The organism is Mesorhizobium sp. AR07, from assembly GCF_024746815.1.
Taxonomy (GTDB): domain Bacteria; phylum Pseudomonadota; class Alphaproteobacteria; order Rhizobiales; family Rhizobiaceae; genus Mesorhizobium.
The window spans coordinates 2,213,067-2,325,181 of the sequence record NZ_CP080525.1; the positions used below are offsets into that span (position 1 = coordinate 2,213,067).

At 61.0% G+C, this 112,115-nt stretch carries 108 protein-coding genes and 7 pseudogenes (2 of these 115 cut by a window edge); 43 read left to right on the forward strand and 72 right to left on the reverse strand.

The window, feature by feature from the left end; translation table 11 throughout:
• From doeA to ehuR, 9 genes and pseudogenes are all read right to left on the reverse strand, one after another.
• Positions 1–214: the 5' end (the start) of an ectoine hydrolase DoeA gene (gene doeA / locus BPNPMPFG_RS11225; protein ID WP_258595404.1), read on the reverse strand. It extends 965 nt beyond the left edge of the window; only the first 214 of its 1,179 coding nucleotides appear in the window; it begins with the start codon at positions 212–214; its stop codon lies off the left edge, out of view.
• Between the two features lie 38 nt (positions 215–252).
• A complete protein-coding gene (locus BPNPMPFG_RS11230) occupies positions 253–1,245 on the reverse strand; it encodes a cyclodeaminase (RefSeq protein ID WP_258595406.1) in 993 nt (330 codons plus the stop codon).
• Positions 1,242–2,228: a hydroxyectoine utilization dehydratase EutB gene (eutB, locus tag BPNPMPFG_RS11235; protein ID WP_258595407.1), complete on the reverse strand. Its 987-nt coding sequence runs from the start codon at positions 2,226–2,228 to the stop codon at positions 1,242–1,244. The genes BPNPMPFG_RS11230 and eutB overlap by 4 nt, the downstream gene beginning before the upstream one ends.
• 5 nt (positions 2,229–2,233) lie before the next feature.
• Positions 2,234–3,013, reverse strand: coding sequence for an ectoine utilization protein EutA (gene eutA, locus BPNPMPFG_RS11240; RefSeq protein WP_258595408.1), 780 nt, complete (start codon positions 3,011–3,013; stop codon positions 2,234–2,236).
• 3 nt (positions 3,014–3,016) lie between these two features.
• The gene (ehuD, locus tag BPNPMPFG_RS11245) at positions 3,017–3,676 is read right to left on the reverse strand and encodes an ectoine/hydroxyectoine ABC transporter permease subunit EhuD (protein WP_258595409.1); all 660 of its coding nucleotides are present in this window, start codon (positions 3,674–3,676) and stop codon (positions 3,017–3,019) included.
• Between the two features lie 16 nt (positions 3,677–3,692).
• A pseudogene (ehuC, locus tag BPNPMPFG_RS11250) lies at positions 3,693–4,353 on the reverse strand (ectoine/hydroxyectoine ABC transporter permease subunit EhuC).
• Between the two features lie 169 nt (positions 4,354–4,522).
• Positions 4,523–5,374 (reverse strand): ectoine/hydroxyectoine ABC transporter substrate-binding protein EhuB, encoded by an 852-nt coding sequence (gene ehuB / locus BPNPMPFG_RS11255; protein WP_258595411.1) that lies wholly within the window; start codon positions 5,372–5,374, stop codon positions 4,523–4,525.
• Between the two features lie 64 nt (positions 5,375–5,438).
• On the reverse strand, positions 5,439–6,230 hold the full coding sequence (gene ehuA, locus BPNPMPFG_RS11260) for an ectoine/hydroxyectoine ABC transporter ATP-binding protein EhuA (RefSeq protein ID WP_319945984.1): 792 nt from the start codon (positions 6,228–6,230) through the stop codon (positions 5,439–5,441).
• A gap of 125 nt (positions 6,231–6,355) precedes the next feature.
• Positions 6,356–7,741 (reverse strand): MocR-like ectoine utilization transcription factor EhuR, encoded by a 1,386-nt coding sequence (gene ehuR / locus BPNPMPFG_RS11265; protein WP_258595412.1) that lies wholly within the window; start codon positions 7,739–7,741, stop codon positions 6,356–6,358.
• An 83-nt stretch (positions 7,742–7,824) separates the two neighbouring features.
• Here ehuR and BPNPMPFG_RS11270 point away from each other — a divergent pair, with 83 nt between their 5' ends.
• The 4 genes and pseudogenes from BPNPMPFG_RS11270 to BPNPMPFG_RS11285 all read left to right on the forward strand — a co-directional run.
• Positions 7,825–8,316, forward strand: a complete 492-nt coding sequence (locus tag BPNPMPFG_RS11270; protein ID WP_258595413.1) for an Lrp/AsnC family transcriptional regulator — start codon at positions 7,825–7,827, stop codon at positions 8,314–8,316.
• 128 nt (positions 8,317–8,444) lie between these two features.
• Complete coding sequence (locus BPNPMPFG_RS11275; protein WP_258595414.1) at positions 8,445–9,938, forward strand: NAD-dependent succinate-semialdehyde dehydrogenase; 1,494 nt, start codon at positions 8,445–8,447, stop codon at positions 9,936–9,938.
• Positions 9,939–9,969: 31 nt separating this feature from the next.
• The gene (locus tag BPNPMPFG_RS11280) at positions 9,970–11,349 is read left to right on the forward strand and encodes an aspartate aminotransferase family protein (RefSeq protein WP_258595415.1); all 1,380 of its coding nucleotides are present in this window, start codon (positions 9,970–9,972) and stop codon (positions 11,347–11,349) included.
• Positions 11,350–11,358: 9 nt separating this feature from the next.
• Positions 11,359–11,864, forward strand: a pseudogene (locus BPNPMPFG_RS11285) (alcohol dehydrogenase catalytic domain-containing protein); the annotation flags it as partial.
• 314 nt (positions 11,865–12,178) lie between these two features.
• Here BPNPMPFG_RS11285 and BPNPMPFG_RS11290 read toward each other — a convergent pair.
• Positions 12,179–12,610, reverse strand: a complete 432-nt coding sequence (locus BPNPMPFG_RS11290) for a hypothetical protein (protein WP_258596720.1) — start codon at positions 12,608–12,610, stop codon at positions 12,179–12,181.
• A gap of 199 nt (positions 12,611–12,809) precedes the next feature.
• Between BPNPMPFG_RS11290 and BPNPMPFG_RS11295 the strand changes: the two genes are divergently transcribed.
• On the forward strand, positions 12,810–13,061 hold the full coding sequence (locus BPNPMPFG_RS11295; RefSeq protein ID WP_258595416.1) for a hypothetical protein: 252 nt from the start codon (positions 12,810–12,812) through the stop codon (positions 13,059–13,061).
• A 215-nt stretch (positions 13,062–13,276) separates the two neighbouring features.
• Here the strand turns inward: BPNPMPFG_RS11295 and BPNPMPFG_RS11300 are convergent, their stop codons facing one another.
• The 4 genes from BPNPMPFG_RS11300 to BPNPMPFG_RS11315 form a co-directional block, all read right to left on the reverse strand.
• Positions 13,277–13,549, reverse strand: coding sequence for a hypothetical protein (locus tag BPNPMPFG_RS11300; protein ID WP_258595417.1), 273 nt, complete (start codon positions 13,547–13,549; stop codon positions 13,277–13,279).
• 77 nt (positions 13,550–13,626) lie between these two features.
• Entirely contained in the window at positions 13,627–14,184 is a 558-nt protein-coding gene (locus tag BPNPMPFG_RS11305) for a dihydrofolate reductase family protein (RefSeq protein ID WP_258595418.1), read from the reverse strand.
• Positions 14,185–14,202: 18 nt separating this feature from the next.
• On the reverse strand, positions 14,203–14,691 hold the full coding sequence (locus BPNPMPFG_RS11310; RefSeq protein WP_258595419.1) for an SRPBCC domain-containing protein: 489 nt from the start codon (positions 14,689–14,691) through the stop codon (positions 14,203–14,205).
• 18 nt (positions 14,692–14,709) lie between these two features.
• Positions 14,710–15,054 carry an ArsR/SmtB family transcription factor gene (locus BPNPMPFG_RS11315; RefSeq protein ID WP_258595420.1) on the reverse strand — a complete coding sequence of 115 codons (345 nt, stop codon included), beginning with the start codon at positions 15,052–15,054 and terminating at the stop codon, positions 14,710–14,712.
• A 658-nt stretch (positions 15,055–15,712) separates the two neighbouring features.
• Between BPNPMPFG_RS11315 and BPNPMPFG_RS11320 the strand changes: the two are divergent.
• A pseudogene (locus tag BPNPMPFG_RS11320) lies at positions 15,713–16,392 on the forward strand (alkaline phosphatase family protein).
• A 318-nt stretch (positions 16,393–16,710) separates the two neighbouring features.
• Here the strand turns inward: BPNPMPFG_RS11320 and BPNPMPFG_RS11325 are convergent.
• The 5 genes from BPNPMPFG_RS11325 to BPNPMPFG_RS11345 all read right to left on the reverse strand — a co-directional run bounded on the left by BPNPMPFG_RS11325 (position 16,711) and on the right by BPNPMPFG_RS11345 (position 23,686).
• Complete coding sequence (locus BPNPMPFG_RS11325; protein WP_258595422.1) at positions 16,711–17,388, reverse strand: hypothetical protein; 678 nt, start codon at positions 17,386–17,388, stop codon at positions 16,711–16,713.
• Between the two features lie 278 nt (positions 17,389–17,666).
• Positions 17,667–19,400, reverse strand: a complete 1,734-nt coding sequence (locus BPNPMPFG_RS11330; protein WP_258595423.1) for a tetratricopeptide repeat protein — start codon at positions 19,398–19,400, stop codon at positions 17,667–17,669.
• Positions 19,401–19,447: 47 nt separating this feature from the next.
• Complete coding sequence (locus BPNPMPFG_RS11335) at positions 19,448–20,680, reverse strand: HlyD family type I secretion periplasmic adaptor subunit (RefSeq protein WP_258595424.1); 1,233 nt, start codon at positions 20,678–20,680, stop codon at positions 19,448–19,450.
• A 280-nt stretch (positions 20,681–20,960) separates the two neighbouring features.
• Positions 20,961–23,267 (reverse strand): peptidase domain-containing ABC transporter, encoded by a 2,307-nt coding sequence (locus BPNPMPFG_RS11340; RefSeq protein ID WP_258595425.1) that lies wholly within the window; start codon positions 23,265–23,267, stop codon positions 20,961–20,963.
• 227 nt (positions 23,268–23,494) lie between these two features.
• Entirely contained in the window at positions 23,495–23,686 is a 192-nt protein-coding gene (locus BPNPMPFG_RS11345) for a hypothetical protein (RefSeq protein ID WP_258597103.1), read from the reverse strand.
• Between the two features lie 332 nt (positions 23,687–24,018).
• Here BPNPMPFG_RS11345 and BPNPMPFG_RS42850 point away from each other — a divergent pair, with 332 nt between their 5' ends.
• From BPNPMPFG_RS42850 to BPNPMPFG_RS11375, 3 genes are read left to right on the forward strand one after another with little or no spacing between them, the layout of a single operon-like run.
• Entirely contained in the window at positions 24,019–25,569 is a 1,551-nt protein-coding gene (locus BPNPMPFG_RS42850) for a hypothetical protein (protein ID WP_263013311.1), read from the forward strand.
• Positions 25,570–25,602: 33 nt separating this feature from the next.
• Positions 25,603–28,548, forward strand: a complete 2,946-nt coding sequence (locus tag BPNPMPFG_RS42855) for a hypothetical protein (RefSeq protein ID WP_263013312.1) — start codon at positions 25,603–25,605, stop codon at positions 28,546–28,548.
• Positions 28,549–28,572: 24 nt separating this feature from the next.
• Positions 28,573–29,193: a hypothetical protein gene (locus tag BPNPMPFG_RS11375; RefSeq protein ID WP_258595426.1), complete on the forward strand. Its 621-nt coding sequence runs from the start codon at positions 28,573–28,575 to the stop codon at positions 29,191–29,193.
• 376 nt (positions 29,194–29,569) lie between these two features.
• Here BPNPMPFG_RS11375 and BPNPMPFG_RS11380 read toward each other — a convergent pair.
• The 3 genes and pseudogenes from BPNPMPFG_RS11380 to BPNPMPFG_RS11390 form a co-directional block, all read right to left on the reverse strand.
• Positions 29,570–30,016: pseudogene (locus tag BPNPMPFG_RS11380) on the reverse strand (DUF4347 domain-containing protein); the annotation flags it as partial.
• Positions 30,017–30,111: 95 nt separating this feature from the next.
• Positions 30,112–30,915, reverse strand: coding sequence for a DUF4347 domain-containing protein (locus BPNPMPFG_RS11385; protein WP_258595427.1), 804 nt, complete (start codon positions 30,913–30,915; stop codon positions 30,112–30,114).
• A 351-nt stretch (positions 30,916–31,266) separates the two neighbouring features.
• Complete coding sequence (locus BPNPMPFG_RS11390) at positions 31,267–31,395, reverse strand: hypothetical protein (RefSeq protein ID WP_258595428.1); 129 nt, start codon at positions 31,393–31,395, stop codon at positions 31,267–31,269.
• Between the two features lie 24 nt (positions 31,396–31,419).
• Here BPNPMPFG_RS11390 and BPNPMPFG_RS11395 point away from each other — a divergent pair, with 24 nt between their 5' ends.
• The 9 genes from BPNPMPFG_RS11395 to BPNPMPFG_RS11435 all read left to right on the forward strand — a co-directional run bounded on the left by BPNPMPFG_RS11395 (position 31,420) and on the right by BPNPMPFG_RS11435 (position 40,097).
• Positions 31,420–31,542, forward strand: coding sequence for a hypothetical protein (locus BPNPMPFG_RS11395; protein ID WP_258595429.1), 123 nt, complete (start codon positions 31,420–31,422; stop codon positions 31,540–31,542).
• Between the two features lie 54 nt (positions 31,543–31,596).
• On the forward strand, positions 31,597–31,851 hold the full coding sequence (locus tag BPNPMPFG_RS11400; protein WP_258595430.1) for a glycosyltransferase family protein: 255 nt from the start codon (positions 31,597–31,599) through the stop codon (positions 31,849–31,851).
• Positions 31,848–34,307 carry a glycosyltransferase family 2 protein gene (locus BPNPMPFG_RS11405; protein ID WP_258595431.1) on the forward strand — a complete coding sequence of 820 codons (2,460 nt, stop codon included), beginning with the start codon at positions 31,848–31,850 and terminating at the stop codon, positions 34,305–34,307. Before BPNPMPFG_RS11400 ends, BPNPMPFG_RS11405 begins: the two co-directional genes overlap by 4 nt.
• 638 nt (positions 34,308–34,945) lie before the next feature.
• Positions 34,946–36,382, forward strand: coding sequence for a glycosyltransferase family protein (locus BPNPMPFG_RS11410; protein ID WP_258595432.1), 1,437 nt, complete (start codon positions 34,946–34,948; stop codon positions 36,380–36,382).
• A gap of 6 nt (positions 36,383–36,388) precedes the next feature.
• Positions 36,389–37,027 (forward strand): class I SAM-dependent methyltransferase, encoded by a 639-nt coding sequence (locus BPNPMPFG_RS11415; RefSeq protein WP_258595433.1) that lies wholly within the window; start codon positions 36,389–36,391, stop codon positions 37,025–37,027.
• 313 nt (positions 37,028–37,340) lie between these two features.
• Entirely contained in the window at positions 37,341–38,420 is a 1,080-nt protein-coding gene (locus tag BPNPMPFG_RS11420; RefSeq protein ID WP_258590135.1) for an IS630 family transposase, read from the forward strand.
• 140 nt (positions 38,421–38,560) lie between these two features.
• Complete coding sequence (locus tag BPNPMPFG_RS11425; protein ID WP_258595434.1) at positions 38,561–38,995, forward strand: hypothetical protein; 435 nt, start codon at positions 38,561–38,563, stop codon at positions 38,993–38,995.
• Positions 38,996–39,144: 149 nt separating this feature from the next.
• Positions 39,145–39,591, forward strand: coding sequence for an IS630 transposase-related protein (locus BPNPMPFG_RS11430; protein WP_258595435.1), 447 nt, complete (start codon positions 39,145–39,147; stop codon positions 39,589–39,591).
• Positions 39,522–40,097 (forward strand): IS630 family transposase, encoded by a 576-nt coding sequence (locus tag BPNPMPFG_RS11435; protein WP_258592110.1) that lies wholly within the window; start codon positions 39,522–39,524, stop codon positions 40,095–40,097. The genes BPNPMPFG_RS11430 and BPNPMPFG_RS11435 overlap by 70 nt, the downstream gene beginning before the upstream one ends.
• Positions 40,098–40,249: 152 nt before the next feature.
• Here the strand turns inward: BPNPMPFG_RS11435 and BPNPMPFG_RS11440 are convergent, their stop codons facing one another.
• The gene (locus tag BPNPMPFG_RS11440; RefSeq protein ID WP_258595436.1) at positions 40,250–41,038 is read right to left on the reverse strand and encodes a TylF/MycF family methyltransferase; all 789 of its coding nucleotides are present in this window, start codon (positions 41,036–41,038) and stop codon (positions 40,250–40,252) included.
• Between the two features lie 340 nt (positions 41,039–41,378).
• Here BPNPMPFG_RS11440 and BPNPMPFG_RS11445 point away from each other — a divergent pair, with 340 nt between their 5' ends.
• Together BPNPMPFG_RS11445 and BPNPMPFG_RS11450 are read left to right on the forward strand one after the other, a co-directional pair.
• Positions 41,379–42,182, forward strand: a complete 804-nt coding sequence (locus tag BPNPMPFG_RS11445; protein ID WP_258595437.1) for a hypothetical protein — start codon at positions 41,379–41,381, stop codon at positions 42,180–42,182.
• Positions 42,183–42,283: 101 nt separating this feature from the next.
• Positions 42,284–42,373, forward strand: a pseudogene (locus BPNPMPFG_RS11450) (transposase); the annotation flags it as partial.
• Here BPNPMPFG_RS11450 and BPNPMPFG_RS43615 read toward each other — a convergent pair.
• Both BPNPMPFG_RS43615 and BPNPMPFG_RS11460 read right to left on the reverse strand, forming a co-directional pair.
• Positions 42,365–42,490, reverse strand: a pseudogene (locus BPNPMPFG_RS43615) (leucine zipper domain-containing protein); the annotation flags it as partial. The pseudogenes BPNPMPFG_RS11450 and BPNPMPFG_RS43615 sit on opposite strands and share 9 nt — an antisense overlap.
• Before the next feature lie 84 nt (positions 42,491–42,574).
• Complete coding sequence (locus tag BPNPMPFG_RS11460; protein WP_258595438.1) at positions 42,575–43,099, reverse strand: hypothetical protein; 525 nt, start codon at positions 43,097–43,099, stop codon at positions 42,575–42,577.
• Between the two features lie 124 nt (positions 43,100–43,223).
• Between BPNPMPFG_RS11460 and BPNPMPFG_RS11465 the strand changes: the two genes are divergently transcribed.
• Positions 43,224–43,415, forward strand: a complete 192-nt coding sequence (locus BPNPMPFG_RS11465; RefSeq protein WP_319945985.1) for a helix-turn-helix domain-containing protein — start codon at positions 43,224–43,226, stop codon at positions 43,413–43,415.
• Positions 43,416–43,830: 415 nt separating this feature from the next.
• On the opposite strand, the gene BPNPMPFG_RS11470 is transcribed toward BPNPMPFG_RS11465, so the two are convergent.
• The 3 genes from BPNPMPFG_RS11470 to BPNPMPFG_RS11480 all read right to left on the reverse strand — a co-directional run bounded on the left by BPNPMPFG_RS11470 (position 43,831) and on the right by BPNPMPFG_RS11480 (position 46,462).
• Positions 43,831–44,061: a hypothetical protein gene (locus tag BPNPMPFG_RS11470; RefSeq protein WP_413776844.1), complete on the reverse strand. Its 231-nt coding sequence runs from the start codon at positions 44,059–44,061 to the stop codon at positions 43,831–43,833.
• 573 nt (positions 44,062–44,634) lie between these two features.
• On the reverse strand, positions 44,635–46,071 hold the full coding sequence (gene cls, locus BPNPMPFG_RS11475) for a cardiolipin synthase (protein WP_258595439.1): 1,437 nt from the start codon (positions 46,069–46,071) through the stop codon (positions 44,635–44,637).
• Positions 46,072–46,210: 139 nt separating this feature from the next.
• Entirely contained in the window at positions 46,211–46,462 is a 252-nt protein-coding gene (locus tag BPNPMPFG_RS11480; protein ID WP_258595440.1) for a hypothetical protein, read from the reverse strand.
• A gap of 218 nt (positions 46,463–46,680) precedes the next feature.
• Between BPNPMPFG_RS11480 and BPNPMPFG_RS11485 the strand changes: the two genes are divergently transcribed.
• The 4 genes from BPNPMPFG_RS11485 to BPNPMPFG_RS11500 all read left to right on the forward strand — a co-directional run bounded on the left by BPNPMPFG_RS11485 (position 46,681) and on the right by BPNPMPFG_RS11500 (position 51,903).
• Positions 46,681–46,941, forward strand: coding sequence for a hypothetical protein (locus BPNPMPFG_RS11485; RefSeq protein WP_258595441.1), 261 nt, complete (start codon positions 46,681–46,683; stop codon positions 46,939–46,941).
• Between the two features lie 205 nt (positions 46,942–47,146).
• Positions 47,147–49,792, forward strand: a complete 2,646-nt coding sequence (mprF, locus tag BPNPMPFG_RS11490; protein ID WP_258595442.1) for a bifunctional lysylphosphatidylglycerol flippase/synthetase MprF — start codon at positions 47,147–47,149, stop codon at positions 49,790–49,792.
• Positions 49,793–49,809: 17 nt separating this feature from the next.
• Positions 49,810–51,177, forward strand: coding sequence for a virulence factor family protein (locus BPNPMPFG_RS11495; protein WP_258595444.1), 1,368 nt, complete (start codon positions 49,810–49,812; stop codon positions 51,175–51,177).
• Positions 51,178–51,732: 555 nt separating this feature from the next.
• Positions 51,733–51,903, forward strand: coding sequence for a hypothetical protein (locus tag BPNPMPFG_RS11500; RefSeq protein WP_258597105.1), 171 nt, complete (start codon positions 51,733–51,735; stop codon positions 51,901–51,903).
• Positions 51,904–52,351: 448 nt separating this feature from the next.
• Here BPNPMPFG_RS11500 and BPNPMPFG_RS11505 read toward each other — a convergent pair whose 3' ends face one another.
• From BPNPMPFG_RS11505 to BPNPMPFG_RS11515, 3 genes are all read right to left on the reverse strand, one after another.
• The gene (locus BPNPMPFG_RS11505; protein ID WP_258595446.1) at positions 52,352–55,459 is read right to left on the reverse strand and encodes an efflux RND transporter permease subunit; all 3,108 of its coding nucleotides are present in this window, start codon (positions 55,457–55,459) and stop codon (positions 52,352–52,354) included.
• A 1-nt stretch (position 55,460) separates the two neighbouring features.
• Positions 55,461–56,687: an efflux RND transporter periplasmic adaptor subunit gene (locus tag BPNPMPFG_RS11510; protein ID WP_258595448.1), complete on the reverse strand. Its 1,227-nt coding sequence runs from the start codon at positions 56,685–56,687 to the stop codon at positions 55,461–55,463.
• A 240-nt stretch (positions 56,688–56,927) separates the two neighbouring features.
• Positions 56,928–57,608, reverse strand: a complete 681-nt coding sequence (locus BPNPMPFG_RS11515) for a response regulator transcription factor (RefSeq protein WP_258595450.1) — start codon at positions 57,606–57,608, stop codon at positions 56,928–56,930.
• Between the two features lie 375 nt (positions 57,609–57,983).
• Here BPNPMPFG_RS11515 and BPNPMPFG_RS11520 point away from each other — a divergent pair, with 375 nt between their 5' ends.
• Together BPNPMPFG_RS11520 and BPNPMPFG_RS11525 are read left to right on the forward strand one after the other, a co-directional pair.
• Positions 57,984–58,667, forward strand: coding sequence for a response regulator transcription factor (locus BPNPMPFG_RS11520; RefSeq protein ID WP_258589733.1), 684 nt, complete (start codon positions 57,984–57,986; stop codon positions 58,665–58,667).
• Positions 58,654–60,036 (forward strand): sensor histidine kinase, encoded by a 1,383-nt coding sequence (locus tag BPNPMPFG_RS11525; protein ID WP_258595452.1) that lies wholly within the window; start codon positions 58,654–58,656, stop codon positions 60,034–60,036. Before BPNPMPFG_RS11520 ends, BPNPMPFG_RS11525 begins: the two co-directional genes overlap by 14 nt.
• A gap of 179 nt (positions 60,037–60,215) precedes the next feature.
• On the opposite strand, the gene BPNPMPFG_RS11530 is transcribed toward BPNPMPFG_RS11525, so the two are convergent.
• From BPNPMPFG_RS11530 to BPNPMPFG_RS11540, 3 genes are all read right to left on the reverse strand, one after another.
• Entirely contained in the window at positions 60,216–61,490 is a 1,275-nt protein-coding gene (locus BPNPMPFG_RS11530; RefSeq protein WP_258595454.1) for an MFS transporter, read from the reverse strand.
• Positions 61,491–61,828: 338 nt separating this feature from the next.
• Positions 61,829–62,614: a phosphonate metabolism transcriptional regulator PhnF gene (gene phnF / locus BPNPMPFG_RS11535; protein WP_258595456.1), complete on the reverse strand. Its 786-nt coding sequence runs from the start codon at positions 62,612–62,614 to the stop codon at positions 61,829–61,831.
• Entirely contained in the window at positions 62,611–63,783 is a 1,173-nt protein-coding gene (locus tag BPNPMPFG_RS11540) for an alpha-D-ribose 1-methylphosphonate 5-triphosphate diphosphatase (protein WP_258595458.1), read from the reverse strand. The genes phnF and BPNPMPFG_RS11540 overlap by 4 nt, the downstream gene beginning before the upstream one ends.
• 162 nt (positions 63,784–63,945) lie before the next feature.
• Here BPNPMPFG_RS11540 and BPNPMPFG_RS11545 point away from each other — a divergent pair, with 162 nt between their 5' ends.
• The 4 genes from BPNPMPFG_RS11545 (at position 63,946) to BPNPMPFG_RS11560 (ending at position 67,313) form a co-directional block, all read left to right on the forward strand.
• Entirely contained in the window at positions 63,946–64,185 is a 240-nt protein-coding gene (locus tag BPNPMPFG_RS11545; protein ID WP_258595460.1) for a hypothetical protein, read from the forward strand.
• Positions 64,186–64,226: 41 nt separating this feature from the next.
• A complete protein-coding gene (locus tag BPNPMPFG_RS11550) occupies positions 64,227–65,186 on the forward strand; it encodes an ABC transporter substrate-binding protein (RefSeq protein ID WP_258595461.1) in 960 nt (319 codons plus the stop codon).
• A 148-nt stretch (positions 65,187–65,334) separates the two neighbouring features.
• Positions 65,335–67,029, forward strand: coding sequence for an ABC transporter permease (locus BPNPMPFG_RS11555; RefSeq protein WP_258595462.1), 1,695 nt, complete (start codon positions 65,335–65,337; stop codon positions 67,027–67,029).
• A complete protein-coding gene (locus BPNPMPFG_RS11560) occupies positions 67,026–67,313 on the forward strand; it encodes an ATP-binding cassette domain-containing protein (protein ID WP_258595463.1) in 288 nt (95 codons plus the stop codon). The genes BPNPMPFG_RS11555 and BPNPMPFG_RS11560 overlap by 4 nt, the downstream gene beginning before the upstream one ends.
• A 4-nt stretch (positions 67,314–67,317) precedes the next feature.
• On the opposite strand, the gene BPNPMPFG_RS11565 is transcribed toward BPNPMPFG_RS11560, so the two are convergent.
• The 15 genes from BPNPMPFG_RS11565 to BPNPMPFG_RS11635 form a co-directional block, all read right to left on the reverse strand.
• On the reverse strand, positions 67,318–68,517 hold the full coding sequence (locus BPNPMPFG_RS11565) for a mandelate racemase/muconate lactonizing enzyme family protein (RefSeq protein WP_258595464.1): 1,200 nt from the start codon (positions 68,515–68,517) through the stop codon (positions 67,318–67,320).
• Positions 68,517–68,837 carry an NAD(P)-dependent oxidoreductase gene (locus BPNPMPFG_RS11570; protein WP_258595465.1) on the reverse strand — a complete coding sequence of 107 codons (321 nt, stop codon included), beginning with the start codon at positions 68,835–68,837 and terminating at the stop codon, positions 68,517–68,519. Before BPNPMPFG_RS11570 ends, BPNPMPFG_RS11565 begins: the two co-directional genes overlap by 1 nt.
• A complete protein-coding gene (locus BPNPMPFG_RS11575; RefSeq protein WP_258595466.1) occupies positions 68,740–69,426 on the reverse strand; it encodes an NAD(P)-dependent oxidoreductase in 687 nt (228 codons plus the stop codon). Before BPNPMPFG_RS11575 ends, BPNPMPFG_RS11570 begins: the two co-directional genes overlap by 98 nt.
• On the reverse strand, positions 69,426–70,928 hold the full coding sequence (locus tag BPNPMPFG_RS11580; RefSeq protein ID WP_258595467.1) for an aldehyde dehydrogenase: 1,503 nt from the start codon (positions 70,926–70,928) through the stop codon (positions 69,426–69,428). Before BPNPMPFG_RS11580 ends, BPNPMPFG_RS11575 begins: the two co-directional genes overlap by 1 nt.
• A gap of 30 nt (positions 70,929–70,958) precedes the next feature.
• Positions 70,959–71,702, reverse strand: coding sequence for an ABC transporter permease (locus tag BPNPMPFG_RS11585; protein ID WP_258595469.1), 744 nt, complete (start codon positions 71,700–71,702; stop codon positions 70,959–70,961).
• Positions 71,703–71,751: 49 nt separating this feature from the next.
• Complete coding sequence (locus BPNPMPFG_RS11590; protein WP_258595472.1) at positions 71,752–72,519, reverse strand: ABC transporter ATP-binding protein; 768 nt, start codon at positions 72,517–72,519, stop codon at positions 71,752–71,754.
• A gap of 67 nt (positions 72,520–72,586) precedes the next feature.
• Complete coding sequence (locus BPNPMPFG_RS11595) at positions 72,587–73,585, reverse strand: ABC transporter substrate-binding protein (RefSeq protein WP_258595475.1); 999 nt, start codon at positions 73,583–73,585, stop codon at positions 72,587–72,589.
• Positions 73,586–73,635: 50 nt separating this feature from the next.
• Entirely contained in the window at positions 73,636–74,598 is a 963-nt protein-coding gene (locus tag BPNPMPFG_RS11600; RefSeq protein WP_258595476.1) for a dihydrodipicolinate synthase family protein, read from the reverse strand.
• 126 nt (positions 74,599–74,724) lie between these two features.
• Positions 74,725–75,828 (reverse strand): ABC transporter ATP-binding protein, encoded by a 1,104-nt coding sequence (locus BPNPMPFG_RS11605; RefSeq protein WP_258595477.1) that lies wholly within the window; start codon positions 75,826–75,828, stop codon positions 74,725–74,727.
• A complete protein-coding gene (locus BPNPMPFG_RS11610; protein WP_258595478.1) occupies positions 75,815–76,966 on the reverse strand; it encodes an exo-alpha-sialidase in 1,152 nt (383 codons plus the stop codon). The genes BPNPMPFG_RS11605 and BPNPMPFG_RS11610 overlap by 14 nt, the downstream gene beginning before the upstream one ends.
• Positions 76,967–77,006: 40 nt before the next feature.
• On the reverse strand, positions 77,007–78,215 hold the full coding sequence (locus BPNPMPFG_RS11615) for a sialidase family protein (protein ID WP_258595479.1): 1,209 nt from the start codon (positions 78,213–78,215) through the stop codon (positions 77,007–77,009).
• A gap of 38 nt (positions 78,216–78,253) precedes the next feature.
• Positions 78,254–79,723, reverse strand: a complete 1,470-nt coding sequence (locus BPNPMPFG_RS11620; RefSeq protein ID WP_258595480.1) for an aldehyde dehydrogenase family protein — start codon at positions 79,721–79,723, stop codon at positions 78,254–78,256.
• Positions 79,720–80,586: a carbohydrate ABC transporter permease gene (locus BPNPMPFG_RS11625; RefSeq protein ID WP_258595482.1), complete on the reverse strand. Its 867-nt coding sequence runs from the start codon at positions 80,584–80,586 to the stop codon at positions 79,720–79,722. Before BPNPMPFG_RS11625 ends, BPNPMPFG_RS11620 begins: the two co-directional genes overlap by 4 nt.
• Entirely contained in the window at positions 80,586–81,506 is a 921-nt protein-coding gene (locus BPNPMPFG_RS11630; RefSeq protein WP_258595484.1) for a carbohydrate ABC transporter permease, read from the reverse strand. The genes BPNPMPFG_RS11625 and BPNPMPFG_RS11630 overlap by 1 nt, the downstream gene beginning before the upstream one ends.
• Before the next feature lie 104 nt (positions 81,507–81,610).
• The gene (locus tag BPNPMPFG_RS11635) at positions 81,611–82,951 is read right to left on the reverse strand and encodes an extracellular solute-binding protein (protein WP_258595485.1); all 1,341 of its coding nucleotides are present in this window, start codon (positions 82,949–82,951) and stop codon (positions 81,611–81,613) included.
• A 297-nt stretch (positions 82,952–83,248) separates the two neighbouring features.
• Here BPNPMPFG_RS11635 and BPNPMPFG_RS11640 point away from each other — a divergent pair, with 297 nt between their 5' ends.
• Positions 83,249–84,223, forward strand: coding sequence for a GlxA family transcriptional regulator (locus BPNPMPFG_RS11640; protein ID WP_258595486.1), 975 nt, complete (start codon positions 83,249–83,251; stop codon positions 84,221–84,223).
• Positions 84,224–84,241: 18 nt separating this feature from the next.
• Here BPNPMPFG_RS11640 and BPNPMPFG_RS11645 read toward each other — a convergent pair whose 3' ends face one another.
• The 5 genes from BPNPMPFG_RS11645 to BPNPMPFG_RS11665 form a co-directional block, all read right to left on the reverse strand.
• On the reverse strand, positions 84,242–85,165 hold the full coding sequence (locus tag BPNPMPFG_RS11645; RefSeq protein ID WP_258595487.1) for an SDR family NAD(P)-dependent oxidoreductase: 924 nt from the start codon (positions 85,163–85,165) through the stop codon (positions 84,242–84,244).
• 597 nt (positions 85,166–85,762) lie between these two features.
• On the reverse strand, positions 85,763–86,038 hold the full coding sequence (locus BPNPMPFG_RS11650) for a hypothetical protein (RefSeq protein ID WP_258595488.1): 276 nt from the start codon (positions 86,036–86,038) through the stop codon (positions 85,763–85,765).
• Between the two features lie 398 nt (positions 86,039–86,436).
• Positions 86,437–86,850: a curlin gene (locus BPNPMPFG_RS11655; protein WP_258595489.1), complete on the reverse strand. Its 414-nt coding sequence runs from the start codon at positions 86,848–86,850 to the stop codon at positions 86,437–86,439.
• A gap of 169 nt (positions 86,851–87,019) precedes the next feature.
• The gene (gene csgH, locus BPNPMPFG_RS11660; protein WP_258595490.1) at positions 87,020–87,421 is read right to left on the reverse strand and encodes a curli-like amyloid fiber formation chaperone CsgH; all 402 of its coding nucleotides are present in this window, start codon (positions 87,419–87,421) and stop codon (positions 87,020–87,022) included.
• Between the two features lie 67 nt (positions 87,422–87,488).
• Complete coding sequence (locus BPNPMPFG_RS11665; protein ID WP_258591889.1) at positions 87,489–87,926, reverse strand: curlin; 438 nt, start codon at positions 87,924–87,926, stop codon at positions 87,489–87,491.
• Positions 87,927–88,193: 267 nt separating this feature from the next.
• Between BPNPMPFG_RS11665 and BPNPMPFG_RS11670 the strand changes: the two genes are divergently transcribed.
• The 3 genes from BPNPMPFG_RS11670 to BPNPMPFG_RS11680 all read left to right on the forward strand — a co-directional run bounded on the left by BPNPMPFG_RS11670 (position 88,194) and on the right by BPNPMPFG_RS11680 (position 90,464).
• On the forward strand, positions 88,194–89,108 hold the full coding sequence (locus tag BPNPMPFG_RS11670) for a diacylglycerol/lipid kinase family protein (protein WP_258595491.1): 915 nt from the start codon (positions 88,194–88,196) through the stop codon (positions 89,106–89,108).
• 285 nt (positions 89,109–89,393) lie between these two features.
• A complete protein-coding gene (locus tag BPNPMPFG_RS11675; RefSeq protein ID WP_258595493.1) occupies positions 89,394–89,723 on the forward strand; it encodes a DUF982 domain-containing protein in 330 nt (109 codons plus the stop codon).
• Positions 89,724–90,023: 300 nt separating this feature from the next.
• On the forward strand, positions 90,024–90,464 hold the full coding sequence (locus BPNPMPFG_RS11680) for a DUF6894 family protein (protein WP_258595494.1): 441 nt from the start codon (positions 90,024–90,026) through the stop codon (positions 90,462–90,464).
• A gap of 11 nt (positions 90,465–90,475) precedes the next feature.
• Here BPNPMPFG_RS11680 and BPNPMPFG_RS11685 read toward each other — a convergent pair whose 3' ends face one another.
• Entirely contained in the window at positions 90,476–90,715 is a 240-nt protein-coding gene (locus BPNPMPFG_RS11685; protein ID WP_258595495.1) for a hypothetical protein, read from the reverse strand.
• Between the two features lie 247 nt (positions 90,716–90,962).
• The gene (locus BPNPMPFG_RS11690; protein WP_258595496.1) at positions 90,963–91,295 is read right to left on the reverse strand and encodes a DUF1236 domain-containing protein; all 333 of its coding nucleotides are present in this window, start codon (positions 91,293–91,295) and stop codon (positions 90,963–90,965) included.
• Positions 91,296–91,797: 502 nt separating this feature from the next.
• Here BPNPMPFG_RS11690 and BPNPMPFG_RS11695 point away from each other — a divergent pair.
• Positions 91,798–92,753: pseudogene (locus BPNPMPFG_RS11695) on the forward strand (IS481 family transposase).
• A 102-nt stretch (positions 92,754–92,855) separates the two neighbouring features.
• Here the strand turns inward: BPNPMPFG_RS11695 and BPNPMPFG_RS11700 are convergent.
• A complete protein-coding gene (locus BPNPMPFG_RS11700) occupies positions 92,856–93,164 on the reverse strand; it encodes a GlsB/YeaQ/YmgE family stress response membrane protein (protein WP_258595497.1) in 309 nt (102 codons plus the stop codon).
• Between the two features lie 368 nt (positions 93,165–93,532).
• Here BPNPMPFG_RS11700 and BPNPMPFG_RS11705 point away from each other — a divergent pair, with 368 nt between their 5' ends.
• The 4 genes from BPNPMPFG_RS11705 (at position 93,533) to BPNPMPFG_RS11720 (ending at position 95,762) form a co-directional block, all read left to right on the forward strand.
• Positions 93,533–93,919, forward strand: a complete 387-nt coding sequence (locus BPNPMPFG_RS11705; protein ID WP_258595498.1) for a DoxX family protein — start codon at positions 93,533–93,535, stop codon at positions 93,917–93,919.
• Positions 93,920–94,439: 520 nt separating this feature from the next.
• Positions 94,440–94,664: a hypothetical protein gene (locus BPNPMPFG_RS11710; protein ID WP_258595499.1), complete on the forward strand. Its 225-nt coding sequence runs from the start codon at positions 94,440–94,442 to the stop codon at positions 94,662–94,664.
• Between the two features lie 7 nt (positions 94,665–94,671).
• Entirely contained in the window at positions 94,672–95,205 is a 534-nt protein-coding gene (locus BPNPMPFG_RS11715; protein WP_258595500.1) for an ABC transporter family protein, read from the forward strand.
• Positions 95,206–95,384: 179 nt separating this feature from the next.
• A complete protein-coding gene (locus BPNPMPFG_RS11720; protein ID WP_258595501.1) occupies positions 95,385–95,762 on the forward strand; it encodes a COG4315 family predicted lipoprotein in 378 nt (125 codons plus the stop codon).
• A gap of 1,232 nt (positions 95,763–96,994) precedes the next feature.
• On the opposite strand, the gene BPNPMPFG_RS11725 is transcribed toward BPNPMPFG_RS11720, so the two are convergent.
• Entirely contained in the window at positions 96,995–97,201 is a 207-nt protein-coding gene (locus tag BPNPMPFG_RS11725; RefSeq protein WP_258595502.1) for a hypothetical protein, read from the reverse strand.
• A 232-nt stretch (positions 97,202–97,433) separates the two neighbouring features.
• Positions 97,434–97,727 (reverse strand): hypothetical protein, encoded by a 294-nt coding sequence (locus tag BPNPMPFG_RS11730; RefSeq protein WP_258595504.1) that lies wholly within the window; start codon positions 97,725–97,727, stop codon positions 97,434–97,436.
• A gap of 645 nt (positions 97,728–98,372) precedes the next feature.
• On the opposite strand from BPNPMPFG_RS11730, the gene BPNPMPFG_RS11735 reads away from it, so the two are divergent.
• Entirely contained in the window at positions 98,373–98,603 is a 231-nt protein-coding gene (locus BPNPMPFG_RS11735; RefSeq protein ID WP_258595506.1) for a hypothetical protein, read from the forward strand.
• A gap of 119 nt (positions 98,604–98,722) precedes the next feature.
• Here the strand turns inward: BPNPMPFG_RS11735 and BPNPMPFG_RS11740 are convergent, their stop codons facing one another.
• The 6 genes from BPNPMPFG_RS11740 to BPNPMPFG_RS11765 form a co-directional block, all read right to left on the reverse strand.
• Positions 98,723–99,184: a sensor histidine kinase gene (locus BPNPMPFG_RS11740; protein WP_258595507.1), complete on the reverse strand. Its 462-nt coding sequence runs from the start codon at positions 99,182–99,184 to the stop codon at positions 98,723–98,725.
• On the reverse strand, positions 99,181–100,122 hold the full coding sequence (locus tag BPNPMPFG_RS11745; RefSeq protein ID WP_258595509.1) for a PAS domain-containing protein: 942 nt from the start codon (positions 100,120–100,122) through the stop codon (positions 99,181–99,183). The genes BPNPMPFG_RS11740 and BPNPMPFG_RS11745 overlap by 4 nt, the downstream gene beginning before the upstream one ends.
• Before the next feature lie 195 nt (positions 100,123–100,317).
• Complete coding sequence (locus BPNPMPFG_RS11750; RefSeq protein WP_258595510.1) at positions 100,318–101,490, reverse strand: NAD(P)/FAD-dependent oxidoreductase; 1,173 nt, start codon at positions 101,488–101,490, stop codon at positions 100,318–100,320.
• Positions 101,469–102,212 (reverse strand): class I SAM-dependent methyltransferase, encoded by a 744-nt coding sequence (locus BPNPMPFG_RS11755; protein ID WP_258595512.1) that lies wholly within the window; start codon positions 102,210–102,212, stop codon positions 101,469–101,471. The genes BPNPMPFG_RS11750 and BPNPMPFG_RS11755 overlap by 22 nt, the downstream gene beginning before the upstream one ends.
• A gap of 1 nt (position 102,213) precedes the next feature.
• A complete protein-coding gene (locus BPNPMPFG_RS11760) occupies positions 102,214–103,461 on the reverse strand; it encodes a type III polyketide synthase (RefSeq protein WP_319945986.1) in 1,248 nt (415 codons plus the stop codon).
• 489 nt (positions 103,462–103,950) lie between these two features.
• Positions 103,951–105,159 carry an alpha/beta hydrolase family protein gene (locus tag BPNPMPFG_RS11765; RefSeq protein WP_258595513.1) on the reverse strand — a complete coding sequence of 403 codons (1,209 nt, stop codon included), beginning with the start codon at positions 105,157–105,159 and terminating at the stop codon, positions 103,951–103,953.
• 169 nt (positions 105,160–105,328) lie between these two features.
• On the opposite strand from BPNPMPFG_RS11765, the gene BPNPMPFG_RS11770 reads away from it, so the two are divergent.
• Positions 105,329–105,592 carry a hypothetical protein gene (locus tag BPNPMPFG_RS11770; protein ID WP_258595514.1) on the forward strand — a complete coding sequence of 88 codons (264 nt, stop codon included), beginning with the start codon at positions 105,329–105,331 and terminating at the stop codon, positions 105,590–105,592.
• A 21-nt stretch (positions 105,593–105,613) separates the two neighbouring features.
• On the opposite strand, the gene BPNPMPFG_RS11775 is transcribed toward BPNPMPFG_RS11770, so the two are convergent.
• The 5 genes from BPNPMPFG_RS11775 to BPNPMPFG_RS11795 all read right to left on the reverse strand — a co-directional run bounded on the left by BPNPMPFG_RS11775 (position 105,614) and on the right by BPNPMPFG_RS11795 (position 108,223).
• Positions 105,614–105,859 (reverse strand): DUF982 domain-containing protein, encoded by a 246-nt coding sequence (locus tag BPNPMPFG_RS11775; protein WP_258595515.1) that lies wholly within the window; start codon positions 105,857–105,859, stop codon positions 105,614–105,616.
• 29 nt (positions 105,860–105,888) lie between these two features.
• Complete coding sequence (locus tag BPNPMPFG_RS11780) at positions 105,889–106,086, reverse strand: hypothetical protein (protein WP_258595516.1); 198 nt, start codon at positions 106,084–106,086, stop codon at positions 105,889–105,891.
• A 220-nt stretch (positions 106,087–106,306) separates the two neighbouring features.
• Positions 106,307–106,528: a hypothetical protein gene (locus tag BPNPMPFG_RS11785; RefSeq protein ID WP_258595519.1), complete on the reverse strand. Its 222-nt coding sequence runs from the start codon at positions 106,526–106,528 to the stop codon at positions 106,307–106,309.
• 205 nt (positions 106,529–106,733) lie between these two features.
• Positions 106,734–107,342 (reverse strand): flavodoxin family protein, encoded by a 609-nt coding sequence (locus tag BPNPMPFG_RS11790; protein WP_258595520.1) that lies wholly within the window; start codon positions 107,340–107,342, stop codon positions 106,734–106,736.
• Positions 107,339–108,223 carry a sigma-70 family RNA polymerase sigma factor gene (locus BPNPMPFG_RS11795; RefSeq protein WP_258595521.1) on the reverse strand — a complete coding sequence of 295 codons (885 nt, stop codon included), beginning with the start codon at positions 108,221–108,223 and terminating at the stop codon, positions 107,339–107,341. The genes BPNPMPFG_RS11790 and BPNPMPFG_RS11795 overlap by 4 nt, the downstream gene beginning before the upstream one ends.
• 507 nt (positions 108,224–108,730) lie before the next feature.
• On the opposite strand from BPNPMPFG_RS11795, the gene BPNPMPFG_RS11800 reads away from it, so the two are divergent.
• A complete protein-coding gene (locus BPNPMPFG_RS11800; protein WP_258595522.1) occupies positions 108,731–108,928 on the forward strand; it encodes a hypothetical protein in 198 nt (65 codons plus the stop codon).
• Between the two features lie 502 nt (positions 108,929–109,430).
• Here the strand turns inward: BPNPMPFG_RS11800 and BPNPMPFG_RS11805 are convergent.
• Both BPNPMPFG_RS11805 and BPNPMPFG_RS11810 read right to left on the reverse strand, forming a co-directional pair.
• On the reverse strand, positions 109,431–111,038 hold the full coding sequence (locus tag BPNPMPFG_RS11805; protein ID WP_258595523.1) for a choline dehydrogenase: 1,608 nt from the start codon (positions 111,036–111,038) through the stop codon (positions 109,431–109,433).
• Positions 111,039–111,222: 184 nt separating this feature from the next.
• Positions 111,223–112,115, reverse strand: the 3' portion of a protein-coding gene (locus BPNPMPFG_RS11810) for an APC family permease (protein ID WP_258595524.1). It continues 577 nt past the right edge of the window; 893 of the gene's 1,470 nt are visible here — the last part of the coding sequence; the start codon falls outside the window, past its right edge — the gene reads right to left on this strand; the stop codon is at positions 111,223–111,225.

Sequence of the window (112,115 nt, forward strand, 5' to 3'; positions counted from 1 at the left end):
CCTGGCCACGCCCGTACCAGGCCGGCTCGCCCGATGGCGGCACGATGACGGCCTGGTGCACGTAGAACGACCAGCCATCATAGCCGGTCAGCCAAGCCATATTGGACGGGTCGCTGACGATCAATAGATCGACGCCTTTCAGCTCCATGGCTTTCCGGGTTTTGGCGAGGCGATCCGCATATTCGCCGCGCGAGAATCTCAGGTTTGGCTGCATTGTTCTTGGTCCTCGTTTGTTGGGCCTTGCGGCCAGCATCAGCTTTCGAAAATGGTTCCAGCATGGGCCGCCCGCGCCTGGTCGCGGGCGAGCGTGGCAATCGCCGTGTCCTGCACGCCCGTGCCGGTGAGATCCGCGATGGTGATATCGCTGGCCGAACGCCGGCCGTGTCGTTCGCCGGCGATGATCTGGCCGAGTTCGGTCACCTCGGCATCTGCGGCCATCACGCCCGACGAAATGGCATGGTGCAGTTCGCCAAGACGCCGCGTCTGGCGAGCGCTGTCGGCGACGTAGAGATCGGCCATGCGCAGGATCGCCGGCGCGATCTCGTTCTTGTGCTCGGCGTCCGAGCCCATCGCGGTGATGTGCTGGCCGGCGGAAACGAACCCTGCCTTGATCAGCGGCTCGGTCGACGGCGTGGTGGTGACGATGATGTCGGCACCGGCAACCGCCTTTGCCGCGTCGGGCTCGGCGCGCACGACGATGCCGAGCTTTTCGCGCAAGGCAGCTGCGGTTGCCTCTGCCTTCGCCGCATCGCGTGCCCAGATGCGCGCTTCGGCGACAGGCCGCACCAGCATGAGTGCTTCGAGCTGCAGCCCGGACTGCACGCCGGCACCGAAGATCGCCGCAACGAACGAATCTGGCCGCGACAGATGTTTGGCTGCGACCGCGCCGGCGGCAGCCGTGCGGACATCAGTCAGGTAGCCATTGTCGAGTAGCAACGCTTCGATCAGACCCGTCTTCGACGACAGCAGCACCATCATGCCATTGACGCTGGGCAGGCCGAGCGTCGGATTGTCGAAGAAGCCAGGACTGATCTTGATGGCGAAGCCATCGATGCCAGGCACATAGGCGGTCTTCACATCGACCTCGCCGCGATGCTCCGGGATATCGAGGCGCAGGATCGGCGGCATCGCCACCGGCAAAGTGGCGAGCGCGCGGAAGGCATTCTCGACGCAAGCGACGGCATCAAGGTCCAGCGTTATGATCTTGCGCAGTTCGGCTTCGGTGAGGATCGTCATCTGGCTCATGCGGCGCGCTCCGCGATTGCTTCGCCGTAGACGATTGTGCGATGCAGGCCCATATCGATATTGCGGCCGGAGAGAAGAACCACCACCGGGCCGTTCGCCTTGACCTTGCCGGCGAGTAGTGCCGCGACGCCGACCGCGCCGGCGCCCTCGACGATCTCGCGTTCCCGCGCATAGGCGTGACGAATGCCGGCGGCGATCTCGTCTTCGCCGAGCAGGGTGATATCGTCCAGCAGGTCGCGGCACATGGCGAAGGTCAGCCTGTTGTCGAGCCCGATGCCACCACCGAGTGAATCCGCCAGCGTCGGCAATTCTTCCACCAGCACCGGCCGACCGGCATCGAGGCTCGCCTTCATCGCCGCACCGCGCGCCATCGAGACGCCGATGATTTTTGTCGTGGGGCTGACGCCCTTGACGGCTGCGGCGATGCCCGCGGCCAGCCCGCCACCGGACAGCTGCACCAGGACGAGAGCAGCATCCGGGACCTGCTCGATCATCTCCAGTCCAAGCGTGCCTTGCCCGGCGATGATGGCCGGATGGTCGAAGGGCGGCAGCATGACCAGCCCCTCTTGCGCAACCAGTCGCTCGACCTCCTGCTGCGCATCATCCTGGCTATTGCCGACGATGCGGATTTCGGCACCAAGGCGGCGGATTTCGTCGAGCTTGTTTTCCGGTACCAGCCGCGACATGCAGATCACTGCGCGCATGCCCTGAAGCTTCACCGCATGGGCGAGCGCCCGACCATGATTGCCGGTCGAGGCTGCAACCACACCGCGCGCCCTCTCGTCGGTAGTCAGCGAAGCGACGGCATTCGAAGCGCCGCGCAATTTGAAGCTGCCAGTGATCTGGCGATGTTCCAGCTTGAGGTGAACCGGGACGCCCAGTTGCTCTGACAGACTTGGGGATAGCACGGTCGGCGTGCGCTCGACCTTGCCGGCAATATGCTCACGCGCGGCGCGAATGTGCTCAAGCGTAACTTTCGTCATGATCATCAGTCGCGCGGCAGCGGCAGCGTCATCAGACGGCCGAATTCGGGATGGGCTGTCTCATCGCCGCAAAGGCGTAGGCAGTTCCAGGCGGTCGCCTGGTTGCTGGTCACTACGGGACGGCCGATCGCCTCTTCCATTCCGGTGACCGCGAGCGCACCGCGCAGCGCCGTGCAGGACACGAACAGCGCGTCGGCGCTCGCATGTGTCGCCTCACGAGCCAGATCGACAAGGGCCGCCGGTGAGATGCGCGCCATCTCGCGGTCGTCCTCGAAGCCGAGACAGGTGAAGCTGGCGATGTCGAAGCCGCGTGCCGCGAAATAGTCAGCCATCGGCCTAGAGGTTTCGACCGTGTAGGGGGTGAGAATGCTGATCCGCCTGGCGCCTAGCGCGCGCAGGCCGCGCACACCTGCCATCGGCGGCGTGACCACGGGTACGCCGGGCTTGGCCGCCTGGATCGCCACCTCGATTTCGTCATCGCCGATCACCACCGACGCCGAGGTGCAGGAATAGCAGATGGCGTCGAGCGGCTCGTCGGGCAGGATGAGTGCCGCGCCCGCCGTCAGCGCCGGCTGCATCTTGCGCAGATTCTCCGGCGTCGTCGGGTTGGCATAGGGAATGCGCGCGACATAGACGCCGATCCGCTCGCTCGCCACCATGCGGCGAAAGTCCGGTTCGGTCGTATGGTCGGTGGCAAGGATGATCAGGCCGACACGCCGCTCCAGCGGGCGGGCATCCAGTGCTGGCCGTCTCGGATAGACCTTGATCTCGGGAAAGGGTTTCATCGGCTACCTCTCGATCTTGCCGTAGCGGCGTTCCAGCCAGCGCAGCAGCACGACCGAACAAAGACTGATGACGAGGAAGAAAGCGCCGACCAGCGTGATCGGCTCGATGTAACGATAGTAGGTGTTGGCGACGCTCTTCGCCTGGTTCATCAGCTCCAGCACGGTGATCGCTGACAGCAGCGGCGTTTCCTTGAACATGGCGATGAAATAATTGGCCAACGCCGGGATCATCGGCGGAATGGCCTGTGGAATGATGATGTGCGTCCAGGTCTGCCTGGCACTGAGATTGCACGCCTTGGCGGCCTCCCATTGTCCGCGCGGCACATTGTCGATGCCGGCGCGATAAACTTCCGCAGTGTAGGTGCCGTAATGCAGCCCAAGCCCGATGACGCCGGCGACCAGCGGCGGCAGCAGGATGCCGATGTCGGGCAGCACGTAGAAGATGAAATAAAGCTGCACCAGCAGTGGCGTGCCGCGGATGAACTCGGCGACGAAGCCGACCGTGCGCGACAAGGCCCTGTTTGGCGAACGGCGCGCCAATGCGATGCCCAGCCCCACGATCGCCGCCAGCACCGAGCCGAGCAGCGTCGCCAGGATGGTGATCTTCACCCCTTGGATCAGCGTCGGCATGATCTGCCAGACGAAATTCCAGTCCCAGTCCATCAGCAGGCCCCGGCCATCAGACGCGCACTCCGTCGAGGCCGCGCGCCATGCGGCGTTCCAGCGAGCGCACGCCCCCACGAGATGAGCAGCGCCAGGATGAAATAGATGATCAGGATGGTGGTGAACGGCACCATGGTGTTGCCGGTCTGGGCGCGCACCACCTGCGCCTGGAATGTCAGGTCGGCGAGCGAGATCAGCGAGACGACGGCGGTGGCCTTGAGCAGCTCAATGGCGTTGTTCCCGAAAGTCGGCAGCATCACCAGAAACGCCTGTGGCAGGATGACGTGGCGCATGCCTTGCCAGCGGCCGAGATTGAGCGCGATACAGGCCTCGTGCTGCTCGCGGCCGATCGATTGTACGGCGCCGCGCACCACTTCGGCGGCATAGGCGCCGACATTCAAACCCAGCGCTAGCACGCCGGCCTGCAGCGGGGTCAGTTCGAGGCCGATCAATGGCAATACGAAATAGGCAAAGAACAGCTGCACGAAGATCGAGGTGCCGCGGAAGAATTCGATATAGATGGTGGCGAGTGCGCGCAACACGAAGAAGCGTGACAGCCGTCCCATGCCGGCGAGAAAGGCCATGATCAGGGCAAGCACCGACCCCATCAGCGTCAGCTCGATGGTGACAAGCGCTCCCTGTACTATCAGGCCGAAATAGCCGGACCACTGGGTCATGAAATTCGAGGTTCCAACGTTTGGTTTTGGCCTCCTTTTCCCCGGTCACGGGGAGAAGATGCCGGCAGGCAGATGAGGGGCGGCGCGAACTTACGAAAGTATGCGCCGCCCCTCATCCGCCACTTCGTGACACCTTCTCCCCGTGAACGGGGAGAAGGGAAAAGGCGAGCTACTTCGCCGAGCAGAGCTTTTCGCGCGTTGTCGACATCGCTGCCGCCGCCGAGAAGCCGTAGGGCTCGATGATCTTGGCGAACTCGCCCGACTTCTTCATCTTGGCCAGTTCGACGTCATAAGCGTCGCGCAGTGCCTCATCGCCCTTCTTGAAGGCGGCGCCGTCGCAATAGACCGGCGCACCCTGCACCGGCGCGATGACTTCGAGGTTCGGGTCGGCAGCCTTCTTCATCAGATCGTTGATCGACAGAACGGGCAGCGAATAGGCATCGATGCGGCCGTCCTGCAGCATCTTCACGCCACTCTGTCCATCCGGCACGACAATGACGCGCTCACGCGGCACGCCTGCGTTGAGCGCCAGTTTCTCCTCGGTCCCACCGCCGGGCGCACCAATTGTGGCGGTCGTGTCCTTGGCGACATCCTCATAGCTCTTGAAGCCCTTGGGATTGCCCTTCTTCACCAGCATCGCCTCAGCGTCGCACAGCACCGGTTCCGAATAGGCGACCGCAGCGCAGCGCTCCGGCTTCATGAACAGGCCGGCGGTGACGACGTCGAAGCGGCCCGCCTGCAGTCCGGGGATCATGGCGCCATATTCGGAAATCGAGGCGACGATGTCGGCGACACCGAGGCGCTTGAAGATCTCGCGCGCCACATCGGGTGCGGCACCCGAAACCTTGCCGTCGGCGGCGACCGCCGTGTAAGGCGGCTCGTTGGCGATGGCGACGCGGGCGAAACCCTGCGCCTTTAGCTGTTCCAGCTTTTTGTCGGCAGCCGAACCCACGCTTGAGGCGGCGAGCACCGCCGTCAATGCAAGGCCGGCGACGCCGGCCAGAATGCCAAGTTTCTTCATTGTTCCCAACTCCTTGTTTCTCTTCTTGGTTTGCTTTGGGCGGTTCGCGCGCCCCGCATGGCGGTCAGACGCGATGTCCGGCCGCGATGATCTTCTTCAGGAAGCCTTGCGTGCGCTCCTGCCTGGGATTGCGGAAAATCTCGTCGGGCTTGCCTTCCTCAACGATCTTGCCACGATCGAAGAACAGCACCCGGTCGGCGAAGTCATGGGCAAAACCCATCTCGTGGGTCACCAGCAGCATGGTCATATCGGTCTCGGCGCAGAGCCGCCACAACACGTTGAGCACCTCCTCGACCAGTTCAGGGTCGAGCGCCGATGTCACCTCGTCGAACAGCATGATCTTCGGCTGTAGGGCGAGCGCCCTGGCGATCGCCACACGCTGCTTCTGGCCGCCGGACAGCTGCGCCGGCATCGCCTTGGCCTTGTCGGCCATGCCGACCATGTCGAGCAGTTCCATCGCCCGCTTTTCGGCTGTGGCGCGCGGCGTGCCCTTGGTCAGCATCGGCGCCAGCGTGACGTTGTCGATCACGCACTTGTGCGGAAACAGGTTGAACAGCTGGAAGACCATGCCGATCTTCTGGCGCATTCGGGCGAGATGCCGCTCATCCGCCGGTATAAGCTGCCCGTTGCGCTCCATGTGGTAGAGTTGCTCGCCATCGACCTGGATGTGGCCGGCATCGATGCGCTCAAGCGTCATCAGGATGCGCAGGATCGTCGTCTTGCCCGAGCCGGACGGACCGATCAGCGCCAGCTTCTCGCGCGGCATGACCTGCATCGACAGGCCATCCAGCACCTTGAAGCTGCCGAAGCTCTTCGAGATGCCGTCGATCTTGATGATGGGCGCGGATGCGGACAAATGAATTTCCCCGTGCTGGAGAAGCCAGTGCCCTTAACGATGCGGAACGCGCCAAATCATGTCAATTGGGAAAATAATATCATGACAATTATTCTGATTGCGCACATTTTCGAAGCACTGTCGGCCTAAATTGCCAGCAGCAGATGCTCCGGATCGCCAAGCAGCAACTTGGTGACAACGCCGAGGCCGGCACGCAGTTCCCCCTCGGTGGTCGACCCCAGTGAGATGCGCACCGCCGGATGCCATGGCGCGTCCGAGATGCGGAAGGAGGTTCCCGGCGCGATCGCCACGCCCTGTAGCCGGGCCTGGGCGACAAAGCTCTCCTCGGCGCGGTCGGCGGGCAGTTGCAACCAGATATGCAGCCCGTCGCGTCGCGCGCGGTAGTCGACCCCTGCCAGAACCTCGGCTGCGATGTCCTGGCGCCGCCGCAATGCGGTGCGCTGCCAGCGGACAAGCTCCATCGCCGTGCCGTCGGTAACCCATTTGGTGGCGATCTCCGCCACCAGCGGCGTCGCCATCCAGTTGGAAACCAGATGCCGGTTGGCGACGGCGGCGACATAGCGATCCGGGGCGGCGAGATAGCCGATGCGCAGGCCGGGCACGGTGATCTTGGTAAATGACGTGACGTAGAGCGTGCGCTCCGGCGCGTAGGCGGCGACCGGCGGCGGCCGGTCCTCAACCAGGGGGCCGAGCACATCATTCTCGATGATGGCGATATCGTGCTTGCGCGCGACCGCGGCGATCTGCTCGCGCCGTGCCGCATCCATCAGCGTCGCCGTCGGGTTGATCACCGAGGGCTGTACGAACACCGCGCGAATGTCCGAGAGACGGCAGGCCTCGTCCAGCGCCTCGGGGATCAGACCATTGTCGTCGATCGGCAGGCCTTCGAGGTTGAAGCCGAGATAGCGCGCCAGGGGCACCAGTGTGTGGTGGCCGATCGCCTCGGTGGCGACGGTAGAGCCCGGCGGCGCCACGCTCATCAGTGCCACGGTCATGCCGGCGGTGGCGCCATTGGTCAGGCTGATGTTTTGCGCGGTGGTTTCGAGCCCGCACAGCTTCAGCCACTCCACTGCCACGGCGCGGTGGCGTGGAAATACCATGTTGGGGCGGAACGAAAGTGCTGAACTCGACGGCAGGTTTTCGGCCAGCCACCCCAGCGCCTGCTTCAGTCGCTCCAGATGCATCGGTTCGCAGACCGGTTTCAGGATCGAGAGGTCGATGACCTCGCCGAGGCGCTCCGGCAGATATGGCGGCTCCGGTTCACGGCGCTGCGTCTGGACGAAGCTGCCGCGACCGATCTCGCCCGAAATCAGGCCGCGGCGGATCAGCTCCTCATAGGCGCGGCTGACCGTCTGCACCGAAAGCCTGAGATCGTCGGCCAGCCGGCGATGGGTCGGCAGCCGCGCGCCATTGGCCAGGCGTCCGTCATGGATGGCGCGCGCGAACTGGTCGGCCAGCGACTGATAGGCCGGCCGCCGGATGAGCGCGGGATCGGGTTGCCACAATGTCATGACTTATTAGAGATCGAAATCAGTGCAATTGACAATCGAAATAATGCGCCGTCATGGTGACGTGGACGAAAAAGTGGACGCTGATGACCGCTGCGAAACTCGACCCGATCGACCTGAAAATCCTCGATGCCATCCAGCGCGACGGACGCATCACCAAGCTGGCGCTGGCCGAACAGGTCGGGCTGTCGCCGACACCGTGCTGGATGCGGCTGCGCAAGCTGGAGAAGGCCGGCATCGTTTCGGGCTATCACGCCCGGATCGCCATGCGCGTCGTGGCACCGGTCGCCACCGTGCTGATGGAGGTGACGCTTGCCAACCACCGCCAGGCCGATTTCGACCGCTTCGAACGCGTTATCCGCGACATCCCCGAGATTGTCGCCTGCTGGTCGGTGGGCGGCGGCGTCGACTATGTGCTGAAGGTGATGGCGCGCGACATCGATGCCTATCAGCGGCTGGTCGACGGCTTGCTCGACCGCGAAATCGGCATCGACCGCTACTTCACCTACATCGTCATCAAAACCGTGAAGGACGAGGTCGCGCTGCCCATAGCCGACCTGTTGCCGGCATCGCCGTAGCCGGAGAGATCGTCTGCCCGACCGATGCAATAGAGAGACTTTCTCTATCAGCGCGCGTCCAAACAGCCTCTCTGTCTGCGTGCGATGGATAGTCTTCCCGCATCAGTCCACACCGGGAGGCTTCGACCATGTCCGCGCATTTCGCCCGCTCGCATCGCCACGAAGTGCTCGACCGCCTCGCCGACCGCAGGCTGCTGCGCGAACTCGCCTACGTCGATGGTCACTGGACGGCGAGCGAGGCAGCGGAAAGCTTCGAGGTCACCGATCCGGCCACCGGCACCACTGTCACCTTTGTCGCCGCGCTCGATGCGCGGCAAACGACAAAGGCAATCAATGCCGCCGCCCGCGCCTTTCCGGCCTGGCGGTCGCTCCTGCCGCAGGAGCGGGCAAGATTCCTCCGAAAATGGTTCGAGCTGATCATCGCCGCGAAAGACGACCTCGCTTTGCTGATGACGCTGGAACAAGGCAAGCCGCTGCAGGAGTCGCTCGGCGAGATCGACTACGCCGCCTCGTTCGTTGAGTGGTATGCGGAGGAAGCCAAGCGTCTGAACGCCGAGAGCGTCACCAGCCATCTGCCGAACGCGGAAATGATGGTGCGGCGTGAGCCGCTCGGCGTGGTCGGCGTCGTCACGCCGTGGAATTTCCCGTCGGCGATGCTGACCCGCAAGGCGGCGGCAGCACTTGCCGCCGGTTGCACCGTCGTCGCGCATCCCTCCTCGGAAACGCCGCTGTCGGCGCTGGCGCTGGCTGAACTTGGCGAACGCGCCGGCCTGCCCGCAGGCGTCTTCAACATCGTCACCGGCAAGGCCGCGACGATCGTAGGCCGGATGTGCGAAGACGCACGCGTCCGCGCCATGAGCTTCACCGGCTCGACCGAGATCGGCCGGCTGATCGCCGCCCAGAGTGCGCCGACGATGAAGCGGCTGGTGATGGAGCTTGGCGGCCACGCACCGTTGATCGTCTTTGCCGATGCCGATCTGGACAAGGCGGTGGGCATTGCCATCGATGCCAAATTCGCCACGTCAGGCCAGGACTGCCTCGCCGCCAACCGCATCTATGTCCAGCGCCCGATCTACGATCGCTTCTGCGCGGCTTTCGCCAGGCGCATCGAGGCGCTGCGAACCGGCAATGGCCTTGCCGATGAAACCGACATCGGGCCGCTGATGCATGAGCGCGCCGTCAGCAAGGTCGAGGAACAGGTCGCAGACGCCATCGCTCATGGCGCGCACTGCCTCACCGGCGGCAAGCGGCATGAGGCCGGGCCACTGTTCTACCAGCCAACGCTGCTGGCCGATGTCACTGACGAGGCGCTGATCATGCGCGAGGAGACCTTTGGTCCGGTCGCCGCCGTGACGCCGTTCGACAGCGAGGACGAGGTGATCGCCCGCGCCAACGCCACCGAATACGGGCTCGTCGCCTATGTCGTGACCGAGAACGGCGCCCGCCAGCAGCGCATGGGCCGCGCGCTCGACTACGGCATGGTTGCCATCAACCGTGTCAAGATAACCGGCGCGCCGATCCCCTTTGGGGGCATCAAGCAATCCGGTATCGGCCGCGAGGGGGCGCGCCACGGGCTCGAAGCCTTTACTGACCTCAAGTACCTCTGCCTGGATGTGGCCTAGACCCACCCGGATCTTTCAAGGAGTCAAAAGAATGCTCGACCAGTCCAACGAACTCGCTGCTTGGGATCGCGACCACTTCTTCCATCCCTCGACGCATATGGGCACGCACGCGCGGGGTGAATCGCCGACGCGCATCATGGCCGGCGGGGAAGGCGTCACCGTCTGGGACAACAATGGGCGTAAGAGCATCGATGCCTTTGCCGGCCTCTATTGCGTCAACGTCGGTTATGGCCGCCAGAAGATCGCCGATGCCATCGCCGCCCAGGCGAAGAATCTCGCCTACTACCACGCCTATGTCGGCCACGGCACCGAGGCCTCGATCACGCTGGCCAAGATGATCATCGACCGCGCGCCGCAAGGCATGTCGAGGGTCTATTTCGGCCTTTCGGGGTCCGACGCCAACGAGACCAACATCAAGCTGATCTGGTACTACAACAATGTGCTGGGACGGCCGGAGAAAAAGAAGATCATCTCGCGCTGGCGCGGCTATCATGGCTCGGGCGTGATGACGGGATCACTGACCGGGCTCGACCTGTTCCACAACGCCTTCGACCTGCCCCGCGCGCCGATCCTGCACACCGAGGCGCCCTATTACTTCCGCCGCGCCGACCGCTCGATGAGCGAGGAACAGTTTTCGCAACATTGCGCCGACAAGCTCGAGGAGATGATCCTGGCCGAAGGTCCCGAAACAGTTGCCGCCTTCATCGGAGAGCCGATTCTCGGCACCGGCGGGATCGTGCCGCCGCCGGCCGGCTACTGGGAGAAGATGCAAGGCGTGCTGAAGAAGTATGACGTGCTGCTGGTCGCCGACGAGGTGGTGACGGGCTTTGGCCGGCTGGGCACCATGTTCGGCTCCGACCACTACGGCATCAAGCCCGACCTGATCACCATCGCCAAGGGTCTGACCTCGGCCTATGCGCCACTGTCGGGCGTCATCGTTGCCGACAAGATGTGGCAGGTGCTGGTTGAGGGTTCCGACAAACTCGGCTCGCTCGGTCACGGCTGGACCTATTCGGCGCATCCGATCTGCGTTGCCGCGGGCGTCGCCAATCTCGAACTGATCGACGAGATGGACCTGGTGACGAACGCCCGCGAGACCGGCGCCTATTTCCGCGCGGAACTCACCAAGGCCGTCGGCGGTCACAGGAATGTCGGCGACGTGCGCGGCGACGGCATGCTGGCGGCGGTGGAGTTCGTCGCCGACAGGGACGACAGGGTGTTCTTCGACGCCTCGCAAAAGATCGGGCCGCAGGTGGCGACGGCACTTGCCGCAAGCGGCGTCATCGGCCGCGCCATGCCGCAGGGCGACATCCTCGGCTTCGCACCGCCGCTGTGCCTGACCCGCGAGGAAGCCGACATCGTCGTGTCGAAGACCGCGGATGCGGTGAAGAGCGTGTTCGCCAATCTCTGAAATCGACCCATGAATGCCATGACCAGAACCCTCCCGCCACCATGGCCGCCGTGCTGCTCACCGGGCACGGCGGACCGGAAAAGCTTGTCTACCGCACGATGTGAAGGTGCCGGCGCCAGCTGCCGGTGAAGTGCTGATCAAGGTCTCCGCTTGCGGCATGAACAACACCGATGTCTGGGTGCGCCAGGGCGCCTATGGCACCGAGGAGGATGCTGCCGCTGTATCGACCTGGCGGGCGCCAGGGCAACACGCTGAGCTTCCCGCGCATCCAGGGCACCGATACGGTCGGTATCATTGCTGCTGTCGGCGAAGGCGTCTCGCCCGATCGTATCGGCGAACGGGTGATGGTCGATTTCTCCATTTACAATCGCGACGACGATTCACTGGCCGACATCGACTATATGGGCCATGGCCGCGATGGTGGTAACGCCGAGTACCAGACCGTGCCGGCGCAGAATGCGCATGTCGTCGACACGACCTTGAGCGACGTCGAACTCGCCACCTTCTGCTGTGCCTAACCCATCCCGACATTCCAGATAGTCGCATCGGCAACGATCGATCGGGAACAGGCTGCAACGGAGCTCAAAAAGTCATGACGGCCAAGAAGCCAAGGACCTTATGCAAAAGCGTGGCAAGGACAGCCCCAAGGTCGAGAAGGAAGCCAGGAACGTCAAGGCGGAAGGATAGGACGCGCGGCATTGAAGGGCTCGCGAACTTAATGGCCGCGGGCGCAAGGGGATGCATCGACTATGTCACTCTCCAACCGGGGTCAGGTGGGATCGTATCGCGGTCACAGACACGTGACGATCCTCACCTCAAGCCAGCCAACTCAGTACATGATCCGTTGCTTCAACCATGCAAAGAATCCATTCCCGCCAATCGTTGCGCGGACCCGAGCGGCAGCCCAGCCTGCTTTCATGGTAGCGCCGGCATGGCAATCGCAGACGATGTTGTGCAGTTGCCAGTCGCTTAGCTCGAAGAAACGCTTTGCCTCACCATAGGTGTCATTCTTAAGGCCCGAGGCGCGCAGCACCGGGTCTTCGAAGGCAACTGCGATTGGTGATCCTTCGCCACGCACCGTGGCACGTTCGTCCAGGTGCAAATATTCGGTGCCTGTAAACGCGCCAAGGCGTCGCTCGGGCTGTTGTTCGAGAAGTTCAGCCCAACGCTCGATACGCTGGTTCCGTGTCATTGCCGCATATGCAGCCGAAGATTCAATCTTGGCGACCGCATGCAGTTGATCGAGTGTCTGATGTTTCATGGTCGGCTCCTGTCGAAATGGTGAAGCGCCCACCCCTTCAAGGGAATTATCGCGCGGTGATGCTTCGACAAGAGCGGAACCTGCAGGAAGAAATTTATCTTCGACACCGCCAATCGGGCCGGTCGGGACTAACGTCCAGTCGGCATTCATGGAGCGAGGCCAGTGGCACAGGCCAGTGATCCAGGATTAGGTTGTATCCATGCTCGTCCAGCGGCTGCAGCTACTTCCTGATAATATTCCCATCACGCAGGTCGAATGCATCGTCGGCGCGGGCCTGGCGGTAGAAATCATCCTGCAGTTCGCTCCATTCGCCGAGAAATGCACCACAACCCTGCATGGGCTGCGCCTACATCGGCGGAGGGAACTGCAAGGTTGGCATGGTTTTGGCTTACGCGAGCCGCCGTCCCGTGCGCTTGCGCAATGGGCGACCCGTCTACAGGGCGGACAGTAGCCTTCGCGGTATGCTGGAAGCTTGCGAGCGCTAGGCGGTTCGAGGCGCGCACTTCATGCGCCAAGGCGGGAATTATCGGCTTGAGTAAACCTCGAGGAACTGGCTGGCGAAACTCGCGCTTTGGCCGATCACTTTTGCATCGCGGCTGCGAACGTCTCTGTCGTCCGCGCAAAGCCCTCCAGATTGTATGGCAGCCAGGCTTTCGTTACCCCACTTTACAGAGCCGCACGATAGTTGGCGTAGGACTTGCCGTCGTTGATCTCGCCATCGTCGTTGACGGCGTAGTCTTCGCCGTCTTGCCGCGTTACCGCTTCCGGCTGCTCATCTTCGGCACGGACGAAGCTACGTTCGATGCGGGGCCGTTCCGTGTCGCTCTCAATTCCACTGACCTCTCTCGACGACAAAACCATCGTTGTGGGAAAAGCGTGTACACAAACAATGGGTCGGATCATCGCGCGCGGGCACGCGCGATGATCCGCTGCGCCCATCTCAGCTGCCTTTTTCGACCGATCGTTGGGACCAAAGGATCGACGCGGGCAATTTGGATCAGGGGCAGTATGAGGTTTCAGGCGGTCTCGTAGCAGAGATACACGTTCCCATTTTCGAAGCCGCGCACCAAAGTGCGCTTAAGTGTCGGCGTACCGCTGACGCCTTCAAACAACGTACGACCACTGCCGAGCATGACTGGCACGACGACGATCTTGTAGTCGTCGATCAGTTTGGCTTCCGTGAGCTGAGAGACGATGGTGCCACTTCCGATAATGACAAGATCATCCCCAGGCTTATTCTTGAGTTGCCGCACCTGCCCGACTAGGTCGTCCTTTATAAGGCGAGTGTTATTCCAGGTTGCTTCGTCGAGCGTACGTGAGAATACAATTTTTGAGAGATTGTTCATCCGCTCCGCAACGGCCGCGTTGTTCTGCGCTGCTAGAGGGGTTGGCCAGTATTGAATCATCAGATCATAGGTGACCCTACCGAAGATCATCGTGCCTCCACCCTGCGCATTGCTGCGGGTGAATTCCAGCCATTCCGGGTCAGCTTTGTGAGCCCAACTCATGTCACCTTGCCCGTCGGTGAAATACCCCTCCAGCGAAACATTGTTGAAGACGCTTAGTTTACGCATTGCACAGTTTCTCCTTGTTCATAGATGCTTGAGAAAGTTCGAAAGCCACTGGACGAGGCGCTCAGTGCTGGCCGCGATCGGCTTTATGAAGCCCATGCCGACCGCCACGTCGCGCGCAGCGATCGATTTGAAGCGAGTGATCATTTCCCATCGTGTCTGAGCGCCTAAATCTCTAAGTGTAACGGTTGTCACAGAGACCGGCGGCCCGCCCTGATGCACGCCGTGATCAGCATGCTGCCACACAAGCCGATGGGGCTCGTCGACCTCGACAAATACGAAGTTCATTTCGAGCTCTTTGCCGTCGGGAAAGCGCATTACGTGGTGCCAGAGCCCTGAAGGTCTTACGTCCATCTCACAGACGGGATTGGTGTAGCCGGGGCCGCCCCACCACTTGGCGACGTGCTCGGCCTCCGTCATCATCTTCCAGACGAGCGGCCGTGGAGCGTCGAAGGTGCGGCGCATTACGATCACCGCATCGCCAACGGGAATGTCCGTTACAATATTCATGTGCATCCCCTTGAAGGCTCAAACTTGGCCACCACGATCCTGTTGCTGAATGGCTTTCAAGTAGTCGGCGAGGCTGTCTAGGTTGCGGTCCCAGAAGCGCCGATAGTCGTCTAGCCACTCGCTCACCGCTTGCAGGGGCGCGCCTTCAAGATGACAAGGGCGCCACTGCGCTTGGCGCCCACGAGAGACAAGACCAGCAGCCTCCAATACCTTTAGGTGCTTCGAGACTGCCGCGAGGCTCATTTCATAGGGCTCGGCCAATTCCGTCACCGTTGCATCTCCCGTCGCCAAACGGGCCAGGAGGCCACGACGAGTCGGATCCGCCAAGGCGAAAAGAGTGGCGCTTAGGGCGTCGGCTGGCATCTGTATTCAACCAATTAGTTGATAACTGATTGGTTGAATACGGAGTTTTGTTCGACCTGTCAACTACCGGCATTGGTCGCCCAGATGCTCGACTCAGTCGACAATGCCATCGGCATGGCCGTTCTGCGCCCTGTCGATCGACAGATGCTTGGTTCGTGCACCGATGGTCCTGGTCACTGTCGGCGCACCAGCCCTCCGGTGAGCCAACTGGTACTCGGGTCTGCAGCCTTATCACATGTAGGGCGACGCCTGCGGACCATCAGCAATTCCTAATGTACAGGCAATCGGAATCCCAAAGCCGTGACTGGCTTGTCCAACAAGGTTTTTGTTCTATTTTTGTTCATCGATCTAAACGCTCCCCTTCGTGTCGCTATCCTAGTCCAGCGCGTACGGCACCGGCAAATAGGCCGTTAACCGTGCTCATCAGAAGCGCGTAGTCGGCTTGGTCGGGATCGGCGGATACACTTATGCTGCACATATGGTTTTAGTGGGAGGTTTGGTAATGGTGACTTGGCTTGGCACACTGTTGGTGTCCTCGGCACTTCGACGGCTGTCTGTCGTGGTTTTCCTGGCAATCATCATTGCGGTGAGCGAAGCATCCATAGCTGCTGCCTTGTCGAGGACGCCCCCGAAATACGACCACGTCGTTGTTGTCATCATGGAGAACCACTCGTTTGCTCAGATTTCTCATGCGGGGGCAGCCGCCTATTTGACAGAGCTATCAAAGGGTGGCGCCGTGTTCGACCAGTCGTATGCGGTCGCTCATCCCAGTCAGCCTAATTACTTCGCGCTCTTCAGCGGCTCGACGCAAAACATCCATGATGATGGCGAATACGTCATCATGGCACCGAACTTGGCCAGTCGCCTTCGTGCCCACGGCAAAACCTTTGCGGGATATGTCGAGGCCGGATCGCCGCGAAAGCACAATCCTTGGGAGTCCTTTTCAGACGCGAGGGAATTTGAGAAGCCATTGACTGACTTCCCCTCGACTACGCACAGCTACCGGCCGTTAGTTTCGTAGTCCCCAATCTCATAGACGACATGCATGACGGCACGATACAGCAGGGTGATACTTGGCTGAAAACTCACCTCGGTGGCTATGCCAAGTGGTCAAAGAAAAACAACAGCCTTTTGGTAGTGACATTCGACGAGGACGATTCTCATACCAACAATCGCATATTTACTGCATTTTATGGCTCTGGAATCGAGCCCGGACACTATTCCGAGCAAATCGACCACTATGGGGTCTTACGGACTATTGAATACATAGAGACAATATCTCCTCTGGGCGTCAGCGCCTTGAGGGGAGTGATCGGTAGCGGTTGGAGCCGACGTTAAGGACCTGGCAGAGGCGTTAACCTGTCTGCAGCGACCAACCGGCCGGCGTTGGCTACTTCTGATATTCGGTGATGGCGGCAGCGCATTGTTCTCGGGTGGAAGAAGGCGCAGGGCTGCACGACATGTCCCCCTGCGGCCCAGCGATCACCAGGTACCAGATTAACGCTGCGGTCCTATCGGATCGTGGACCAGGCCCACAGCTGGGCCTTACGGACTGTTCCAAGAGCCCCGCTTGACTCCCGGTCGGCGAGGCTTTGCGCTTTGGGCAAGCCAGCAGGGCGACCCGGGCGCTTGATGGTCGGATTAGCGGAAACGCGCCTATTTCCGCTTTGTCTTCGGCCCCGTCGCCTTCTTCGCGGCGGGCTTGGCCTTCGACGACGGACCGCCCTTCGGCTGATGCGAATGGGTCATGACCGTCTTGAGTTGGCCCTTGATCTTGGCGTGCAATTTGGCCTTGTCGACGCCCGCGGGGTAAATGCCCTTCTCGATACTGGTGGCCATCCGCTCCAGCAGGTCGGTATCGTGTTCGTCGCGGTAGGGTTTTAGGTCGAGGTCTGCCGGCACTTTGGTCAGCCGTTCATCGTCCATCGTCTTCACGTACTTCTGCATGAAGCGGTCATAATCACGCCAGGAGATGCCGGCCGCCCGCACCGCGGCTTCTTCCGCCCGAGTGGCGATTTGGTGGGCGTGCAGATAGTGCAGGTCCAATTGGTCGATCAACGTCTTCTCGACCTCCTCGTGCAACAACAGGAAACGGTCGGTGTTGATCGTGCGGCCCTTGTATTCCCATTCGCTGGGCATATGCCGGTCGATATAGATCGTCTTCCCATCTTTCGAATAGCCGGCGAGATAGGGGATGTCGTGCTTGCGGTCGAGGGTCTTGACCTTGCGCGCCACGGCATCGAGCGCCCGATCCATCATCAGGCTCGACACGTACCAGTTGGGCAAGCGTAGCTTCTTGTGCGGTGCGGTCGGATGGCAATAATCGAACGCCATGGATGTTCCCCTGCGAAGCGGTTGAATGATATTGCACGTCACTCCATGTCGGGCAATTCGCCGTCGGTAAACAGCACTGACATTGTGGAAGGACGCTGCAGGAAGGTGGCGGGCTTTTTGCGGCTGACATGGAACGTCCATTTGGGATCGAGATTGATGACGCTGGCGGGCGCCGTACTTCAGCCTCGAGGACAAGAAGCGAATGGTCGAAGAAGCCTGGCGCGACGGTGCATCGGTCTCGGGCTTGGCAACGAAGTATGGCATGGCACACGGCTGCTTTAACCCGAGACGAGCTCGGCAAGCTCGTCGGCCGCTTCCTGGATAGCGTGCGCGGCCGCTCGCTCGAGCCAAAGCCGACCGGCCACCGGGTTGTGCTCGCCGGCGAGCCCTTTAAAGAGATATCGGCTGAGCATGAGTTGGGCCTGGCCATGCCCACGCTCGGCAGCGGCTGCGAACCATTTCTGAGCCGCCGTCTGGTCGACCGGCAGGCCCTGACCGGTGCTGTACAGCGCGCCAAGGGCAAACATCGCCCCAGCGTGACCGCCGTCGGCGGCCCGCTCGAACAGCTGCACCGCGGCTGCTGGCAAGCGCGGGCCCCCGCGCCCGTTGAGCAGCATCTCGGCAAGCGCCACCTTGGCGTCTAGCACGCCGGCCTCGGCCGCTCGGGCAAACCAGACGCGGGCCTCTTTCGGTTCGGCCGCCACGCCGCGCCCATCCTGGAGGATGCGGGCGTACATATATTGCGCCTCGGCGACGCCGTCGGCCGCGCGCCGCAGCCATTGTGCCGCTCGACCTTCGTCCTGGCGCACGCCGACCCCCTTGGTGAAGCAGAGCCCCAGATTGAACGCGGCGATCAGGTCGCCCGACGACGCAGCTGCCTCGAACCATTCGGCAACGCTTGCGGTATCGTCCGGCTCGCCAGCTCCTCGGAGAACGAGATTGGCGAGGTCGACTTGGGCCTCCTGATTGCCGCCGTTTGCGGCAACGCGCAGCCAGCGCGCGCCCTCCTTATCATCCTTCGCAACGCCGTTTCCCGTCAGGTAGAGCGAGGCTATGGCACGAGCGGCGGCCTGGTGACCCGAATCGGCCGCCCGCCGATACCAGGTGGCGGCCTCTGCAAAATCCGGCGGCCGGCTCTTCACGTGACGATCGCCGAGGAGATACGCCGCCTCGATGTTACCCCCCAGCGCGGCACGCCGCATCCAGGCCTCCCCGGCCGTGGGATCCTGGTCGACGAGGCTGCCGTCGATCAGCGCCAACCCCAACCGGAACTGGGCCGAGGGAAGGCCTTTTTCCGCAGCTGCCTGGTATAGTCGCGCGGCGGCTGCATGGTCGCCTGTGACGCCAAGCCCATGCTCGGTGAGGACGGCGAGAAGGTAGATTGCGGTCGGCAAGCCAGCATCGGCCGCGCGCCGTACCTCGTCAGCGATCCTTGCCCGTTCCGCCAGCCCACCCCGCCGTGCCAGCGAAAGCGCAAAACCGAGACATCCTTCGGCGCAGCCGGCCGCCGCCGACCGCTCGTACCAGCCATGCGCCGCATCCGCGTCGCGCATCGGTTCGGGACCGCTGGTAAAGATGTAACCGAGGATTGCCTGACCGGTCGCGGAGCCTGCCTCGGCCGCTTTGGCGGCAAAGCCGAGTGCTGCCACGAAGTCTGGCTCACCAGGGGAGTCTTGTTCGAACAAGCGTTCCGATTCGGAGCCCTTGCCATCAGCTTCCGCTGTCGCCAATCCGGTCACGTAAAGTGCTGCGAGGAGCGCCCGCGCATCGGCGCTCTCGTGGTTGGCCGCCCGCCGCAGCCAGCGCGTCCCTTCGGTGCGGCTCGGCGGCACGCCCGAGCCTTCGAGATAGCAACGCGCGACCCGATACTCGGCCTCGGCGATCCCCGCGCGCGCGGCGATCGCCATGAGCGGAAAGGCTTCCGCGGATCTGCCGCTGTCAGACAACTGAATCGCCCGGCGCAATGCTGCCGCCGGGTTGGCGAAACCAGTCAGCCGATCCAGAATTGTCATCGATACGAGCCCTTGATTCCTCCGTCTGTCGCTTATTGCGCCGGAACCTACGGCTCCCGCATCGCTTCCTGGCCAATCGGGAGCATCGCGCCCAGAATGTATTTGAGCACCGTGCGCCGGCCGACCTTGACGTCCGCAGTCACCGGCATGCCAGGGCTGACGGTGAAGCCGGCGGGTACTCCGTGCAGCGCGACCTGGTCTATGGAAATGCGCGTCCGATAGAACGGCCCGGCGTCCGAAGGCAACATGGCCAGGGAGTTGTTCGGGTCGCGCGCTTGCTCCTGCGCTGAGAAGGAATCCGGACTGAGGGTCCGCACCGTACCGTGGGCGAGGCCGTACTGCGAATACGGGAAGGTGTCGAACTTGATGACCACGGGATCACCGACGTGAACGAAGCCGCTGCTGCGGCCGACGATGTTTGTCTCGATCTCGAGCGGCGCGTCGGCCGGCACCAGCGTGATCAACCGTTCGCCCGACTGCAGGACCGAGCCTACCGAGACCTTCGCCACCGACTGGACGATGGCGTCCGCTTCGCTCTTCAACTCGACCAACTGCTTGCGCAGCTTTGCCTTGTTGAGAAGTTCGCGGGCATCGGAGATCCGCGAGTTGGCCTCCGACAAGCTCTGTGAGACTTCCGCGCGCCAATTCTGGATATAGCCATCGCGTTCGGCGGCCACCGCCGCCTGCTGGCGCTTGGCGGCTTCCGATGTTTGCTCCGCATTGCCGAGCGATCGGGACATTTCCGCCGAGTTGTCCTCGGCGAGAAGGGTATTGAGGCGGCTCCCCACCTCTCTTGCTTCCAGCTGCTTGCGCATCTGCTCTATGGAGGCCGCGACGGCAAGCCGCTGGCGGTAGCCGTCGGCGTCGGATTGTGAGCGCAAGATCACGGAACTGAGTTCGTCACGCTGCCGGTCAAAACTCTCGAGCTTGGCGTCGTAGACCGCCTTGCGCCGATCGAAGATCGACGCCTGCAGGGTCCAACTCGGGTCGAGACCGTCGTAGTTGAAGGTCTTGCCATCGGCTTCTGCCTTCAACCGCGCCACTTCGGCTTCAAGCGTCGCGACCTGCGCCGCGAGTGCTGCGAGGTCGGCCGAGGCGAAGGTCGCATCAAGGCGGGCAAGCAATTGACCGGCTCGTACGCGCTGTCCTTCCCGCACCTCGATGGAACGGACGATCGCTGTCTCCAGCGGCTGTACAATTATGGTGGGCGACTGCGAGACCACCAGCCCTCTCGTCGTGACAACCTGATCGACCGGTATCAGTCCTGCCAGGGTGATCAAGGCGATGACCAAACTCGAAATGACCCAGACGATACCGCGCGCCGCGCGCGGAATGGGCGCATTGGCGACCGCCGTCGACGGCCACTGGAACTCGAGAATCGCCGGTGTCGTCGGATCGCTCGTTTTCGTCCGACGCCAGCGGGCGGGGCGAATGGTGAGGGAGGTGCTACTCATGGCTTACCGACCCGAAGTACAGGTGGCCTTTGTTGACTCGGACCATTCAATCCCATCCATTCCACCCTCAGCATGCGCCGATACGCTTTTCGGCCGCACGACATCGTCAAATCAACCGCGGCGGAACGGCTACCGGGCGGCCGTGATGGCCATCGAGGTGTCGGTTCTGCTGCGACCACAACTGGCGATAGAGCGCACATCGTTCGAGCAGGATCGCGTGCGGTGCGACGTCGAGGACCTTGCCCTGCTCCATGACCAGGATCTGGTCGCACTCGGTCAGCGAGGACAACCGATGCGAAACGATGATCATCGTGCGCCCGCGGGCGATGCGCATGAGGTTGGCGCTGACAACCGCCTCGCTCTCTGGGTCGAGTGCGCTGGTCGCTTCGTCGAGGATGAGGATCGTCGGATCGTGGATGAGGGCGCGCGCGATCGCCAGCCGTTGCTTTTGACCGCCCGACAAGTTGGGCGAACCTTCCTCGATGTAGGTGTCATAGCCATTCGGCATTCGCTCGATAAATTCTTCGGCGCCGGCCAGATGCGCGGCACGCATGGCGTCGGAAAGCGTCAGGCCTGCGCGCCCGGCGATGATGTTGTCGCGGATCGACCCGCGGAACAGGAAATTGTCCTGCAGCACCACGCCGAGCCCCTGGCGAAGGTGGCGAAGGTTGATTTCCTTGAGGTCGACGCCGTCCAGTTTGAGGAAGCCGCTGTAATCGCGATTGATCCCCTGCAGGAGACGCGCGATCGTCGATTTTCCCGAGCCGCTGCGCCCGACAATGCCGAACATGGTGCCTGCCGGAATGTTGAAGCTGACCCGGTCGAGCGCGGGCGTCTTGGTGCCGATATAGCTAAAGGTCAAATCGCTGAACGTGACCTCGCCGACGAGCCTTGGACTCAAGCCGAGGGAATTCGAACTGCTCTCCAGCGGCCGGTTAAGGACCGACGCCGCCTCGCCGATCGCCGCGCCGACTTCCTCGTAATCTTCGATCAGCCGCGCCAGCCCGACCAGCGGTTGCGCGACGCGCTGGGAGATCATCATGAAGGCGAACAGGCCGCCGACCATGTAACCAGAAGTATCGTTCATCGCGAGATAGGCGCCGATCAGCATTGTGCCGAGCACCATCACCCGTTCGACCGGCGTAACCAGGGTCTGCGGCCAACTGGCGAACTGCCCGAACGCGAGACGCGCCCTTCCCGCTTCCGCCACTTGCTCGTCCCAAAGCGCCTTGCGTTGCGGCTCGAGACCTAGCGCCTTTACCGTCTTGATGCCGACGACTGTTTCGCTGAGCGCCGCCGACTTCGACGTCTCGGCGTTGATCACCCGCTGGTACCTCCGGCGCAGCGGCCTGAGGAAGGCGAGGATGATCAGCACGATTACGCCCGCGCATGCAAGCACGATCCAGGCGAGCTTGGCGTTGATGTAGAACATCACCGGTACCAGCACGCAGAGCGTGATCAGATCGAGGAATGTACTGAGGAGTTTGCCGGTCAGGAATTCGCGGATGCGATAGACCTGGGCGAGATGGTACATTGTCTCGCCGGCCGGATGACGCTCGAAATAATCGAGCGGTAGGCGCAGGAGCCGGCTGAAAACGTGCAGTTGCAGCTTTGTGTCCAGACGAGCTCCAACCACGTTGATGATCAGTCGCCGCGCGTGTCCGAGCAGCGTCTCGTAGGCGAAGACCACGGCGATTATGGCCGACAAGAGCAACAGCGTCGAGACGCTGTTGAACTGCAGCACCTTGTTGACCACCGTCATGACGATGAGCGGCGGCAGGATGGTAAGGACGCTGAGCGTGAACGAGGCAATGGCGACGTCGCGCAGGGGCCGGCTTTCGTGCCGCACCAGTTCGACGAGCCAGCGAAGGGTGAAAGGCGCATCCGCCGCAACATAGGATCGCGCCTGTCGCAGCAGCACCGCCTCGCCCGTCCACACCTGCGACAGCCGCAGCTCGTCGATCGCGGTGGCTTGGCCGTCATCAGGCGCGTCCGCGCTTTTGAGGAAGACGACGTTGCGCTCGGCACTCGCCCCGGTGAGGATACCTGCTCCGCCATCGCTGAACAGCAGAACGACTGGTCCGGTATCCTGGAAGCGCAAGAGGTGGGACCAGCGAATGCGGACGGCGCGAGACCACATACCGCCGTTCTGCGCCCACTCGGACAGGTCACTGGCGGTTGGAATCGAGCTTGCGCTCGCTGCCCTGAATTCGTTCGGGTCGAGTTCGACCCCGTGATAGCGGGCGACCCGCAGCATGGCCTTGAGACGCGGCCCGACCTGGTCAAACTCGGCGGGACCACCGGGAATCCGCCCCATTTCGCTATTTTCGCCGACCTTGCCGGTCGCGTCGGCTTCGATGCCGGCGCGGATCGGCACCGGCTGGATTTCGGCATTCAGAGGGATGTTCACCATGGACTTCCCTTCCGATACGCAGGCGTCAGGTCAACAATGCCCCGGGCGGACCGTCGCCGCCGGGATTTCCGGCGGCGCTGAATATATCCCGAGCTGGTCGGCCGCACGAGCCCCTTGCCCATTTGGCGATGGCGAACGCGCAGGCCTTGCTTGCCCGCAAAGCCCGCGCGCCCGTTTCTCAGCCTTGGACCGGTTTCCATCATGGTCTGTCCGGTCACCATTCCTGCTCACTCATGCGGCTTCAGAATATCCTTCAGAGCCTTGTTCACTGTGTCGTCGCTGTTGGCGTAGCCGGCGCCATGCTTGGTGTGGTCCGAGGTCAGGTCGGTGCTCGCACCCAACGGCTTGTTCTGGTTCTGACCTCCCCTGATCGTGTTGAGAACATTCAGGAGGTCGGTCGACACCGTGCTGGCCGCCATGCCGATGAGCTGGCGGACCGACCCATGGCTGACGCCACCACCGTCTGTCGACCCGGATTGCAGGAACTGCGTCGTGTCCTTGAGCCCGAGCGAGCTAGAGGTGACGTTGGCCTTGTGACCGTTACCCGGTGTGCCATCGGCGTCGGTGCCATCATTGCCGCGTCCTTTCCCCGGATTGCTGCTGTCGTTGTGATCAGGATCATTGCCGTTGCCGTTGTTGCCATGGTGATGGTGATGGTCATGATCACCGGTCTCACCGCCTGGGCCGGTCGCGCCGGTCGACCCTGTCGGACCAGGCGCACCTGTCGAGCCTGTCGCTCCAGTATGACCCGTTGCACCAGTCGAGCCGGTCGCTCCAGTCGAGCCAGTCGAGCCAGTCGAGCCGGTTGCACCTGTCGCACCGGTCGAGCCTGTCGCACCTGTCGAACCAGTCGAGCCAGTCGAGCCAGTCGAGCCAGTCGCACCGGTCGAGCCAGTCGAGCCAGTCGAGCCAGTCGAGCCGGTTGCGCCCGTCGAGCCAGTCGCACCGGTCGAGCCCGTCGCTCCAGTATGACCTGTTGCACCCGTCGAGCCGGTTGCACCAGTCGAGCCGGTCGCACCGGTCGAGCCCGTCGCTCCAGTATGACCTGTTGCACCCGTCGAGCCGGTCGCACCGGTCGAGCCGGTCGAACCCGTCGCTCCGGTTGCGCCCGTCGAGCCAGTCGCACCGGTCGAGCCCGTCGCTCCAGTATGACCTGTTGCACCGGTCGAGCCGGTCGAGCCAGTCGCACCCGTGGTGCCAGTTGCACCGGTCGAGCCCGTCGCTCCAGTATGACCTGTTGCACCCGTCGAGCCGGTCGCACCGGTCGAGCCAGTTGCACCAGTCGAGCCTGTCGCACCAGTCGAGCCCGTCGCTCCGGTATGACCTGTCGCACCGGTCGAGCCGGTTGCACCTGTCGAGCCCGTCGCTCCGGTATGACCTGTTGCACCCGTCGAGCCGGTCGCACCGGTCGAGCCCGTCGCTCCGGTATGACCTGTTGCACCCGTCGAGCCGGTCGCACCAGTCGAACCGGTTGCACCAGTCGAGCCTGTCGCTCCCGTGGAGCCGGTCGAGCCGGTCGAGCCGGTTGCGCCCGTCGAGCCAGTCGCACCGGTCGAGCCCGTCGCTCCAGTATGACCCGTTGCACCAGTCGAGCCGGTTGAACCAGTCGAGCCTGTCGCTCCAGTATGACCCGTTGCACCAGTCGAGCCGGTTGAACCAGTCGAGCCTGTCGCACCGGTCGAACCAGTTGCTCCGGTCGAGCCAGTTGCACCGGTCGAGCCGGTCGAGCCAGTCGCACCCGTGGTGCCAGTTGCACCGGTCGAGCCCGTCGCTCCAGTATGACCTGTTGCACCCGTCGAGCCGGTCGCTCCGGTCGAGCCCGTTGCACCGGTCGAGCCTGTCGCTCCGGTCGAACCAGTCGAGCCAGTCGAGCCGGTTGCGCCCGTCGATCCCGTCGCTCCGGTCGAGCCGGTCGCACCGGTCGAGCCAGTTGCACCAGTCGAGCCTGTCGCTCCGGTCGAGCCCGTCGCTCCGGTATGACCTGTTGCACCCGTCGAGCCGGTCGCACCGGTCGAGCCAGTTGCACCAGTCGAGCCGGTCGAACCAGTCGAGCCGGTCGAGCCGGTCGAACCAGTCGAGCCGGTCGAGCCGGTATGACCTGTTGCACCCGTCGAGCCGGTTGCACCCGTCGAGCCAGTCGCACCGGTCGCACCCGTGGTGCCAGTTGCACCGGTCGAGCCAGTCGCTCCCGTCGAGCCGGTCGAGCCGGTCGAGCCGGTTGCACCGGTCGAGCCAGTCGAGCCGGTTGCACCGGTCGAGCCCGTCGCTCCGGTATGACCTGTTGCACCCGTCGAGCCGGTAGCACCGGTCGAGCCAGTCGCACCAGTCGAGCCCGTTGCACCTGTCGAGCCAGTCGAGCCTGTCGCACCGGTCGAACCAGTTGCTCCGGTTGCTCCGGTTGCTCCGGTCGAGCCAGTCGAGCCGGTCGAGCCGGTCGAGCCTGTCGCACCGGTCGAGCCCGTCGCTCCGGTATGACCTGTTGCACCCGTCGAGCCGGTCGCACCGGTCGAGCCAGTCGCACCAGTCGCACCAGTCGCACCGGTCGAGCCCGTTGCACCTGTCGAGCCAGTCGAGCCGGTCGAGCCTGTCGCACCCGTCGAGCCGGTTGCACCGGTCGAGCCAGTCGCACCAGTCGAGCCGGTCGAGCCTGTCGCACCGGTCGAACCGGTTGCTCCGGTCGAGCCGGTTGCACCGGTCGAGCCCGTCGCTCCGGTATGACCTGTTGCACCCGTCGAGCCGGTCGCACCGGTCGAGCCAGTCGCACCAGTCGCACCAGTCGAGCCCGTTGCACCTGTCGAGCCAGTCGAGCCGGTCGAGCCTGTCGCACCCGTCGAGCCAGTCGAGCCGGTCGAGCCTGTCGCACCGGTCGAACCGGTTGCTCCGGTCGAGCCAGTTGCACCGGTCGAGCCGGTTGCACCGGTCGAGCCCGTCGCTCCGGTATGACCTGTTGCACCCGTCGAGCCGGTCGCACCGGTCGAGCCAGTCGCACCAGTCGAGCCCGTTGCACCTGTCGAGCCAGTCGAGCCGGTCGAGCCTGTCGCACCGGTCGAACCGGTTGCTCCGGTCGAGCCAGTTGCACCGGTCGAGCCAGTCGCACCAGTCGCACCAGTCGAGCCCGTTGCACCGGTCGAGCCAGTCGAGCCGGTCGAGCCTGTCGCACCGGTCGCACCAGTCGCACCAGTCGAGCCCGTTGCACCTGTCGAGCCTGTCGAGCCAGTCGAGCCTGTCGCACCGGTCGAGCCAGTCGAGCCCGTTGCACCTGTCGAGCCTGTCGAGCCAGTCGAGCCGGTCGCACCGGTCGCACCGGTCGAGCCAGTTGCACCGGTCGAGCCGGTTGCACCGGTCGAGCCCGTCGCTCCGGTATGACCTGTTGCACCCGTCGAGCCGGTCGCACCGGTCGAGCCCGTTGCACCTGTCGAGCCAGTCGAGCCGGTCGAGCCTGTCGCACCGGTCGAACCGGTTGCTCCGGTCGAGCCAGTTGCACCGGTCGAGCCGGTTGTACCGGTCGAGCCCGTCGCTCCAGTCGCACCAGTCGAGCCCGCTGCACCTGTCGAGCCAGTCGAGCCGGTCGCACCGGTTGCACCGGTCGAGCCAGTTGCACCGGTCGAGCCGGTTGCACCGGTCGAGCCCGTCGCTCCGGTATGACCTGTTGCACCCGTCGAGCCGATCGCACCGGTCGAGCCAGTCGCACCAGTCGAGCCCGTTGCACCTGTCGAGCCAGTCGAGCCAGTCGCACCGGTCGAACCAGTTGCTCCGGTCGAGCCTGTCGCACCGGTCGAGCCTGTCGAACCAGTCGCTCCGGTCGAGCCAGTCGCTCCGGTCGAGCCAGTCGAGCCGGTTGCACCAGTCGAACCTGTCGAGCCAGTTGCACCGGTCGAACCCGTCGCTCCGGTCGAGCCTGTCGCACCGGTCGAACCAGTCGCTCCGGTCGAGCCGGTCGAGCCGGTCGCACCGGTCGCACCGGTTGCTCCGGTCGAGCCCGTCGCTCCGGTATGACCTGTTGCACCCGTCGAGCCGGTCGCACCGGTCGAGCCAGTCGCACCAGTCGAGCCCGTTGCACCTGTCGAGCCAGTCGAGCCAGTCGCACCGGTCGAACCAGTTGCTCCGGTCGAGCCTGTCGCACCGGTCGAACCGGTCGAACCTGTCGAGCCAGTCGCTCCGGTATCACCCGTGGCGCCAGTCGAGCCGGTTGCTCCGGTCGAGCCTGTCGAACCAGTCGCTCCGGTCGAGCCAGTCGCTCCGGTCGAGCCAGTCGAGCCGGTTGCACCAGTCGAACCTGTCGAGCCAGTTGCACCGGTCGAACCCGTCGCTCCGGTCGAGCCTGTCGCACCGGTCGAACCAGTCGCTCCGGTCGAGCCGGTTGCACCGGTCGAACCTGTCGAACCAGTCGCTCCGGTATCACCCGTGGCGCCAGTCGAGCCGGTTGCTCCGGTCGAGCCAGTCGAGCCGGTCGAGCCGGTTGCACCAGTCGAACCGGTCGAACCAGTTGCTCCGGTCGAGCCTGTCGCACCAGTCGAGCCGGTTGCACCAGTCGAACCTGTCGAGCCAGTCGCTCCGGTATCACCCGTGGCGCCAGTCGAGCCGGTTGCTCCGGTCGAGCCAGTCGAGCCTGTCGAGCCTGTCGATCCTGTTGCACCGGTCGAACCGGTCGAACCAGTCGCTCCGGTATCACCCGTGGCGCCAGTCGAGCCGGTCGCACCAGTCGAGCCGGTTGCACCAGTCGAACCTGTCGAGCCTGTCGATCCTGTTGCACCGGTCGAACCGGTCGAACCGGTCGAGCCAGTCGCTCCGGTATCACCCGTGGCGCCAGTCGAGCCGGTCGCACCAGTCGAGCCGGTTGCACCAGTCGAACCTGTCGAGCCAGTTGCACCAGTCGAACCTGTCGAGCCAGTCGCTCCGGTATCACCCGTGGCGCCAGTCGAGCCGGTCGAACCAGTCGAGCCGGTTGCACCAGTCGAACCTGTCGAGCCAGTCGCTCCGGTATCGCCCGTGGCGCCAGTCGAGCCGGTTGCTCCGGTCGAACCTGTCGAACCTGTCGAACCTGTCGCTCCGGTATCACCCGTGGCGCCAGTCGAGCCAGTCGAGCCGGTCGCACCAGTCGAACCAGTCGAACCAGTCGAACCAGTCGAGCCAGTCGCTCCGGTATCACCCGTGGCGCCAGTCGAGCCGGTTGCTCCGGTCGAGCCAGTCGAGCCGGTTGCACCAGTCGAACCTGTTGAGCCAGTCGCTCCGGTATCACCCGTGGCGCCAGTCGAGCCGGTCGAGCCGGTCGAGCCGGTAGCACCAGTCGAACCTGTCGAGCCGGTTGCACCGGTCGAGCCAGTCGAGCCAGTCGAGCCGGTTGCACCGGTCGAGCCAGTTGCACCGGTCGAGCCGGTTGCACCGGTCGAGCCCGTCGCTCCGGTATGACCTGTTGCACCCGTCGAGCCGGTCGCACCGGTCGAGCCAGTTGCACCAGTCGAGCCCGTTGCACCTGTCGAGCCTGTCGAGCCGGTCGCACCCGTCGAGCCGGTCGAGCCCGTCGCTCCGGTCGAGCCAGTTGCACCTGTCGAGCCGGTCGAGCCGGTCGAACCAGTCGAGCCGGTCGCGCCCGTGGCTCCAGTTGAACCTGTCGCGCCGGTTGTTCCCGTGGCGCCAGTCGCACCTGTGGCTCCGGTCGAGCCAGTCGCGCCGGTTGTTCCCGTGGCGCCGGTCGATCCAGTCGCACCGGTCGAACCAGTCGCACCCGTTGAACCTGTGGTGCCGGTCGCTCCCGTCGCGCCGGTCGAGCCGGTGTGGCCGGTGGCTCCTGTTGGACCAGTCGCGCCGGTTGCACCTGTGGCTCCGGTCAAGCCCGTGGCTCCGGTCGAACCAGTTGCGCCGGTCGAGCCCGTGGCACCAGTGGCGCCGGTCGCACCAGTGTTGCTGGCTGAAGAAACTCCGGTGAGAGTAAAGACACCGTCGGAATTACTGGCTGGGCCAGGAGTAACAGTGTTGTTACTTAGATTAAACGTACCAGCCGCAATAACAGACCAACTGCTATTAGGGTCTGTGTCATTTTGAACAAGAGCTGTTATAGTATAAGTTCCGCTTGCCGGAACATTAACAATCATAGCGACAGATGCGAATTGAGCAGCTGCCTTTGATGGCAGCGTAAAACTATCGACAATGACGTTAGACGAATTCGTGATATAATACTGCACTGCCTTCTGGCTGATGGAGCCAGCAGTATCGAGTGATCCAGTAAGGGTCACTTCAAGACTCAGCACACCTGCGTAACTTGCCGCCCCCGCGTCGGTCAGCGGCGGCGCAACCCGCGCCTTAGGTGATATCGCCAAGTCCCACCGCCCGCCCAGCGCTTCGGCGCCCACCAGCACTACGGCAGCCGATACATCGGCGCCGGTCGCTTCGGAGAGAGCCTCTACAAACGCTTCCCCCGCCGCGCCGCAGCCGGTCTCGCAACTCCAGAGCCGCAGGTCGCCTTGCTCGGCCAAGGCCCTGCCGATGGCGGCCAGGTTCTCAGCGTCGCGCGCCAGAGTCTCGGTCGACCACTCGCCTGAGCCAAAGCTGACCCGCCCCGGGGCGCCGTGCGCCAGGACGTGCACCGCGTCAAGTTCCTTGCACCCTTCGAGAGCCTCCGCCATCTGCCGCGCCGCGGGCCGGCGTTTGTCGAGGACGACGGCTCGTACTTCGGGCCGCACGTTTCTCAGAGCGGTTTCGAGATCAGGGATAGAAGGGTCTACAAAGAGGATTTCCGAGGCACGGGCCATCTCAGGCTCCTGTTTGACTTCGAATTCAACTCAAGGCGTAGCGGCACGCAGGCCTGGCCGGCGTGGCCACGGGAGAAGGCATGGAGGTTGGGCGGTCATCTTCCGGATGGCCCAACGGCGCCGCTCGGACGATCAGCAACGGGTTTGCCCACACTGAGGAAACTGGAGGCCTGAAAATTCCCGCCGTCGTCAAACGTACCGATCGCAAGAGTGGCGACGGTACCTGGAACCCTGACGGTGAAAGCGACGGATTGGCTGTGCTTGGCAGCGTTGGGAAGAACGATCTGGCCTACGATCGCGCTTTTGGCGGTATCCAAAATAAAGTAATTTACGTTCCCGGTCGTATTGCCGATCGGCAAAATGCCCGTGACGGTGACTTCAATGGCCGCTAGCACTGCTGCGTAGCTCATCATACCCTCCTTTGTCAGCGGCGGCAGCGCCGCGGCGTGTCCTGTTCGCACCCTTAGTTTCCAGTCGCCGCCGAGCGTCCGCGACCCAATGAGGCCAGTCGCAGCCGCAACCGACGCTCGAGTTGCGCGCGACAGCCCATCCGCGAAGCATGGCCCCGCGGCGCCGACGCCCACGTCACAACTCCACAGCCGCAGGTCGCCAGTAGGACCGAGCGCCTGGCCGATAACGGCGAGGTCGGCCGCATCGTCCTGCAGCGTCTCGGTCGCCCACTCTCCGGCCGCGAAGCTCACCCTCCCGGGTGCGCCGTGCGCGATGACGTGCACCGCGTCGAGGCCGCCGCGATCTTCGAGCGCAACCGCCATCTGCCGTGCCGGCGGCGCCCTCCGGTCGAGAACGATCGCCTCGACCTCCGGCCTCAGGTTTCGCAGGATCGTGTCGAGATCGGATACCGCGGAATCGACGAAAAGGAGTTCGGAGGCGCGGGCCACGGTGAGATCCTGTCGGTTCCGATTGGGTTCAAACTGAAAGCACCCGCCGGCAACGCTTGGCGTGGCTGGGTCGAGCGGGCGGGCAGACTCCGCACGGCTAACGGCGCCGTGGGATCGAACAGCGCCGCATTCGTTTTCGTGGAGATCATCATCGAAACAGGGAACCCGCAGTGGCTTGTCGGATGTGGCGGCCAAGGACGGATGCCGACCGATCCGCGTGTCCGAGCGATCGGTAACGGCGTCGTGGCGATCCTTCCCAGTACTTGGCTGCAAATTGATCTTGCGCCTATCGAACCCGAGGGCTGCATCACAGCTCCGCCGGTCGGCAGGCGATAACATCCGTCCCACTACTCAATCCCTCCCCGGGTCACGCCGATGGCTCGGCGCCAGCTCGTCAGGAAACTCCGGAAAGAGAAATCCGTCGTCATTCAAACGAATGACGTGCAGCAACGCGGCATCCGCGAAAATCGAGGTCGTCATCGCTAGGCTGCTGGCTTGCCGAGGATGGCTGCGAGCCTGACCGCGTTACGCGCCAGCACGCCGGATTCCTCGCCAAGGCGGCGGCGTGACGATTGCTACGGCGACCTGCTCAATCTTGACGGCAGCCCGCAAATGGCGGTGAAGTAAGGTAAGGGAGGCGGCACTTAGCCGACAGTCACATTGAGAGCCGACAATCCGCAGATGACAAACGGCAAGCGCCTCTGCCTCAACATGATCGTGAAGAACGAGATGGCAAACCTGCAGCGCGGTCTCGGCGCGGTCGTCGACCATATCGACTGCTGGGTCATAGGCTATACCGGCTCGACCGATGGTATCCCGGATTTCATCAAATCGTTCTTCGCCGCCCGCAACCTGCCGGGCGAGTTGCATGAGTTCCCCTTCCACAATTTCGAGCAGGCGCGTAGCAAACACCGCTCCGCTGAGGCATTAGCATGAGCACCATCGGCCTATGCATGATCGTCAAGAACGAGGCGAAGGTCATCCTGCTATGCCTCGCCAGCGTGCTTCCCCTTGTCGATTATGTGCTCATCGTCGACACAGGTTCCGAGGACGGCACGCAAGAACTCATCCGTGGCTTCCTCGCCGCTCACAATGTCCAGGGCGCTGTCATTGACGAGCCGTGGCGGGACTTCGCATACAACCGTACCTTCGCCCTTGACCGGTTGCGAGAGGTCGAGACTGTCGACTATGCGATGATCATCGACGCGGACGATGTCCTGATCCGGGACCCCACCTTCGATCCAGTCGCATTCAAGTCGCAGATGGAACACGATTTATACGACGTTGAAGTGTCTCATGGCGGCATTTCGTTTTATCGCCCTCAGATCTGTCGGAACCGACTGACCTTCTCCTTCAAGGGCGTACTGCATGAGTATCTCGAGGCCCCTCCCGGCCCTATCACACGCCAGACTGCCAGGGGTTTCAGTGTAGCAACGGGACATGGAGGAGCGCGCAGTCAAAATCCACGAAAGTACCAGGACGACGCGGCCGTTCTTGAAAATGCACTTGCCACGGAGACCGACCCCTTCCTTGTTTCGCGATACACTTTCTATTTGGCGCAGAGCCACAGGGATTCCGATGAACGGGAAAAATCACTAGCGAACTATCTGAAGCGCGCCGATCTGGGTTTTTGGGACGAGGAGGTCTATGTCAGCCTGCTCGAGGCGGGCAACCTCATGGCAGCGCTGGGACGGCCATTCGACGAGGTCATTGCCGCCTTTGAGCGTGCGGCGCAGATCGTTCCCGCCCGCGCGGAGGCTCTTCACGCCGCGAGCCTCTATTGCCGCAACAAGGGCCGGAATGCGGAAGGAACCGAATTTGCGCGTCGAGGACTCGACCTTGCCCAACCCGCCGGACTTTTCATACAGCCCTGGGTCTACGATTACGGACTGCTCGACGAGTTTGCTGTCAATGCCTACTGGACAGGCGCTTACCGGGAATCGCTCGACGCCTGTCTGAAATTGCTCGCGACCGAAAAATTGCCGGCGGAAATGGCGAAGCGTGTGGTGGCCAACGCGCGTTTCGCAACCGACAAGCTTCCGGTTCATGAGCCGCCGAAACTCGGGGCGTTCGGGACCGAGAGCTTGATCGATCAGCACAAGCTTGTCCGGCAGCGTTCGTTCCGGTCGCGCATGAAGGGCACGCCACGCATCCTTGTCGCAATCCTGGCGAAGCAGAAGGAGCCGGCTCTGCCGCTTTACCTCGAGTGCATCGAGGCGCTCGACTACCCGAAAGCGTCGATCGTCCTGTACATCAGGACAAACAACAACACCGACAGGACCGAGCACATATTGCGCGAATGGGTGGATCGTGTGGGCCACCTCTATGCGGCGGTTGAATTCGATGCCTCCGACGTGGTCGATAGAGTCGAGCAGTTTGGCGAACACGAATGGAACGAGACACGCTTCAGGGTGCTTGGCCGAATCCGCAACATAAGTTTGCGGAAAACTCTTGAGCACGGCTGCGATTTCTATTTCGTTGTCGACGTCGACAATTTCGTGCGGCCGGCCACGCTGCGAGAGCTTGTTGCGCTCGACTTGCCAATCGTCGCACCCCTGCTTCGCTCTATCTCGCCCGGCCAATACTATTCGAACTACCACGCTGAGGTCGATGCGAACGGCTACTATATGCAGTGCGATCAATATGGATGGGTGCTCAACCGCCACGTGCGCGGCATTATCGAGATGCCGCTCGTGCACTGCACCTATCTAGTCCGCGCCGACGTGCTGACCGAACTGACATACGAGGACGGCACATCGCGGTACGAGTACGTCATCTTTGCCGACAGCGCCAGGAAGGCCGGCGTCGTCCAGTATATGGATAACCGACAAGTCTATGGCTACATCACCTTCGGCGATGGCCAATACCATGTGAGTGACGGGATCGAGCGCGCTCGATCCCTGTTGCACGGTGCGGGCGACACCCCCGCATTCACTGGCGCCACGTCCTCTGTCTCCGGGCCGGCGCCAGTTCGACCTGTCGAGCCGACGGGTTCGCCGAAAATTCACCTGATAAACCTCGACCGCAGCGTCGAGCGCTGGGCCAAATATCGAGATAGGAACCCCCATCTGGCGAACAATACAATTCGTGTATCGGCCGTCGACGGAGCGTCCATCGATAGGTCGGCCTTACAAGCCTTGGTAGACGATGGAGTGATTGCCGATGATTGCGGGTATCTTCCGGGCGCCTTGGGATGTGCTCTATCCCACATCAATTTGTGGAAATTAGCGGTAGCCGAGAATCGACCAGTTACGATTTTCGAAGACGACGTTTATTCATCATTTAATTTTGTCGACGAGTCGAGAAGTATTCTATCCAAGGCCCCACAGGACTGGGATATAGTAAAATGGGGATTTAATTTTGATCCCTTGTTTTTGTGGGTTGAACCTTGATTTTTCCAAAGCCAAGATGGAGTTCTACGATCGGCGGCACAAACAAATTCCGGCTCAATTTCAATCTGAAAGCTATCCAAGATCTCTTTTCCGGCTGAATCATTCCTTTGGCTCGATGGCCTATTCGGTAACTCCAACGGGCGCTCAAGTACTTCTTGATAAATGTCTGCCGCTACGAAAAAGGCTTATTCCGATTCCTGGCACTGGAGTAATCCTAGACGATATAGGCATCGACTGCGCAATGTCCGCCGCGTATGACTCGATGAAGGCTTTCGTTTGTATGCCGCCGCTCGTCATCCATGATGACGAGCGGGCGTCAGATCGGACAGACGCAGATCAACGAGGGCCGAGCTAGTTTGTCATTGGAAGCACAACAGACCGCCATTAGCTCGACGCGCATGCGCGAGGGAAGATGAAGATACTGACAAAGCCCGCCTACGGGGCGTTGGGGTCTCGATGCTGTCGCACGCCAATGTCGACGCGACGAGTAATATTCGATCAGGTGCTAAGGTCGGCGAAAGCCAGAACCTTCGCTGGCAAGCATCGGTGGAGCCGGCGCAACAGGGGTCTACCCGCCTGGAGCGTCGCGGGCTGCAGAAATTGTAGCAGGTAAGATACTAAGCCCTCGGGAGAACGGCGTGAATATCGCAGGTCACATCACACTTCTCGTTCACCCAGGGATGGTGAAGGTGCTCGCAAGCTTGATTCAAATGCTCGCCGATGGGCTGCGTGAGATTTCCATCGAAACTGATATCGTCCATGAGTTGCCGCAGGGGTTCAACGGGCAGGCAATCGTACTAGGTGCAAACCTGTATGGAGAGGTTGGCTTGGCCCATTTGCCAGCTAATTCTGTCATATTTAACGTTGAAAATCATACGTCTGACTGGATGTCGAGCGAATACACTAATACACTTCGTCGATTTTCTGTTTGGGATTTTAACGAGTCCAATTCACTATTTCTATCTGAGAGAATATCTCGACCAGTACACTACTTTAAGATGTTCTATGTGGGCGGACTTTTAAGAATACTTGATACAAACGACGATATAGATGTCCTATTCTACGGTTCTTTTAATGACAGACGATCTAAAATACTTGATGAAATGCGCGCGCGAGGGCTGCGCGTTGAAGCCGTGTATAACGTATTCGGCGACCAGCTTGACCGGCTTATCGCGCGGTCGAAAGTGGTACTCAATTTGCACTTCTATGATAGCGGGCAGCTTGAAATCATTCGCGTTTTCGATCTGTTGGCGAACAAGCGCGCTGTAGTAAGCGAAGTAAACTCGGGTGAACTGGTGGATGCCGATTTGGCCAGCGCCTTTGTTGCAGCCACTTACGAGAACCTTGTCGATGTGACCGAGGCGCTAGTTAACGACCCAGATCGACGTCATAAAGTAGCAGCAGCAGGGTTCGAGGCATTTAGTCAACGCCGCGCCAAAGAAATACTTCCTGAAGCACTAGCCTGGAGTGATTTGCCGCGCCTTCCGGGCGATATGGTAATCGGCAGTGGCAAGATGTACGATCCACACTTGCTCAATATCGACATTAGCAGCCAATGGAATCCTGATATTGTCGCCGATATATCAGATCCGGAGCTATTGACCCGAGAATTTATATCAAGGCGCTTTGGTGCTGTTCGCCTCCGACCGGAGCTGGTTGTGAGTATAACTGCTCAAAACGTACTTGAGAAAATTCAAAACCTAGTTGTCGCTATGAAAAATTGCTTGGAACTATTAACATATGGCGGCGAGCTTAAGGTATACGTCCCTTACGATCTATCGTACGGTGCTTGGCAAGATCCCACCAATGTGCACGCCTTTAATGAGCGGAGTTGGTACTACTATTGCGAATGGCACTGGTATCTCGGCTGGACCGAAGCTAGATTCGATTTGATTGAGCAGACCTTTCACTATAGTTCCTTGGGGCGCGAGCTGGCAGCACGAGGCGTTTCACATGACGAGATTTTGCGTAGCCCGCGGGCGGTAGACGAGATACATGTGGTGCTGCGCAAGCGGCAACTAACTGGGGCAGAGCGTGCCCATGGGCGCCAAATGTGGGGCGACATCCGCGCGTGAAATTCGATGCAAGCTGTCGATGAGGTGCATTCGATGACGCAAAGCACGCCCGATGATTCCCGCGAAGCCTTCGCGCGTATTTACCAAAGCAACGAGTGGGGCTCCGCGGAATCGCGCTCCGGACTCGGTTCAGCGTACGCGACGACACATCGCGTGCGAACCGTATTGCCGATGCTTTTGCGCGCACTGGATGTGAAGTCCATGCTCGATGCGCCCTGCGGCGACTTCAACTGGATGCGCTTCGTCGACTTGGGCAAAACGCACTACATCGGTTGCGATATCGTTCCGGAAGTCATCGAAACGAATCGCATGCGATACGCGGATCGCGAATTCCACGTGCTTGATCTGGCTGCCGAACCGCTGCCGAATGTCGACCTCGTTTTTTCACGCGACTGTCTGCAGCATCTGACCGAGCCCGATATCTGGCGCGCGCTGCGCAACTTCAAGAAATGCGGCGCACGCTGGCTGTTCACCTCAAGCCATTCGACCTCGGCACAGGACATTGCGCCGGAACCGGGCGGATTCGGATTTCTCAACTTACAGCAACCGCCATTCTCGTTGCCGCTGCCACTCCTGGTCATGCCGGAGGAACACTACGCATCGAAGGCGATGTGTCTGTGGGACATGACGCAAATCGGTGCATGAGAAACCCAGTGCCACTACCGATTCAAATGCTCGTCGCCGCTGCGAAGCCAACATACCAACTTACACACTGCCTTAAGCGTTGTTCGACGGTTGTGGGGTTGCGGTACGCCCTGCGATGGGCGCCAAGAAGTAATTGTTGCCCAACGGAAAAGTTTGTTGGACAAAATAAAATAATGAAGCGCGTCACCCTAGGAGAAAGTTCCCGATGACGCTCCGGTCACACAGGCGACAGTTTGGCATACTAGTGGTTTCCGCCTGACATAAGAGTCCGGATCGGGATTCCCTTTTGGCTGAGCGCGTGCGAGTCTGCGGTATGCGCACAGGAATATCTCTCACCGTCTCGCCTTCTGACCATCGGCGTTTGGTTGCCCTGGTCAAAGATCGTAACAGCCCGCAGAAGCATGTGTGGCGCGCCGAGATCGTGCTGTTGAGCGCCACCGGCGCCGGCACGATCGAAATCATGGGGCGGACCGGCAAATCCAAGACCTGCGTGTGGCGCTGGCAGGAGCGCTTCGCCACGGAAGGCTTCGAGGGGCTGCTGCGCGACAAGACGCGTCCCTCGCGCATTGCGCCGCTCGGGCCTGAGATCGCTGAGCGCGTCGTGGCGCTGGCGCTCGACGACCCGCCAGGGGAAACGACGCACTGGACCGCCGACATGATGGCCAGGGCCGCCGGCATCAGCGCCAGCGCGGTGCGCCGCATCTGGAAGGCGCACGGGCTGCAGCCAAACCGCTGGCGGCAGTTCAAGCTCTCCAACGATCCGAAATTCATCGACAAGTTGCGCGACGTCGTCGGCCTCTATGTCGATCCGCCGGCCCACGCCATCGTGCTGTCGGTCGACGAGAAGAGCCAGATCCAGGCACTGGACCGCACCCAGCCCGGCCTGCCCATGAAGAAGGGAAGGCTCGGCACCATGACGCACGATTATAAGCGGCACGGCACCACCACGCTGTTTGCCGCTCTCAACGTGCTCGACGGCGCCGTCATCGGCCGCAACATGCAGCGTCACCGCCACCAGGAGTTCATCCGCTTCCTCAACGCCATCGACACCGAGGCGCCGGCCGGCAAGGCGGTCCATGTCATCCTCGACAACTACGCCGCTCACAAGCACCCCAAGGTGCGTGCCTGGCTCGACCGCCATCAGCGCTTCACCTTCCACTTCACGCCGACCTCATGCTCGTGGCTCAATGCCGTCGAGGGCTTCTTCGCCAAACTCTCCACGCGTCGTCTCAAGCGAGGCGTCTTCCACTCCGTCGTCGACCTCCAGGCGGCAATCAACCGCTTCGTGGCAGAGCACAACCAGCAACCCAAACCCTTCACTTGGACCGCCGATCCCGACAAAATCATTGCTGCCGTCAAACGTGGGCACCAAGTGTTAGATTCCATCCACTAGCTGCCGTCTCATTGGCTACCAGCTTGGCACCAGGTCGCTCGCGGAAAGGCTACGCGGCTATGTCTCCCCCACCTTCCTCGACCGGCCCTCAGCCAACCCTCCTCACCGCCCCCATCGAGCTTGCCGGCGACTGCGGCCACATGCTGGAGGGTGCTGCCGTTCAGGTCGTCAAGCGGATGTGGCATGCATGTCTTGACGGCGTCCGTCTCGTCTCCGACCGCCAGCCGACGCAGCTGCGTGTCGACGAGCACACTTCCGGCACGCCGGCCATCTGGTTGCATCCGGACGGCAGCAGCATGGCCTGGATCATCGTGGATATCGGTGAGCGTGACTGGTCGAAGCTCGCCTACCAGTTCGGCCATGAGTGCGGCCATGTGTTTGCCAACAGCTGGCAGCCGGATGCCAAGCCGGCGCCGCCCTGCCAGTGGCTCGAGGAAGCGATGGTTGAAGCATTCTCGCTGCGTGGCAGGCAGATAACAGATTGGACGCAATCCCGAGATTCGAAAAGGAGCCAAAAGCCCGCAATCCAAAGGGTCGTTAAACAAGTCCTTGGGCGACAGGTCGCCTTGCACTGAAGCAGACGGGCGTTCAGACGGATGGCAACGGTTTGAACGCGCTATTGACGCAGCAGTGCGGAGCGGCCCTAAAGCGTGTCGCGATTTAAGGGATTCAGGATTCCCATAGATTTGAGTTCGTGATTCATTGCGGCTGAAAGGAGACCGCGATGGGCAAGCCGCTACCGCTTGAGTTGCGTCGGCGTGTTGTTGCGTATGTCGATGAGGGACATGGTCACCGCGAGGCTGCGCGCCATTTCCGCGTTTCGCCTCGCTTTGTGAACAATCTGATCAACCTGCGGCGGCAGACCGGTTCGCTTGAAGCGCGTCGGCAGGGCCATGTGGGCGGCGGCAAGCTTGAGCCGCATGCCGAGTTTGTCCGCTCGCGGTTGGCCGAGACCGGCGAACTGACGCTAGATGAGCTTTGCGTCGAGCTGGAGGTGCGCGGGGTGAGCGTGCACCGCTCCAATGTCGGTCGCCTGCTCAATCGCCTTGGGCTCAGTCATAAAAAAAAACTCTACTGGCCAGCGAGCAGCAGCGGGCCGACGTGCGCCAGGCGCGTGAACTGTGGATCGGGCGGCGAAAGCGCTTCTTCAACAAGGCTTTGGCGCGGCTGATCTTCATCGATGAGACGTCGACCAATACCAAACTGACCAAACGCACCGGCTGGGCGCCGAAGGGCGAGCGCTTCAGGACGCATGCGCCATTCGGCAAATGGCAGACGCAGACCTTCATCGCCGGGCTGCGATGTCACGGTCTTGTCGCGCCGTGGATCGTCAACGCGCCGATGAATGCCGCCATCTTCGAACGCTACGTCGAAACGCAGCTCGCTCCCGAACTGTCGCCCGGCGATGTCGTCATTCTCGATAATGTCGGCTTCCACAAGAACGAGCGCGCTGCCCAACTGGTTCGCCAAAGGGGCGCATGGCTCCTGTTCCTGCCGCCATACTCACCCGATCTCAATCCGATCGAGATGGCCTACTCAAAACTCAAGGCGCGGCTGCGAAAGAAGGCGGCCAGAACTTTCGATGCCCTCTGCGACGCTCTCGGCGATATCTGCCACCTGTTCGAGCCAGCCGAATGCAGAAACTTCTTCAAGGCTGCCGGATATGAGGCCAATTAATCGCGACACGCTTTAGACATAAGGAAGCGACGGTAAAGCCGTCACTAAATCAAAGCAGTGATCCTTGCGCTTTCGGCTCTTGCTCGCGGGAAGCTGAACTCCGCGCCGGTATTGGTAAGAGTATTGCCTGTTTCGTCCGATGAAGAACTTTGTCAATCGTGATTTGCAGCCTCGGAAACCCTCCACCACACCGCACAGCCATCGATTGGAATTAATGGCGATGTAATACCCTCTCTAGTCCGGAATTCATTTACAGCTTGAGCGCATGGGGCGAGAAAGTAGTCGTCAACGACTACGAATCCACCATACGATAGCTTGTGATAAAGCGCGTCAAGAGCTTGAATTGTTGATTCATACATGTCTCCGTCGAGTCTGAGAATCGCTAATTTTTGTATCGGAGCACTAGGGAGTGTGTCCTTGAACCAGCCTTCAAGGAAGACGACTTGCTCGTCAAGCAAATCATATCTGCGGAAGTTTTCTTCTACGTCCTTCCGGGAGATCGCCAGTTGCGTATGCGTGTGGTGGGTGTCCCCAGCGTCCGCCGCATAGATTTCCGGGCTTGGGGGAGGAAGGCCAGCGAAACTGTCAGCGACGAAGACCCGACGTTGAGTATCGGCGTACGAGGCGAGAATACCTCTCATAAAAATACATGCCCCGCCGCGCCAAACTCCGGTCTCGATGAAGTCGCCGGGAACATCATTTAAGATCACAGTTTCGCATAAATGCCGCAGATTGCGCATTCTCGCTGAGCCAATCATGGTTTGCGCCAGTCCCGGCCAATCCCGCCCAAGAGCACGCTTGTTCGGGTCGTATTTCCCACCCGTCCACGGATCAATGGGCGCATCGCCATATAAGGTTCCGGTCAGCGATGCTTCCAGAACATTAAGGTATCTATTCCGCATTTTCATTGCGGCGGTCAAGAAGTCATGACTGTCATCCAACGTTCGTCTCCTTCTGAGAGCTTGACACGAACCGACGCTTTCCGCGTTGGGATTTTGGATGATGCGAGTGCGGCTCGTTGAACGGCTACGCTGTCACCGTAGCAGACAACTTTCGCCATACGTTTGCGAAAAGATAGCCTCGCCCGCTCCTGATGCCATATCCGCTTCCCGAGTCTTCGCCATTGGTGGATTATCATGGTAGTTAGATTCGGGCGGTCGGACATCAGGAATCGAAGTGCGACGACGAGATTTCGTTACACTCTTGGGGCGCGCAGCGGCCGGAAGCTTGATTCCTACCGCGTTGACGTGTCGGGACGCCCTCGCGGAGAGATATGCAGCCATGGCGCCACCGACCGCTCTGCCTCCGTCCCTCCTCACCGCGCCCATCGAGCTTGCCGGCGACTGGGGCCGCATGCTTGAGGGTGCGGCCGATCAGGTCGTCGAGCGCATGCGGCATTCATGCCTTGATGGCGTCCGCCTGCTCTCCGACCGCCAGCCGACGCGGCTGCGTGTCGACGAGCACACTTCCGGCACGCCGGCCGTCTGGCTGCATCCGGACGGCAGCAGCATGGCCTGGATCATCGTGGATATCGGTGAGCGTGACTGGTCGAAGCTCGCCTACCAGTTCGGCCACGAACTCGGCCATGTGTTTGCCAACAGCTGGCAGCCGGACGCCAAGCCGGCGCCGCCCTGCCAGTGGCTCGAGGAAGCGATGGTTGAAGCATTCTCGCTGCGTGGACTGGGGCGCCTGGCGAAGGACTGGAAGGAGAACCCGCCATTCGCCGGCGACAATGCTTTCGGTGATGCCATTGCCAAGTATCGCGAGAATATCATCCGAGCCTATACCGCGCTCGCTGAGAAGCAGGGGCTCACCCGCGACGCCGCTGCGTGGTTCGCCGACCACCGCGACGAGATCGAAATGCCCGCCCTCAATCCATTCGCCCAGGCGATGTCCGTGACCATCCTCGCCGAATACGACCAGGCTCCAGACTGCGTCGAGGCGCTGGGCGCACTCAACCGTTGGCCCGGCCGCACCGGTATCCCGGTCGGCGAGTATTTCCTGCAATGGGAAGCGAGCTGTGCCGAACTGCGCGCCTCCTCGCGACTGCCGGTCCGCCTCCGCGAACTGTTACGTATCGCGTAACCAGCTGAATTAAAGAGGTGAGATTGAAGAGGTCAGGATGGCCTGCTGCCGGTTCCATGGATACCGAGTTAAGGTGTTGAAGATGGAAACGGAGTTTTCCCATGGAGAGAAGAAAGTTCAGCCGCGAGTTCAAGCTTGAGGCTGTGAGGCTGGTGAAGGAACGAGGTGTTGTGGTCGCGCAGGCGGCTCGTCCGCGCACAAACGCCTGCGGCTTCGGCAACGGCCTCCGGCGTTTGCCCGCTCTCGACCTGCCTCACAATTCGCGCTCGACCGTGCCACGTCAGACGGGCATTCTTATGGACGTTCATCCGATCCTCCGAGAATCACTGAAGCTTCGACAACCTCAGTCTTCTCGGCCCGGATCGGATGGACAACCTATTGAAAGCTCACAGCTAGGCACGGGTAGCGACCAGATTACGACTGCCATCATCCGGCGCTGTCTGCTCCAAGAAAGGCGACGCTCTCATCAATCGGTACCTTTCGAGTGACGACAAAGTCGATCTCGATACGGTCAAGCCAAATTCGGGTTCAGATTGAAGTCCCTCGAAATCTCGGGAAACGAACGGTGCCTTGGGCTCGGACCAAGCCGTTGATGGGATGATGAAGATCTCAGGGTCGGGCCGCCCCTCTTGGAGGACAACCAAAGCCAGGAAGCGATTGGGTCCAATGGCAAAGTGCTTCTTGCGCATGAACAGATAGCTCGGTTTCGAAAGCCGGATGGTTTTGACCTGCACTTCTGCAAATTGGACCGGATCGCTTTCGATCCGCACTAAGAGATCAATCGCACGATCATCGACTGCAGGCAGGTAAACATCGAGGCCCCTCTGTGTCAGAGCCATCGTTGTTAGCTGCTCGCCCCAACGCCCTACTCTTAGCTTGTCCAGTCCAGACCAAGATCCACCATCGAATCCAGCCATAGTCGCGATCTCCAAACAGTCGTGCAAACAGGCTTGCGCGATGTCATGAAACCTAACTCCGATAGCTTAAATCATGGTGTCATAGAACGTGGTTTCTTGAACGATCCGCTGGCCTTCTCCAGCCATGGACGTTCGCCAACTCGTCGCTTGGAATCTTCGCCGGCTGCGCGTGGCAAACAACATCTCGCAGGACGAACTGGCGTTGCGAGCAGAGGTTGAGCGTGCCTATGTCGGACACCTAGAACGCGCTACGAAGAACCCAACAATCGAGACCCTCGAGCGCCTTGCAAGCGCCCTAAAAGGCTCCTATCGCTGAATTGTTTGTCGATCCGCCGGAGGGCCAGAAAAAACCGGAACCTCTGCACGCCGGCCGACGGAAGGCTGAGCGATAGCGACGAGGGCCAAGGAGTTGTCGCCTCGCTATTGTTGATTGCGTCGTGATCGGAGCAGTCTCGGGACGCGGGTGCTCCTTCGAGGCGTGGACTGAATGTCAAGAACCCGCATTCATCCCGATGATCGGAAGCCGATCGGTGGAAAGGTCATGACCCCGAGGGAGCGCTAATCCCTTTATTTACCGAAAAGATTGGCATTACGATGCCGAGTACCGCGACGGCTACCAAAAGGGGTGCATAGTAGGGTGGCTAGTCCCGGCTAACGCGCACGAGCGGACGTTCGTTGCGCAGTTCGAGCCTCGAAGAAGGCCCATGGCCTGGACTTCCGAAACGCTCAAGTCATGAAGCATTCGAGGGCGCGGCGACTACCCCGGCAAGATATTCCTTCGCAGTAGCTCGTAAGCGATCGGCGTGGTCATAGATTTCGTCGAGCGAGTCGATCTTGACCTTCTCTTCCTTCTCACCATCGAAAAGCCCGAGATATTTCACGGACCTATTGAACCATAGCCGAGCCAAAGGCTTACGGTTGTTGTTGTCAACCAGGATCCCGGCGATGCCATTGCCGGGCATCGCGAGAATATCATCCGAGGCTATGCGGCGCTCGCTGAGAGCCAGGGGCTCACCCGCGACGCCGCGGCGTTGACGCGACGCCTGATTACACGGAGCGCTTCGGATATCGAAACTGCGGTGGTTTTCGCATGGTCATCAAGATACCCGCCGACTTCGATCACGGCATCTGCATCAATGTCGAATGGCAAATCTCGCATGGCACTCGCCCCTTGGCGCCCGAGCCTTGCTACCCGAAGTTATCGCGCCGAAACCACCGAGACCATACAATTGCCCGCCGGACACAACATCATCAAGAAGCATGAAGCCCGCGCCTCTGGCGGAGAGCGCGCGGCCGATCAGCATTTGATTGCATGACGCAAAAAGAGCCCGCCGGCTTCGGAGGCCGGCGGAACAACAGCTATTTGGGTCCAAGAGGGTCAGATGCCGTGTGGGGCTTTCATTGACCCAGCGCATCGGCCGAATAGATGCCTTACGTGTTATTCTGCTGAACGCGCCGCCGGCTTCGTCGCGGACATCATGCCTCTAGCCACCACATTCTGAACAACGTCAATGTTTCATTGCCTATACCAAAACCTAGAAGATCGGTCCGACGATTGTGAGCAAATTGTCGAACGCAGCGCGCGCTTTCGATCGCGATTGGACTTCCTCGAGTGAAACGAGGGTTGAGCTTACAATATAGCTTTCTTGTCTTTCGCGAACCGCACGCGAAACGTCGTCTGAATAGAGAAGAATGTTATTCTCGAAATTCAGGTAAAGGCTCCTAAAGTCCATATTGGCAGAGCCGACAAGGGTAACGCTTCTGTCCACCACCAACGTCTTCGCGTGGAGAAGCCCCCCATGATACTCGCGTAGGGTGACGTGCGCAGCGAGCAGTTCAGCATAGTGCGCCCTGCTGATCGCGGCGACAACAGCAGAGTCGTTTCGTGCGGGCAGGATGAGCGTTATCTCCACCCCGCGCCGGGCACAGGACAGTATGGCAGCGAGTAGCGGCAGATCGGGAGCGAAATAAGGGGTGGAGATAACGGCTTCCCGCTCTGCGCTGTTAAGGAGCGCCACGAAGGCATCCGACATCGAGCCCTTCGGCGACATGGGACCAGTGCCAAAGGCGATTGCCGGAAAACCGTCAGATTCGACCGGGGGAAGTGGTGCATCCAATATGGGTGAGAGATCCTCGCCATATTCAATTGTCCAATCGCTTGCGAAGAGAAACTGGTTCTGACGGGCGACCGGGCCTTCGAATCGAAGCATGATGTCGACCCAAGGCGCAAACTTCGGCTCGATGCGAAATTGCGGGTCTGCACAATTCTGGCTTCCGCAATATGTGATCTGATTGTCTACGACGACGATCTTGCGGTGGTTGCGCAGGTCGGGCCGACTTATCGATTGCAGTGACACCCCTACCGGCGGCTTGAGCGAAACACACAACTTCACTCCGACCGCTTCCATCGCCGCCCAGTATTCGGAACGAATTAGATCAAGCGAGCCGACAGCATCTACGACAACACGACAGACCACGCCCCGTGACGCTGCACGTTTCAACGCTTCAACGATTTTCAAGCCGTTATTGTCGGTAAGCCAGATGTAGAAGGAGATATGAATCGTTTCCTGAGCCTTGTCGAAGTCGGATACCATCGCATCGATGGCGCCGTTCGAATCCGCGGTGAGAGTCGCGTGATTGCCAGCCACGACAGGACATCCGCTAATGTGCTCACAGGTCGCAAAAGCAGATCGAAATCGATCAGCCACGGTCGCAGAAGCGGAATTTGCTGCGATCGCGTGGGTCCACTCGTGTTTCTTGAACGTTCCTTCTGCCTGTCGTCGAAATCGTCTTGCGATCCATGGCTCCCCGAAAAATAAATACAACAGAATCCCGAATACTGGCAGGAATACAATTACAATAATCCAGGCTAGGCGGGCGTTTGAATTTATATAATTGTTGAGAAGCATTCCGACAATTGCCGAGAACTGAATAAAAATTAGTATAGATAGCCATATCGAATTGTATAACATGATATTTATCCCTTCTTTCCAAGGTGCCCCTCGATTGCGTCCGAAGGCGCCCGCTACATCGCGAAGGCTTTCCAGCGGACGGGGCCGGCGCGGCGACGGGTCATTCTCGTGGCGACGCTGCGGGAGGTCGAGGCCCCGCTCACCGACGCGGCGATCGGCAATCGAAGCCTCGTCGCGTGAAGAATCGCGCGCCTTTCGTGTTGACCAGCTGGGTTCGATAGCCGTCGAACTTGACTTCATGAATCCAGCCACCGCCCGCCGGCGGCTTGTCCGCTAAGGTCGGCATCATTATGGGAATGAACGGCAACCGCCCGTCCTCCGGCATTTTACGCATACTTCGCTCCCGCGCCACGCCAAGCGATTCATGTTCTGCTTCTTTGCCTGCCGCCATGCTGAATGCTCTCTATCCCGAAAGAATTGGATGGCCCGAGGGACGTACCAGAATTGTTGATTTCATTGCCTTTTTCGCGGGCCGGACTTAAGCCGCCTGACAATACGTCGATAACTTTTCGCTCAATGCGCAAAAGGCACCTTACAAATTTGTATCCCAGCGGCAATGCGTGGGAAATTTCGATAGCTCATTGATTTGACAGGAATGGAGTCTTCTCAATGCACAGGCTTGCTGAATCTTTGCGAACCGTGTTTGCGCTCGTTCTAGGCGTGGCCTTGGCAGTTGTTGCCATGCCGACACTTGTTGCCTTGTCTTTTTCAGCGCTCATATTGTTTCTGGCAGTGAAGAGAATTGGCCGGTACCGCTACCACGGCGATATCCTGTCTCAGCCAACTCGAAAAGGCGCTGCTGGTCAGTCGCAGCGTATTCCTCCAATCATCGAGACGACCTACAGCGTTGTTTATCCGTCCCAAAACTGAAGGCTCTCAGATAGCTGCCGTCGACATTTGAACGGCAGGGACACTCGAAGCGGGAAGAACCTGAGGCCGGAAAAGCAGCAGGCACTCATCGTCAACCGGCTCCCGGGGGCGAGCGCAAGGAGCGGTGGTCGCTTTCCGGTGTGGCTAGCCTGCAATCCATTTCGACCTGATGGCGAAGGAAACAAGACCAAGGACTTTTGTGCATATGATACCGAAGCCTGCGTTCCCCCATCCGACCGACTTTTATCCCGAAGTGGATCCGCTGGCTGCGCGCGACGCGGACTTGCAGCAACTTAGCTGGTGGGCGCGCTATCAGCATTTTGCCCTGCCCGTCGCGGGCATGGTGATCGCGGCCATCACCGTGGTCGTGCTGCAGCGATTCTTGAGCGACCTTTCGCTCGACCATGTGTTGGAGTCGGCGAGAAACATCCCCGGCAAGCACCTTATGATCGCACTTGCGCTGACGGCCGTGAGTTTTGCGGCCGTTGCCTTCTACGATGTCGTGGCCGTTGAGACGATCGCGCCTGGCCGCATCCCCAAACTTTTGTCGGCGTCCGTCGGTGCCGCCGGTTACGCCATCTCCAATGCGCTCGGCTTTTCGCTGCTGACCGGCGGAATGCTGCGCTATCGCATTTATGCCGGCGAAGGCATTGCCTTGTCCGATATCGGCCGGATCATCGGCACGTCATGGCTGGCGATCTGGTTTGCTTTTACGGTGCTGATCGCCTTGGGTCTGGTGCTCGATCCTGCCCCCACGCCGTTTGTCGACCAGCTCGATCCTCGCATGGACCTGGCGCTCGGCATCGCGCTGATCCTTTCGATCATTTTCCTGGTCGGGTGGCTGTCGCACGGCGAACGCACGCTCACGCTCGGCAAACTCTCGATCAGGCTGCCCAATTCACGAGGCGCGCTGACGCAGATCGTGGCCGGACTTGTCGACGTCTGCGCCGCAGCGGGTACACTCTACGTGCTGATGCCCGAGACCGTAACCACCAGCCCGGCGGTCTTCACACTGGTCTTTGTCGTGGCCACCATCATCGGCATCGCCAGCCACGCGCCCGGAGGACTTGGCGCCTTCGAGGCTTCGATGATCGCCGGCCTGGGGCTCGGCACCAACCCGGATGCCATAGCCGCGCTGCTCGCCTTCCGCGTCATCTATACGCTTTTGCCGTTCCTGGTCGCGATCGTGAGCGTCCTGGCATTCGAAGCCTATGCCAAGCATGCACATGTCTCGCAGCGCATGCGGTCCGCGGGACGCATCCTCGAGCCATTGATCCCGCCGCTGGCTGCCGGCACGACCTTCCTGGGCGGCATTATGCTGTTGCTCTCGGGCTCGGTTCCGGGAGCAACGGAGCGCCTCGACCTTTTGTCCGACCTGCTGCCACTTCCGTTCATAGAAGTCTCGCATCTCGCCGCGAGCTTCGTCGGCGTCGCCATGCTGATCCTTGCACGGGGTCTCGCACGCCGGCTTCAGCAAGCCTGGGCGGCCTCGCTCATCCTCTTCATCCTGGGCGCTGTCTTCTCGATCGGCAAGGGCCTCGACTGGGAGGATGCAATTGTCCTCGTGGGGCTGTCGGCGATCCTGATCGCTTTCCGCACGTCCTTCTACCGCCGCCCCATCGAGGGCGTCGGGCCTCTGTCATGGGGCTGGCTGGCCAGCGTGATCAGCATCGTCGCGATATCGATCTGGCTAGGCTTCTTCAGCTATCGCGACATCGACTATTCCAACCAATTATTCTGGCAGTTCGCCGTCGACGGTGACGCGCCACGTTTCCTGCGCGCCAGCATCGTGATCCTCATCGCGACGGCGGCGGCGGCACTTCACACGGCCATCAATCGAAAGGCCATCTACCGCAAGCAACGCGTGGAAATCCCTCTAGCCGTCAGCGCCATCGTTGCCTCTTCCAACGTAACCCATGCTGCGCTGGCAATGCTCGGCGACAAGCAATTCCTGATGTCGCCGGACGGTCGCGGCTTCATCATGTATGCGCGCTCGGGCGGCAGCCTTATCGCGCTCGGCGGCCCGATCGGACCGGAAGAGGGTGACACCGAGCTCTCCTGGGCCTTTCACGATCTTGCCGACCGCTCCGCGGTCCGCACAGCCTTCTATGGCGTGCAACCGCAGCAGCTGCCCATGTATCTGGATATGGGCCTGGTCGCTCTGAAGCTCGGCGAGGTTGCACGCGTCGACCTGGCGGCGTTCAATCTCGACGGCCCACGCCGCCAGCCGCTCCGCTATGCCGATCGCCGCGCCGAAAAGGACGGCCTGGTCTTCGAGGTCGTCAAGGCCAACGACGTTGCGCCGCTGCTTGGCGAATTGCGACTGGTGTCGGACGCCTGGCTTGATATGAAAGCCGGCAGCGAGAAAGGTTTTTCGCTAGGCTATTTCGACAATGAATATCTGAGCAAATTCGACATTGCTGTCATCCGCCAGCATGGCCGCATCATCGCCTTTGCCAATCTGTGGGGGAGCGCCGACAAGAGTGAACTGACCGTCGACCTGATGCGCCATGCGCCCGACGCGCCCAAGATCGTCATGGACGCGCTGTTGACCAGGCTGCTGCTCCACGGCAAGGCGCAGGGCTACTGCTGGTTCAATCTTGGCGCGGCCCCCCTGTCCGGCCTGTCCGCCAGCCGGCTCGCCTCGCGTTGGAACCGGTTCGGATCGTTCCTCTACAGGCGTGGCCAGAATCTTTATCGCTTCGACGGGCTGAAGGCATTCAAGGACAAGTTCGATCCGGTCTGGACCCCGCATTATTTCATCTGCCCGCCCGGGCTCGACACCATACGTTCCCTTTTCGATGTCACGGCCCTGATCAGCGGTGGTCGGCTGGAACTCATCCGCAAATGACGAAGAACTTTGCGCAAATGACGAAGAATTCCACGAAACTGGCCGTGGCAGTTCTGGCCTTGGCCGTTGGATTCGGCCTTGTGCTTCATTTCAACCGGGCGCGGGCCTACGAAAACATGCCGCTCCCCATCCGCGTATCCGCCGAGCGGCTGGTCGACATCCCGGTCATGATGCCGCAGCAGGATCCGACGGGATTGGCCATCCTGTTCTCGCAAAAAGGCGGTATCGGCCAACGCGACCGCGATCTGGCGAATGCGCTGGTCGACAAGGGTCTGATCGTGCTGCCGGTCGATCTCGAAAAATATCGCCAAAAGCTCAATCTGGCCGATGGCGAATGCATGTATCTCGGCTCCGATCTGGAGAGCCTGTCCAAAGAGGCCATTCGCGCCATCGGCGGCGGCAGCTACTTTCATCCGGTGGTTGCTGGCATCGGCGAAGGAGGGACACTCGCCTACGCAGCGGTGGCGGATGCACCTGCAGCAACCCTTGCCGGCGCGGTCGCGCTCGATCCGGCCAGGGCCTTGGTCACGCCGCTGCCGACATGCCCGGGCGCAGCGACGGCACCAGACCCGTCCGGCGGCTTCACCTATGCGCTTGACGCGGAATTGCCGTCGCCGGCGACACTGGTCTCGGCCGCCCCGCTTTTGGGAATTTCCAATCAGCCGTCCGACAACGTGATGAGGGCAAAAGCAGTCGTAGCCGACAGTACATCAGGCCGCTTCGACGCGACGGTTGACGCCGTGCTGGCTATTGCCGCCAGGGACGCATCGTCAAATGATCTGCCAACCGTCGATATTCCCGCCAGCTCCAAGCCATACGCGCTTGCGCTGTTCTTTTCAGGCGATGGCGGCTGGCGGGACCTCGACAAGTCGGTCGGCGACGAAATGGGCAAGCACGGTGTTCATGTCGTCGGCGTCGATTCGCTGCGCTACTTCTGGTCAAAACGCACGCCCCGGGAAATCGCCGACGACACGGTATCGATCATCGATCACGCGGACCCGACGGGCAAATTGCCTGTCGCGGTCTACGGTTATTCGTTCGGTGCAGACACTTTTCCGTTTGCCTGGGCTCTGCTGCCGGACCGGATCAAGGACCGCATCCGGTTCGTCGGACTGCTTGCCACCCAGCATACGATCACATTCCAGGTGACCGTCGGTACATGGCTCGGAGTCGAAGGCGACCATTCCGTGGCGCCGACGATTGCCACAATTCCACGCGACCGCGTGCTGTGTGTCTATGGCGAGGACGAAGAGGACACGGCTTGCACCGACCCCCTGCTCGCAGGGATCGACACGCTCAAGACCAAGGGCGGACATCATTTCGACGGGGACTACCCCGCGCTGGCAAAAATTCTTCTCGCCAGGATGAGAACGCGAATGTCGTGAGCATCGGATGCCAAGAGCCTATTCAAACGATCTTCGTGAACAAGCTGCGGCGTCGATTGCCGCTGGCCGAGAAGCACCGTCCGGCATTCTTGCCGCAGCCGGGGTGCTCGCCGGTCGCGCGGCGGGCTCGGGCTTTCCCGACAGGCGGATCGGCTCGTCGCTCATCCGCACACTTCCACAACATCCGTGATGGTCCATTCTGTTGGCACCCAAGCGACAGGTTCGGACTTGATGTCATCGAATGCCGGTGCGCTCGATGTGTAGATGCCAAGGTTAGGTTTTCGACCAGGTCGATGGTTCAAGGCCGAGGTCTGGATGAAGCGCATCCACCGCTACGATGTCAACATTGTGTCGCGATCATCAAGTCCCGAACCTGCATTACGATTGCGCGCGCGGGCTTGTCTCGCAAGCGGACAAGATGGCATTGGCGGCCCGATGTTATGAGATGCTCGCGCGTCGGCGCCATCGCTTTGGTCTGTGGCCAGTGCGCAAGGACATTCAACCATCCGAATGCCACCCCCTTGGCCCAGGAGAGCCGGCCTGGACCACAATGGCGTGGCCGGAGAAAATCATCGAATTGACCACATCGCCCTCGTTATCTTCAACGCAGGCGCCTATTCGTTTTCTGACGATCTCGGAGGATTCCGGATTACCTCAGCATCGGGAGCCGGCAAGCTGGCCGACCCCTTCGTGGTCACTGAGGAACTGGAGTCGGCAGACCGGTAACCCGACCATCCGCCATCCGGCCGATTCACCGCCGATATCGAAATGATTGCAGCGAGGTAGGCCGTGCCGCCGCATTCAAATTGTCACTCGCGTATCGCAAGACCACGCAGTCCTCGGAAGCCCACCATAATTCAATGAATTCAACAGGATCCACGGAGGTTCGCCAGTCTCGACTTGGCTAACCAAGTTAAATTATACTGCTAAGCAGTTGATAAGTAACGATAATTGTGGGCCATGAGGGGCATCGTCTATTAAACAAAAACAATCAGTTAGTGGGTGGTTCGCCCGGCCATATACTTCGTATGTTCTCGTATTCGGAGGCGAACCGGGTGAGCTTCGATTGAGCAAGTGAAACCGAACAATGCCGAGTATCGCTCGCGTGTCCTCGCCGCCTGATTCCGCCAATTAATCCACTAGAGTGCAGCATGCAGCCACATCGCGCGCAGCATCATTCGAGGGCAATTTGGATTGGAGCTGCCGTCCCGACCGCGGGCTTTCTTCGCCGGCCGACGAACCGGTCGAAGGTCAGGTAGATGACCGGCGTCGTGAACAGGGTCAGGATCTGCGAGATCACCAGCCCGCCGACAATCGCTATTCCCAGCGGCACGCGAAGTTCGGCGCCGGGGCCATGGCCAAGCGCCAGCGGCAAGGCGCCAAGCAGCGCTGCAAGCGTCGTCATCATGATCGGCCGGAAACGCATCAGGCATGCCTGCCGGATCGACTCAGTCGGGCTGAGCCCCTGTTCGCGCTCCGCCTCCAGCGCGAAGTCGATCATCATGATCGCGTTCTTCTTGACGATGCCGATCAACAGGATGATGCCGATCATGCCCATGATCGAGAGATCCTGTCCGAACAGCATCAACGCCAGCAACGCGCCAAGACCGGCGGATGGAAGCGTCGAGATGATCGTCAGCGGATGGATCGCGCTTTCATAGAGCACGCCTAGCACGATATACACCGCGATCACCGCCGCCAGGATCAAATAGGGCTGGCTTGCCAGCGAATCCTGGAAAGCCTGAGCCGTGCCCTGGAAGGTGCCGGTGATTGTGGCAGGCATGCCCGCTTTCAATTCGGCACCATGGATCGCCGTCACAGCATCACTGAGCGACACGCCGGGCGCCAGGTTGAACGACAGCGTGATGGCGGGTAGCGAGCCCTGATGGTTGATCGTCACCGGCAGCACGCCATTCTGCACGCTCCCTAGCATGCTCAAGGGAATGAGCTTCTGCGTCGTCGTCGAGAGCACATAGAGGTGCTTCAGCGCATCCGTATTCAGCTGAAAGCGCGGATCGAGCTCCTGCACCACATGATACTGGCTGACCTGCGTGAACAGCGTCGCCACCTGACGCTGCCCGAACGCGTCATAGAGAATGTCGTCGATCGCCTGCACGGAGACGCCGAGGCGCGCCGCGGTCGGCCGATCTATGTTCAAGGTCGCGCTGGTGGCGCCTTTCTGCTTGTCGGACGTCACGTCCATAATGCCGGGCAGAGCGGCCATGGCCTTCTGCATGGTGGTTGCCCATTTGTCGAGCTCGGTCGTATCGCCGCTCTGCAGCGTGTACTGGTACTGCGACGCCGACGAACGGCCACCGACCTGGATGTCCTGGCGGATCTGCATGCCCACCGTCAGCCCCTCGATGTTCGAGGTGGATTTCTTGATCCTCGCCATGACCTGTGCCGCGTTCGCTTTGCGGACCGCGAATGGCTTCAGCTCGATCTGCAACTGCCCAATGCTCGACGAGGGACTGGGATTGATCCAATACGAGGTGCTCGCGACGTCCGGATCCTTCTGGATGATGCCGCCCAGTTGCTGCATCTTCACTGACATCGCGTCGAAGGAGATATCGGTCGCGGCCTGTGCCTGTCCCTGGATAAATCCGGTGTCCTGCTGCGGCAGGAAGCCCTTCGGCGTAATCGTGTAGAGCCAAAGCGTCGCGGCCAGGACCACGACCGTGACGAGGAGCGTCGGTATCCGGTGCCGGATTACGATGTCGAGGCAGCGACCGTAGCCGCTCGTGACAGCATTGAAGCCCCGTTCGGACCACTGATAGAGCCGGCCACGCGGCTTGTCGTGATCGTGCTTGATCAGCCACGCGCACAGCATCGGCGTAACCGTGAGCGACGTCACTCCGGACATTAGGATCGCGATGCTAACTGTCACCGCGAATTCGCGGAACAGGCGGCCGACGACGCCGCCCATGAGCAGGATGGGGATGAAGACGGCGATCAGCGAGATCGTCATAGAGATGATCGTGAACGTCACTTCACGCGACCCGTCGATAGCGGCCTGGATCTTCGACTTTCCCATTTCGAGGTGGCGCATGACGTTTTCGATGACAACGATCGCGTCGTCCACGACGAAGCCGACCGCGATGACGAGGCCCATCAGCGACAGATTGTCGAGGCTATAGCCAAGCAGATACATCACACTGAAAGTGCCGAGCAGAGACAGCGGAATGGTGATGCTCGGGATGATCGTCGCCCAGAAATTGCGCAGGAACACGAAGATCACACCGACCACCAGAGCGATGGTGATCAGCATCGTATATTGGACGTCGTCCACCGAGGCTTGGATGGTCTGTGTGCGATCGCCAACCACGTCGAGTTTGACCGCGGCCGGAAGCCCCGCGGACAGCGCCGGCAACCGATCCTTGATCGCCTGAATCGTACTTAAGACGTTGAACCCCGCCTGCTTGTGAATGTCGATCATCACGGCGCGCGTACCCTTCAGCCAAGCCGCTTGATGGGTGTCCTCGGGTGCGGTGATTACTGTGCCGAGGTCGCTCAACAGGATCGGCGCACCGTTGCGGTAGGCGACGACCATGCCGCGATAAGCCGGCGCGTCGATGAGCTGATCGGTGGCGTCGAGCACGATGGTGCGGCTGGCGTCACTGAGCGACCCCTTCGGCGCGTTGACCGTCTGCTGGCCGATGACGGTGCGCACATCCTCCAGCGTCAGACCGCGCGCGGCAACCTTGTCGGGATCGAGACGGATGCGGACGGAAGGGCGTTGCGGCCCGTGGAAATCCACAAGGCCAACGCCGGACATCTGCGACACCTGCTGTGCGATGACATCCTCGGCATAGTGATCGATCTCGGTCATCGAGACGAGGTCCGAGCTCAGCGAGAGCGTCAGCAGCGTCGCTTCGGCAGGGTTGCTTTTGTGGAACGTCGGTGGACTGGGGAGGTTCTTCGGCAGTGCTCCCGCGGCGGCCGAGATCGCCGCCTGCACATCCTGCGAAGCGGCATTGATATCGCGCGAAAGATCGAACTGCATGGTGATCGACGTGCGTCCCGAAGAGCTGCTCGATGTCATTTGGGTGACGCCGGATACGTTCGTGGACAGTGAATTCTCAAGCGGCGTCGCGACGGCGGATGCCATCGTTTCAGCGCTGGCGCCCGGAAGGTTGGCCGATATCTGGATTGTCGGGAAATCGACCTGCGGGAGCGGCGCGACTGGCAGTTTGAAATATGCCACCGTGCCCAGCATGATCAGGCCGGCTGCGAGCAGACACGTACCGACCCGCCGACGGATGAAGAGTTCCGAGATACCCATTTTACTGCGCCTCCGACACGACGTTCTGCTGTGCGCCGCCGATTTGCGTCACCTGCATGCTCGTGCCATCAGCCAGGCGTGACTGCCCAGACACCACGATGTTGTCGCCCTCGGCGACACCCGATCGCAGCGCCGTCACATCGCCGACCGTCTGCCCGACCGTCACCTGGGCGACCTTCACCGTGTTGTTCGGCGTGACGACGAAGATATACGGCCCTTTCTGGCCACTCTGAACGGCGATCGACGGCACCACCAGCGCGTTCCGATCAATTCGCTCCGTGACCTGCGCCGTGACCAGTTCGCCCGGCCACAGCGTCTGGTCCTGATTGTCGAACTCTGCTTTCAGCTTGACCATGCCGGTCGTGGTATCGACCTGACTGTCGATGACTGTCAGATTCCCGTCGGCCAGATGCTTTGAGCGATCTCGGGTATCGATGGCCACCGGCAGCGGCGCGCTGTGTTGCCCGCTCAGAAGATCCGGCAGATCGTCCTGGGGCAGCGAGAACTGCACGGAGATCGGCCGGATCTGTGTGATGGTCACGATGCCGGTGGCATCATTGGCATGGACCAGCGCGCCTTCGTTGACCTGTTTCAGGCCGGCGCGCCCGGAGATCGGCGCGGCGATCGTCGCATAGCTGAGATTGAGCTTGGCGGTATCGACCGCGGCCTGGTCGCCATCGACCGTCGCCTGCATGACCGCTACCTGTGCGCGGGCCGTATCGGCGGCCTGCGTTGTCCCCGCGCCGGACTGGGTCAACTTCGTCGCCCGCCCCTCGTCGGCGCGCGCATTGGCGAGTTGCGCGACATCCTTCTGCAATGTTGCCTGCGCCTGCGCGAGCTGCGCGGCATAGGCGCGCGGATCAAGCTGGGCAAGGACATCGCCCGCCTTCACCTCCTGTCCTTCGCTGAAGAAGATGCGCTGTATCTGGCCGTCGACCCTGGCCTTGACGTCGACCTGGTTCAGCGGAAGCACGGTGCCGAGCCCCGTCCGCGCGATCGGCAGGTCGCGCACCGAGGCAAAGGCCGCAGTGACCGGAATCGGCGCTGCGGCGATCTTGGCAAGTGGCGCGGTGTCGCCCTGACGGAGCGTCAGGGCTCCCGCGCCTGCCGCCACCACAAGGATCGCGCCGAGCGCCAGCCACCGTACCGTACTGGGAGAGGGCGTCTGACTGCCTGTCGTCTGGTCGCCATCTGTCTGGGTGTCTTGGTTTTCAGGGTCGTCGCGCACAGGGGTCTCCATGGGTTCGACTGCCGTTGCGGCGGAAGAGACGGCTGGCATTTCTCTGTTTCGACGCCGTGCCCACATCGAAAATGCGGCACCCTTCGAACTGGAGAGGATTTTCGGGCCGGCGTCCCGCTTCTCGACAGGCAGCGCAATGCAAATGCTGCATTGCACAATCACCATGGGGTCGCGTTCATGTCGGGCCATTCGCCCGAACATGAAATATCGTTCAGGTAGGAAAATGCACTAGGACCGCTGCGGACCGAGGACATAGCCCGAGCCCGGCACCGTATGGATCAGCGGGGCGGCGAACCCCTCATCCACCTTGCCGCGCAAGCGGTGGATATGCATGTCGACGATGTTGCCGCGCGGTTCGAAATCATAGGGCCACGCCGTTTCGAGCAGCATCGAACGCGTCACGATCTGCCCGGCATGGCGCATCAGCAGCTCCAGCAACAGGAATTCCCGGTACTGGAGATCGATGTGGCGCGCGCCGCGCACCGCGCGCCGGCCAAGCACATCAAGCTCCAGGTCGCCGACCTTCAGCACCGCTTGCCGCCGTGTCGGCTGGACGCGCCTTGCTAGCGCGTCGAGCCGCGCCAGTATCTCCGAGAAGGCATAGGGCTTAGCGATGTAATCGTCGCATCCCGCCTGCAAGCCTTCGATCCTGTCTTGCGTGCTGGCGCGGGCGCTCAACATCAACGCCGGCACCTGATTGCCATGGGCGCGGATGCCTTTGACCAATTCGATGCCGTCCATCTGCGGAAGCATCCTGTCGAGGACCAGAACGTCGTAGATATCTTCCAACGCCATGGCCAGGCCCGTCGCGCCGTCGCGGGCGCGGTCGACGACATGGCCGGCTTCCGAAAGCCCGCGCTTTAGGTAACTCGCCGTCTTTTCATCGTCTTCGACAATAAGGATGCGCATCGGACCGTCATTCTCGCCGCCGGAAGATGAACCCGATCTCATAGTGCGGCGAAATTGCCGGACCACAGGGTCTGTATGGACATACAGAGCTTCGCAGGGTCAGGCTGACGCCAAAGGCACCGACCGGATTAGCATCTCCCGCAAAAACATAGGCGCGGAAGGCAGCGATGACCAGATTTGTGCTCGCGGCGGCCGCCAGTGGCGGTTCTTGCCATCGCCAGTTCGTCGCTGCTGTAGACCTTTCGCCGGGTGTCTTTGCAGAGCCAAACATGAATCCGATTTAATGTTGGCGCGAAACCGATCTAGGTCGGATGCATCTATAAGGAATACCATATGCAAGCAGCGGCATGATCTTGCCCGCCGTCGGAGTGCAGTGTGACAACCATACTGGTGATAGAGGACGATGTGCAGACCTCGCGCGAAATCGAGGCGGCGCTTGTCGACTATGGATATGAGACGCGGACTGCCTTCACGGGTCGTGATGGTCTCGTGAAAGCGATCAGCGATCCCTACGATGCCATCGTTCTCGATCGCATGCTGCCAGGCGACCTCGACGGACTGGGCGTGCTGGCGGCGCTGCGTGCAGCTGGCATCCATGCGCCGGTGCTGATCCTCAGCGCCTTGACGGCCGTCGACGAACGCGTTCGCGGGCTGAAGGCCGGCGGCGATGACTATTTGACCAAGCCTTTCGATTTCCTTGAGCTGACGGCAAGGCTGGATGTCCTGCTTCGCCGGCGCAATGCACCGATAACCGAATCCGTGCTGCGGGCCGGCCCGCTGGAGGTGGACCTTCTGACGCACACCGTTCGACGTCACGGGCAGCTCGTCGACCTGTTGCCGAGGGAATACCGGCTCCTGGAATATCTTGTCCGCAATGCCGGACAGGTGGTGACGCGCACCATGTTGTTCGAGGAGATCTGGCACTACCGCTACGACGAGCCGACCAATCTCATCGATGTGCATGTCAGCAAGCTGCGGCGCAAGATCGACACGGCCGGCGAGCCGTCGGTCATCCAGACGGTGCGCGGCTCGGGTTACGTCCTCAATGCGGCTGGCTGACCTCTCCAGGACAACCAGCTTCAGGCTGGCGATCGCGTTCCTGGCTTTGTTCGGCCTGGCGTCGCTGACACTTTTCGCTTTCATTTCATGGGAAGTGAAGGGCTTTCTCTCGAACAGGGTCGACGAGTGGGTGCAGCGTGAGGGGAAGGTGCTATCGCGTCTCGATGCGACCGCGCTGGCGCAGAGGCTGGACAACCGCCAGCGCGACGACGCCACCACCGAGCGGCCGATTACCCTTTACGATGCGACCGGCAAGGTCCTCGCCGGCAACCCGCTACTCTTCCCCGCCGGACATGACAATGCCACCGCGCCGTTCGAGTTCGGCCACGGAAGCCATCTTCCCATGGCGCCCTTTCGTGGGCTGACCTGGCGATTGCCGACAGGCCAAACCCTACTAGTTGCGCAAAGCGTCGACGAATTGAACGAATTCGGCGACGTCCTGCTCGGCGCAATGTTGCTCGCCGGCGGCGTGACGACGGTTCTGGGATTGGTTGGAGCGATCCTGATCGGCGCCGGTGCCGTCCGGCAACTGGACGACATCACCAAGGCGACCCGCAGCATCGTCAAGGGCGACCTCTCCGGCCGCCTGCCGACGCGAGGCAGCGGAGACGTCGGGCGGCTTGTCGCCGTAGTCAACGAGATGTTGGACGAATTGCAGCGGCTGATGAACGAGGTGAAAGGCGTCTGCGACAACATCGCTCATGAAATGCGCACGCCGCTGACCCGCCTGCTTGCCGGTCTCGACCGTTCGCGAAGACGGTCGTCATCCACTGCCGACTACGCCGAAAGCGTCGACGAGGCGATTGCCGAAACGCAAGGCATCTTGAAGACCTTCGGCGCGCTGTTGCGCATTTCCGAAATCGAGGACGGCGCGCGGCGGGCCGGCTTCATCGACGTCGACCTTGGCGCCATCGTCACCGATGCCGTCGAGTTCTACGAGCCGCTTGCCGAGGACAAGAACATCACGCTCAGATCCTGTTTCGATGGCGAGCCCGCCAGACCCTCGCGCGGTGACCCGAGCCTGCTTTTCGAGGCTTTCGCCAACCTGATCGACAATGCGATCAAATTCACGCCGGCAGGCGGCTCCGTCGAGGTCCGGCTTGTCCGCAACGACGCGGCCGACGTCGTCTCTGTCAGCGACACCGGCCCGGGCATTTCCGAGGCCGACCGGACCATGGTTCTGAAGCGGTTCTACCGCGCGGAGCCGAGCCGCCACGAACCCGGCAACGGCCTAGGCCTCAGCCTGGTGGCCGCGATCGCGCGCTTGCACGACATGGAAATGGCGATCGAAGGACCGCCTGGTTGCCGGATAGCCTTGACCCGCAACCGATCCGAGAAGGTGTCGCCCTTAGAGATCTCCGATTTTTAACTCCTTGTCGCTTTTTCGGAACCACATTCCGCTGTCGACAAACGGCTTCCTGGCATCACACAGGGTTTCCAGAAACGGTTTGCCGTTTGCTCACCCTGCTCATGAGCGCGTTGATCTCGGCCGCGACAACTGTAACCTTGCCGGCCATCTTCAAGCGGGCATAAAGGGGACCATTCATGTCATTCACGTTCCTCCGGCGGCCGAATCTTGCGGAACGTCGCGAGCAGAAGGATGTCATAGACGATCTTCAAGGTGCCAGCGATAAGCAGCGGCCAGCCGAAACCCGAAACCGCAAGCAGCGAGCCGGCGAGCATCGGACTGGCCGCCGAGGCGAGACTGCGTGGGACTGCGGTGACGCCCGCAGCGGCAGCTCGCTCACCGGGCGTAACCACCGCCATCACGTAGGAGGTGCGGGTCGGTACGTCAATCTGCGACAGAGCGCTCCGGATCAGCAGAAGGACGATCACCGGAGCGAGGCTTTGCATGAAGGGAATGAGCAGCAGGCAAAGACTCGATGGCAGGTGGGTGAACACCATCGTGTTCACCAGCCCGATCCGCTTGGAGATTTGAACAGCCACCAAATATGACACGGCTGAAAGCACGCCCGTGCAGAAGAAAATTGCGCCCGCAGTGGCGAGCGAAAGGCCAAAGGTTTGATAAAGCCACAGTGCCAGCAAGGACTGTACCACAAGACCGCCGGCAAATGCGTCCAGGCTGAAGAGTGCGGCCAGCGTGAGGACGATGGTTCGAGACTTGCGCAAGGGCTCCGCCGGCGCCGCACTTTCGTCGATCGATTCATCTGGCAGCCTCCTATACAGGAGCAGCGATCCGACCCCAAGGAAGGCATAGAGCAGGAATGCGAGCTGGAGGGCCTGCTTGATCTCCAGGCCGACAAGTTGTCGGAGGATGTCGGGTGCGCCGGCCGCCAGAGCGCCGACAGCTCCGATGAGGGAACCGACAACGCTGTAGCGGGCAAACAGCGCGGTACGGTCGCGATCGGTGACACTGTGCGCGAGCTGCGTATGCTCCAGTGGCAGAAACACGCTTACATCGCCGGAGGATGGGTTCAACGTCCCGACGAAAGCGACCAGGAGCAGCGGCCAGAAATCCTGGACGAGCGTGAAGGCAAGTCCGGTGAGAACCATCAGGCCTGCTGCCGCGATGAGCAGGGAGCGGGGCGAGAAACGGTGTGCGACGGCCCCGACACCCAGCGTGAGCGCGGCCGATCCCGAAAGCGTGGCTGTGGCGAAGATCCCGATCTCGAAGGCGTTGAAGCCGAGCGCCGCCAGATAGGCGGGAAGCAAAAGACTGACGAGTCCATCGCCAAACGCCCGCAGTCCCTTTGAGGCCAGCAGGTAGGAAGCCGCCGGCCCGGCGCCGGAAGGCAGCAGCGCAAATCTTCGTTTCGGATCTCGGATATCCGTCGTTTTCTTCGCAGCAAGGGATGATGGCATGGCGTCCACCTCAAAAAAGAGAGCCTGGACGCGAACATTCGGCTAACGCCTCACGGGGTCGTCGCGGATGAACCCCTACTTGACGTTTGTATCCTCTAGCCGTGCGTGTCAATCCACAAGGCTCCGCAACAGCCCACTCAACGCCCCTATTCGAGGCGCTTTCCCATCCCGAGCTGCCGGCAATGCAGCCTGATTTCGAGCTCGGTCTAGCGCGCTTGCTAGCGCGCTCAGCTTATCTGCGATCGGCGTTCCGATTCCCGCGCATGGATCAGGACCCACGCGGCGCGGAAATATCCGTTGCCGCCAGTAACGATGTCGTTGAAACCAATGCGCCAGAATCAGAACACAAATTCGACGGAGGTCAGTGGCCAGCAACCGCGGGTCCATTCAATTGGTACGCCATTGCCGTCCTCGTTAACGGAGTTGATGCGGAAGACTGGTGTTCCAGGCGTCAGCCGCAGGATTTCCGCCTCATCGGGGGATGCAAAGCCGCCACTAATGCGCGTCTCGATCCGCCGGTAGTTATCGATCCCATGCGCTTGGAAAACATCGGTGACCGACTGGCACACGTCGTATGTCTGCTCGAAGTCGGGAAAGAGGTGGGCTGGAAAGACCTTGGTATTGACGTAAACCGGCTGCTGACCGGCGGTTCTGATCCGGCATAGCCGGATAATAGCGGTATCAAGTGCGAGGCGCAGCCGTTCCGCCACGGCCGGTCCAGCCGGTTCCCGGACAATCAGCAGTGTCTGGGTGCCGATTTCCTGGCCGGGGGCTGCGAGATTGTCGAGAAATCGCCGGCCTTCGCGAACCGTGAACGTGGAGGGTAGGTTGCGCACGAAGATGCCGACGCCCTTGCGAGCGGTGAGGTGACCCTCATGCTGCAACTGCTGCAGCGCCCGGCGAAGCGTGATGCGGGTGACCGCGAGTTTCTCCGCCAGATGGGTTTCGCCGGGAAGCTGGCTACCCGGCGAAAGAAAACCGTTCTCAATCAGACCGAAGATGTGATCGTAGATCTGCTGCCAGATTGGCGTGTCGCGGCGTGGGCGGAAGACCAGTCCGTCAAATGCCAGAAGGCCATCGCCGCCGCGCTCGTATCGTGTTGGAATTTTCGGGCCCTGGTTCATTCAGCGGCGATCGGCGTGCCGACAGGCAGTCTACGCTGGAGAAGTCCGGAGGAATAGACAATCCTTCCATGAACCATGGTGGCCACCACATGCGGATGTGCCGGATCTTGGGCATCGACGAGAACCAGATCCGCCCGGCGGCCGGCAACAAGCGATCCGCGATCTTCGAGACCGGCGACCCGGGCCGGATTTGCCGAGACCAGGTCCCAGATCGAGGGGAAATCGCTCGCGCCAGGCGAAGACAGTCTGAAGGCCGCATGTAGCGGCGAAGGATAATGGTAATCGCTGGTCAGCACCGTACAGAGCCCGGCTCTGACGGCATCGGTGGCATCGAGCGCACCATTGTGGCTGCCGCCACGTACGACGTTGGGTGCGCCGAGGATCACATCCTCACCCATTTGCCGTGCGGCCTTCGCTGTTTCGAGTGTCAGCGGAAATTCAGAGGCCTTTGCGCCGAGCGCGCGGAAATGGGTACGCTCCGCGGGCGACGCTTCGTCATGGGCGAGAAGCACATTGCCGTTGGCCCGCGCGGTCGCGGCCAGCGTCTCGATCGCGATCGCCACGTCGTCCCGGCGGGACCAAACCCGATCGAGCAACGTCATATATTCCTCCCGGCTCAAACTGGACCGTTCCGCCATCTGGCCAATCTTACGCGCGCTCGCGCCCTTCAATACCGAGCCGGTCGTATGATCATTGAGAGCGATGATCGGTCGCGGGACGAGCGAGAGCCACTTGATGACCTGCGCCATTTGATCAAGCGCGAAGGTCTCCCAGCGCAGATGCAGACGCGTATCGCAGGCAAGCGTGTCGCGAATATTGCACAGCACGCCGATCAGTCGTTCGGCGGCCTCGAGTGAGCGAAGTCCGGGCTCCCATGATACCGTGACACCATAAAAGGCCGTGGTTACGCCATTGGCGACAAGCTGGCGGTCGGTATCTTTTAGCGCCAGCGCGGTGTCGAAGCGAACGCCTGGCCGCGGCATGATTTGTCGCTCGAAGCCGTCGCCGTGGATATCGACGATTCCTGGAAGCACGAATAGGCCATCGGCATCGATCACGGGGGCGTGGTCGGCTCGGACCTCTGTCAGAATCCCGCCCGTGACGCTCAGGTTTCCTGTTGCAAGTCTCCGATCGGTAAGGACGCGGCCACCTTGGATCTGCCAGTTCATTGTATTCCTCAAAAAGTAGAGGCTGCCGGGAGGTGCGGGCAAAGTGTCACGAACACGTCATCTGCTGTGTATACGGGTAAGCCGGTAACAGCTTCCTGTCTATACAGCAAAAGAAAATGATGATCCGCACCGTCGCACGACCAGATCGCCGAATGGCTCCGGGTGCCGCGCGACAAAGCCGACCACCTAGCCATGCATGGCGGCACGATGGTGCTGATCGAGGCGACGATCATTGGACTCGCAAGTCGGCGCCGCGAGGCGGCGGTCGATAATCTCGATCGATTGAGCGCCCTGCGCGGCGCCTCGACAAATTGTGGACAAAACGGGGAACCCGAAGACGTAAATCTCAGAGTAAACCAAATACACAGCTACCGCCTCAAGATATGGAAAGTTAAACCATGAGATCTCGTGCAAGTATCGGAATTACATTGGGTATTACTACAATGCTACTGACCTCACCGGTCATGGCCGCTGATCTGATCATGTATGATGCGCTCGATTTCGCCGCGACGGCGGCGAAGGCCTTTACCGCGAAGACTGGCGTCACCGTTGATGTCGTGGAGCCAGGCGGCACCGGCGAGACGCTGGGGAAAATCGCAGCCGAAGGCGACAATCCGCAGTTCGACATCGTGTGGGTGGACGGCTCCGCCGTCATGGAACGCATGATGGAGAACCACGTGCTACAGCCGGTCCCGGCCGCGCTTTTTGACTCGATCAAGTTCAACGATCTTGGCAAGTCGCTCATTCCGGCCAGTCGTGCCTTCGTGCCGACCGGCGCCAGCACGACGGCGATCGAAGTCAACACCAAGAAGGTCCCGGCCGACCAGCTACCGAAGTCGTGGGCCGATCTCGAAAAGTTCGCTGGCAGTGTCGCCTCGAAGGACCCCAATATGTCGGGGCCTATGTATCAGTGGCTCGCCGGCGTGTTCCAGACCGAGGGCGTCGATGCCGGCAAGGCTATGCTGGCCAAGATCCTCACCAACAAGGCTCTAGCTGGCTTTCCGAGCGGCGGCCCGGTCGACAAGTCGGTTCTCACCGGCGACGCCAAGGTTGGCATCAATCAGGACAGCTCGATTTTCGCGAAGATAGCGAGCGGCGAACCGGTCATCGCCATCTACCCGACCGAAGGTTCTGTCGCGCTGCCTGCCAGCATCGGCATCGGTGCCAAGACCAAGCACAGGGACGCGATCAAAAAGTTCGTCGCCTTCATGACCAGCCCAGAAGGTCAGGCTGCCATGATGAATGGCGACGACACCGACTTCTTCTTTATCCCGATCATCCAGGGCGTCAGTGCCAAGCCGGGCAGGAAGATCGACATCCCGTTCGTCGTCCTCGACGACAAGCTCGCCTCGTCTCACGAGACCGAATGGAAGACCTGGTACAAGGACACCTTCGTCCAGTGACCTTGTCAGCTTGAGCATGTCACACGAACAGCAATTGGGAGCCACGGCGAGAGTCCGTGGCTCTAGCGAAAGGCAGATCGGCGCCTTCGTAAGGAGCGCGATCGCGCGCGTCGGTGTCCTTCCGCTTATCATCTACGCCGTTTTCGCCATGTTACTTGGACTGCCATTGCTGTTGGTGCTGGTGCAGGCCGTGATGCCGGGCTTGTTCGACGTCAACGCACCTGACATGGCGCTGAGCCTCGGTCCGCTGGAAAAGGCGTTTGGATCATCGCGGGTCGGCAACGCTGTCGTCAATTCGCTGGAGCTGGCAGCAACGACCGCGCTGACCGCCACGCTGCTGGGCGGCGCCTTTGCCTTGCTGGCGCGGCGCTGCAACATTCCGGCGCGGCGGTTTATTTCGGCAGTGCCATGGCTGGTCTTTCTCACCCCCTCCTATCTAAAGGCGCTGGCTTGGGTGCTGCTGATCTCGCCCGGCGGCTATCTGGCGCAATGGGGCATTCTGTCGACCCAGTTCATCCATACATTCTTCGCCTTGCCAGGTCTCGTTTTCGTACAGACTCTCATCCTTTTTCCGCTTGCTACGTTCGTCATCGGAGCGGCACTTGCCGGACTGGGTAGCGAATACGAGGACGCCGCGCGCATGGCGGGCGTGCGGCCGCTGCGGATATGGCTTCATATCAACGGGCCGCTCTTGATGCCGGCCATCGCCCTCAGCCTGATTACAATCTTCGCCGAGGTGCTGTCGGATTTCGGCATGGCCTCGACCATCGCGCGGGTCTCGAACTTCGGCGTCCTCACCTATGGCATCTACGCCGCCGCGAGCGACTATCCCGTCGATTTCCCCATGGCCGGCGTGCTGGCCCTGATTTTGTTGCTGCTTGTTGTCGGCGTCGTAATGGTCGACCGATTGTTGCGGCGCCGTGTCGACCCGCGACTGATCTCTGGCCGCTCAAAAAATGGGCGCATCTATGATCTCGGCCTCTGGCGTTGGCCAGCCGCGATCGCCGCATTGGCGATTTCCCTCCTCGCCCTGTTCCTCCCGGTCGCGGCGATCGCCGCGCGCGCCTTTTCCCGCACCCTCGCTGCAGGATTGACGTTTGGAAATTTTACAGCCGCGAACGTGCTGACCGCGCTTTCCTTCGGCACCGATACCGACGGCGCGCTTCTTCGCAGCCTCGCCTATGCGGGTATTGCCGCGGTGATCACTTGCGGGGGTGCGCTGATACTCGCGGCCGAACTCGACCGGTCGAGAGGCATCTTGAGACCGCTGGTGCTCGGCCTTTCGTTGGGAGCCGTTGCCATCCCAGGCATTGTGCTGGGCTTCGGTTATATTCTGATGTGGAACCGGCTGCCGGGCTTCCAGAATTGGCCGTTTCCACACTATGGCGACGCTTCGCTGATGGTGACCGGTTATATCGCCGCCGCCCTGCCCTACTGCCTGGTCATCATAATGGGAGCAATCGGCCAGTTGTCGCCAAGCCTCGGGGAAGCCGCCAAACTCCATGGGGTCGGCGCCACGCGACGGCTGTTGCGGATCACGCTGCCGTTGGTGCTGCTGAGCGTGGTGACGGCATTCCTGTTCACTTTCATCCGCACGATGTTCGAACTTCCGATCTCACAAATGCTGGTTCCAGTGAACGGCCCACCGGTACCGCCAATGGTGACCCATCTCTTCAGTCACGACCAGGACGGCCTTGGCTCGGCGCTGTCGCTCTTGAGCATGCTTGCGGCCGGGGGTGGCGCCGGCATCATCTGGCTGTTTGCCAAGAGGTTTGTGCCGCGGCGTGGCGTGGCATCCGCCGTCATGCCAACACCTGCCTCCTCCAGGATAAGCTCATCATGACCGCTTCCCTTAGATGCGCGGGCATTTCGAAGTCGCTTGGCGGTCGTCCTGTGCTCGATAATCTGAGCCTGAGCGTCAACGCAGGCGAGGTTGTTTCGCTCCTTGGGGCGAGTGGCTCAGGGAAGACCACCCTGCTGCGCGTCATTTCAGGTCTTACCGATCCTGATCAGGGGCAAATCACACTCGACGGCCGTACCATCTGGAGTCCGAACGCTGCGGTTCCTTCCGAGGAGCGACCCTCCCGTCTCCGATCCTCCGTGGCTGGGATTTTATCACGAGGCTAATGGGTCAATCTCGCCAATAGCTGTCCGGTGGCGGACCCCAGTCCGTCAGCACGCAAGAATAGACGGCCGTTTCATCGAAAGGATAGCGCGCTTCGATCTCGGGGGTGAGTGTCAGACCGAGTCCAGGCGCGGTGGGGCGGATCAGGCGGCCACCCTCAATGCGTCCCTGGTCGCCGATCATCTCGGCGCCAAGCGGAAAATACAGCATCGGATATTCGACCAGCTTTCCGCCCGCGGCGAAGGCCGCGTGATAGCTGGCCATGATCGCGGAGGCACCGCCCCACGCATGCACCACAACGTCGGTGCCCCTGGCCTTGGCCGCCTCGAACACGTCCATGACCGCCGAAATTCCGCCCATCACCGACGCGTCGGGCTGGACGAAGTCATAGACGTCGGCGTTGATGCGCTCGATCATCTCCTTGGGCGTGGTGACAATCTCGCCGCCGCAGACCGGCACATCGATACGGCCGCGCAGTTCGCGAAAAGCATCGGGCTGGTCAGGGCCAAGCGCTTCCTCGACAAACACCATGCGCCGGTCGGTGATGGCGTGGACGGCCGCTACGAAGGCCACCACATCGTCTACCGCCTGCGGCGGATCGGCAAGGTTTTGGCACATATCGACGCCAACCTTGATGCCGCGTCGCCCGGCCTCTTCCAGCACCCAGGCCGTGCGCAGGATATCGCGCTTGACCGAACGGATCTTGTAGATCTCGATACCGAGCGAACCCAGCATATCCAACTCACGCAGGAACTGCTCCTTGGCATCGCAACAGCCGCCCGAGCCGTAGATCTGGATCGATTGGGCCTGCGCCCCACCGAGAAGCGTATAGACGGGCACACCGAGGCTCTTGGCCTTGGCATCCTGTAACGCAATCTCGAAGGCCGCGATGACGTGGCGCGCGGCCCCTTGAAGCGACCAGTAATCGCAAAGGCTGCGAAGATCCTTGACCCGTCGATCGATGTCGAAGCCATCGCGGCCGATCACCTGCGGACGGCAAAGGTCGACGATCGCCTGGAACACCAGCGGTGCGAAGACGGCGAGGTAGCCTTCGCCCAGTCCGGTCACGCCATTGTCCAGCGTGACCTCCACCATGCCGATGGTGCGTTTGGGCCCATTGGGGAAGCATTCCTTGATTTCCGGATCGTCCGCATCGGCGTAGGCCGACGACAACAGGACGCAGCGGATATTGGTGATCTTGGCCATTAGTATCCTCGTGAAAAATCGACGATGCCCTCGAGCGGCGTGCCGGCGCGAAAACGAGCCAGGTTGGCCAGGAAGACATCGATCTTGCGATCGAGCTCATCCGTCGTGCCGCCGCCGGAATGCTGCGTCAGGATGATATTCGGGCAGGCCCAAAACCTGTGCCCGGCAGGCAAGGGCTCATCGCGGGTCACGTCGATCACTGCGCCACCGAGCCGGCCTTGCTCAAGGGCGTCGGCAAGCGCGCCCTCGTCCAGGATCGAGCCCCGTCCGAAATTGCCAGAAGAGCGCTCCTGGAGGCAGTTTGGCCAGTCGTGCAGCATCGAAAAGACCCGACGTGGCGGCGGTGGCGGGTGCGGTGCACACGACCAGGTCGGCCTCGGCAAGCGCCTTGTCGAGCCCTGCGATACCGTCGCGCGCGATCGGCGTGATCGCGCAGCCGAATGGCGCCAGCAGTTCAGCCAGCCGCCGGTTGATCGCGCCATAGCCGAACAGGACGACGCGGGCGCCGCGCAGCACGCGCAGGTGTGCGCGCAAGGGATCGCCAAGCCACTGCTTGCCCGTCTGGAGAAGCACCAGGCGGTCGATGCCCCGATAGAGCGCTAGAATGCCGGCAAGCGCCGATTCCGCGACCGGATCGGCAAAGAAGCCGGCAAGGTTGGTCACCAGCGTCTCACCGTGGCCGCGTTTCCAGTCGAGGCCGGCATATTCTCCGAACCCCACCGATTCCAATTGCAGCCAGCGCAGATTCAGGTTTGCCGCTACCTTGTCAGGCTCGGGGTTGCCGAAAACGATAGCGCTATGGCAGTCGGCTTCGGCGGCCACCAATCTGACCGGAAGGTCACCCGCACCGAGCCGGAGCCGCGCCACCTGCTCGTGGGAAAATTCGCCGCAAACGCCGATTTCCGTCATCAGGACACCGCGGGCTGCGCGGTGCTGATCCAGATCGTCTTGGTCTGCAGATACTGGTCCATGGCCTCGGTGCCGTTGTCGCGGGCAAGCGAGCCGGAGCGCTTGTAACCGCCGAAAGGTGTCTTGACGTCGCCTTCTGAAAAGCCATTGACCGAGACAGTGCCGCAGGGTAGCCGCCGCGCCATGTGGATGGCGCGGTCGATATCCTTGGTAAACACGGTCGCGTGCAAGCCGTAGTCGGTGTCGCGTGCGATCCGCAGCGCCATCTCCATCCCAGCGACCGGCAGGATGCCGAGGACAGGACCAAAGATCTCTTCCCGGGCGATGCTCATCGTGGGCGTCATATCGGCAAAGACAGCAGGCTCGATGAAGTAGCCTGGCCCCGTCGAGCCGCCGCCGGTCAGCAAGCGGGCACCTTCGGCCGATCCGCGCTCGATGTAGCCCATCACGCGGGTCTGGTGTTCGGCGGTGACCATGGCGCCAATATTGGTCGCCGGATCGAGTGGGTCGCCGACACGGAATGCCTTGGCGCGGACGGTGACGCGATGGGCGAACTCTTCGGCCAGACTGCGGTCGACAAGCTGCCGCATGTTCGCGGAACAGTTCTGGCCGCCATTCCAGAAGGCGGACATCGCGGCATGCTCGATCAGATCGTCAGTCAGATCGGCATCATCCAGGACGATGAACGGGCTTTTGCCGCCCATCTCCAGGCCAATCACCTTGAGATTGCTCTCGCCGGCGTAGCGCAGGAAATAACCGCCGACCTCGGTCGACCCGGTAAAGGAGACGATATCGATATCGGGATGGCGGCCGATCGCCTGGCCCGTGGTCTCGCCGAGGCCCGGCAACACGTTGAGCACGCCGTCTGGAATGCCGGCTTCCTGCGCGAGCTCGGCAAGGCGCAGGACAGACAGCGGTGTCTGCTCGGCGGGCTTCACCAGAACGGAGCAGCCGGCAGCGAGCGCGGGCGCCATCTTCCAGGCCGCCATCAGCAGCGGGAAATTCCATGGCAGCACGAGACCGACGACGCCGGCCGGCTCCTTGACGATGAGGGCGAGTGCATTCTCGCCGGTGGGTGCGACCTTGCCGAAAGACTTGTCGGCGAGTTCGCCGTACCACTGGAAGAAGTTCGGAACCTCTCGCCCGATCTCGTTTGCGCAGTCGGTGATGGTCTTGCCGCTATCGACGCTTTCGAGAACGATGAGTTCGTCGGCATTGGCGCGTACGAGTTCGGCGAGCCGCAACAGCGCTTCCTTGCGAAACTCAGGAGCTGCGCGCGACCAGGCACCGTCGTCGAAGGATCTGCGGGCAGCCTTGACGGCGCGATCGACATCGCTGCCGCCGCAGTGCGATACAGCGGTGATAACCTGGCTGGTCGCCGGGTTGATGGTGTCGAAAGTCGCGCCGTCCGCGGCCGCGGCGAATTTGCCGTCAATGAAGGCGAGGCCTTTCGGGGCCAGCTTAGAAGCGAGTGCGTGGGCGCTTTCTTTGGTCAAGGTCACGTCTTTGTCTCCGTCGGATGCGTTGAGAGGTCAGTGCGACTGGCGCCGCACCGAAATATGCCAGGGAATGAGGAGGCGCTCGGCGAGCGTGACCAGGCCGAACAAAGCCAGGCCGAGGATTGTCAGGAAAAAGATGCCCGCAAAGGCAAGGTCCGGACGCATGTTGCCGGTGACGATCTGGATGTAGAAGCCGAGCCCCTGGTCCGAGCCGATGAACTCCGCGATGGCGGCGCCGACTGTCGCGTTGATCGCGGCGTATTTGAAGCCGACGAAGCATTGCGGCAGCGCTGCCGGCAGCCGGACCTTGATAAAGGTGCGCCATGCACTCGCGCCGGTCGAGACGCTGAAGCGCGACAGTTCCTCACTGAGCGAACTGAAAGCGAGAATGGCGTTGAGCACGATGGGAAAGAAACAGACCAGGAAGACGATGATCACCTTGGGCAGCAGGCCGAAACCCAGCCAGGAGATAAAGAGCGGCGCGAAAGCGATCTTGGGCACCATTTCGACGCAGACGACAAACGGATAGATCGTGCGGCGCAGGATGGACGAGAAAGCGATGGCGAGGCCGAGCGGTAGCGCCAGGATCACCGCCACCGCATAACCCAGCACGACCTCCACGCCCGTGATCCAGGTGTAGTAGAGCAGCCGGTCGATATCCGCCCAGCCCTTCGTAACGATCACTGACGGGGGCGTCAGGATGTAGCGCGGGATTCCGAACCAGACGATGGAATACTGCCAGATGAGGAAGAACGCCGCGAAGAAGGCAATGGACATCCAGGACCGCGCAATCCAGCGGGCCGCGCGCACCGGTGGAGAGGGTCGATCAGAGGACGCCATAGCCGCGAAATATCTCCTGTGCCTGCCGGACGTAGCCGATGAATTGCGGGCTGCTCTTGACTTCGAAATCGCGCGGATAAGGCAGATCGACGGAAATGATACGTTCGATGCGTCCAGGGCGCGGCGTGATGATGGCGACGTGGGTGGAGAGCTGGATAGCCTCCTCGATCGAGTGGGTAACGAACACAACGGTCGGATGACGCTGCATCCACAGCGCCTGCAGATCGGCGCGGATTGCTTCCCGCGTCATAGCGTCGAGCTTGCCGAGTGGCTCGTCGAGAAGCATGGTCGCGGGCTGATGCACCAACGCCTGGCAGAAGGCGGCGCGCTGCTGCATCCCGCCGGAGAGTTCGTGCGGGTAGCGTTGTTGAAAATCCTCGAGGTGGACCGAAGCGAGCAGTTCGTCCACGCTGGCGCGGTGGGCGGCCGGTGTCAGGCCTCGCAGCTCAAGCTGCAGCTCGATATTGCCTCGCACGGTGCGCCACGGCACCAGCGTATTGTCCTGAAACATGATGCCGATGTCGGTCTGTGGCCCGACGACGGTGCGCCCGTCGATCGCAATTCGGCCCCCTGTGGCGTCGAGCAACCCGGCGATCATAAGCATGAGGGTCGACTTTCCGCAGCCCGACGGACCGAGCAGCGAGACGAACTCGCCCTTCTCGATCTTCATGTCGACTGGACCGAAGGCATGCAGGGCGCCGGGGCCTGCCCCGAACACCTTCTGCACGCCCGTCAGTTCGATAAGCGGATTCATCGACGGTTCAATCTGGTCCGGCTGGAAGCGAGCACCGGAGCGACAGCAAGCCGCTCCGGTTCGCCAGTTACTTGACGAAATCGTTGGTGTAGAATTGCGTGGCCGCGACCTTGGGGTCGAGGTCATTGTACTTCTTCATCAGGGTCACCATGCTTTCCCAATCGGACGGTACGTTCAAGCCGAGCGTCCTGTCCTTGTTCGCGGCCGAATAGAGCAGGCTGAGCGTCACATCGAGCACCGCGCGGGCCTGTGCTTTTCCCTCGTCTTCGTTCATCGTTCCGCCGACGATGTCGCCGATCGCCGCGATCGCGGCGTCCGGATTGGCCTCGGCCGCCTTGTAGGACTTGATGGTCGCCTGCACGAAGCGCTTCACGAGGTCCGGGTTTTTCGCGACCATCTCCTTGCGCGCGACGATGCAATATCCGATCTGGTTCACGCCATAGCTCGAATAGGGAAAGATCACCGGCGCGGCGCCGCCGTTCTTCTTGATCTCGGCCGGCTTGTCGTCGATGCCGCCTAGCATGCCCACCGTGTCGCCGGCGCCTTGCAGATAACTCGACACGAGCGCGCCGTCGGGAACATTGGTGAGTGTGATGTCGGAAGGCGAAAGGCCGGCCGTGGACAGCACGATCGGGAAGAACGTGTTGACGCCGGCATTGGATGTGGTGAGCAGCTTCTTGCCCTTGAGGTCGGAAATCTTGGCAATGCCCGCGTCGGGGCGAACCAGTACCGCATCCGCTCCCATGGCGTCGATCACCGCCACCGAGATCAGCGCGGCGCCCTGCGAGGCAAGGTTCACCATCGATCCGCACGAGCCATAGGAAAAGTCGCTGTCGCCATTGGCGACCAGGCGGTGCGCCGAGCCCGAGCCGTTGCCTGAACGGATATCGAGGTTGATGCCGGCATCCTTGTAGAACCCCTTCACCTTGCCGAGGGCGAAGCCGGCATGCGAGCCGTAGTACATCCAGTTGAGGCGCAACTTCACATCGTCGTCAGCCTTGGCGGCGCTGACGAGCAGCATGGTGGTTGCCACGGCTCCAAGCATCAAATTCTTGAAATTGGTCATAGCTGTCGCTCCTGTTGATTTGTCGTTTCTTGTTATGTTCCCTATGTTGTCTAGCTGGTCACGAGACGCGGAACGCCCGCGGCCCGCATCATGTCAAGTGTCCTGGCACGATAGTTCTGGCGAATGTCACGTGTTGGCGGACGGCATCGGCTCGACGGCAGTCCGATCAATTCCATGCACAATTTGTCGAGATAGCCGTCGCCGCTCGTGTAGCCTTTCTCGATCTCGACCCACAGCTTGTAGAAGGGCATGGCCTCTTCCACCATCATCCGCGCGATCTCGGGGTAATTCTCCGCCTTGACCTCGTCGATAAGCTTGATGCCCCATTCCGGCCAGTAGTTGCAGAGGTGCACCTCGAATGCCTGTGCACCCAGCGACGGCATCGCCGAATATGGAAAGAACAGATTGTTGTCGATGATCGTGAAGCGCTTGGAGAAATTCGAGGTGACATCCTCGAATTCCATGGCGTCCGTTCGCGGCGTCGCCCATTTCAGGCCGACAACGTTTTCGATCCTGGCCAGACGATCGATCATGCCGAACGAGAGGCTCGTCGAGGTCCAGAACGTGTTGTAGACGATGATGCCGATACGGGGCGCCGCCTTGGCCGCGGCCATGACGAACTCCTCGAAATCGGCTTCCGTGTGCGTGAAGTAGAACGGGCACGAGACCTGAAGGAAGTCGAACCCCATCGACTGCGCTGCCTGCGCCAGCCGCACGAGTTCCAGCGTGCTGGTCGATTGCCCGCCGAAGGCCAGGGGAACGCGCCCCTGCGCTTCGTCGACAACGGTTTCGCCAACGCCGATCCGCTCCTCGAACGACATCGTCGAAAAGTCGCCCGCCGCCCCGCCCGCCAGGAGCGTGGCATATTCGGTGTTCAGGCCATTGTCGATCAGGAAGCGGACATAGGCTCGGATTGCCTGGTGATTGACCGGAAAGCCGGTGCTGTCTTCGAATGCCGTGGGTATCGTCACGTAGCATCCAGCCAGCCGCGATTTCAATTTTTCAAAGTCCAAAGTCATCTCCTTCATGCAGGCCTGGCACAGTCGTCATTGCCCGCCGCTCTGTTCGTTTCGCGTTGACCGTCACTTACCTTCGTTCGAACTGACGAAGCCGAGCACAGGGCCAGGACAAGTCCGCCCCTAGAGTTCCCGCTTGAGCGGTATCGTTTTGCCGTCCTGGGCAAACAGATGCGCCCTGCGCCAATCCACGCCGATCTCGCATTTTCCCGGCCCGACGCTCCTTGCCTCCTCGTCGCCTTGCCGCATGACCAGCGCGCCCGCCGGATGCGCGGGTGCATGCAGGAAGCTCTCGCCGCCAAGCCGTTCCACGAACTCGACATCGGCCTGCAGTCGCGGGCCGGCAGTCCGGAGCGTGTTGAAATGCTCCGGCCTGATGCCGACGGTCACGCTGCCGGAGAGCGCCATCGGTTGTGCCAGGTTCAGTTCCACGCTGCCCCCGGTCGTTCCCGGGATCCGTAGCGTCAGGCGCGTCCCGTCCTGCCCCTCGACGGAAGCCTCGAGGAAACTCATCTTGGGCGAGCCCATGAAGCCGGCGACGAACCGGTTGCAGGGCGCGTCGTAGATTTGCGCCGGCGTTCCGAACTGCTCGATCACGCCATCGCGCAACACCACGATGCGATCGGCCAGCGTCATCGCCTCGGTCTGATCGTGCGTGACATAGATCATCGTGGCGCCCAGGCTTCTGTGCAGCTTGGCGAGTTCGAGCCGCATCTGGACACGCAGTTCGGCGTCGAGGTTCGACAGCGGTTCGTCGAACAGGAACACTTCGGGTTCGCGCACGATCGCCCGGCCGATCGCCACGCGCTGCCGCTGTCCTCCGGAAAGCTCCTTGGGAAGCCTGCCCAGCAGCGGGCCAAGCTGAAGCGTGTCGGCGACGGCAGCGACCCTCTTGTCGCGCTCGGCTTTCGGCATGCCCTGCATCAGCAAGGAGAAGGCCATGTTCTCGGCGACCGTCTTGTGCGGATAGAGCGCGTAGCTCTGGAACACCATGGCCACGCCGCGATTTGCCGGCGGCACGCCGCGCATCGGCTTGCCGCCGATCGCCACCGCGCCGCCGCTGATCGGCTCCAGGCCGCAGATCATGCGCAGCAACGTCGATTTTCCGCAGCCCGACGGCCCGATGAAGACCAGGAATTCACCATGCTCGATCGTCAGATCAACGCCGGGGATAATGATCTTCTCGCCATATTTCTTGGAAACGCCCGAAAGCTCAACCCTGGCCATAAGCAAGTCCTTCCTGGCGCCAGCCGTCAGCGTCGGGCACGAGAACGCTGGCATGGATGCCTGTGATGCCTTGGAAATCCTGCGCGTAGTAAATGACGTAGAGGCTGCCGTCGGCGCGCATAGCCAGCGATGGATAGCCCAGATCCCGGTTGGGAAGGCCTGAGCGGACCATGTAGGGACTGGCCGAATTCCAGCTGTTTCCCTTGTCTTGCGAGATGTAGAGCGCAATGCCGAAGGGCGCGCGCCGTCTTCCGGCGACGCAGGCGATGCGGCCGTCGTCGAGTTCCACCATATCGGCCGGATAGTCTTCGATTCCGGTCGGCGATGGGGCGCTCCATGAGACACCGCCATCCCCCGAACTGACGACATGCAGGATGCGCGAGACATTGTCGCGCAGGAGCATGACGATACGTCCATCGCGCAACAGGATGGGCGCGGGTTCTTCGTAGGCATGCCCCTCGCCCGCCGCGACAAGGCGCGGCTCGGACCAGCTTCGGCCGCCGTCGCCCGACCGCACCGTGAAAACGGCGGCATAGTTCGGCACATCGCAGAGCGGCAGCATGATTTCGCCGTCGACCTCTATGCCGCCACGCATGCCGTAGCCGCCGCTGAACGGCGTCGTGTCGATGCGCGTCGACGCGGTGAAGGTGTTTGCGCCGTCGACCGAACGATGGACCCATGTCTGCCCGCCGCCGCGCGCCCAGGGATAGCGCTCGGCAAGCTCGGACTTCTGCGGCGTCCAGTCCCGGAGTTCGGCGGCCATGGCCTCGGCGCCCACCAGTTGCTCCGGCCGTGTATAGGCGCCGGGCGCAAGATGGGCCTGCGCATAGGCGAGCGTATGCCAGTCGAACCGCCACTGGTTCAGCAGCACAACGCCCGAGCGCAGCGGGGTAAGGCCGGCGCATTCCACGCCTTGCCAGCCGAAGTCGGGGACGATGGAAGGAGCCGACCAGCTTCTCCCCTCGTCCGCCGATCGCATCAGCATGTTGCAGTACAGCGGGTCCTGCGGAGGATGCAGGACCCCGGCACGGCGGCGCGACTGCGTGAATACCAGCAACCAATTGTCGTTGGCCGCAACCGCGAGATGCGGATGCGCGCTGTATACATGCTGATCGCAATGGATCGTCTGGTAATCCATTCGAGATATCAAGGCTGCCGCGCCGGATGTCATTGACGGCTCAGACCCGGAAGCGCGTGCAACGGACATATTGCAGCGGCTTCGGATCGTCGCTCCATTCGTGATACGAGCAGACTATTGCACCGTCCTGCGTCTGGACGACGCTGGGGTAGCCGATGTGCTGGTAGATGCCCGGATGGTTCCAGTCGACACCACCACCCTCGATCTTGCCGGAGGCCGGAGACATGCGGCTCGAACCTGGGGTCTCGGTCACCGTCTGGCCGGGCACGCCGCCCTCGCGAATAACGAACTCGTTCTTCACATCCCAGGTCACGCCATCATCCGAAATGATCGCACGCACGCCATAAGGCGGCCGCCGATAGCCGTAGACCATCAGATAGCGTCCATCCTGAAGCGCGATGAGCTCTGGCGGATAGCCCCAGATGTTGGTCCACTTCGGTGGCGTCCAGCTGAAGCCGTCATCCTCGGAGACGATCATGACCATGTTCTTGGCGTCACTGGTCGGGTTGACATGCGTGCGCATGAAACAGACCAGCCTGCCGTCCGCGAGCCGGACCAGGCCGGGCTCCTCATAGTCGATGATGCTGGCCGGGTCGTAGCCCAGCGTCGAGAAGTATTCCCAATTGTCGCCGCCATCGTCCGAGCGCATCAGCGCCGAGCGCGTGCTTTCGCCCTCACCCTCTTCCTCATAGCCATGGATACGGCCGTAGAGGCCCATGAGCAGCGAGCCGTTCGGCAGCTCCCAGCAGCCGAGGCGGCAGCCGCCATGCTTGAGCGGGCGGACATTGACGGGGATGGGCTGGGTCCAAGTCTCGCCGCCGTCCTTGGACTTGACGACGAAGGTACCGAGCCAGGCCTGCGTCTTGTAGGCCCAGGTCCAGTCGCCCCATTCCTTGGTGTTGGGATGCGAACTCCATGACGGCTGTTCAGGCTTGATGCCGCGCTTGAAGAAGCCGGTGATGGTCAGGTTGACGATGAGCGTGCCATCCTGCGTTTCGCAGATGCCGCAGTCCCAATTGCCCTGCGTTTCGGACCAGGGCAGGACGACCTTTGGCGGGCTCCAGGTCTTGCCGCCATCCTTCGAGCGGGTCATCAGCGTCTGGCCACTGTCGTGATGGAAGGGGAAGCGCTCTTCGTTGAACACGGCGAGTATATCGCCGTTCTTCAGAAGCCGCGTCGCGATCTGGTTGACGCAATGCGCCGGATCCTTGAAGATCGTGAAGTGTTCAACGTCTCTCATAACAGTCATTCCCTGATTTCCTCTTTTGGGATGTCTTCTCTCACGGCCTACAGCCGGATTCCGATGTTCTTGATGCTGAGATAATTGCGGATGCCGGGCAATCCGCGCTCGCGGCCGACCCCGCTGTCCTTGATGCCGCCGGTCGGCGCCTGGACACCGCCGATGAACCAGCCATTGATCCAGACCGAGCCGGCCTCGACGTCGCGGGCGAATGTCAGGGCGCGCGAGATGTCGCGGCTGTAGACGCCGGCGACGAGCCCAAAGCCGAGGCCGTTGGTCATGGCGAGCGCCTCGTCGGCGGTGTCGAAGGACAGTGCCACGGCGACGGGACCGAAGATCTCTTCGCACGCCAGCGCGCTTGCCGGATTAACGCCATCGAAAATGGTCGGTTCGACGAAATAGCCGGTCTCGAGTCCTTTCGGACGGCCGCCGCCGAGCCGCACTGTCGCTCCCGATGCGCGGCCCCCGTCGATGTAGGATCGAACTTTGGCATGCTGCTCCTTCGAGACCAGCGGCCCGAGATCGCAATTGTCGAGGCCCCGGCCGACGGTCAGCCTGGCCGCGCCCTCCGCCAGCCGGTCGAGGAATTCCTCGCGGATCGATCGATGCAGCAGGAACCGCGACGACGAAGAGCAGACCTGGCCGCTGTTGCCGAAAGCCCCGTCAAGGGCGTCGAAGGCGGCCCTTTCCAGATCGGCGTCCTCGAACACCACCATCGGGTTCTTGCCGCCGAGTTCGAGCACCACGGGCTTCAGCCCCTGTGCCGCGCCAGCGTAGATCTTGCGCCCGGTTTCGACCGAGCCGGTAAAGGTGATGCCGCGTACGAGGGGATGTGAGACGAGCGCCGCCCCGGCGTCTTCGCCAAAGCCCGCCACGACATTCACCACGCCATCGGGCAACCCCGCCCTCTGGCACAGTTCGGCGAAGGCCAGCGCCGTGAGCGGCGATTGCTCGGCAGGCTTGATCACGACTGTGCAGCCTGCGGCAAGTGCCGGCGCCACCGAGCGCGCGACCATGCCCAGCGGATAGTTCCAGGGCACGATATGGCCGGTCACGCCGACCGGCTCCAGCATGGTGAAGTCGACGACATCGCGACCGAGTGGGATCGTCGACCCTTCCATCTTGTCGGCAGCACCGGCATTGTAGCGCAGCGTCGCGCACACGCCCCTGATGTCGCCGAGCGCCTCCTTGACCGGCTTGCCGACATCGAGCGTTTCGAGCAGTGCAAATCGTTCGGCTTCCGATTCCAGCAAATCCGCGAGCTTGAAGAGCAGCCGTCCGCGTTCGGCCGGGCTCAGGCCGCGCCAGTCACCATGCAGCGCGCGGTGCGCGACCCTGACCGCGGCGTCGATATCGCCGGCGTCACCGCGCGCCACGACTGCCAACACCGCTTCCGTGCTGGGATCGATCGTTTCGAATGTTCGACCGTCAGCGGATTTTCGCCACTTGCCGTCGATGAAATGCTGGCCCGGCAAAGGATCGATGAGATCGGTGCGGGAATAGGTTCGTACCGTCATTGCTTCACGCTGCCCTGCGAAAGACCTTGGATGAAATAGCGCTGCAGGAAACAGAACAGCAGCAGGCTGGGGATGCTCAGGATGGTCACCGCCGCCATGGCGACGCTATAGCCCTCGATCTGGGTCTGCGTTCCGACCACTGGCGTGAAGGCGGCTATGCCGACCGGAAGCGTTTTCATCGACTCGTCGAAGGTGACGAGGAGCGGCCACAGGAAGTTGTTCCAGTTCAGGGTGAAGATGATGACCGAAGCCGCGATTGCCGGCGCCCTGGCGAGCGGCAGTGCAATGCGAAAGAACAGGTTGAACGGTCCCGCACCGTCCATTTTCGCGGCCTCCTCCAGTTCCTTGGGGAACGACAGGAAGAACTGGCGGAAGATGTAGACGCTGAAGACATTGCCGATCGATGGCAGGATAAGCGCCTGGTAGCTGCTTGCCCAACCGATTTTGACGAAGCCAAGCAGCAATGGGATCACCGAAACCTCGGTGGGTATCATCAGCGAGGCGAGGAAGATGTAGAACAGCGTGTCCCGGCCGGGAAACCGCATGCGCGCCAAGGCGTAGCCGGCCATCGCACCGAACAGGACACAGAGGAAGGTCGATACCGTCGCCTGCACGACGCTGTTGAAGCCCCAGCGTATGACGGGGTAGTCGAAGACCTTGATGTAGTTGTTGAGGGTGATGCGATGGGGCAGCCATTCGATGTCCTTGGTCATGACATCGCCTGGAAACTTGAAGGACGTCGACACCATCCAGACGAAGGGCAGCGCCCAGAGAATGGCGACGGCCATGCCGAGCGGCCAGATGAAGAGATCCGCTCTTTCGAGGCCGTGCGCCTCGAGCTTTTGGTCCAGCCAAGCGGTCATCAAGCACGCTCCCTGAGAAGAAAGCGCTGGACCACGGTGATCGCCAGGATCAACACGAACAGCAAGAGGGACACCGCGGCGGCATAGCCGAACAGGTTCCTGACGATGGCGAGATTGTAGATGTAGTGGATCGGCGAGGACGAAGAGCTGGCCGGGCCGCCATTGGTCATGACGTAGACCTGGCTGAAGATGCGCAGCGTGGAGATCAACTGCAGCGTCACCACCATGCTGATGACGGGTCGCAGATGCGGCAGGATCACATGCTTGAAGCGCTGCCAGCGGTTGGCGCCGTCGACCCGCGCCGCGTCGATGATCTCGCCTGGAATATCCTGCAAGGCGGCGAGGAACAGCACGAAGGCAAGGCCCAGATCCCACCACACCGAAGCAACGCTGACGCCGATCAGCGACCAGCGCGTGGAGGTGAGCCAGGGGATGTCGTCGAAACCGAGAAAGGACAGGTAGTAGTTGACGAGCCCATACTGGGTGTCGAGCATCCAGACCCATACAAGCCCGATCACCGTCGCGGACACCACGGTGGGAGCGAAAAAGAGCGTGCGCGCCAGGCCCGACAGCGGATAGCGCTTGTTCACGAAAAGCGCGAACAGCAAGCCGAGCCCGGTCACGCAGGGAACGATGATGAGGCCGTAGAGGAAGACGTTCTTGAAGGCGACCGCGACCCACTGGTCCGTGAACGCCTTGTGGAAATTGTCGAACCCTACCCATTTCGGTGCGCCAACGATGCTCCAGCGCGTGAACGAGACATAGATACCGAACAGCACGGGAAGGATGTTGAACAGGAAGAACGGCAGCGCGAAGAAGGCGACGAGCAGATAGCCCACGCGATCGGTCGGATGGCGCTCGGCTCCGAAGTCGGCTTGGCCTTGGAAGTCGGCCTGGCCTTGCAAGATTGCCGTTGTCATGTCGATCTGTCCGCCTTGCGGCAATGGTCAGGAGAGGCCCGTCGCGACGATGCTCGGCGCGACGGGCAAGGGATCAGTCAGGTTCCCCGGAAGCTATCCCGGGATCAGCCTTCGTCCAGGTCGGACTGCCACTGCGTTTGGATCTGCTGCATCGCCGCGTCGATCGTCGTCTGCCCCGACCATACGCCTTCGAGCGTCTTGGCGAGGAAATTCCCGCCTGAGTAGATCGTGAAGTTGGGACCATTCACCACCGGGATCTCGCCGACGGTGGCAAAGCTCATCCCATCGACGAAGGCCCCGCGAATATCCCACGGGCTGCCGGCGGTCTTGTAGTCCGGACGATCGAGGATGGATTTGCGCGGAGAGGCGCCGCGCCCAACCGTCGTCCAGAGGAAGCTGTTGTCCGACAGCCATTTGACGGCCGCCATCGTTGCTTCGTGGCGCCCTGGGTCAGCCTGCTTGTAGAATTCCAGGCCACCCATCTCGAGGTAAGTGACGTGCTTGCTGCCGATCTTGGGAAACAGCACCGTCTTGAACGGCAGTTTCTGCGCGACATAACCGTTGAGCGTCCACGGACCGGTCCAGAAGATCGAGCCCTGCCCGGTTCCGAAGGCCTTGTAGCGGTCGGTGACATCGCGGGTCGAAACCTTGTGCTTGTCGAAAAGGTCGAGGACCCATTGCATTGCCGCCTTGCCGGCCTCGGGGTTCACGCAAGCGGTCTTCAGATCGTCACTGGCGCGCTGGAAACCCATCTGTTCCGCGACAATGCCCCAGGTGACGGTAGGCTGAACGCCGGAGCCCGTCATCATGATCCCCGAGCGGGTGACCTTGTCGCCTTCGCGCTTGGTCATGGCCTTCGCCCATTCCAGCAGCGTGTCGCCATCCATCGGCGGTTTGCTGGCATCGAGCCCTGCTTCCTTGACATGATCAAGGTTGATTTCAGGCTGAAGGCTCATCAGGTCCATGGGGATCATGAAGACCTTGTTGTCGTACTTCGGGTAACGCGAGCCCGCGATTGACGTCGCGCTGAAGTCGGCAAGGTCGAGGCCAGAGCCCGCGATGAGATCATCAAGCGGTATGATGACCTCGTCGCGCGCCAGTTGGGCCGACTTGCCCGCCGTGCCCCAGCCAAAGTCTGGTGCCTTGCCCGTGGCCGCTGCCGCCAGCACCTTGGTTACGTATTGTTCTTCAGGAACTACCTCCATGCGGATCTGGACGCCTTTGTCCTTGTGCGCATCGTTGAAGGCGGCGATCATCTTGGCCCACACCTCACCGTCCGAAGCCGATAGCCAGCTCCAATGCACGATCTCGATAGGGTTGGCGGCCGAGGCGCGGCCAGTCCAGATGTGCGGAACGGCAAGACCTACCCCAGCTGCCGCAGCCGACCTCAAAAGTGTTCTGCGGTTCAGGGCAAAAGTCGATTTGTTCAATGAAGTCAAATCCATGACAATCTCCCACGCGGCATGCACTAGGCGCTTACCACGCTCTGTTAGAGCTTATTTTTCTATGTTCCCTCGTCGAGGCCGTCCCAGAACGTGCTCTCGGCGTGGTGACAGTGTTGGCCAATCAGTCGCCCAACAGTTGATCCACAGCGTCACATAATATATCTGCAACGTCATCAGCAATTTTCTCGGACGCTTGTCGTGGTCACAGATACGAATCCCGTCATCGCAGCCGCCTCCAACCGCCGGCCGCGTTTCGCCTTTCTGCTGCAACCCGAATTTCCGATGAATGCCCTGATCATGGCGACCGAGGCGCTGCGCATAGCCAATCAGAACAGCGGTCAGCATCTTTTCGAATGGATCATGATTTCGGATTCGGGCGACTCGGTACGCGCGAGCAACGGCATGTGGGTTGCCGCAAACCACGATCTGACCAACTTCTCGCGCTGTGACTTCCTCGTCGTTCTGGAGGGCAATCTGCCGACGCAGAACATATCGGCCAATGTGCGCGGAGCCCTGCGCAATGCGTACCGGCATGGATCGATGATCATCGGCGTCGACACGGGCGCCTTCGCCATTGCGGCAGCCGGCCTCACGGGCGATCGCGAGGCCGTGGTGCACTGGGAGGCGGTGTCATCGTACCTTGAGCATTTTCCGGCGGCCGAGACAAAGAACCAGATCTATTTCATCGATCGGCAACTTGCCTTCTGCGCAGGCGGGGTGGCGACGCTCGACATGATGCTCGATTTGATCGGAAGGCTGCGCGGGGCGAGCCTTGCCAAAGAAGTCGCCAATGCACTCATCCATACGCCGCGCGAAGGCATTCATCCGCAGCGAACGGACGATGATGCGATTGGCGAGACACAACCTTCCTTGTCCCACAGGATCGTGGCGTTGATGGAAGACAATCTCGATTTCCCGCTGTCGCCGAAGAGTCTCGCGCGCCACCTCGGTATTTCCGTACGGACATTGGAGCGCTGCTGCCTTCGCCAGTTCAACCAGACCCCGAACCAGCTCTATCTGCGCTCGCGCCTGCAGGCAGCACGTAACCTGCTTTTCTACGAAGAGCGTGAAATCAAGGATGTCGCCTATGCCTGCGGCTTTTCCTACCCCTCGGTTTTCACCCGGGCCTTCACCGCCCAGTTCGGCCAATCACCACGCTCGTTCCGCCAGGCATTTCGCGAAACACAGATCACAGTCCGCCCGGAGATCGTCAGGATGTCTCGAAGCCGCCTGCCTGGCACGGAATCGACTGCCGACGAGGTGGGCGTCTAGAGCATCGGCTTGGCGTGGTCATCGAGGAGTGTCGCCGACCATGCCTGAAAACAGCACCGAGCCGCGCTGCTCGAGAAGCGACAGCGAGGTGTAATCCAGGATCGATAGGCCCCCGTCGGCGACCAAGGTTTGGCCCGTGATGAACGAAGCCTCATCACTGGCCAGGAATGCGACAGCCGCGGCAATTTCGGCTGGCGTGCCCATCCGGCCGAAGACGCTTGGCGCCACGGTCCAATCGCCGGTACCCGACGCGGGCGCCGCTGCATCGGTTTCGGTGGCAATCCAGCCAGGACTGACGCAATTCGCCCGGATCCGATGCGGAGCACCTTCGATGGCCAACGATCGCGTGAGCGCCTCAACGGCCGCCTTGGCGACGCTGTACAGACCCCAGTTGCCGTGCAAGGTAGCCGTAGACGATATGTTCACAATCGCACCGCCACCGGAATCCCGCATCACCGGCAAGGCGTAGGAGGCTACAAAATAGGTGGAGTCCAGGTTGGCGCCACGCATCTTGTCCCATCTCGATCCAGGGCGATCGCCTGGTTCGATGCCGCTCCGGCGCGAACCAGCGCCTGCATTGTTGACCACAACCCGCAGCCGCCCCCAATGGCCGATTTGGCCGATCAGATCCTCGACTTGATGTTCCTCCGATAGGTCGCACTGGAAAAAGCGGGCTTCACCCTCAATCGCCTTTGCTTCCGCTTCAACGACGCGACCCTTCTCGCGATCGCGGCCTGCGAACGCCACCCGGGCTCCCTCTTTCAGGAAATAGTGGACGATTCCGCGGCCTATCCCCGAATTTCCGCCGGTCACGAGAACGTCCTGACCTTTAAACCGCATGGTACCTCCTGCAGACGATGCAGATGCGCGCAGATTGCGGCATCTCCGATCCAGGCCGCTGAGAATCGGTGGACCCAAACAGGGACATGCCTCGCTATTCAATTCAACGTCAGTGCCACGGCGGGTAGAGGATTGGACAGCGAGCGGGCAAATTCTCCCACAGCGGGATGAGCCAGATCCGGCCATCGAAGTCATGGCCCTTATTGGTGTCGCCAGCGTTGAGCTGGCTAGCCGAGCCAGAATACGCCTATAAGTCGTTGATAAATAACGACAATGGTGGCCCCGGAGGGACGTCGTCTTTTCAACAGAAACAAACAGTTAGCGGATGGTTCGCCCAGCCATATTCTTCGTATGTTCCCGCATTCGGTGGCGAACCAGGCAAGAGCTCCAAATGAGCAACCCCCTACCCTCTGATTCCTAATCTGTAGGTCACAAGTTCGATTCCTATAGGTTACCTGGCGGGCAGCACTGCTTAGACTCCGGACAGGCTCACATTTTGTCGTCGGCGATCAGATTTTCCCGGGCGCGACGGACCTTGCATCGACGAAGCTCCTGATCGAGCAGGCCAGGGCCGCCAGATGAGGCAATACTCAAGGCGCCAATCCACGAATCGGTGTCCAGCGGACGTCAGAAGAAATCGGCCTGACATGATGATGGCGGGACATAGCCCGCCACCAGATTGTTAGCGAATGCCGTGGCTTATTTGGAGCCGCCGAGTGCCTTCAATTTCTCGCAGAACTGGGCATGAGGCTTGCTCATCGCCGCGTCGTTGCATTCCTTCATCATCTTGGCCTGATCGGCCTTAGCCATGCCCGCCCAGGCCTTTTTCATATCGGCGTCCGGCTTCATCGTCTTCATGCTCGCGTCGGTGTAGAACGGTGCCATCATCTTGGGTTCGTCGAGCGCGCCGGCAAGCGCTGCGCCGCCGACAATGGTGAAAGCAAGTGCGCCGAAGCAGGCAGTTTTGAAGCTCATGAAATTATCCTTCCCTACTCTTTTGCCCCGACCGTCGTTTGCAATCAGGTGCGGATTCTAACGCCTTATAAGCGACACCTAAATGATGGCGAATATTAGGATGTCGCTTCACAAATCGATACATCATTGAAATGATATTGCGGCAAATGTCTCTTTTCCGACAAGACTTTGCTGGGTTGCTCGGCGCATTCGCGCGCAATCGCTCTTGCGAGGCATGGATGAAGCGCGCCAAGAATCAGCAACCCCCGTTCGAGCAATTCCGAGGGCTTCAACAGGTGCACCTTCATGCTCCAAGTTGGATAGCGAGGAGGCCCCTTGAGGTCGGCGCTGAGCCGACACAGGCAAGCGAGCCGCTGGCGACGGGCAATGACTATCTCCGGGTCCGATCTCGTCGGCCGCTACCAACCGTAGCTGAAGGTGGCGCCGCCGCCGCCATCGCCGTTCTGAACAACATTCGCGTCGGTGTTTCTGCCGAACTGGAAAATACCGTAGGCGTTGTCATTGCCGTTCTGCTGCAGGGTGGCGGAATGGCCGTTACCCTCCTGCTGGATGATGCCCAGGTTGCCGCCGCCGTTCTGGCCGATGCCGGCGGCGTTGCCGTGTCCCAACTGGCGGATGCTGGCGCCGCGCAGGCCGCGATAGAGCGAATAGACGCGCAGGCCAGTCGCCAGGGCGCCGGCGTCGCGGGCGTTGTCAGGAGCAAATGTCACCGAAACCCAGCCGCCCGCGTAAGCCGGTGCGGACAGCGCCGCCTGGCCGATGCCGCCGGCAACGACAGCGGCGGTAAGGGTTTTGAACATGTTGCGGATCATCTTGGTCTCCTTTTCCGGCTGCCTCAGCCTATGGCCAACCTTCTCATCTCGTGGCTGAACGCTGCCGGAATCCTTCGTTCAGCTGTCGTTCAGTCATTTTTCTCCCGGCCTGGCGCACATAAAAAGGGCGCCGACCGCCGACGCCCTTTTCGTAAATCTAGCGATGCGATCAGGTCGCGCCGCCGACCTGCTCGGCGCAGCCGATGCTCTTGCCATCGACCGTAATCTTAAGCCTGGCGTCGAAGACGGTGCCCTTCGCGTCGAGCGTGACAGCGCCGAGCTTGGCAGGCTTGCCGGGCGCGGCGCTAAAAGCGCCGCCCTGCTCGATATTGGTGCCGCCGGTGCGACCGGCACTTTCGACATGGAAGGAATAGGTGCCGCTCACGTTTCGATCTGCATGGGCGAGCGCCTCCAGCGAGACCATGCCGCCTTCCGGCGCGGCGCGGATCTCGCAGCGCACCGGCGCGATGGACTGGTCGGCGGTGGCCATAGCCGCCAGCGCGCCGGCCGGGATCAGAACCAGGGCGAGCGCGGCCATGACGCGGCGGGGATCCTTGACTATGCGTGGCATGTTCGTCTCCTTGGCGTTCGGTGGCCGTGGCCGCGGACTCTTTCCACGGCCGCCCGGCGTTGTCGTGTTATGGGCAGGCCTGGACGAAAGCGGCGACGTTGCCGCTGCCGCCCTGGCTGACGTTGGCATCGCAGCCGTGGCCAACCTGCACGCCGGCGGCGATGTTGCCGTTGCCGTCCTGGGTCAGGATGGTGGTGTGGTTGGAGCCGAACTGGGCGACGCCGGCCACATTGCGGTTGCCGTTCTGATAGGTGGCGCCGTAGTTGCCGACCCCTTCCTGGCCGATGGCCGAAAGGTTGTGGCGGCCGCGCTGCTGGCCGATCACCGTGTTGAAGCGGCCGTCCTGGTAGACCCGGATACGGTTCTTGAAGCCGTTCTGGGCGCCGCCGGCCGAGTTCGACCAGCCATATTGCTCAATGCTCACGTCGTTGGCCATGGCCGGGGCGGCGACGGTAATACCGACAAGAGCGGCGAGCGCGGTTGCGATGAAAGAAATGCGGATCATGAGAGCGTCTCCTTTGGCGGACGGGACCGCGAGTTGAACGGCTTCTTTTTAGGAGATGCCATTCGAACCGATGCTGAAGACGGTGTTCAGTTGGGGTTCAGGAAGGACTAAGCGGGTGGCGCCCCGTTCAGCCCCTGACACCTTGCGGACACTCCATTGCTCGAGACGTAGTTCCTTCCACTCCTGTTTGGCGTGTCCCAAGAGGATTCGTGACGTAATATCGACGAGCAGACGATACCAGTTCACTCATTCTCAGATGGCGAGCACATGACAGTCCTGGTCCTCCTCAATGCAAGCGCCGGCACAATCCAGCGCGCCGACTACGATGTCGAAGCATTCGTTCGAAACGGGTTTCAGGCGCGCGGATTGGAAGCCGAGGTGCGAATGGCGGGTGGGAGCCAGATTGCGGAGATGGCCCACAGCTTTGTCACGGCGAAATCACCCGGCAGCAAACCAAGGACCCTCGTGGTCGGCGGCGGCGATGGCACCCTCGGTTCTGCGGCATCGGCCGTCGCGGGAACGGATGTCGTGCTTGGCGTCCTGCCGTTGGGGACCCTCAATCATTTCGCCAGGGATCTCGGTTTGTCGAATGATCTGGCTGCAACCATGGACATCATCGCCACGGGGCATGTGGAACAGGTCGACGTTGCCGAGGTGAACGGCCGCGTCTTCCTCAACAACTCATCCATCGGCATTTATCCGTTTCTTGTCGCCGAACGGACCGCCGAGCAGAAGCGGCTGGGGGTGGGAAAGCTTGCCGCACTCGGTCCGGCGCTTGTCTGGACGCTCAGGGCTTCATCGTGGAAGAGGGTCAGGATCTCGATCGGCAACGGGCGAGAACAGCGGACCCTGTGCGTGTTCGTTGGCAACAATTTCTACGACTTGAACGCGCTCGGCCGCCGCAGCAGCCTTACGTCCGGAGAGCTGTGTGTCTACGTCGTCAAGCCGCTATCCTGGCTGGGGCTCGCGCTGCTGCCGTTCAAGGCCGCCCTCGGGTTGATCGACCCAGTCCGCGATGTCGAACTCTTCCGGGTTCAAAGTCTGGAGATCAAAGCGCGCCGACGACACCTGCGCATTGCGATGGACGGCGAAACCGTAGAGGCGATACCTCCATTGCTCTACCGTATAAGGCTGCGCTCGTTGCGGGTTCTCGCGCCTCCCTTGAAAAACCATGCCACTTAAAGGTGGGGCGGACTACTCCTGAGAGTAGCGCGGGTGGTCACGTGGCTTCTCGCCGGTCCTTCGACAGCCTTCCTGCAACGGTTTCGAAAGTGCGCTTAAGGGCGGCTGGCACGGACTACCGTCCCCCCGCCGAGGCTGAGGCTACCTGAGGCCAAGAAAACTCATTATCGCTATTACGATCACCACTGCTCCAACGAGCCAAATAATGCCGTTCATGATCTTTTTCTCCTTTGTCTAATGCTCATAAATTAACTCTTAGACACCGCTAATGTTCCGCGACAGCGGATGCCGGGCGTGTCGTCATGCAGCAACCTTCTGCAAAGCTGTGCGTTTTCATTGAATTCAACCCACAACTCGAAGGGCACTGCCGTGTATGAATCATGGTTTTCGAAGCCCGTTTCCGTCACGAACGGCTTAACGGGTGAAATCAGGAATCTTTCTAACGCTACACAAGCTATTGACTTGCTCAGCAATCAATGGCGCGACGAAGGAGGCCGCAAGTACCTTTTAGCCCTGCGGGCGTGCCGCCAAGCCACAAGCGGAGCGATTTCGGCTGACGTCGCCAGGAATGCCGTAGTTGCCGCGGCGCGTGACGCGCATATGTTGGTCGAGTGAGTAGGCGAAGCACGGGGCTGGAGAGCATCGATCATCGCCTCATTAGATGCGGAGATAGCGATGAACCTGATCTCAGAGGGCTCTGGAAGGGATCGGTTGCAGACGCGCGCTGTATCAACCCAAATGCCCTCAGTCAGGCCCGGCGGCCCCGTGGAGGCGGTCAGGCCCCGATCCAGGGCCGGTGCCCGCAGAGGCGGCCCAACAGCCACCTTCCCTAGATCAGCGTCCTACACCCGCCCGCTAACCTTTAGGAACCATTCGTAAGCCGTCGAGTTGATATTGCAGCGCTGAGGTTCCGCGATGGCAAGATACTTTTTTGATATCTACAACGGAGCCAGCACAACGGTCGATGTGGCCGGGCTCGTTTGCGATGCGCTTTCCGAAGTCAGCGATCACGCTGTCGACATGCTACCAGATATTGCACGTGGCGAGCTGCCCGACGGTCCCAATCGAATTTTCTGGGTGAAAGTTCGCGGTGAGGACGGTGAACATCTTTATCGCGCGACACTCGCCCTTTCATCGGCTTGGCTTGTTGATGGCACGGATGGTCGCAACCAGCCAGGCGAGAAGTTGGCAATTGCGGCGCTGCGACGCACGAGTGCGCAAATCAAGGCGATCAGACGTGATTTGGCAGAAGACGGCTTTACGGCGCATATGCAGGAAATCGACTCCTTGATGGGAGTGGCTCAGCTCGAAACCGATCGATTGCTGAAGCGAACCTCCGGATCCCAGCCAAGCTGACAAGAACGAATTCAAGCAGACCAGGCGCGCTTTACAAGCCCAGCCACGCTTGGAGGCTGGACGTCGCGGCTGGCAATCCGGTTGAGTACGCAGTCATCGACATGTTCTTGTCCCGTCAACTCGCGCACCAGAGCCCTGGCATGCTCCAATCTTCGCCCTTCAGATATAAACCCTTTGGCCGCCATTGTTCTGAAGGCGTCGCGCAGAATTTGGAAATCGTAACAGGATATGAAGTCGTGGTGGCTGTCCATTGAATAGCTCCCACAGGGGCGGGAGTACGATGAACGCTCTCAAGCGCCGGCGCCCATTCAGTGGCCGGCGACAGTCGGATTGTACGCTTCAGACAACCGGTTAGCGAGTCATTCCGAAAACAGGGACGTGCAAAACCCGCTTTCCAGAGGGGGACTTTGGAAGCGGGCTCTTTTGCAACCGGAAGCGCGCGAAGCATCCAGCGTCTACTAACATCTTGGAACGGCGTTTGTTCCGGTCGACGCTGGGTTATTCGATAACCTGGACTATCCGGCGAGAGGCGGGATCAACGAGCACCGCATGATCTCCAACGACGACGTACTTATATTTCACGTCGGGCACGTCGATCGAATGAAGTTCGACCGTGTCGGGCAGAGCCGACCCGACGTTTAGTTCCACGCCGAGCAGACTGATTGATGCAAGGTGCTGCTTGTGCACGTACTCGCGTATGACGGTCTGTTGTTCGGGAGCAACCACGACCCGTTGTTCGGGAGCAACCACGACGACGTCCTCTGCCGCGGCCACACCAATACCAGCGACCAAAACAAGACCGGCCGCCGCCGTGATAAGATAATTCTTCATTGTAAACTCCTGTGAGGGCATCGCCTTTTTGAGTGCGTCGCGGGCGACTGGCTTGATCCCGTTATGGCGAACCCTGAAGCTAACTCTGGTGGACGTCTATGGTTCCGTCGGCAGCAGCCAAATGATCGACCCATGCACGCAAATTGCTCGCTGCCCGAGGCGCCCCAGAACTTCACCAACGCACGGTACCTCCAGACATTTCGCGACGAGCTGCCTGACGGGGAACACGTGTATCGTGCGACACTGGCCCTTTCGTCCGCATGGCTTGTCGACGACACGGACGGCCGTAGCCAACCTGGCGAAAACTTAGCATGAGATCGACGCCTTGATCGGCGTGGCTCAGCTTGAGACAGATCGATCGCTCAAGAGAACCTGCGGATCCAAGTCAAGCTGACACGAACGGATTCAGGCGCGCTAGCTGTGAGCTTTCGGGAGGTTGTCCATTCGGACCGGACCGGAGAGACTGGAGTTACCAGGCTTCAGCACTCACCGGAGGGTCCGAATGAACATCCACAAGAATGCCCGTCTCACGCCGCTGCGTCGAGAGGAGATGGCGCTGTCGGTGATAGAAGGGGCTTTTTCCAAAGCCCATGCGGCGCGCGTCTACGGCGTGTCGGCCAAGATCGTGGCGCGTTGGGTCGAGCGCTATAAGGCCGAAGGGCGGGCCGGCATGATCGACCGTTCCTCGCGGCCCGCCCATATGCCACAGGCCACCGCTGCGTTGATCGCCGAGCGCATCATGGCGCTGCGGCGGCAACGTTGGACCGGCAAGCACATCGCCCATGAGGTCGGCGTCTCGCCCGCCACCGTTAGCCGCGTTCTCAAGCGTGCCGGACTGTCGCGGCTCAGGGATATCGAACCGGCCGAGCCGATCCGACGCTACGAGCGCGAGCATCCCGGCGAGATGATCCATATCGACATCAAGAAGCTCGGTCGTTTCGAGCGCATCGGTCATCGCATTACCGGCAAGCGCACCGGCAATGCCAGCTCGCGCGGCAGCAGTTGGGAGTTCGTCCATGTCTGCATCGACGACGCCTCCCGCATCGCCTTCTCGCAGATCCTGCCCGACGAGAAAAAGAAAGCGCCATCGCCTTCCTCAAAGCGGCGGTCGCCTACTACGCCAGCCTCGGCGTCGCGATAGCCCGCGTCATGACCGACAACGGCTCCTGCTACAGATCGAAGGCCTTCGCCAAGGCCTGCCGCGATCTCGGTCTCAAGCACGTCAGGACAAGGCCTTACACGCCCAAGACCAATGGCAAGGCCGAGCGCTTCATCCAGACGGCGCTGCGCGAATGGGCCTATGCCATCGCTTATCCGACTTCAGATCACCGCGCCGCCGAACTGCCTGTCTGGCTGCACAGATACAATTGGCATCGCCCACACGGCAGCCTAAAGTCCAAACCACCCATCAGTCGCCTCGATCTAACCCCGGACAACCTGTTGAGGCTCCACACCTAGCTAGGGTCAAAACCCAATCGTTCTGATGACCCGAGTGCGACCGAGGTCGTGCGAAAACGCGATTGCGCCTGTCGTTCGGGACCATGGGTTCGCAACTCCGGGCTACCGCCACCGACGACCAAATCGACCACTCGATCCGCCGCCAAAACGACCGCCTCCGGCAACCAGCCGGATAATGAGGAGAAGCACAATCGCGCCGACGGTGGCGTTGATGATCAAGCTGATCGTCCCGCTCCCAAGATGGATGCCTAAGCGAGGCAGCAGCCAGTCACCGATGAACGCGCCGATGATCCCGATTACTATGTCCCCGATTAGACCAAAGCCGGCCCCCCGCACGATCTTCCCGGCCAACCATCCGGCAGCAAGGCCGACTACCAATATGACAATGATGCTTTCGTTCGACAGATACATGGTGATCCTCCCAGGCTCCCTTTTCACTGTGCGAATAGCGCCCGTAAACTAACCGATCCTTTATCCCCACGAAAGCCACAGCACGTCGGTGGTTCGACGCGACCGCCGGGCGGCGACCCAAGCAAATGCCATGGTGACCAATTGCGACCGCTGCCCAACCGTTCGGCCTCGGCACAGGATGTCGCAACCGCGACCATGAAGCCAGCATCTGCGGGCGCAAGTTCCAAATCCACGGCGATCAAAGCCTCATCGTCAAGCACGAGCACAAGGGGTTCTCTCATGGCAAGCGAGTTCTCTTGGATGCCACCGGAACCTTTCGGGGAGTGCCGCGGTTAAGCTCGATAGAAACCAGTACGACGGAGTTTCCCATGCTCCAAGGTCTTTCCAGATACTCGCCTCAGGCGTTGGGAGTGCTTAGGATCGTTGTGGGGCTTCTGTTTCTTGAACATGGCAGCCAAAAGCTTTTCAACTTTCCACCATCGACTATGCCCGCACAGCCCGGCATGGAAACGCTGATGATTGTAACGGGCATTCTTGAATTGCTCGGCGGTATGCTGATCCTGGTTGGCTTTTTGACCCGGCCCGTCTCGTTCGTTCTCTGCGGAATGATGGCGGTCGCCTATTTCATGGTTCACGCCCAAAAGGGTTTTTTCCCCGCGAACAATGTGGGCGATGCAGCGATCCTGTTCTGCTTTGCCTTCTTCTACCTGTTTTTCGCAGGGCCTGGAGCTTGGAGCGTCGACAACCGGGGCTGAGCGAGATGACAAGCGCATTGTCGGAAATATGGGCTTGGCGGGCGATCGATCAGAACGCTCTTGAAGAGAGCGACGCGGACACCGGTCGGCTGCGCCAACGTCGGAGACGCGGCGTCGTAGCATGATGGAATCCATGCCTTGCAAAATCATGGGCCTCCGCCACCAAACGTAAATGCATCCCGCCAGGACACCGCTTCACTCGCGAATCTTTCAGCGGATCGCCAACGCGTCCTGGCCGTTCGCTTCTGGCGTAGCGCGTCAGGATTCTGGAGAGGACCCAACTGCTCGAAGGCTTGGGTTCCTACTGTGCTGGTCTTGGTTAGCGTGCTGCTGCAGTTGGCGATCCAATATCGCCTGAGCTATTGGAGCCGAGACTTTTTCGATGCGTTCGGCCGACGCGACAGCGTCGTCTTGAGAGCCCAGGCATTGCTCTTCCTGCCGCTTGCCGGCTCAAGTATCCTCGTGGCGGTTCTTGGCGTTTGGTCGCTCATGACGACGCAGCGGAGATGGCGCGCATGAGTTGACCCAGCATCTGATCGACGATTGGCTGAAGAATGACCTCTTCCGCAAACTTCAATTTTCGGTTGGCGAGGACCAGAACCCGGAATACCGAATTGCTGAAGATGCTCGAGTTGCAACGGATGCACCCATAAGCATGGCCATTGGACTGCTCAAGGCCGTGCTCAGCGCGGGAATATTTATCGGCATCCTCTGGAACGTCGGTGGGGATCTCGTGATGCCATGAGCTGACCGTGCCCAAGTACCTGGTCATTGCAGTTGCGACATATTCGGTACTTTTGACTTTGGCGATGGCGATCGTCGGTCGCCCCTTGATGAGAGTCATTGCCGGCAAGAATGCAGCGGAGGCACAGCTTCGGTCGGTAGGATCGCATCTGAGAGAACGCGACGAGTCTCCATCCGGGTCGCAAAGAGAGTTCGATCAGCATCGGTCACTCAGTCAGGCGCTCGATGACGTGATAGCCCGCTGGCGGGACCTGTGCGTGCAGCTGATGCGCACAACACTCGTTTCACAAGGTAATGCGCTGCTGGCTCCTGTTATCGCTTGGGTTCTCTGTGCGCCGAAATACCTGATTGGAACGATGTCGCTTGGAGAAGTTGCCCAGGTGACGGCGGCTTTCGTTATTGTACAGGCGGCTCTCAACTGGCTTGTCGACAACTATGCGGGCTTGGCAGATTGCCTTTCTTCGATAAATCGCGTCGCCTCGTTGCTCCTGGCGCTTGATCAGCTGGAAGGTATCCCCCCGGGGGACCGCGCTGGGAGCTGAGGCTGATGTCACGTTGTTTGAGTGCGTTTCGAGCCGCGACCGAGGAATGATGGCTCGCCCGCCGTTCTGATTATCATCGGGCATCAATAACCCACACGGCACGGAACGAAGCATAGGCACGGGCCGTTGGGTTTATGGCGGCGTTTGACCGTCCAACAACAATATAAGGAGCGATCGACATGAAACGCATTGCATTTGGACTCGCCGCCGTACTTGTCACCGCTGGAATGGGTTTTGCAGCCGAACCTGCAATGATGACGAAAACGCCGAAAGGTAACATCTATACCGATGCCAAGGGCATGACGCTTTATACGTTCGACCAAGACAAGGCGGGCAAGTCTGCCTGCTATGACGCGTGTGCGGCTACCTGGCCTGCGCTTAAGGCTGATGCCAAGGCAAAGGCCGAGGGGAAATGGACTGTCATCGATCGTACCGGCGGCGGCAAAATGTGGGCCTATGACGGAAAGCCGCTCTATACATATGCCAAGGATAAGAAAGCCGGCGATATGACCGGCGAGGGTGTTGGCGGCGTCTGGCACATGGCCAAAGCCGGCTAGGTTGGCGAAACCGTCAGCGGCGCCTTGGGGCGCCCGCTGCCTGACTGTGCTGGCCCACATTTCTACTTTCGATGCGCAGCTACGGATGAACTCTGCAAAGGCATGCCACACGGCAAAGAACTGTCAGTGTTTGGTAAGGCAACGCGAGGTATCGGTGCAAAAGCCCTATGAGCCGGCCTATTTCGCTAGGAAACACGGGATTACAGGCCCAGGCGCGAAAGATCGCCAAGGAGTTTGGCCCATCACGTGTCAGGTGCGACATTGCCGCCCAAGATCTCAATCTGGCCCTGCGAGACTACGGCTTGGCAGTCGTGACTGTCCCCCACCTCAATCTTCGCTATCGACAGAATAGCTGGTTTCTGGAGCCCGGAATTTACGGACAATGATGCAAAGGTTCTCGATCGGGCTGATGGGTGCGTTGCTCGGCATCCAACCAGATCGACTGGCTCGCCTCCAAAAACCTGCGCTAACTGCCCTTCATCGCATTGATGCCGATGGCGCGGGGAAAGGCCTGGGCGACAGGAGCCTTGGTGGTGTGACGGGCCTGGCTCAAATGGTCGGGCCGAGGACGTCTTGTTTGGTCTTCTTGATTTTCGAGCCGAGTGGGCGGCCGCAAGGTTGCCCGGCCGATCTGGCCTGAACCTCGTTCAACGCGAAGCACAAGCGCCGTCGACGGGTTGATTCAGGCAAGAACGAAGCCCGCCAAAAGGACCGCAAGGATAAGTCAGAGGGGGTACGGCAAGAAGCCAACGAGCCTCCGAAATGCTATTGTGCTCCATGGCTCATGCATCCTGACATCTATTTCTCGGCACTATGTCGGGGTGCGGGACCAAGAGGCTCCGATTGACTCGACGTCGATCCTCACCGTTTAGTACCAGCGTCCACGGCCGTAAAACCCGCCGCCGCCTAGCAGCAAAACAATAAGAACGATGACCAGAATCGTGGTGATATCCATATGCGCCTCCAATGAGTGCTCCCGGCTATGTTCGCCGTTCGCCGCTCTTGCCCTGGGCTGGGCCTAATGCCTGTGACTTGATCTAGATCAACGTTCCGCAGAGCATTCTTGTTCCAACGGAACTATCTGAAATGCGGATATCCTTGCGCAATAGGGGGCATGTGGTTCACGCGACGACATCCTGGAATATCTCGCGGGATGCTCAACCAGGTGCAGCGCACGGCTCATGGCTGCGTGCGGACGTCGAATCGTCCTCCCGCAATGCGATCCGAGAATCTTATTTCTTGGCCCTTCCAGCCACTGCTGCAACGAACGCGACGGCGGCGGCATCACAGATCCTCTTGGACGGCCCGTTGACGGTGGGGATGATCTCAGCTGCTTTCAGGCTGATCCCGTGTTTCACAGCGAAATACGCGATCTCGTAAGAAGCGTCGGTGGCTGGGAGTTCAGGATTTTGTATCACCGTCTTGTTTCGGTCGGCCATTTGCTCCTCCCGCTCTGAGCCGTTGCAGAAAAGCACCAAAGCGGAATACCGGGCAAGCCACCGATCGCGCCTTCCCGGCTGGGCTCGACTGCCCTGCAGACCAAGGCTTGAATCCTTCGGAGGGCCGCCTTGTGTGGTTGCGTTCAAACGCTTGAATGGCGACCGAGCCATCGATAGAAAAATGGCGAGCCTTTCGGCCCGCCACCTTCCGATCGAAACGCTCTCGTCTTGATCAGTTCGCACCACCAAGCTGTTTGGTCATCTTGCAGAAATTGTCGTGCGACTTTGCAATGGCCTGGTCGCCGCATTCCTTCGTTATTCCGGCCCGGTCGTCCTCCTTCATAGCCATCCATGCTGCCTTGAATTCCTTCTCCGACTTCATGGTCTTCATGCCGGCGTCCGTAAAGAACGGTGACATCTTAGCCGGATCATCCAGCGCGGAGGTGCCGGTGCTGCCGCCGGCAAGAGCGGCGCCTGTCATCAACGAGAGAGCCATGGCGCCCATGCAGAGCATCTTGGTGTTCATGTCGAAAATCCTTTCGGTAGCTTTTGACGATCGTCCAAGGATCGATCATCTCAAAAAACGGGAAGAATATCGAAAAGTTCCGCTTTCGTTCGGCCATACATATAAAAATTCATACGACGCTGGAACCTTGGGGTCTTTGGCGTGTTTTCTTCCGATCTCATTGATCAGCTTGAGAGATGCTCCAGACACGACTTCTCAAACGAGCCCGCCTTCCTACCTAGGATGGCGGGTCTTTTCCTGTTTGGAAGTGCGCTCGCAACGAGAGCGCGTGCCGCGCATTTTCGATGCATGACATAGACCCTTTTCAGGGCAATCAACGATGCGCTGTTCCTCGCTTGTCTCCGGAGTTTACGGTCGATGCAAGGTTCTCGATCTCAGTCGACCAATTAAATGCAAGGGTGGCGATAAGCCGGAGCGAGCCCCGCAGCAGTGTCAGCCGTCAACTTGTCGGCGCCCTAGAAACCCACGCCGCGGCAAAAACAGGTCACCGCGGCAAAGGCACTTCAATGAAAAAGGTGAACCCGGTTCCGCCAACAAGAAACAGGCACAGGAATACGGATGCTTGCGAATGCGTTGAAGCTGTCAGGAGTGACACTGATCGATCCGGTTCAGTGACGCTCAAAACGACCCAAAAGGAAATCAACCATGAAAAAGTCCCTCCTCTCCGCCCTCGGTCTTGCGTTCGCGCTCGCTGTCTCGATGCCGGTCCTCGGCACCAGCAACGCCAATGCCGCTATGAACAAGGCCCCTGCAGCGACGACCGCAACCACCAGCCAGCCAGGTTCGGACGCTATGGCGACGAAGCATGTCAAGAAACACGTCAAGAAACATAAGAAGCACGTCAAGAAGCACACCATAGCCAAGAAGGCCTACTAAGGCGCTCTCTGAACGTCCTGTTTTATGAGCCGCTCCGGCTTAAATTTGGTTGGAGCGGCCTGTTCTATTCCGCGCGACAGAAATCTTCGCGCATCATCCGTGGCTAGGAGCTGGAAGCGTTACGATACGGGAGAACTTTCATTTCTCGCGAGAACGGTCAGCGGCAGCCGGACGATGAAGGTTGTCCCGGTCCCGGCCGATGCCTTGGCGAGTGTTCCTCCAAGCTGCTGGGCGAAAGCATCGATGAACCGCGATCCCATGCCCGTTTCTGCGCCAGCCGGATTCATGCCGATGCCGTTGTCCTCGACGGTAAGGGTGACCTCGCCGTCGCGCCGCTGGAAGCCCAGAGTGATGCGGCCCGTGCCTTTTGGAAACGCGTATTTGATCGCATTGGTCGCAAGCTCGTTGACCATCAGGCCGAGCGGAACAGCATGATCGGCCATGATCGTAAGCGGTTCGGCTTCGACGGTGATCTCAATCCCGGAATGTTGGCCAAGAAGGCTTGAGCGGATGCTGGACGCAATACCCTCGAGATAGGCCTCGACTTCGATTGGCCCGAAGGCACTCGATTTGGCGATCACGTCGTAGAGTTCGGCGACCGCGCTGATGCGTGCATAGCCCTATAGCCTTCCACGCACGGATCGGCCGCCCGCCGGAGTTCGTAGCTCACAAAGGACGAGATGACCTGCAAGCTGTTCTTGATCCGGTGTGCCAATTCGGCGGCCAGAACATTCCGGTGACGGTCAAACAGCGTTTCCTTGGTGGCATCCTCGAAAACGAGGAGAAGCTGCGTGCCCTGGTTGCCTGGAACCTGTATCTTGCGGGCGTACAGTTTGAAGATGCGATGTCCGAGCAGCGGAAATTCGTCCTCGAGCAGGAAGTCGTCGAATGGCCGATCGTCCGGCACGACGTGGTCGAGCAAGGCGTGCAGCGCCGCGACATCCCACTGGCCCTGCTTGAGGTCTTCGAGACGCTTGCCGACAACATCTTCCGCGCTGTCCCCGAACATCAGCACGAAGTTCCGGCTTGCGGTGACGATCCGCATGTCGGAATCCAGAATGACAAGAGGATCCCGCACGGTATCGGCGATGGTCTGGCCCAGGCGCAGATTGATCGTCGCCTTGCGTTGTTCATTGCGCAATTCCGTCACGTCGTCGATCGTCAGGAGAAAGAAATCGAAGCTCATTCCGGGGCGGTGAACCTTACGGGCGTTGAGAAGCATCGTCTTCGGACCCACATCCGGGAAGACGTGCTCGACCTCGTAAGCCTCGACGGTGGTTTTCTGCGGAAGGATCTCCTCCAGCAGCACGCGCAACGCCGGAATGTCCCACTGGCCATTGCCCAGATCGTAGAGACGGCGGCCAATGGTCGTCTCGGCCGCCGTCGCGAACATCGAATAAAAGGCGTTGTTGGCCGAAACGACGGTTAGTTCGGCATCAAGAACCAGAAGCCCGTCACGAACCGTCTCGACGATGTCTTGAGCCGAGACGTCGCTCAAATTGAAACCTGAAGTTGACATGGGGCCTCCCACCGCGCGTCCACGCCACTGATTTAATTGAACATATCAGTGCTTACGGGATAGGGATAGCGTGCCCCACGGGCAAAGGCGCGAGGTCCCATGCCTTGCCATCCAGCAAACTGGCTGTGGGGCCGATCGGGATCCGCCCGAGCCTCTATCTCACCAACCGCATCGAACACCATTTGAGCGATCACCTTAGTTTGGGAGTGCCTTGGTTTTGCCAGTCAATCTGGCTCCGATCGTCAGACTACTGGGGAACCGACCGACGAAAGCCTTCATCACCGCAGTGGAGTGAGGGAGGACGGCAATGCGTGCCAACACAGCGGCGGCGCGTATGCGGGTTGCGAATTGCTTGCTCCAGGCCTTCGAATAGCGACTGCCGGCGGCAATCCGCTCTGCCCGATCCCATCGGTCAAACCTCGCCAATTCGCTGGCCAATAGCCAGCTGGACTGCAAGGCCATGGAGATGCCTTCGGCTATGATGGGATGGGACTCGCCGGCAATGTTGCCGACTCGAAATATGTCGTCGGCAAAACGCGGACGAATGCCAGGGCGTATGGGGCCGGCGGCGAGCCATTCGCCATCGAGCGTGGCGCCTCCGATCACGGAAACTACACTCGGACATGATGCGAGGATGTGCGCATGAACGGCTTGGCCTGCCGACAAGGCGGCGCCGTTTTCACGTAGTCTGGTCAACAGATCGCGGCGTACGCAACATGACAGCGACATCCTGTCTTGGTCTGCCCAGACCATGCCGCCATAGCCGCCCGGAAATACCAGCAGGGGCATGAGGTCTTGGGCAAGCGAAGCTCCCTTGAAATGGGCCTTGAAGCCAAAGAGATCGTGGGGCGTAATGCTTTTTGGGAGATTGGTTGGAAGCCTCCCCTGCTCCCAGGAGCCATGCGCGGCAATCACGACTGGCGCAACGACAACTGTCTGGTCGTCCTTGGTGGTGATCCGGACAGCTGCGTTCTCGCCATCGCTGGTAATCTCCACCGCCCGCCAAGGCTGAAGGACGACGGCTCCGGCATTGCGGGCCGCGTCCAAGAGGATGCCATCCAAGACGTCGCGCCCAAGCGCACGCCCAAAAGCGTCTCCCGCGGCCTGCGGCATGCCCGCGTCTATGCCCGGGCCTGATGCGAACAGCGCAACTCGCTTGACTTCCGGGCCTGCTTTGGCGCGAACCGCGGCGCCTGCCCCCAAACGGTCCAACAGGTCCAGATTGACTGCCGACATGAATTCGCCGCAGACCTTGCGGCGCGGGAACTCACTTCTTTCGATGATGGCGACAGAGCGCCCCTGGCCGCGCAAAGCCAAGGCGGCCGACGAGCCGCTTGGTCCGGCGCCTATGACGATGGCATCGAACATGGGAGAACCCCTTCCGCAGCGCTGTCGATGACGCGGAAGGCGTGAGTGAAAGGGCCGATCCTGCGTTCTTCACACTGCTGCGTAAAACCCGAGGGCCACAGACTGGAAAGTTCATTGCCGGTGAAACCCGCGCGGACGCTTGCCGCCGCATCGTGCATGGTGACCTGGTTTGCACCGATAAAACGCAGGAGCGAGCACGCTCTCAAGGCGATGCCGTTTCGGCTTGGCTCGGTGGCGAGGAAGATCGGTGCCAGATGGCGTAGCGCTGCGAACAGAACCTTCAAGTCGGCGTCGGAAAAATGGTGCAGGAACAGATTGGCCGAGACAACGTCGTACGCGCCGGCGCCGGAATTTGCGATCCAGTCAAAGACGTCATCGGTGATAGTTTGAACCCGCCAACCAAGTACGGCGAAATCCGCGCGCCGTTTGTCGGTGATGAGATTGACCTGGTCGAGCATGATCAGGTCCACATCGGTCCAGTTCCTGGTGAGGCGCCTTGCAACAGAGAGCATGAACGCCCCGTCGCCGGACCCGATCTCCAAAATCCTGGTCGAGCTCTTGCGTATGTTTGCCTTCAACAGGCCGGACATAATCGTGCTCTGAAACATCAGCGCGTTTATCCAAACAAGATCGCGCCGGGAGCCGATTGCCCTGGGATCGTCGGGAGGCAAGCTATCAAGCAGCTCTGGCTCGATCCGCCGGCGGTCGAGATCGTTGATCAATTCAGGCACTGCCAGCTGTGTGGAACATCATCGTCTCCGCTGTCAGGCCGGGTCCGAATGCCATGGCACAACCCACGCGGTCTTCCGTGAACTCGCGCAGCATTCGCTCAAGCACGAACATGACCGTGGCTGAAGACATGTTTCCGTTTTCGCGAAGGACCTCGCGCGACAGCAATAACGCATCGGGATGGAGATTCAACGCGCGCTCCACAGCGTCGAGAATGGAGCGGCCACCTGGGTGAACAGCCCAAAGATCGACGTTCTCGACGCTCATGTTCCCCAGAATGCTGCCGATGCCTGTGCCGAGCGCACTTTGAATTGCGCTAGGAACCTGTCCCGACAAAAACATGTCGAACCCGTCGTCGTGTATGCTCCACGTCATGAGTTCGCGACCTTCGGCGGCGACGATCGCGTGAAATCTGTCGAGACCGATCCCGAACGGGCGGGCGGTCACCGACGCGGCCGCGCAGCCATCACCCCACAGGCAGAAGGACAGCAGTTTTTCGAGATCGCTGGTCTCCTTGAGGTGGAGCGTACAGAGTTCAATACAGACGATCACAACGTGAGCCGCAGGCTCGGACCGGATGATGTGCCGTGCCAGCTTGAGCGCGTTGATTGCCGCGTAGCATCCCATGAAGCCAACGATCGTGCGCTCGACGGAGGTCGGCAAATCGCATCGGGCGAGGATCTCCAGATCGATACCGGGGGCGGAGAAACCCGTGCACGTCGTTACGATTAAATGCGTGACGCTCGTCCTGTCTTCATCGCGAAGGAGCCGCTCCACGGCTTGCTGGGCTAGAACTGGCGCAGCGGCTGCAAACATCTCCATGCGCGTCGCCGTTCCTGGAAACGCGCCTCGCCTAAAAACGCCCGCCATGTCCACACTCGGACCCTCAGGATCATCGGCTGGCGCAAAGCACGAATAGCGATGTTCGATCCCGCCCTTGTCCGCCATGCGATTGAAAATCGCGCGGCGACGGGAATCTGCAGCCAGCTGGGAGCCAGCAAATTGCAGGAAAAACCTGTGAACACCGTGGTCAGGGACGGCAGTTGCAATTCGGTTGATGAAAGCTTGAGCGCACATTTTTCCCTGGCTTGCAGCCGCAAGCCTGTGGTCACCGAGGAAAGCGCCACGTGTTGGAGGCTTGCTGTGGATCTGCGCCTCAACTGCGATGGCAAACTCTATTGTCGTAAACGCACGGAACCCACAAAGGCTTCCCCTGCACCCCCGCTCGTCATCAAATTCCATTGTTGCCCTGCTGGGCATGCAGTGTCGGCGCACCAAGCCGATCCATCAAGCCTGGCAGGTGGCGGCCGCGATGAGCTGCTGGCAAGAAGAAAGAAGTCCATGTGGCTAAGAGATCGGCGATTCGCCAAATTGGCCGCAAACCCATCGGAAAGCTCGCCAGGACCGAAAGCCAGACCGCGCGGCTATAGCGCTGGCCACCTCCTTCTGAAGGCATTCCGGCGGCCCTGTTGCGAACGCTCGACCGCAAATGTAGGCGCGTCGTCCCTCGATTGGGTGGGTAGGGGCGGGAATGCGACCCGCCAACGCATATAACCACAGAGAGCCGAAGACCCAATCAATTGTCCGCTGGGCTCCCGTCGCCGCCTCAATACCCGGCGCCCTAACCGGATGCTTACGCCCAAATGGCTATTTCTTTTGATCCGTCATCTCGCCGTTTTCTGGTTCACGTCAATAGGCCAATATGACCAACTTGGATCTCAGCCGCTCCACTTACTGACCTCTCTGAATTTCCAGCGCTACCTCTGCTGGCGGATGGTGCAGAGCTGACGAGGGGGCACCTTTTAGGTATACGTCGAAGAAAGTGTGCACGTAGTAGCTTGTTATGGAGAGCTGTTGGCGTCCGTCGATACCGATGACGCCCAGCATACGGAGCACCCGCTGCAATCGCTGGCTCTTCACCAAAGCACCGTCGCTGAACCCGAAATGATTCGCGCCCCTAATAGCAACCCAAAGCCGTTTTTCAGGCGAAAGCCGGTCATAGATGGCATGGATATTGGCCTCAATGCGCCGTGCCGCCGGATCCGATGCTGCGCCATGGTCGCTCAGCAAGAACATGAACGGCTGGCGTAGTCCCTCGTTAATGACGCTTCCATAAGGTGCTCCATCGATATCGATGCCCGCCTTGCATCGGGAATCCTCATGGCAGAACTGCGCCGCGGCAGCACCTCCGAGCGAATGGCCGAAGACCCCCACCCGCTGTAAATCGAGCCGCCCAGTGAATCTGCCCGCGGGATCGGCAGTATTGAGGTGCTCCAGTTGATCGAGCGCGAATGCCATGTCCGAAGTCCATGCAGCCAGCAGCTTCTGGATCATGTGTTCCTGTTCAGCGCCGGAGACGATGTCGGGGTTGTTCTCTGGTGTTCTCGTTACCACGCGCCCATCGGGGAAAACGACCACGGCTGTCCGGAACGACGCATCGAAACCCACTACGACGTAGCCATGGCTGGCGAGATCTTCGGCGAGCGTCGAATACTCAGCTGTCAATGCAGCCAACCCGGCTCGCATGATTACTACCGGGTAGGTTTTCTGTTGGGAGGAAAGCTCCGGATCTAGCAAGCTATGCACGCGGACGCGTGATAAATCGCGCGTTATGAATTGGGTGATCAGGACTCCGCGTTCACGCTCAACGGCAGCGCGCCAAGCGGTAGGAAGATAGTCCGTCGTAGCGCGAGACCGCACATTGACCGACGGGTACCAGATCCAGGCAACGAGCTCTCGCCGGGTCCCTGGAACTGGTGCCAGCGGGTCGGTCTGCGCAGCGTCGTTCCAGGTGTAAATCGTCCGGCCGACCGCAAAGGGACCTGTCGGATGGGGAAGCCAGGTCTCGGCCTTGTGCTCTCCCCAAAGAAGCCAGAGCAAGCCAGCCGCACCCATCAGGACCATCACGACCAATCCGACGAGTCCCTTGCGCATCCACATGACCGTTCTCGTGTTCCACCATCGACGTAGTTCGGCTCGAATGGGCGCTCATGCCCACGTTATCAAGCGTACAGGTACAGGCCAAGCTTCAGGCGAAACGCTCTGGTCGCACTATAAGGTTTAGGCAGCGGGCCAGGCATAGACGTAGGCGCGGTGAGACCGACTGAACATGTCGGAGAGCATCCTCCCGCAGCAGAAGGCACCCAAGCTGATCGTCGTCACCGCCTTCCACCGCGATGAGACCGGCGACCTTCAGCCTGTCTTTGGGCCCGCAGAGCAGCAGGCCGAGGACCGGGCGATAAGAACAGCGAAAGGATTGACCGCGAAACATGCCGGTGTGATTGCGTGGTCGCGTGATGCCAACCCGATGCTTGGCGAAGACAGTGAGCCGACTACGTTCTTTGTTGGTCGCGATGTGCCCGACATGGAGTAACGGCTGGCCGTCAGGAACCCTCTAGACAGGAGGAAGGAACATCTTCTCCTCCTTGGCAGCCGCCTCGAATGCCTTACGGGCCTCCTGAGGGGGCACCTCCTCGGCCAGAGCGGCCCTGCAAACGCTCACGGCGTAGGCCCACTTAGGTCCCTTCTTGGTCCACTTCAGGAGTTGCTCGGAGGCCGCCTCGACGTGGCTGACCCCAAATCGGAGCCCAGGTCGGTCGGTCTTCACGTAGACCGGAGGGTTGAACCAATGAGAAGCCATGGGGACTGTTCGCGGGGGCCGAAGGCGGACTAGCGTCCCGGCCCAGTGACGTCCAGCTTGGCTCGCCTCCTGGCGTCCTGAAGGTTCAAAAGCTCAGCCACCTGGACGGCATTCTGTATGTCCATGGCCACCATGATGCGATCCTCACATCGCGGTTGGCCCGTGAAGACATCGTAGACGGTCCACATTCCGGGGTGCGTCTCGCGCAATGCGTAACGGTTTGGCATTGAAGCAGCTCCTGGATGCTCTCCCGCGTATTGTACTCTTCCGGGTCCCAACCATCTAGTGGCGATGCCGAGCGCCGGATCACTCTAGGGTCGATCAGGCGACCGCTCCAATTTGCGTAACAGCGGACGGACTTCCCCGTGCCACCCCTTGTGGATGCAATGGGGCGGGTCTCACCGGGGCGTGCCCCGTGGCGCACGCGTGGCCGAGGGCGGCGTTTTTCTACCCGATGTGTGATGAGGCTCCAGCGGCCTTGATCAATTCGTCCTCGTCCCTCACCCCATGTTGGTAAGCGGCAACGATTTCCTCCGCTATGATTTCCGCCTCCAACGAATGGTCGTCTACCAGACGTTGACGACATGCCGCGTCGAACGCACGACTCAATAGAGCCAACTCCTTGGCGCTCAGGATGCCGTATTTTAGTGCTTGGTCGGTAACGGACATCGCCCAGTCCTCCGCAACCTAGGCTGAGGACGGTCAGCCCTGTCCTCAAGGCCCGGTTCCGATATTAGCACAATTGGCGTTCATGCGGATAATTTGGTCCAGCGAAGCGCACCCCCCCTGATAAGCGGCAACCTGCAACAGCCCTAGGCCCGTTCGGTCCGCCTACGTCGCGGGATCGGGCTAGGTCGAGACGTACTCGCCGTGTTCAATCTTGGTGGCCGCGCGCGAACTGGAGCGCCGTCATCGCCACGCGTCGCCCTAGATGGCGTGCGGTGGCAAGGTCGGCCTCGGGCGGTGCGAGATCGGGACCCTGGTCGACGTGCGACTGCGCAGCGGCGCCCAGCCAAAAGCCATGCCGATTGAGATCATCCTCGGACCCGAGTGAAGAGTTGTTGGCCGGGGGCAGGGCGAGATTGATCCAGTGCATGCCGTGCTGGGCCGCGAACAAGGCGATCTGTATCAGCGTGGAGAGCTTGTCGCCGGCCCGAGACCCGGAATTGGTGAACCCGGCGGCGAGTTTGTCCTGCCAGCCGCCCCGGCTCATCACCGCATGGGAGCTGGCCTCGGCGAAGGCCTTGAAGCCGGCTGACGCGCTGGCGACATAGGTGGGCGCCCCGAAAATAATCGCCTCTGCGGTGTCGAGGTCTTCCCAGCGCATCTCGGCTTCATCGACATGCAAGAGCAAGGCTTGCACGCCCTCGATCTCCTCTACGCCCCGCCTGACCGCTTCGGCCTGCCGGGCCGTGTGGCCGTAGGTGCTATGGTAGACAATGGCGACGCGCACAGCGCTCTCCTCATCACATGCCGGTGTCATTGAGCCCGGGCCTCGGTCTGCTGCGAACCAGCGGCATGGCGCAGTTTCTCAGGATTGCGCGTGACGTAGATCGCCGTGATCTTGCTCTCCGCGACGTCCAAGGCGGTGGTTTGCAGCGTGCCGCCTTGTTCGAGGGTGACGAACCCGGCCAGGCCGTCGATGACGGCGTAGCGCAAGAGGCGCGATCTCTCCTGGCCGAACAGCCTGGCCAGTCGGGTCAGTAGGTCCATCACATCCTCCAGGCCCACCACGGCCGTGGCGATCGTTGCCACCTTGCCGCCGCCGTCGGCATAGACCGCAACATCGCTTACCAACATGGCGCGCAGCGCCTGCAGATCGCCGTCTCGGGACGCGGCAAAGAAAGCCTCGGCCAATTCGAGGCCGCGTTGCCTTGGAGTGCGAAACCTGGTCCTTTCCGAGCGTACATGAACGCGGGCCCGGCTCGCAAGCTGGCGGCAAGCCGCCGGATCACGATCGATAGTCTCGGCGATTTCGCTGAAGCTCAGGCCAAACACGTCGTGCAACAGGAAGGCTGCGCGCTCCAAAGGGGTCAGCCGCTCGAGCGCGACCATCAGTGGCAAGGTGATGTCATCCGCTTCGTCGAAGGCGCCTTCGAACACCGGTTCAGGCAGCCAAAGGCCGACGTAGTCTTCACGGCGCTTGCGCGCCGACTTCATGTGGTCCAGGCAAAGGCGCGTCACGACGCTGCGCAGGAAGGCTTCTGGTTCGCGGACCGCGGCGCGATCCGCGTCGATCCAACGCAGGAAGGCGTCCTGCACGATGTCCTCGGCGTCCGCGACCGAGGCCAGCATCCGGTAAGCCGCCCGCAGCAGCTTGGGCCTGAGCGGGTCAAACAACGCTGTGGGATCAAGATCGGTCATGTCACGCTGGCCCTTAGTGTCTGTCAACCCGCCCCGTGCGGGTCGTCCTCTATAGATATGACGAAATGCAGCAGCGGAACGTGACACGCCGCCAGCGCCCGGCAACGCAGAGCTGGAAGATTATTCGGCGCCGCTGTCGACGGCGAACCGCCAACGACCTGGGCCGCGGAGCGATCTGACACGATGACGAGGAGGCGGACGCTAGGCGATCCGCGGGCCTTGGAAGGTTCGGGCCAGGGCGGCGTCAGCCTGCAGCCAGCGATGACGGTGACGAACTGCGCATGGCGGCATGGCGCGATTTCGACGGCTCCCTGCTTATGGAGAAGCCGCCTGCAAATCCGGCAATCGCACTGAGCCTGGCAATGATGCGCGGCCAGTCGATGCATTTCGAATAGTGGTGAACGGGATAACACGGCCTCGTCTATCAATCGTGCTTGGCCACTCCAGGTCGCACGGCCAGATGGCCGAACGGCTGACAAGGCCACACCGCATCTGAGGAGAAAGACCATGTCAGAAAAGCCACCCTATATGCCGACCGGCATTGGAATGGGCATGATGAGCGACGACGAGACCAAGGTCGGTGTTCTGATATTCGAAACGGCGCAAGGTAACTTCGACTTCGCCGTCAATCTGCAGGCGGTCGATGTCCTCACCAAGGCAATCAATGAGATCGAGATGCATCTCCGCTCCGGCAGGACGCATTGAGTGTCCGACGATGTGCCAGATCAGAAAAAGCCGAAGCTGATCGTTGTCGTGGCGTTCGACCGGCGAGGATGGCGAACTGTTCACCGCATACGGCCCGACCGACCAGCAAAGCGAGGACCGCGCGATCCGCACGGCAAAGGCGCTGGCTTCAAACCACGTCGGTGTAAGGCTGACGCTCAGAGAGTTTGAGAACGGGAACCGGATAGGCTTGCACTGTGTCGCCGAGGGCGCCGGTCGTCGAACGGGTTCATCGCCGGCCAGTTCCGCCGCCCAAATGTCAGCCTTCACGCGACTTCACATTCGCATCCACAACCCGCTTCAAGAGCATAAAGATCGCCGAAAGCGGGATGATCGGTCGCCACGTCATCTTCGACCACGCTTCAATGGCATTTTTCCACAGAGGCGGCATCTCAATTGGTACAATCGCTGCTTTCGTAATGCTTCCGAATTGCGCGCAATCATATCGGAGACTTAGAAGTCCTCATCCCATCCGAAACAGACGTCATTGGACCTGCCCAGGCAACATCGAAGCTGCGATTTTCTCCGCCACCATTATGATCGGCCCATTAATATTGGCGGAAGGTACACGCGGCAGGATTGACCCGTCGACGATACGCAAGCGTTCGATTCCGTGGACACGTCCAGCCCCGTCGGTGACGGCCAGGTCGTCCAAGCCCATGCGGCACGTGCTCGTGGGGTGATGTTCGGTATTGGCGACCGTCCTGAGCCAGCCGGCGATATCGATGTCGGCCGTCTTGATGCCTGGCGTGCCGACCGCCGGGCCACGGTAACGCGCCCACGCTGGCTGCTCCACCATCTCCAACGTTTTGCGAATGCCGGCCACCATTTCGGTGATGTCGCGCACGTCGGTCAGATAGTTGAATCGAATTGCCGGTTTGGCAGTTGGATCGGCGGATTTGAGCGATATCCTTCCGCGGCTATAAGGCCGCATCTGGCTGACAAAATATTGGAAGCCATCTGAAATCGTGACTTTCCCCGACTGGAAGTCGGCCAGGAAGGGCAGGAATTCGTGCTGCATGTTGAAATAGGCAATATCTTCACTGCTTTTGAAGAAGGCACCGACTTCGAAGAAATTCGTCGCACCCAGGCCGGACTTGAACAGCAGCCATTCCAGGCCGAGTTTCACGCGCCCGACCATGTTAAGTTGACGTCGGATCGAGACGCCTTTCGTCGATTGGAAACGCAAGGGAGCGACCACATGGTCTTGAAGGTCCGCGCCCACGCCTGGCAGATTGGCCAAGGGTGAGATTCCGTGAGACCGAAGATGCTCCCGGTCGCCAACGCCGGAAAGCATCAGCAGATGTGGAGAGCCTACAGTGCCCGCGGAGAGGATGACTTCACGCGCAGCACGGATTTGCATTTTCCCACCGCGGCGAGACAGCGTGACGCCAGCGGCAACCTTGCCTTCAAAATCGATACGCTCGACAAGGCAATCCGTCATAACTGTCAGGTTCCGCCGTGACGCGGCTGGCTTGAGATAGGCGAGGCTCGTGCTGCAGCGCACGCCGTCCCGGATAGTCGCCTGCGTGATGTGAACGCCTTCCTGGCCGCCGCTGTTATAGTCACCGGCATCGCGCAGACCGAACTCCTGGCCAGCCTCGAGGAACGATTTGTAAAGAGGGTGCTCCGCCTTGCTGCGAACAACGGAAATAGGCCCCGATCCGCCCCGCAGGGGGTCACGACCACCTTCGAAGGTCTCCATCTTGCGGAAATAGGGCAGGCAGTCCTTGAAGTCCCAACCCTCGATGCCGAAGTCGCGCCAGCCGTCATAATCCTGGTGGCTGCCCCGCACGAACACCATGCCATTGATGGAGGAACTGCCCCCAAGGCAGCGGCCGCGAGCCTGGCCGATGCTTCGGCCATGAAGCTCGGCCTCGGGCTCGCTCTCGAACTTCCAATTGTAGACGTCACTCTCGATCGGAAATGTCAGTGCTGCTGGCATCCGAATGGTAATGCTTCCATCGGATGGGCCGGCCTCGACCAGGCAGACTTCGATCGAAGGGTCTTCGGTCAGTCGGCTGGCAAGAACGCAACCCGCCGATCCGGCCCCGACGATGACATAGTCGAATTCGACTTTTGTGCGGCTCATGTACTATCCCATCCGGCAGGTACCGATGAATGCATGGCAACCCGCGCTATTGATCCCGTCTAAAGTTCGTGGCGTTCAGAGGTTCCGTTTCTTCTGACCAGCAGCGGAGCCTTGTGACTCGGCCTCTCATTTGCATTCGGTTGGGCGCTCGGCGCGCCCAACCCGTTATCGTAGGGGCGATCGCTCAGCGCTGCATGACCGGATTGGCCGGCGACGCACTTTGAAGGGCAGCCGTGGGTTGGGGTTCGGTGCCAACCACATATTGCGACAAGGTCTTCCAGCCAGTGCGGGAACTGGCGTGCAGCCGCCACAAGACCAGCAGCCCCGAGGCCAGCAAGGCAGCCGCGATGGCGGGGGCGTAGCCGACTGGCGGGTCCGGCAGCGGCACGAGCGAGTAGTAAAGAACAAGGAAAAGCGCGACGGTCGAGATGATGGGGAATATGATGTGGATGAGCACGTTCAGTTCTCGCCGCGCCGTTGTCAGGAAGAACCGGGCCACGCCGATGTTGCCCATCAGGTAGACGAAGACATAGATGATCGTGCCAAGCGTTCCCAGCATGAAGAACGACTGATCGGGCCCAACGAGGGTTCCAACGCCCAGACCAACCCCAATTGCCAGGACCGACTGCGCCAGGACGGCAGTGTGAGGCGTGCGATACTGCGGGTGAATCTTGTTAAGCCAGGACGGAAGCGCCTCGGCGCGGGCCATGGCGTACCAATTGCGTGTGGAATCCACCGTGCATGCGATGCAGACCGCGATGCCGGAATTCAGCAACGCGAGGAGGACAAGCACCCAGCCATTACCCCAGAGACGCTGCGCGACAACAAACGCCGGGTTTTCCGTCGCGTTTCCCAAATCAGTCAGATTCTGGGTGCCCCAGCCGATTTGAAGGCCCCACGCGCAGAAAACGTAATACACGCCTAGCAGGATGACCGAGCCGATGATGGCCCGAGGGATCACAGTCCGCGGGCTGCGGGCCTCCTCTGCCACCGCAGCCGCCCCCTCCCAGCCCGTGAAGGCGAAGATCGAAAGCACGACGGCCAGATAGAAGCCGTGCAGGTTCGTGCTGCTGGCCG

Bases quoted from the DNA above. Each gene is read 5' to 3' on its own strand.
- BPNPMPFG_RS11305 (WP_258595418.1), bottom strand. From the start codon at position 14,184: ATGCGTAAACTAAGCGTCTTCAACAATGTTTCGCTGGAGGGGTATTTC.
- BPNPMPFG_RS11665 (WP_258591889.1), bottom strand. From the start codon at position 87,926: ATGATCCGCATTTCTTTCATCGCAACCGCGCTCGCCGCTCTTGTCGGT.
- BPNPMPFG_RS11795 (WP_258595521.1), bottom strand. From the start codon at position 108,223: ATGACCGATCTTGATCCCACAGCGTTGTTTGACCCGCTCAGGCCCAAG.
- BPNPMPFG_RS11420 (WP_258590135.1), top strand. From the start codon at position 37,341: ATGCGCACAGGAATATCTCTCACCGTCTCGCCTTCTGACCATCGGCGT.
- BPNPMPFG_RS11445 (WP_258595437.1), top strand. From the start codon at position 41,379: ATGGCGCCACCGACCGCTCTGCCTCCGTCCCTCCTCACCGCGCCCATC.
- BPNPMPFG_RS11415 (WP_258595433.1), top strand. From the start codon at position 36,389: ATGCAAGCTGTCGATGAGGTGCATTCGATGACGCAAAGCACGCCCGAT.
- BPNPMPFG_RS11425 (WP_258595434.1), top strand. From the start codon at position 38,561: ATGCTGGAGGGTGCTGCCGTTCAGGTCGTCAAGCGGATGTGGCATGCA.
- BPNPMPFG_RS11640 (WP_258595486.1), top strand. From the start codon at position 83,249: ATGGCGACCGAGGCGCTGCGCATAGCCAATCAGAACAGCGGTCAGCAT.
- BPNPMPFG_RS11525 (WP_258595452.1), top strand. From the start codon at position 58,654: ATGCGGCTGGCTGACCTCTCCAGGACAACCAGCTTCAGGCTGGCGATC.
- BPNPMPFG_RS11635 (WP_258595485.1), bottom strand. From the start codon at position 82,951: ATGGATTTGACTTCATTGAACAAATCGACTTTTGCCCTGAACCGCAGA.
- BPNPMPFG_RS11395 (WP_258595429.1), top strand. From the start codon at position 31,420: ATGGCTGCGAGCCTGACCGCGTTACGCGCCAGCACGCCGGATTCCTCG.
- BPNPMPFG_RS11560 (WP_258595463.1), top strand. From the start codon at position 67,026: ATGACCGCTTCCCTTAGATGCGCGGGCATTTCGAAGTCGCTTGGCGGT.
- BPNPMPFG_RS11530 (WP_258595454.1), bottom strand. From the start codon at position 61,490: ATGCCATCATCCCTTGCTGCGAAGAAAACGACGGATATCCGAGATCCG.
- BPNPMPFG_RS11625 (WP_258595482.1), bottom strand. From the start codon at position 80,586: ATGACCGCTTGGCTGGACCAAAAGCTCGAGGCGCACGGCCTCGAAAGA.
- BPNPMPFG_RS11685 (WP_258595495.1), bottom strand. From the start codon at position 90,715: ATGGACAGCCACCACGACTTCATATCCTGTTACGATTTCCAAATTCTG.
- eutA (WP_258595408.1), bottom strand. From the start codon at position 3,013: ATGAAACCCTTTCCCGAGATCAAGGTCTATCCGAGACGGCCAGCACTG.
- eutB (WP_258595407.1), bottom strand. From the start codon at position 2,228: ATGACGAAAGTTACGCTTGAGCACATTCGCGCCGCGCGTGAGCATATT.
- BPNPMPFG_RS11765 (WP_258595513.1), bottom strand. From the start codon at position 105,159: ATGTGGATGCGCAAGGGACTCGTCGGATTGGTCGTGATGGTCCTGATG.
- BPNPMPFG_RS11325 (WP_258595422.1), bottom strand. From the start codon at position 17,388: ATGGCGTTCGATTATTGCCATCCGACCGCACCGCACAAGAAGCTACGC.
- BPNPMPFG_RS11390 (WP_258595428.1), bottom strand. From the start codon at position 31,395: ATGACGACCTCGATTTTCGCGGATGCCGCGTTGCTGCACGTCATTCGT.
- BPNPMPFG_RS11785 (WP_258595519.1), bottom strand. From the start codon at position 106,528: ATGTCCGTTACCGACCAAGCACTAAAATACGGCATCCTGAGCGCCAAG.
- BPNPMPFG_RS11780 (WP_258595516.1), bottom strand. From the start codon at position 106,086: ATGCCAAACCGTTACGCATTGCGCGAGACGCACCCCGGAATGTGGACC.
- BPNPMPFG_RS11775 (WP_258595515.1), bottom strand. From the start codon at position 105,859: ATGGCTTCTCATTGGTTCAACCCTCCGGTCTACGTGAAGACCGACCGA.
- BPNPMPFG_RS11280 (WP_258595415.1), top strand. From the start codon at position 9,970: ATGCTCGACCAGTCCAACGAACTCGCTGCTTGGGATCGCGACCACTTC.
- BPNPMPFG_RS11770 (WP_258595514.1), top strand. From the start codon at position 105,329: ATGTCGGAGAGCATCCTCCCGCAGCAGAAGGCACCCAAGCTGATCGTC.
- BPNPMPFG_RS11595 (WP_258595475.1), bottom strand. From the start codon at position 73,585: ATGACCAATTTCAAGAATTTGATGCTTGGAGCCGTGGCAACCACCATG.
- BPNPMPFG_RS11330 (WP_258595423.1), bottom strand. From the start codon at position 19,400: ATGACAATTCTGGATCGGCTGACTGGTTTCGCCAACCCGGCGGCAGCA.
- BPNPMPFG_RS11805 (WP_258595523.1), bottom strand. From the start codon at position 111,038: ATGAGCCGCACAAAAGTCGAATTCGACTATGTCATCGTCGGGGCCGGA.
- BPNPMPFG_RS11705 (WP_258595498.1), top strand. From the start codon at position 93,533: ATGCTCCAAGGTCTTTCCAGATACTCGCCTCAGGCGTTGGGAGTGCTT.
- phnF (WP_258595456.1), bottom strand. From the start codon at position 62,614: ATGAACCAGGGCCCGAAAATTCCAACACGATACGAGCGCGGCGGCGAT.
- BPNPMPFG_RS11790 (WP_258595520.1), bottom strand. From the start codon at position 107,342: ATGACACCGGCATGTGATGAGGAGAGCGCTGTGCGCGTCGCCATTGTC.
- BPNPMPFG_RS11725 (WP_258595502.1), bottom strand. From the start codon at position 97,201: ATGGCCGACCGAAACAAGACGGTGATACAAAATCCTGAACTCCCAGCC.
- BPNPMPFG_RS11620 (WP_258595480.1), bottom strand. From the start codon at position 79,723: ATGACGGTACGAACCTATTCCCGCACCGATCTCATCGATCCTTTGCCG.
- BPNPMPFG_RS11540 (WP_258595458.1), bottom strand. From the start codon at position 63,783: ATGAACTGGCAGATCCAAGGTGGCCGCGTCCTTACCGATCGGAGACTT.
- csgH (WP_258595490.1), bottom strand. From the start codon at position 87,421: ATGCCACGCATAGTCAAGGATCCCCGCCGCGTCATGGCCGCGCTCGCC.
- BPNPMPFG_RS11515 (WP_258595450.1), bottom strand. From the start codon at position 57,608: ATGCGCATCCTTATTGTCGAAGACGATGAAAAGACGGCGAGTTACCTA.
- BPNPMPFG_RS11730 (WP_258595504.1), bottom strand. From the start codon at position 97,727: ATGAACACCAAGATGCTCTGCATGGGCGCCATGGCTCTCTCGTTGATG.
- BPNPMPFG_RS11555 (WP_258595462.1), top strand. From the start codon at position 65,335: ATGTTACTTGGACTGCCATTGCTGTTGGTGCTGGTGCAGGCCGTGATG.
- mprF (WP_258595442.1), top strand. From the start codon at position 47,147: ATGATACCGAAGCCTGCGTTCCCCCATCCGACCGACTTTTATCCCGAA.
- BPNPMPFG_RS11575 (WP_258595466.1), bottom strand. From the start codon at position 69,426: ATGACGGAAATCGGCGTTTGCGGCGAATTTTCCCACGAGCAGGTGGCG.
- BPNPMPFG_RS11800 (WP_258595522.1), top strand. From the start codon at position 108,731: ATGTCAGAAAAGCCACCCTATATGCCGACCGGCATTGGAATGGGCATG.
- BPNPMPFG_RS11430 (WP_258595435.1), top strand. From the start codon at position 39,145: ATGGGCAAGCCGCTACCGCTTGAGTTGCGTCGGCGTGTTGTTGCGTAT.
- BPNPMPFG_RS11275 (WP_258595414.1), top strand. From the start codon at position 8,445: ATGTCCGCGCATTTCGCCCGCTCGCATCGCCACGAAGTGCTCGACCGC.
- BPNPMPFG_RS11735 (WP_258595506.1), top strand. From the start codon at position 98,373: ATGAAAAAGTCCCTCCTCTCCGCCCTCGGTCTTGCGTTCGCGCTCGCT.
- BPNPMPFG_RS11495 (WP_258595444.1), top strand. From the start codon at position 49,810: ATGACGAAGAATTCCACGAAACTGGCCGTGGCAGTTCTGGCCTTGGCC.
- BPNPMPFG_RS11470 (WP_413776844.1), bottom strand. From the start codon at position 44,061: ATGCCCGGCAATGGCATCGCCGGGATCCTGGTTGACAACAACAACCGT.
- BPNPMPFG_RS11570 (WP_258595465.1), bottom strand. From the start codon at position 68,837: ATGCTGCACGACTGGCCAAACTGCCTCCAGGAGCGCTCTTCTGGCAAT.
- BPNPMPFG_RS11505 (WP_258595446.1), bottom strand. From the start codon at position 55,459: ATGGGTATCTCGGAACTCTTCATCCGTCGGCGGGTCGGTACGTGTCTG.
- BPNPMPFG_RS11460 (WP_258595438.1), bottom strand. From the start codon at position 43,099: ATGGCTGGATTCGATGGTGGATCTTGGTCTGGACTGGACAAGCTAAGA.
- BPNPMPFG_RS11480 (WP_258595440.1), bottom strand. From the start codon at position 46,462: ATGGCGGCAGGCAAAGAAGCAGAACATGAATCGCTTGGCGTGGCGCGG.
- BPNPMPFG_RS11750 (WP_258595510.1), bottom strand. From the start codon at position 101,490: ATGTTCGATGCCATCGTCATAGGCGCCGGACCAAGCGGCTCGTCGGCC.
- BPNPMPFG_RS11610 (WP_258595478.1), bottom strand. From the start codon at position 76,966: ATGGATTACCAGACGATCCATTGCGATCAGCATGTATACAGCGCGCAT.
- BPNPMPFG_RS11690 (WP_258595496.1), bottom strand. From the start codon at position 91,295: ATGAAGAATTATCTTATCACGGCGGCGGCCGGTCTTGTTTTGGTCGCT.
- BPNPMPFG_RS11485 (WP_258595441.1), top strand. From the start codon at position 46,681: ATGCACAGGCTTGCTGAATCTTTGCGAACCGTGTTTGCGCTCGTTCTA.
- BPNPMPFG_RS11720 (WP_258595501.1), top strand. From the start codon at position 95,385: ATGAAACGCATTGCATTTGGACTCGCCGCCGTACTTGTCACCGCTGGA.
- BPNPMPFG_RS11230 (WP_258595406.1), bottom strand. From the start codon at position 1,245: ATGAGCCAGATGACGATCCTCACCGAAGCCGAACTGCGCAAGATCATA.
- BPNPMPFG_RS11615 (WP_258595479.1), bottom strand. From the start codon at position 78,215: ATGACTGTTATGAGAGACGTTGAACACTTCACGATCTTCAAGGATCCG.
- BPNPMPFG_RS11405 (WP_258595431.1), top strand. From the start codon at position 31,848: ATGAGCACCATCGGCCTATGCATGATCGTCAAGAACGAGGCGAAGGTC.
- BPNPMPFG_RS11670 (WP_258595491.1), top strand. From the start codon at position 88,194: ATGACAGTCCTGGTCCTCCTCAATGCAAGCGCCGGCACAATCCAGCGC.
- BPNPMPFG_RS11310 (WP_258595419.1), bottom strand. From the start codon at position 14,691: ATGAATATTGTAACGGACATTCCCGTTGGCGATGCGGTGATCGTAATG.
- BPNPMPFG_RS11675 (WP_258595493.1), top strand. From the start codon at position 89,394: ATGCCGGGCGTGTCGTCATGCAGCAACCTTCTGCAAAGCTGTGCGTTT.
- BPNPMPFG_RS11315 (WP_258595420.1), bottom strand. From the start codon at position 15,054: ATGCCAGCCGACGCCCTAAGCGCCACTCTTTTCGCCTTGGCGGATCCG.
- BPNPMPFG_RS11340 (WP_258595425.1), bottom strand. From the start codon at position 23,267: ATGGTGAACATCCCTCTGAATGCCGAAATCCAGCCGGTGCCGATCCGC.
- BPNPMPFG_RS11655 (WP_258595489.1), bottom strand. From the start codon at position 86,850: ATGATCCGCAACATGTTCAAAACCCTTACCGCCGCTGTCGTTGCCGGC.
- BPNPMPFG_RS11605 (WP_258595477.1), bottom strand. From the start codon at position 75,828: ATGGCCAGGGTTGAGCTTTCGGGCGTTTCCAAGAAATATGGCGAGAAG.
- ehuR (WP_258595412.1), bottom strand. From the start codon at position 7,741: ATGACATTGTGGCAACCCGATCCCGCGCTCATCCGGCGGCCGGCCTAT.
- BPNPMPFG_RS11550 (WP_258595461.1), top strand. From the start codon at position 64,227: ATGCTACTGACCTCACCGGTCATGGCCGCTGATCTGATCATGTATGAT.
- BPNPMPFG_RS11565 (WP_258595464.1), bottom strand. From the start codon at position 68,517: ATGGCCAAGATCACCAATATCCGCTGCGTCCTGTTGTCGTCGGCCTAC.
- BPNPMPFG_RS11290 (WP_258596720.1), bottom strand. From the start codon at position 12,610: ATGAAACATCAGACACTCGATCAACTGCATGCGGTCGCCAAGATTGAA.
- BPNPMPFG_RS11650 (WP_258595488.1), bottom strand. From the start codon at position 86,038: ATGAGCTTCAAAACTGCCTGCTTCGGCGCACTTGCTTTCACCATTGTC.
- ehuB (WP_258595411.1), bottom strand. From the start codon at position 5,374: ATGAAGAAACTTGGCATTCTGGCCGGCGTCGCCGGCCTTGCATTGACG.
- BPNPMPFG_RS11745 (WP_258595509.1), bottom strand. From the start codon at position 100,122: ATGTCAACTTCAGGTTTCAATTTGAGCGACGTCTCGGCTCAAGACATC.
- BPNPMPFG_RS11585 (WP_258595469.1), bottom strand. From the start codon at position 71,702: ATGTCCATTGCCTTCTTCGCGGCGTTCTTCCTCATCTGGCAGTATTCC.
- BPNPMPFG_RS11295 (WP_258595416.1), top strand. From the start codon at position 12,810: ATGCTCGTCCAGCGGCTGCAGCTACTTCCTGATAATATTCCCATCACG.
- ehuD (WP_258595409.1), bottom strand. From the start codon at position 3,676: ATGGACTGGGACTGGAATTTCGTCTGGCAGATCATGCCGACGCTGATC.
- BPNPMPFG_RS11400 (WP_258595430.1), top strand. From the start codon at position 31,597: ATGACAAACGGCAAGCGCCTCTGCCTCAACATGATCGTGAAGAACGAG.
- cls (WP_258595439.1), bottom strand. From the start codon at position 46,071: ATGTTATACAATTCGATATGGCTATCTATACTAATTTTTATTCAGTTC.
- BPNPMPFG_RS11680 (WP_258595494.1), top strand. From the start codon at position 90,024: ATGGCAAGATACTTTTTTGATATCTACAACGGAGCCAGCACAACGGTC.
- BPNPMPFG_RS11345 (WP_258597103.1), bottom strand. From the start codon at position 23,686: ATGGCGGCCAGCACGGTGTCGACCGACCTCCTGAATGTTCTCAACACG.
- BPNPMPFG_RS11300 (WP_258595417.1), bottom strand. From the start codon at position 13,549: ATGGGCGCAGCGGATCATCGCGCGTGCCCGCGCGCGATGATCCGACCC.
- BPNPMPFG_RS11700 (WP_258595497.1), bottom strand. From the start codon at position 93,164: ATGTATCTGTCGAACGAAAGCATCATTGTCATATTGGTAGTCGGCCTT.
- BPNPMPFG_RS11590 (WP_258595472.1), bottom strand. From the start codon at position 72,519: ATGAATCCGCTTATCGAACTGACGGGCGTGCAGAAGGTGTTCGGGGCA.
- BPNPMPFG_RS11270 (WP_258595413.1), top strand. From the start codon at position 7,825: ATGACCGCTGCGAAACTCGACCCGATCGACCTGAAAATCCTCGATGCC.
- BPNPMPFG_RS11465 (WP_319945985.1), top strand. From the start codon at position 43,224: ATGGACGTTCGCCAACTCGTCGCTTGGAATCTTCGCCGGCTGCGCGTG.
- BPNPMPFG_RS11760 (WP_319945986.1), bottom strand. From the start codon at position 103,461: ATGGAATTTGATGACGAGCGGGGGTGCAGGGGAAGCCTTTGTGGGTTC.
- BPNPMPFG_RS11630 (WP_258595484.1), bottom strand. From the start codon at position 81,506: ATGACAACGGCAATCTTGCAAGGCCAGGCCGACTTCCAAGGCCAAGCC.